Source organism: Mycobacterium sp. 134, assembly GCF_048282715.1.
In the GTDB taxonomy this organism is placed as follows: Bacteria; Actinomycetota; Actinomycetes; order Mycobacteriales; family Mycobacteriaceae; genus Mycobacterium; species Mycobacterium septicum.
Genome location: NZ_JBLVUN010000008.1, coordinates 1020316 through 1132200, shown reverse-complemented (window position 1 = coordinate 1132200; position 111885 = coordinate 1020316). Strand labels below are relative to the sequence as shown.

Here is a 111885-nt window from a genome sequence, read left to right as displayed (position 1 = left end):
CGCGGTGACCTTGAGATTCGACGGATCCAGCATGAACAGACGCTGAGCCAGCGGCAAACAGAAGATCAGCACATACGCCAGCCCTGACCCCGCGACCAGGGCCACGCGCCACCACTCATACGGCCGCGCCACCACCGACAGCACCCACAGCGAGGACACCAGCAAGGTGATGAGCGCCGCCGTCGACGCCTGGGTCTGCTCCACCGCGCTGGCCGCCCGGCCCTGATAGGCCACCAAGTACGAGACAAACGTGACGGTGCCGACGACCAGGCCCGAGGGCAGCGCCGCCGTCATCACCCGGCGCACGAAACCCGAGTGGGCCCGTTCGTTGTTCGGCGCCAGCGACAAGATGAAGGCCGGGATGCCGATGGTGAACCAGGCCGCGATGGTGACGTGGATCGGCTGGAACGGAAACAACAGCGGATCGGTGCCGAACCATTCGGCGGACAGTCCGGCGAAGCCCACCAGGATCGCCAACAGCACCGAGTAGACGGTCTTGGTGAGGAACAGGTTCGAGACCCGCTCGATGTTGCCGATCACCCGGCGGCCCTCGCCGACCACATAGGGCAGCGTGGCGAACTTGTTGTCCAACAACACGATCTGCGCCACCGCACGCGATGCCGAACTGCCAGAACCCATCGCGACGCCGATGTCGGCGTCCTTGAGGGCCAGCACGTCGTTGACGCCGTCCCCGGTCATGGCCACCGTGTGCCCGCGCGACTGCAACGCATGGACCATCGCCCGCTTCTGGTCCGGACGCACCCGGCCGAACGTGGTGTACTCCTCCAGCGCGTCGGCCAACTGCTCCGGTTCGTGGGGCAGCTGCCGGGCGTCCATCGTCTCGCCGTGCAGGCCCAGCTTGCCTGCCACCGCACCCACCGACACCGCGTTGTCGCCGGAGATCACCTTGACCGAAACATGCTGGGAAGCAAAGTAATCGAGAGTCTCACCGGCGTCGGGACGGATCCGCTGCTCGAGCACCACCAGGGCAACGGGCGTGACGGTGCCGGGCGCACCCGGCGCGTCGACGGCAAGATCGGAGGACCCGACCAGCAGCACCCGCAGCCCCTTGGCAACGATCTGTTCGGCCTGCTCGGCCACCGGAGAGGTGGAGTCCAGCAGCACGTCGGGCGCGCCGATCACCCAGTTGCCGTGCTCGCCGTAGGACGCACCGCTCCACTTCGTGGCCGACTTGAACGGGGCGGTCGCGGTGGCCGACCAGCCCGGCGGCTCACTGTAGGCCTCGGCGATGGCCACCATGCTGGCGTTGGGCCGGGCGTCGTCAGCGGCCAGCTGCGCCAGTGCCGCCGCAACATCGGCTTCGGTGAGCGGCTTGAGATCGCTTACCCGCATACCGTTTTCGGTCAGCGTGCCCGTCTTGTCGGCACACACCACGTCAACCCGGGCCAGACCCTCGATCGCGGGAAGCTCATTGACCAGGCACTGACGCCGGCCCAGCCGCACCACCCCGACCGCGAACGCGAGCGAGGTCATCAGCACCAGACCTTCGGGCACCATCGGCACCAGTGCGCCCACCATGCGCAACACCGCGTCATGCCAGTCGGCGTGGGTGGTGAACAGCTGGGTGTAGATGGTGAGCAGGCCGGCGGGCACCAGCAGGTAGGTGATGAACTGCAGGATCTTGTTGATGCCGTTGCGCAGTTCGGATTTCACCAAAGTGAACTTGGAGGCCTCCTCGGCCAGCTTGGCGGCGTAGGCCTCGTGCCCCACCTTGGTGGCCCGATAGGCGCCGGAGCCCGCCACCACGAAACTGCCCGACATCACCGTGTCACCGGCATCTTTGGCGATCGGGTCGGCCTCACCGGTCAGCAGCGACTCGTCGACCTCGAGGTTGGATTCCTCGATGACCTCGCCGTCCACCACGATCTGATCGCCGGGCCCGAGCTCGATGATGTCGTCGAGCACCACCTCACTGGGCAGCACTGCGCGAGTACCGGATTCCCGGCGCACGGTGGGCTTGGCCTGCCCGACGATGGCCAGCTTGTCCAGGGTCTGTTTGGCGCGGATCTCCTGGATGATGCCGATCGCGCTGTTGGCGATGATCAGCAGACCGAACGCGCCGTTGATCACCGACCCGGTGGACATCACGATCAGGAACAGCACACCCAGGATCGCGTTGATTCGGGTGAACACGTTGCCGCGGATGATGTCCGAGATGCTGCGCGCAGCACGCGTCGGCACGTCGTTGGTGTTACCCGCCGCAACCCGCTCGGCCACCTCGGCATCGGTGAGACCAGTGACATTGATCGTCGTCATTCGCCCTCGTCCCGTTCGGTGTCGTCAAGCTCGAACGTCAGTTTGCCACCGCCGGGGCGGTCAGAACTCCCACCACGGGTCGAGCGCCGCAGATTCGGCATCCACGCGCTGCCCCGGCCGCGGCACCGCGATCTGCACACCGGCCGGGTCGGCCGCCGTCAGCAACCGCCGAACCGGATCAGCCCACGGGTGCGGGGCCAGCCGGAACGTCGCCCAGTGCACGGGCACCAGCAAGCCGGAATCCGTGACGTCCAGGTGGGCACGCACCGCTTCCTCGGGATTCATGTGGATGTCGGGCCAACTCGGGTGATAGGCCCCGACCGGAAGCAGGGTCAGATCGAAAGGTCCGTGTTCCGAACCGATTTCGGAGAAGCTCTTGGTGTAGCCGGTGTCCCCGCCGAAGAACGCCCGGTGCTGCGGCCCGATGAACGCCCACGAGGCCCACAGCGTGGTGTTGCGCTGGAACAGCCGGCCGGAGAAGTGCCGGGCCGGCGTGCACACCAGGGACAGCTCGCCGATCCGGTGGCTCTCGTTCCAGTCCAGCTCGATGATGCGGTCTTCCGGTATCCGCCATTTACGCAGATGGGCACCGATCCCCAGCGGCACCACGAACGGTGCCCGCTGCGTGCGGGCCAGGCCCAGCACGGTCTCGATGTCGAGGTGGTCGTAGTGATCGTGGCTGATCACCACGGCATCGACGGCAGGCAGCGCCTCCAGCGGCAGCGGTGGTTCGTGCAACCGCTGCGGTCCCACCACCCGCGACGGCGAGCAGCGACGGCTCCAGACCGGATCCGTCAGCACCCGGTAGCCGTCGATCTCGACCAGCGCGGTGGAGTGCCCGTACCAGGACACCGCGCACGTCGCCGCCTCCGCCTCGACCGGTTCAGCCAGCGGGATCGGCCCGGGCGGCCGGGTGGCCGACCGCGGGCCGAACATCTCGGCGATCAGCATGCGCCACTCTTCCCGGCTCATGCTGATCCCGGGCGAGGCCGGCTCGATGTTGACGAACACGCCGTCGACGTATTGCAGGGACCGCTGCGCCACCGGGCGGATCTCGCGGGGCAAGGCCCCCACCGAGGCATAGGACCCGTTCAGTGCGCGCAACAACCACCCGCCGGCCAGCAATGACGCCGACCTCGCTCCCAACCGCAGCGCCGCGCCCAGCACGTCAGGCCCCGGTGAAGTTGGGCGGCCGCTTCTCGATCCGCGCCACCTGCGCCTCGATGACATCCTTGGACGCCCACGCCTTGTCGAACAGCTCCTTGTGGGCCGGCCACGACTCCTCGTAGGCACCGTCGTCATTGAGCACGCGCTTGGCGTGCTGCAGCGCCAGCGGGGCGAACCCGGCCAACTCGGCGGCCCACTTCTGCGCGTCGGCCAGCGTGCCGATGCGGTTGGCCATCCCGGTCTGCAGCGCGGTCTCGGCGGTGAGCCTCTCGGCCCCGAGCAGCATGCCCCGTGCCCTGCCGTAGCCGACCAGCGAGGTCAGCCGCCGGATGCTCCAGTTGTCCAGGGCCAGGCCGTACCGCGCAACCGGGAACTGGAAATAGGCGTCGGGGGCGACGACCCGCAGATCGCAGATCATCGAGAGAATCACACCCGCGCCGATCGCCGGGCCGTTGATCGCGCCGATGACAGGCACCGGGGCCTTGTCGATCGCCAGGTTCAGGGCCAGCGCCTTGTCGGGCAGCTTCTCGGCCATCCCCGCAGCGTCGGTCAGGTCGGCTCCGGAACTGAACACCGGACCGGCCCCGGTCAGCACGATGGCCCGGACATCCTGCTCGGCGGCATGCTCGACCGCTTCCCGCAGGGCGTCGACAAGCTCGCAGTTCAGCGCGTTGCGCCGCTCCTCGCGTTGCAGTTCCAGGGTCAGGACATCGCCGTCTCTGGTCACACCAATCATGCGGCCAGCCTATATACGCTCAAGCCGTGAGTCGGATCGGCGCCCGCGCGCTTCGTGATGCAGTGCTCGACGAGGGCTCGTTCCAGAGCTGGGACGCCCCGCCCCTTGAGATCGCCCGATCTGCGGATTACCAGCGCGAACTGGCCGAAGCGTCGGCGAAAACCGGGCTCGACGAATCCGTGCTGACCGGGGAAGGCACCATCTTCGGCCGCCGCGTGGCCGTGGTGGCCTGCGAGTTCGACTTCCTGGCCGGATCGATCGGCGTGGCCGCCGCCGAGCGGATCACCACCGCCGTGACGAGAGCCACAGCCGAGGGGCTGCCGCTGCTGGCCTCACCCAGCTCCGGCGGGACCCGCATGCAGGAAGGCACGGTGGCGTTCCTGCAGATGGTCAAGATCGCCGCGGCCGTCGAACTGCACAAGCAGGCGCACCTGCCCTACCTGGTGTACCTGCGCCACCCCACGACCGGCGGCGTGTTCGCCTCCTGGGGTTCGCTGGGGCATGTCACAGCCGCCGAGCCGGGTGCGCTGATCGGCTTCCTCGGCCCGCGGGTGTACGAGCACCTGTACGGCGAACCCTTCCCCGCCGGCGTGCAGACCGCCGAGAACCTGCATGCCCACGGCGTCATCGACGGGGTCGTGCCCCTGGCGTTGCTGCGCGACACCCTGGACCGCACGCTGCGGGTGGTCGCCGATCCGCCCGGGCCGCCTCCTGCCGCTCCCGAGCCTGAACCGCTGCCCGACGTGCCGGCCTGGGAATCGGTGCTGGCGTCGCGACGGCCGGATCGCCCCGGAGTCGGCTATCTGCTGCGACACGGCGCCACCGACCGGGTGCTGCTGTCCGGCACCGAGCGGGGCGAGGCCGCCACGATGCTGCTGGCGCTGGCCCGGTTCGGCGGGCAACCCGCGGTGGTGCTGGGCCAGCGCCACAGCGAGGGTGGGCTGGTCGGGCCGGGCGCCCTGCAGGAGGCGCGACGCGGCATGGCGTTGGCGGCCGGACTGCAGCTGCCGCTGGTGCTGGTGATCGACACACCGGGCCCGGCCCTGTCGATCGAGGCCGAGCAGGGCGGGCTGGCCGGTGAGATCGCCCGCTGCCTGGCCGAATTGGTCACGCTGGACACCCCGACCGTGTCGGTGCTGATGGGTCAGGGCAGCGGCGGGCCCGCGCTGGCGATGGTGCCCGCCGACCGGGTGCTGGCCGCCGCGAACGGCTGGCTGGCGCCGCTGCCACCCGAGGGTGCCAGCGCGATCGTCTACCGCGATACCGCACACGCCGCGGAACTGGCTGCCGCGCAAGGAGTTCGCTCGACGGATCTGGTGCGGGCCGGCATCGCCGACGCGATCGTCCCCGAACATCCCGATGCCGCCGACGAGCCACGGGCCTTCACCCAGCGGCTGTCCACGGCCATCGCCGGCGAGCTCGCCCAATTGCGTGCGGTGCCCGCCGAGCAGCGATTGCGGACCCGGCTCGACCGCTATCGGCGGATCGGGCTCTGAACTCCGCCGAGACTCACATGAGGGACAAAACCGGCGCCGGATTTGTCCCTGGTGTGAGTCTCGATGACTCAGACTTCGATCGGCGGGTGCAACCTGTCCATGGTGTACTGCCGGTCTCTTCGCGCGGCCCACGAACTGCCGGCCAGCGATGCCACCAGGACACCGAACAACACCGCGATCGCGATCCACAGCCGTGAGTCGATCCCGCCCACGATCAGTTGGCGAAGGCCGTTGACCGCGTAGGTCATCGGGTCGACCGGGTGCAGTATCTGGAACGGTTTGGCCGTGGTCTCCACCGGATAGATGCCACCGGCCGAGACCAGTTGCAGCATCAGGAAGGCCAGCGTCACCACCCGGCCCACCGACACCCCGAACAGAGCGTTGAACGCCTGGATCAGGGCCAGGAACGTGCCCGCGACCAACAGCAGGAACGCCACGGTGGCCAGGGGGTATCTGGCTTGCAGGCCCACGCCGAAGTGCACCACGGCATACATCACCACAACCTGGCAGAACACGATCAGCAACGCCGGCCAGTAGGAGGCCAGCACCACACGCAGCGCCCCCAACCCGTTGACCACCGGACGGGACTGCAACGGCTTCAACAACATCCAGATGATGAGTGCGCCGATGAACAGGGCCAGCGGCAGGAAGAACGGCGCGAAACCGGTACCGAACGTGGCGGCCGGGTTGTGCGTCTGGATGTCCAGCGCCACGGGTGCGGCCAGGGTCCGCGCCACATCGGTGCGCTGCTGCGGGGTCCACGATGGGACCCGGGTCGAGCCTTCCTTGAGCGCGGTCGCCAGTTGCTGATTGCCGGCCTGAAGCTTCTCCGTACCTGCGGCCAGTTCGTCTGCCCCACTGGACAGTTGGTGCCCGCCGTTGGCCAGCTGCACCAGACCGCTGTTGAGCCGCTGGGCGCCGCTGTTGAGTTGGTGCGCACCGTCGCGCAATTTGACGACGTCGGAGCGCAGTCCTCCGGTGACCGCCTTGGTGATGAACACCCGCAGCTTGCTGTTCGGGTCGCCCAGCTCGTTCTCCAACTGGGTGGCGTTGTCACGCAACCGGATCAGACCCTCATCGGTGGTCGGATCCAGCCCGCGAGCCTGCAGCAGCCGTTGCGCACCGGCCAGGAACTCCCCGGTGTCGCGCACCGTGGGGTCGGGGCTGTTGCGCAAGATGCCGACCGCCTGATCGACGATCGCCGCGGCCTGGGCCTGATCGATGTTCAGCGCAGCGATCCGATCGGTGGTCGAGCGCACCGCACCCGAGAGCCGCTGTGCGGCCATGCCGACCTCGTTGGGGTCCAGGCCGAGTCCGCTGACCCGGTCCAGCACGGTCAGCAACGGATCGGTCGCCGTGTCGACCGCCGTCGACAACTGCCGGGTGCCCGCGGCCAACTGCGCAGACCCGTCGCGTGCGGTGACCAGACCCGTGGTCAGGGCGTCGGCGCCGGCCGACAGCCGGTGCGCGCCGTCGTTGGCCGCCGCGCTGCCCGTGGCCAACTGCTGCGCACCGTCGGCCGCCTTCACCAGTCCTGATCCGGCATCCGTCAGCCCGGTCAGCACGGTGCCGAGCGTACGTTCGCCGATCTTGGCGTTGATCTGGTTGATCACCTCACGGGCGGCATTCTGGCCGATGATCGAGCCCAGGTAGTTGTTGGCATCGTTGAACGTGAAGCGCACGTCGGCCTGATGGGGCGACCCACCCGACGGAGATGTGATGCTGGTGCTGAAATCCTGCGGCAGCGTGATCGAGAAGTAGTACTTGCCGCTGGCCACGCCGTCGGCCGCCTCCTGTGCCGAAACCCTGTGCAGCTGAAGCTGACCCGAATCCACCAGCGCATCAGAGACCTCATCGCCGGCCCTGATCTGCTGTCCCTCCGCGACGGCGCCCGTGTCTTCGTTGACCAGCGCCACCGGGACCTTGTTCACCTCACCGAACGGGTTCCAGAACGCCCACAGGTACATCGCGCCGTACAGCAGCGGCAGCAGGATGACCGTTACGAGCGCGATCCGCGGCATCGTGCCGCGCGAGAAACGTTTGAGGTCAGTGCCCAACGACATTCCGGCTAGCACGGCTATTCGCCACCTTTCTGCGAACCGGCCAGCTCGGCCAGCGTCGTGTTGGGCACTGTCACCTGCGCGCGCATCGCCGCGGCGAGATGGCCGGGCACCCCGTTGACCGTCGCGGTGATCACGGTCTGTTTCTCCCCCAGCGCGATCAGGCGCCCCAGCAGGATGTCCCGGTTGCGGTCATCGGTGAGGTGGTCCAGGTTGCCGACCACCAGCAGCGGCGGGGTCGAGGTGTTGGCCAGCGCGATGCGCAACAGGATCTGATCGAGCTCGGTGAGTCCGTCGAAGTACGCGGTCAGCGACGGCAATGGCAGATCGCCGAACACCGGTGCGCACATGGCGGCCAGGGCGTCTTCGTCGGCCCGGCCCACCAGGGTGTACCAGGGCGCGTCCCACCGGCGTTGCTCGGTCACCAGGTCGCGCACCGTCACCGACTCGGACACCGTGTCGAGTTCATCGATCCCGGCCAGGGCGGCGGAACGGAAGATGTCGGTGGCGCGGGTACGCCCGAATACCGTCAGCTGCCCGCGCGCCGCCTTCATCCGCCCGGCCAGTGTCATCAGCAGAGCGGTACGACCGGTGCCCGCCGGTGCCACCAGCACCGTGACGCCACCTTCGTCGATGTCGAGGTCGACAGGCCCGTACACCGGGCCCCAGGGACCGTGCATGCTGATCGCGCGTGCAGTGATCGCCGACGGCTTTTGCTCGTCCTCGCCGGCATCAGGCTCTGGACTTTGCTCAGGCATAGGCACATCACAACACATCCGGCGGGTCCGCACAGGCAACCGGAATCCCCGCTGCCCTGCCGATTCATGGGTGAACCCTGCGAAAACACTTGGAGGCTCGGGGTGACGACCGTCACGCCCACGACTCGATGTGCCATTACCGAACTGACACAACCGATTTGGGAGCCGAGAACCGACAGCGAATCGGGTTGACAATCGACTCGTGTACGGTTCTAATGAAACCGCGCTTCGTTAGGTGAGGCTCCTACACGAACACAGGCCACTGATCCGACGACGTCGAGAGACGCCCAGGGTTAGGACAGGTCTTCCCGGCCTAAGGGATGACCCGAAGTGGCTTCCCACCTCTGGTGGGACACGTCGTGTAGTGCCAAAGCTCTGATGAGGAAGTGCTCGCACCGGTCAGCGTGCCTGGCCATGTGCCCAACTTCCTCTTCAGCGTGTTTGCATCTGACGATTGCGTCAAGATCAGCGGCGTTGCGTACGCCCGACAGCGAGGAGGTGATGACGACATGACGTCAGGCGACAGTCCGTATCCCAGTCGTATTCGAAAACGTCTGTCCATAAACACCTTTCCGCTGTCGATGACTGCCTAGGTTCGCCACCCGGGCACCCGCGGGTGGCCTGATGCCGCATGCGTATCGACCCGGAGAGCTCCGATTGAACTGGAGATGATCCGATGCAGCGCAACACCTTTCTTCGTCATGCCCAGAGCGTGGTCAAGGGCCCCATCGCGTGGATCCACACGCGTGCGTCGCTGACCCCGCAGGAGCGGCACAACCTGAGGATGAGCAGCACCCCGGTGGCGGTCCTGACCGCGTCCCTGGGTGGCGGCTCGCACACCGCCCGATAACCGGGTAGTCCCAGATTCCTTTTATTCGACCGTCTTTCACCTCTTCACCGGCGTGAACTGACACCTCCCAAAACCGCGCGCCACCTCAAGTCTCACCGAATCTCGTCTTGCTCCAGCCGATTCGGTGCGACTTGTGGTGCGCGCTCACCACCGACAGGAGCAGCCAGATGAACACCGCTGTCGACCAGAGCACCCTGACACCAACCGAGCACGACGGCCGCAGCCTGTCCCTGCGCGCCGCCGCCGAAGCGCACAACGAAGTCGAGGTCACGCTGGCGAACGTCGGGGGCCACCTCGACGGCCTGACCTCCGAGGACGCCGCCGAACGCCTCGCCGACGACGGCCCCAACGAGGTCGCCCACGACAAGGCCCCTCCGGCGCTGCTCCAGTTCCTGGAGGCCTTCAAGAACCCGTTCATCGCGGTGCTCCTGGCGCTGGCCGCGATCAGCTCGGTGACCGACATCTACCTTCCGATGCACGCCGGGCAAGAGCCGGACTACACCGGCGTGCTGATCATCGTGACCATGGTCGCGCTCAGCGCCCTGCTGCGGTTCTGGCAGGAATACCGCTCCGGCAAGGCGGCCGAGACGCTCAAGGCGATGGTGCGAACCACCGCGACTGTGCGGCGCCGGGCCGCCTCAGATGCCACACCCGAACTCATCGAGATCCCGATGGCGCAGGTGGTCACCGGAGACATCGTGGCGCTGTCGGCCGGCGACATGATTCCCGCCGACCTCCGCCTGCTCGATTCCCGCGACCTGTTCGTCAGCCAGGCGGCCTTGACCGGTGAGGCCCTGCCGGTGGAGAAGTACGACACGCTCGGCGCGGTGGCGGAGAAATCCGCGACCGTGGTCGCCGACGACGAGACCGGCCCACTAGAGCTGCCCGGCATCTGCTTCATGGGCACCAACGTGGTGAGCGGGACGGCCACCGCGATCGTCGTAGCGACCGGCGTACACACCTATTTCGGCTCGCTGGCCAAGGCGATCGTGGGCTCTCGCGCCGAGACCGCCTTCGACCGCGGCGTCAACAGCGTCAGCTGGCTGCTGATCCGGTTCATGTCGGTGATGGTGCCGATCGTGTTCTTCATCAACGGTTTCACCAAGGGCGACTGGCCCGAGGCGTTCCTGTTCGCGCTGGCCGTCGCGGTCGGGCTCACCCCGGAAATGCTGCCGATGATCGTATCGTCCAATCTGGCCAAAGGTGCGGTCGCGCTGTCACGCCGCAAGGTCGTGGTCAAGCGGCTCAACGCCATCCAGAACTTCGGCGCGATGGACGTGCTGTGCACCGACAAGACCGGCACGCTCACCCAGGACCGGATCATCCTCGAGCATCATGCCGACGTCCGGGGCGATCGCGACGACAACGTGCTCGCCTTGGCCTGGCTCAACAGCTTTCACCAGAGTGGCGTCAAGAATCTGATGGACCGCGCCGTGCTGCACTTCGCCGACGGGACACCCGAAGCGCTGCTTGCTGCCTCGACCTACCGCAAGGTCGACGAACTTCCGTTCGACTTCGAACGCCGCCGGCTGTCCGTCGTCGTGCAGGACGTCGAGCGCAATCATCTGCTGGTCTGCAAGGGCGCGGTGGAGGAAATGCTGGCGGTGTCGACCCAGGTGTGGGACGGCACGGCTTGCCGGCCGCTCGACGAGGCCGACCGCGAGGCGCTGGCAGACACCGCGCGCGCCTTCAACCGCGACGGGTTCCGCGTGCTGCTGGTGGCCACCCGGGAGATCCCGCGCATCGAACGCACCCACCGATACCGCATCGAGGACGAGAAGGACCTCGTCGTTCGCGGATTTCTCACCTTCCTCGATCCGCCGAAGGACACGGCCGCCCCGGCCATCACGGCACTGGCCGAACACGGCGTCACCGTGAAGGTCCTGACCGGCGACAACGAGGTCGTCAGCGCCAAGATCTGTCATGAGGTGGGGCTCGATCCCGGACGGCCGATTCTCGGACCCCAGATCGACAGCCTCGACGATGAGGGGCTGCGACAAGTCGTCGACGAGACAACCGTTTTCGCGAAGCTGACCCCACTGCAGAAGTCCCGGGTGCTGCGGGCCCTGCAGGCCAACGGGCACACGGTCGGTTTCCTGGGCGACGGCATCAACGACGCACCCGCCCTGCGTGATGCGGATGTGGGCATCTCGGTCGACACCGGCACCGACATCGCCAAGGAATCGGCGGACATCATCCTGCTCGAGAAGAGCCTGATGGTGCTCGAACAGGGCGTGATCAAGGGCCGCGAAACCTTCGGCAACATCATCAAATACCTGAACATGACCGCCAGTTCGAACTTCGGCAATGTGTTCTCGGTATTGGTGGCCAGCGCTTTCATCCCGTTCCTGCCCATGCTGGCGATCCACCTGCTGATCCAGAACCTGCTGTACGACATCTCCCAGCTGGCGCTGCCGTGGGACCGCATGGACAAGGAGTTCCTGCTCAAGCCGCGCAAGTGGGATGCCAGGAACATCGGCCGGTTCATGATCTGGATGGGGCCGACATCGTCGATCTTCGACATCACCACCTTCGCGGTGATGTGGTACGTCTTCGCCGCCAACTCACCCGAGATGCAATCGCTGTTCCAGTCGGGCTGGTTCATCGAAAGCCTGCTCTCGCAGACGCTGGTGGTACACATGCTGCGAACCCAGAAGATCCCGTTCATCCAGAGCACGGCAGCGTTGCCGGTGCTGCTGGCGACGGGTGCGGTCTGTGTGCTCGGGATCCTCATCCCGTTCTCGCCGCTGGGGGCGGCCGTCGGATTGCAGCCGCTGCCGTGGGCGTACTTCGGGTGGCTCGCCGCGACGCTGGTGTCCTACTGCGTCCTGGCTCAGACCGTCAAGACCATCTACATCCGCAGGTTCGGTCAGTGGTTCTGACGATCTGAGGTGCCGCCGATCGCGCCGGGGCCGGCGCGATCGGCGGCATTCTGGATGTGCGGAACCTCTGCGACCTCCGGTCAGCCGATGAGCACTCCGGGGTTGAGGACGCCGGCCGGATCGAGAGCGCGCTTCGCAGCGGTGAGGGCCGCCGCGAACGGGTCCGGCCGCTGCTGGTCGTAGCCGGGCCGATGGTCGCGGCCGACCGCGTGATGATGGGTGATGGTGGCACCGTTTTCGACGATCGCTGCCGACACCACCGCCTTGATCTCGTCCCACTGCGCGACGGTGCTCCCCCACCGGCCCGGGGCGTAGATGCCGTAATACGGGGCCGGACCGTCGGGATAGACGTGGGTGAAGCGGCAAGTCACCACCCCGCCACCGCAGACCTGATCCAGCGCGTCCCGGGCCGCCGCAGTCACGGCGTGGTGCAGCGACTCGAATCCGTCCCAGGTGCAGGCGGTTTCGAAGGTTTCGACGATCATCGAGCGGCGAGCGAGGGCGTCGCGCTGATACGGCATCCGCAGGAACGACGACCGCCACGTCGCCGCCGAGTCGTCGGTGGTGCCATCTCTGCTTCGCCGAGCGGTCACGACACCGCCGTGCTCGGCCGCCAGTTGCACCGCCCGGTCGAGCCAGGTGTCCACCGGATGGTCGGCGGATTCGAAGGCCACCAGAAGCAACCCGCCGGCGGTGGCCACCCCGGCGTTGATGAACGCCTCGGCGGGATCGAGCAGGCGACAGTTGGACGGGTACAGGCCGGCCTGCGCGATCGCGCGGGTCGCGGCGACCGCGCCGGGGTGATCGTCGAACGTGATCGACGCGGTGACCTGCCAAACGGGGCGGTCCTGCAGGCGCATCCACGCCTCGGTGATGATGCCCAGAGTGCCCTCGGATCCGAGGAACATGCGGTCCGGTGACGGACCGGCGCCGGAACCGGGCAGGCGCAGTGACGAGCTGATGCCCGTGGGCGTGACGACGCGGATGGCCTCGGTGAGATCGTCGATATGCGTGTAGAGGGTCGCGAAATGCCCGCCGGCGCGCGTCGCCAGCCAGCCGCCGAGCGTGGAGTAGGCGAACGACTGCGGGAAGTGGCGCAGCGTCAGGTCGTGCCCCCGCAGCTGGTGCTCCAGCGCGGGCCCGTAGACACCGGCCTGGATGCGGGCGGCACGGCTGGTCCGGTCGATCTCCAGCACCCGGTCGAGTGCGCCGAGATCCATTGATACCGAAGGGCCGTCGAAGCGCGGTTCGACTCCGCCGACCACTGAACTGCCGCCGCCGTACGGGATCACCGGTATCGCCGACCCCGAGCACCAGTCCAGCAGATCGATCACGTCCTGCTCGGTGCCCGGACGGGCGATCAGATCGGGCACGTACTCGACCTGTCCGAGCAGATTGCGCACCACATCGCGGAACGCCTTGCCCCGGGCGTGCGACAGCCGGTCGATCGGGTCGTCGCTGCACATTTGCGCGAGAGCCGTCGGCGGCGCCACCCGGGAGGCCGGCACCGCGAGCGTCGCCGGGTCCGGTGGGGCGTGGTCGGTGAGATCGTGACCGGGCAGCATCGCCGCGGTCCGGGCCATCAGCTCGGCCGTCTCGTTCGGCGTGAGTTCATCGGCCGTGGCACCCCAACCCCACCACGAGCGAGACATGTTGGTGGTCAAGATACTTCAGCTCCGTTTGCTATCGCGGTCAGAATGCGTTCACTGCGCCGCGTCATGTCCTCGGCGGTGCTGTCGGGGTGGTTCAGCCACCAATTGACCATCGCGGTGACGGCACTCATCCAGATATCGGCGAGCACCGCCAGGTCGTCGACGTCGTCGAGCGCCCGCAGGTCGGCGAGTCTGGCGACCCCGCGCGCGGCCTGATCGGCGATCGTGCCGCGAATACGCCGCGCGGCCTCGTGCGCGGCACTCCCGGGCGGGACGGTGCGATCGTTGACGACGTTCCAATCGTGCGGCCGGGGCCGCAGGGCCGTGAAGATCGCGGCGAGGGTGTCGCGAGCCATGTCCAGCGGTGCTCCACCGGCGGCCAGCACCTGCTCGATCCGGTCGATCAGATTGGCACCTGCCCGCTCGACGCAGGCGACGTAGAGCCCGTCCTTGGAACCGAAGTAGCTGAGCACCATGGGCTTTGAAACCCCGGCCCGGGCGGCGACGGCCGACAGAGCAGCACCCGCGTAACCGTCCTGCCCGAACTCCTCGGTTGCGGCATCCAGGATCAGCTGTTCACGCTGCGCCCGCGGCACGCCCTTGGTCCCGACCACACTGGTCATTATCCCGGCACTCATCCGACGCGCACCGGAACGTCCTCGTCGGCGCGTTTCGGCTGCCATCCCGGCGGGCCGAACACGTGCCCGAGTTTGTCGCGCCAGCGCCGGGCCGCCCGTACGTCGCGGATGATGCTGCGGTACTCGTGATACTGCAGTTCGAGCAGGTTGTACGTGTCCACCTGCTTGGTCAAACCATAAGTGGGTGTGTGCAGTTCGCCCTGGAACGTGCCGAACATCCGATCCCAGACGATCAGGAAGCCACCGTAGTTACGGTCGAGATACTCCGCGTCACTGCCGTGGTGCACCCGGTGGTGTGACGGTGTGTTGAACACGAACTCGATCGGCCGCGGGAGTCGTCCCACCATCTCGGTGTGCGTGAAGAACTGATAGATCAGGTTGAACGCGAAGGCGACAAAGATGGTCCAGGGCGCAAAGCCGAGCAACGGCAGAGGCAGCCAGAACAACGGTTCGATCCATGGATTCCACTTCTGCCGCAGAGCGGTACCCAGGTTGAAGTACTCGCTGGAGTGGTGCGCCTGGTGAGCCGCCCAGGCGATCCGTACCCGATGCGAGAAGCGGTGGTACCAGTACCACAGGAAGTCGACGAGTACGAAGAGCAGAACCCAGCTCCACCACGCGGTGGTCGGGATGTGCCAAGGCGCCAGGTAGGTCCACAGCAGACCGAACGCCACCAGGATGGCGAGCTTGTACGCACCGAAGACCACCAGAGCACCGATGCCCATCGACATACTGGTGCGGGTGTCGATCGCCGAGTAGCCGCTCCGGGCCTCATGCCGTCCCGCGGCCTTCAGCAGCGCCGCTTCCAGAATGACGAACACGATGAAGAACGGCACGGCATAGAGGACCGGATTCTCGATGTTTTGCCAGATTGTCTGCAGTGTCTGCACTACCCACCTCCGATATGACCGATCGTTAAGTTACCGATCGGTCATATCAGGGTCAACCCATGCGGGTCGTGAGGTACGGCACACAATGGGCAGATGACCGAGTCAAGGACCTACCCGCCCGGTGTCCCCTGCTGGGTGGACACCGATCAACAGGATGTGGCTGCCGCCCAAGGCTTTTACGGTCGGCTGTTCGGCTGGACGTTCGAGAACGTGCTGCCCGAGGACGCCGAGGAGACGTACCTGATCGCCACACTGGACGGTCAGGACGTGGCCGCGATCGCGTCGGCGCGGACCGGGGACGAGATCGCCTGGAACACCTATGTCGCGGTGGCCGATGCCGACGCCACGGCGGCCGCCGTGAGCGCTGCCGGAGGGACCGTGACGAGCGGGCCCGTCGACGCGGGACCCGGTGGGCGGCAGGCCGGTTGCGCCGATCCTCGCGGTGCGCACTTCAAGCTGTGGCAGCCCCGGCGGCGCCTCGGTGCCCAGCTGGTCAACGTTCCCGGCGCCTGGAATTTCAGCAACCTGCAGACAACGGACCCGCAGGCTGCCGGGGCCTTCTACGGGCCATTGTTCAACTGGGAGTTCGATGTCGCCGGCGGCGCGGCGATGATCCGCCGTCCGGGATATGGCGATCACCTGGCCTCCACCATCGACCCCGGCATCTTGGAACGCCATGCCGCCCCGGGTACCCCGCCCGGGTTCTCCGACGCGATCGGCTGGACGGGGCAGTTGTCCGACGAGCAGCAGCCCGAGCACTGGCAGGTGGTGTTCGCAGTGGCGAACCGCGACGAGTCCGCGGCACTGGCCGAAAAGCTGGGCGCCACCGTAGTTTTCAGCTCGGACACCGAGTGGACCAACACCGCCCTGATCAAGGACCCGCAGGGCGCGCCACTGGTCCTGAGTCAGTTCATCCCGCCGACGGGCTGATCACCGAGCGATGCCGGGTGCGGTAGGTCAGCACAGCCGCGGCGATGATCACCTCGAGCAGGGCCAGCAGCGTCGCCGTCGTCATCAACGCCGAGGCCTGGACAGGGGCCGCCACGGTGTGGTGATGCATCGGCATCGGGGTGTGCAGGGCGATCATCGCCAGGCTCATCAACGCGATCGTGCACCAGACTGCGGGGGTGCCGCTGCGCCACAGGTGACCCGCGCAGTACAGACAACCCACGATCATCGCCGCGAGCACCACGGCGGCCACCGGGTTGGCGGTCGCACCGAGCATCACCACGTGCAGCCCTGCCGAACTCACGGCCAGCAGGGCACACGTCCGGCGCCCGAGAACACTGCAGGCGTACGCGGCCGACATAGCTCCATCGTGGCAGCAATGGCAAGCCTGCGCTGCCCGAAACGGGTATGGGCAGCGAAAAGCCCGGTACGTATTCGGGTTCCGCCGTAGCGTCTGCCCTATGACCCACTTCAAAGCCCGGCTGACCCGGTCGCCACTGGTGATGGGCACATTCCTTCTCACCGTCGCGCTGATGGCCGCATGTTCGACCAACACGAACTCGACTGATACGACGACAGACACGGCCGGAGGTGCCAAGGGCGAATCGGCGGCGAGCCGCGTCGTGGTGATCACCACCGGGGGGACCATCGCGACGAGCACCGACGCCAACGGTGTGCGCCGCCCGACGGTCAGCGGTGCCGATCTGGCGGCCGGGCTCGACGTCCAGGTCATGGATGTGATGAAGAAGGACAGTTCGCAGCTCACCCCGGCCGACTGGGATGTGATCGGAGCGGCGGCCAAGAAGGCGGTGGCCGACGGCGCTTCCGGTGTGGTGATCACCCACGGCACCGACACGATGGAAGACACCGCGATGTGGCTGGACGTCACCTACAACGGGCCGGCACCGATAGTGCTGACCGGGGCGCAACGCAGCTCCGACGCCCCGGATGCCGACGGGCCGACAAACCTGCGGGACGCGCTGACCGTGGCGTCCAGTCCCGCCGCGCGCGACCAGGGCGTGATGATCATGTTCGCCGGCGACGTCTTTCAGGCCCTGGGGACCCACAAGGTGAACACCCAGGATCTCCACGCGTTCGGCGGCACCCCGCCGATCGGGTCCGTCGCCGACAACACCTTCAGGCTGGACCACCCTGCGCAGCGGCTGTTCCTCGGTGAGGTGCCCGCGGTCAGTGCACCACGGGTCAACGTCGTCGCGGCCTACCCCGGCGACGGCCCGGGCCCCATCGATGCCGCCGTGGCCGCGGGAGCGCGCGGAATCATCGTGGAGGCACTGGGATCCGGCAATGCCGGCGACGGCGTGGTGGACGCGGTGCGCCGGCACGCACCGGCCGGGGTGGCGTTCGGCATCTCCAGCCGCGTCCCGGACGGGGAGGTCATCGCCGAATACGGTCCCGGCGACGACATGGTCAAGGCCGGCGCGGTGATGGTCCCCCATTTGCGGCCGAGTCAGGCGCGGGTGCTGGTGATGGCGGCACTGGCCACCGGAAAGCCGGTGGGCGATGTGATCAAGCGCTGGGGTTGACCATCTGAAAGCTAGCTGTCGCCGAGGCCGAGGAGTTTGACGCTCTCGTCCCGCATGTCGACCTTGCGGATCTTCCCCGTCACCGTCATCGGGAATTCCTCCACGACAACGACATAACGCGGGATCTTGTAGTGGGCCAGCTTCCCTGAGGCGAATGCCCGCAGCGCCTCGGCGTCCAGCGGCGCACGGCCCGGTTTCATCCGGACCCACGCGCAGACCTCCTCGCCGTACTTGGCGTCAGGTACGCCGATCACCTGGGCGTCGTCGATGTCGGGATGGGTATAGAGAAACTCCTCGATCTCACGGGGATAGACGTTCTCGCCGCCGCGGATCACCATGTCCTTGATCCGGCCGACCACCGTGCAGTAGCCGTCCCCACGCATCACCGCCAGGTCCCCGGTGTGCATCCAGCCGTCGGTGTCGATGGCCTCCGCGGTTTTCGCTGGCTCATCCCAGTAGCCGAGCATGACCGAGTAACCGCGGGTGCAGAACTCGCCGGGCTCCCCGCGCTCGACCGTCTCGCCGGTGTCCGGGTCGACGATCTTGACCTCGATGTGCGGATGGGCGCGACCGATGGTGGCGGTGCGGCGCTCCAGATCGTCGTCGACCAGCGTCTGACACGACACCGGTGACGTCTCGGTCATGCCGTAACAGATCGCCACCTCGGCCATGTGCATGTCTGCCACCACGTGCTTCATCACCTCGACGGGGCACACCGAGCCCGCCATGATCCCGGTCCGCAGTGAGGACAGGTCGAATCCGGCGAAGTCGGGATGCCCGAGCATGGCGATGAACATCGTCGGTACCCCGTACAGCGCGGTGCACTGCTCGGATTCGACGGCGGCCAGCGTGATGCCGGGATCGAATCCCGGTGCGGGGATGACGATCGTCGCACCGTGGGTCAGCGCACCGAGGTTGCCCATCACCATGCCGAAGCAGTGGTAGAACGGCACCGGGATACACACCCGGTCGCCGCGGTCGAAATTGATCAGCCCTCCGACGAAGAACCCGTTGTTCAGGATGTTGCGATGGCTCAGCGTCGCACCCTTGGGGAATCCTGTTGTCCCCGAGGTGTACTGGATGTTGATCGGGTCGGTGTTGGACAGCTCACCCGTCCGCGCCCGCAATTCATCCTCGCCGGCCTGCTCGATGTGCAACCGGTCCCAATCCAGGGTGCCGAGGAAGATGATGTCTTTCAGCGCCGGACATTCCGCCTGCACCTCGGCCACCATCGTCACATAGTCGGAGGACTTGAACGCGGTGGCCGACACCAGCGTCCGAATGCCGGATTGCTTGAGTACGTAGGCCAGTTCGTGGGTGCGGTACGCCGGGTTGATGTTGACCAGGATCGCGCCGATCTTGGCCGTCGCGAGCTGAAGCATCACCCATTCGGCACAGTTGGGCGCCCAGATCCCGACGCGGTCGCCCTTCTGCACGCCCAGCGCCATGAGACCACGTGCCACCGCGTCGACCTCGCTGTTGAGCGCGGCGTAGGTCCAGTGCCGCCCGGTGGCCACCTCGACCAGCGCGTCGGCGTCGGGCCCGGCCGCAACCATGCGCTCGAAGTTCGCCCCGATGGTCTCTTCGAGCACGGGTACATCGGCGGGGCCGGCGTCGTAGGACTTCATCCCAGTAGATCCTCGTATCGGAATTCGGTGGAAATGGGTTGGCCCGCTTCATGGGCCGCGTCCTCACGCTTGCGCAACTCGACGCGGCGGATCTTGCCCGAGATCGTCTTGGGCAGGTCGAAGAACTCCACCCGGCGCACCTTGAGGTAGGGGGCGAGATGGTCGCGGGCATAGGCCATGACCTCTTTCGCCGTGTCCGCGTTGGCTTCCCAGCCATCGGCCAGCGCGAGATACGCCTTGGGCACCGACAGCCGGGTGTCGTCGGGTTGCGGCACCACCGCGGCCTCGACCACGGCCGGATGCTCGATCAGCACGCTCTCCAACTCGAACGGCGACACCTTGTAGTCGCTGGACTTGAACACGTCGTCGGTGCGGCCGATGTAGGTGATGTAGCCGTCCTCGTCCCGGCCGGCGACGTCGCCGGTGTGGTAGTAACCGCCGGCCATCACGGCCTCATTGCGTTGGGGGTCACCGAGATAGCCGGTCATCAGGTTGCGCGGGTGCGCGGCCAGGTCCAGGCAGATCTCCCCCTCGTCGGCGAGCGTCGACGTGATCGGATCCACCAGTACCACCGAGACGCCCGGCATCGGCCGGCCCATAGATCCCGGTTTCACCGGCTGGCCGGGGGTATTGCCGACCAGCAGCGAGGTCTCGGTCTGGCCGAACCCGTCGCGAATCGTCAGCCCCCAGGCCTTTTCCACCTGGGCGATCACATCCGGGTTCAGCGGCTCACCGGCGCCCAGGATCTCCCGCAGCCCCTCGGGCCGCTCCCCCAGGTCGGCCTGGATCAGCATGCGCCACACCGTCGGCGGTGCGCAGAACGTGTTGACCGTGGCCCGCCGCAACTGACCCAGCAGGGCTGCCGCATCGAAGCGCGCGTAGTTGTAGACGAAGATCGTCGCCTCGGCGATCCACGGTGCGAAGAAACAGCTCCAGGCGTGCTTGGCCCAGCCGGGCGAGCTGATCGCGAGGTGCACGTCGCCGGGTTTGACGCCGATCCAGGCCATCGTGGTCAGGTGGCCGACGGGGTAGCTCACCTGGGAGTGCTCGACCAGCTTCGGCTTGCTCGTGGTGCCGGAGGTGAAGTAGATGAGCATCGGGTCGTCGACCGTGGTGCACGCCTCGAACCGCTGCGGTGCCACGTCCTGCGCGTCGGCGTAGCGATGCCAGCCCGTCGGCGTCTCACCGACCGCGATCCGCACGTAGTCGCCGGGCACCTCGGCGAACTTGACCGCATCGGCGGTGTTGGCCACGACGAACCGCGCGCCGCCGCGGGCGATGCGATCGGACAGGTCCGCCGGCCCCAGCGCCCCGGTCGTCGGCATGATGACCGCGCCCAGCTTGGCGATGGCCAGCATGGCCTCCCACAACTCGACCTGATTGCCGAGCATCAACAGGACCCGGTCGCCCTTGCTCACGCCGAGTCCCTGCAGCCAGGCCGCGACGCGGTCGGAGCGCTGCGCCATCTCGGCAAAGGTCACCTGCTGTTCGGAACCGTCCTCCTCGACGATCCACAGCGCCGTGCGGTCGTTGCCCCTGGCGATGGCGTCGAACCAGTCGAGCGCCCAGTTGAAGGTGCCGCTGATCTGCGGCCAGGCGAATTCCTCGACCGCCTGGGCGTAGTCCGCGATGGTGGCAACCAGCTGGTCACGGGCACCGCGGTAGCGGTCCGTGTTGCTCGCGACGACATTCATGACAGTTATGCTCTACGTCACACTCGCCCGCCCGCTACCCCCGAAAGTGTGTACCGACGATGCGCCCCTGGTTATTGCGGCCCCGCGACGGTGACGCGGTACGCGCCGAGCTGCGCCGCATGGCCACCGATACCGGGCTTCCGCTGGCCTTCGGTGGGCAGGTGCACGACGACACCCTGCTGTTGAGCGAGTTCTTCGGCACCCGCACCGGCGCCATGCGCGGGCTCGCGGTGCTGCCCCGCGCCGGGCTGGGCGGGGCCAGCGTGGCGTCCCGCCGTCCCATCTCGGTGCCCGATTACCGGCGCTCTTCGACCATCACCCACGATTACGACGAGCCGGTGCTGACCGAGGGGATCCGCTCGATCCTGGCCGTGCCGGTGGTCGTCGACGGCACGGCGCGGGCCGTGCTCTACGGAGCGCACCGCACCAGCGCCCCGATCGGCGACCGGACCGCGGCCGCGATGGTGGCCTCGGCCCAGCGGTTGAGCGACGAGCTTCGCGTCCGCGACGAGGTGGACCGGCGCCTGCGGATGCGTGAGGCCGCGCTGACCAACTTCACCGATCAACCGGCAGACACCGAGCAGATCCGCGAGGTACACGCCGACCTGCGCCGGCTGGCTGCCGACACCCCGGACCTGGCCGGGCCGTTGCGCGAGCTCGCCGACCGGCTCGCGGTCGCCCTGCGCGGCGACCCGCCGGCCAGCGCCCCGCTGACCTCGCGCGAGGTTGACGTGCTGGCGCAGGTCGCCCTCGGGTGCACCAATGCCGAAGCAGCCCAGCGGCTTTCACTCAAGCCGGAAACCGTGAAGAGTTATCTGCGCAGCGCGGCAGCCAAGCTCGGCGCCCGCAACCGTCACGAGGCGGTCTCCAAGGCGCGACGGCTGCGCCAGATTCCCTGACCCCTCAGCCGGTACGCCGGACCAGGCGCTCGTAGCGCTGCCGGGCGGCCTGCGCACTGCCCAGCCCCAGCCCGAACGCGATGCGCTGCCAGGTGAATCCGCGTTGATGCGCGGCCAACAGCAGGAGCGCTTCGAGCTCGTCCAGGTCGAGGCGAACCTTCGGCATCAGCGTGAGCGCGGCCATCAGGTCGTCCTCGTCGATGTCCGGCTCGCCGGGTTCCGGGCTGAACGTTCCCCCGGCCAACGCCGCGACTATTCGGACAGCCTCGTGCGGCTCGACCATGTGCGCGTTGCTGCTTCGGGCCCGCCTGTCGGCGGTATCGGCATGACGCTCCGCGATTCGGAACAGCCCCGCGTACTCGCGATGAGCACGCTCGCGGCTGGGATTGGGCGGCTGCAGCGATTCGTTCGTCACGGCATCCAGAATGGTTTTTCAACATTTTGTTGTCAACATAATATTGATACCGCTGGACGCTCCGGCGCGACAGGATGGCCTACATGACCTCGAGCGACCAGTCGATCAATCCCTTCCGCATCGCAATTCCCGACGCCGATCTCGACGACCTCAAGCAGCGACTGAACCGGACCCGATGGCCCGAGGCCGAGTGCGTCGAGGACTGGACCCAGGGCATCCCGCTGGACTACACCAAGGATCTGGCGACCTACTGGGCCAACGAGTACGACTGGCGTGCCCGCGAAGCCGCCCTGAACCGGTTCGACCACTTCACCACCGAAATCGACGGCCTGGACATCCATTTCATCCACCAGCGATCCGGGCGCAAGGACGCGTTCCCACTGCTGATCACCCACGGCTGGCCCGGGTCGATCGTCGAATTCCACAAGGTCATCGAACCGCTGACCGAGGCCGGATTCGACGTGGTGTGCCCGTCACTGCCCGGCTACGGCTTCTCCGGCAAGCCGAGCTCACCGGGGTGGGGAATCGGGAAGATCGCGCAGGCCTGGGACACCCTGATGACGCGGTTGGGCTACGACCGCTACGGCGCGCAGGGCGGCGACTGGGGCGCCGCGGTGACGACGCAGATCGGCCGCAACGTGGGCTCGTGTGTGGGCATTCACGTGAACATGCCGATCGCGCAGCCACCGGCCGACGGCATCGGAGAGATGACCGAGGACCTGCAGGCGGCCCTGGCCCGGATCGAGTACTACCGCAAGTGGGACTCGGGCTACATGAAGCAGCAGTCCACCCGGCCGCAGACCGTGGGGTACGGGCTGGTGGACTCCCCCGTCGGTCAGCTGGCGTGGATCGTGGAGAAGTTCTGGTCGTGGATGGACTGCGACGGAAACCCCGAGAGCGTGGTGTCCAGAGACGAGATGCTCGACAACGTCATGCTCTACTGGCTCACCGCATCGGCGGCCTCGTCGGCGCGGCTGTACTGGGAAAGCGCCAACACCTTCGCCGGCGGCGAATATGTCAGCCTGCCCACCGGTATCGCGTCGTTCCCGCTGGAGATCCTGCGCGCCCCGCGCAGCTGGTGCGAGACCGGCTACAACGTCACCCACTTCACGACGATGCCGCGCGGCGGACACTTCGCCGCCTTCGAACAGCCGGAATTGTTCGTCGAAGATGTGAAGACATTCTTCGACACCGTGCGGTGAGGTACTAGCGTCTTGGGCATGGACCCGTTGGTGCATGCCCGTGCCGTCCAGGCCGTGATCTGGGGTATGCCCGCCGTCAACTTCGAGCTGCTGCGCGAAGCGGCAACCGGAGTCGGCGCGGGCGACAACCAGGTGGTGTTCTGGTCGAAACTGCTCGACTGGAAGAACCAGACCCTGACTCCCAACCCGGACACCGTGTACTTCTTCCCGTTCTACAACACCCAGGCCGGGCGGGTCGTATTGGAAATCCCACCCGCCGAAGGGGGTTCGATCACCGGGTCGGTGGACAACGGCTGGCAGGAGGCGCTCGAGGACGTCGGGCCCGCCGGAGTCGACAAGGGCAAGGGCGGCAAGTACCTGATCCTGCCGCCCGGGTTCGACGGCGAGGTTCCCGACGGTTACATCCCGCTGCCATCGGCGACGTACACCGGATTCGGGGCGCTGCGATCCAACATCGCCTCAAGCAGTGACGCCGATGTCACCGCGGCGGCCGAGTACGGCAAGCGCATCACGTGTTACCCGCTGGCGCATCCTTCACCGACCGCATTCGTCGACGCGTCTGGTGCGTTGTACGACAGCACGATTCCTTACGATCTGCGGTTCTTCGAACTGCTCCACCAGTTCGTCCAGCGCGAACCGTGGCTGCAACGGGACCGGGTGATGATCTCGGCGCTCAAGGCGATCGGTATCGAGAAGGGCAAGCCGTTCGAACCCGACGACGAATTGAAGCAGGTCCTGGAGGAGGCGGCCGCCGACGCACACGACTGGCTCGACGCCGGCTATCCACAGTGCTTCGCACCGCCGTACTTCGACGGAACTCACTGGGCGTTGCCCGCCCCGCCCGAGGTGGTGCAGGGCATGCAGAGCGGTTTCGCCGACCCGGCCAGCTACCCCGTCGACGAACGCGGCATCGTGTATTCGTTCGTCTACTTCAGTGCCAAACACCTTGGGCAGGGCCAGTTCTACGTGATGACGATCGCCGATGCCAACGGCCGGCCATTCGACGGCGCCTCCGCCTACCGGCTACGGGTACCTGCTGACGCGCCGGTCTCGCTGTACTGGTCGGCCACGGTGTACGACCGGGCGACCCACGCGCTGATCCGTGACCTGCCGTACGGGAGCCGCTCCTCACACCGGCCCGACCTCGTGACGAACCCCGACGGGTCCGTCGACATCTACTTCGGCCCGTCTGCCCCAGAAGGCAAGGAGTCCAACTGGATTCCGACAAAGCCCGACGGCCAGTTCGAGGTGCTGTTCCGGCTCTACGGCCCGAAACCCGCGCTGTTCGAAAAGACCTGGGCGCTTCCCGACATCGAAAAGCTGTAGCCGGCACCGTGAACGGCCTGCGCTGGCTGGGCATCGCGGTGATGGTCGTCGCCGTGGGCGGCGGCATGCTGTGGCTGTTGTGGCCGCAACCACGGACGCCGATCGTCGCCGAAGCGACCGCGGGTCCGTACCTGGTGCGCTTGAAAGACGATCCGCCGAAGGTCGGGGTTGGCCCGCTGATCATCGAAATCCTCGGCAGTGCAGGCGAAACCCCGACCCCGGATTCAGTGCGGTTCGAACCACGCATGCCGCAGATAGGCCTGACCGCGCCCGCCGTAGAGGCCACGCCGATAGGCAGAGATGACTACCGCGGCGAAATCGACCTGTCCACACCGGGGCGGTGGGACATCACCGTGCACATCGGCGCAGGCGCACAGACCTACGACGCCGTCCTGCACGTCACCGCCACGCGATAGGGGCTGACACCGTCAGGCCAGCGAATCGACCCAGGCCCGGTGCAACGCCGCATAAGCCCCGTCGGCCCGGTCGATGAGATCGGCCGGTGCGCCGTCCTCGATGATGCGGCCGTGCTCTAGGACGAGGACCCGGTCGGCGATCTGCACCGTGGAGAGCCGGTGCGCGATCACCAGCGCGGTGCGGTCGGCCAACACGGTTTCCAACGCGCGCTGCACCATTCGTTCGCTCGGAATGTCCAGTGAGGACGTAGCCTCATCCAGGATCAGTACCGCCGGATCGGCCAGGAATGCCCGGGCGAACGCCACCAGCTGACGCTGCCCCGCCGACAGCCGGCCACCGCGCTTGGCGACGTCGGTGTCATACCCGTCGGGCAATGTGTCGATGAAGCGGTCCGCACCGACCGCAGCGGCGGCCTCCCGCACTTGCTCATCGGTGGCCCCGGGTCGTCCGAACCGGATGTTGTCGGCGACCGTCCCGGAGAACATGAAGTTCTCCTGGGTGACCATCACGACGTGGCGGCGCAGTTCCGCCTGCGCAAGCTCGCGCAGATCCACACCGTCCAGCGTCACTGATCCGGCCGTGGGGTCGTAGAACCGGGCGATCAACTTGGCGATGGTGGTCTTGCCCGCGCCGGTGGTACCCACCAGCGCCACCGTCTGGCCGGCCGGCACCGAGAGTTCAAGCCCGGGCAACACCGGGCGCCCCGGCGCGTATTCGAACCGCACATCGTGGAACACGATGTCGCCCTTCGGGTCCGGCAATGCCACAGGCACCTCCGGATCCGCGATCGCGGGCTGCTGGGCCAGCACCCCGGCCAGCTTCTCCAGAGCCGAGGACGCCGACTGGAAGGTGTTGAAGAACTGCGAGATCTCCTGCATCGGTTCGAAGAACATCCGCAGGTACAGCAGGAACGCGGCCAGTGTGCCGATGGTCATCTCACCGTGCAGCACCCGAGAGCCGCCGTAGAGCAGCACCACGCCCGTGGTGAGGTTGCCGACGAGCTTGACGCCGGGCATGAAGATCGCCAGTAGCTTGAAGGTCTTCTCGTTGATCGCCCGGTACTCGTCGGCGACGTCGTCGAAGATCTCCTGGTTGCGCGGCTCGCGCCGGTAGGCCTGCACGGCCTTGATCCCGGTCATGGTCTCGACGAACTGCACGATCACCAGCGCCGCGCTCTCCCGCACCAGCCGGTAGGTCTTGCCCGACTCGTTGCGGAACCACCACACCAGGGCGACCAGGATCGGGAACGCCGCCAGGCACATCAGGCCCAGCCGCCAGTCGAGCGCGACCAGCAGGATCGCGGTACCGAACAATGTCAGCACCGCGGTGATCAGGCTGTCGAAACCGGTTTCCAGCATGTCCTGGATGGCCTCGACGTCATTGGTGGACCGGCTGACCACTCGGCCTGACGTATACCGGTCGTGGAAGGCCACATCGAGCTTGCCGAAATGGCGGAACACCCGCCGGCGCAACTCCAACAGCACCCGCTGCCCGACCCGGCCGGAGCGCCGCAGGAAGAACATGCGGCTGATCGCCTGCACGATCACCACCGCGCACAGCGTGCCGACGATGAGCATCAGCTCACGGGCCGGGCCGCCCTCCAGAATCGGCGGGATGCCCCGGTCGATACCGCGCTGAACCAGGATCGGAACCGAAAGCCGGGCAGCGTTTTCCACCACGACCACCAGCGCCAGCACGGCGACCGTCCACCGGTAGGGGCGCAGCAACGAGATGAGCAGCGCCCGGGCCTCCCGGCGCCGGGGCACGCTCTCGTCGATCGGAAGGGCGGACGCGCCGGCGGGTGTGCCGTCGGAGTCGTCCTGCTCGTCGTCGGTCAGCCGGCCACGCCATTGGGTGGTGGTCATCGGCGCTGCACCTCCGCCCCGAGATACGGTGGCTCGCCCACTTCGTCGATGGCCGCGCGCTCGGCCTGCCCGCGCTGCAACCGGCCCAGCTCCTCGTCGTCCTCCCATTCGCAACTGCGCTCGCTCGCGTCGTCGAGTTGGTCATCGGCGGCCAGCAGGTAGCGGTATTGCGGTACCCGCGTGAGCAATTCGGTGTGCGTCCCGATGTGAGTGATGGTGCCGTCCTGCAACAGGGCGACCTGGTCGGCCAGCAGCACCGTCGACGCGCGGTGCGCCACGATGATGCCCGTCACCCCGAGCAGGACACGCCCGAGAGCCTCCGTCACCACGGCCTCGGTATGCACGTCCAGCGCCGACAGCGTGTCGTCGAGCACCAGGATCTTGGGCGCCGCCAGGATCGCACGGGCCAGCGAAAGGCGTTGGCGCTGCCCACCGGACAGGCTCATACCCTGCTCGCCGATCCGGGTGTCCAGGCCGAACGGCAGGTCGTAGACGAACTGTGCGGCCGCGATCTCGATGGCCTGGCGCAACTGCTCGTCGGTGGCATCGGCACGGCCCAGCCGCAGGTTCTCCGCCACCGACATCGAGAACAGTGTCGGATCCTCGAACGCGGTGGCCACGGCCTGCCGCAGCACGGGCAGGCTCAGCTCCCTGATGTCGCGGCCGTCGATCAGGATCTGGCCTTCGGTTACGTCGTACAGCCGCGAGAACAACGCGGCCAGCACCGATTTGCCCGACCCGGTCGCGCCGACGAGCGCCAGCGTCTGCCCCGGTTCCACCACCACGTTGACGTGGCGCAAAGCCCATTCGTCCTCGCCGTCGGGGAACTTGAAGCCCACGTCCCGCAGCTCCAACCGTCCGCCGCGGGGCGCCTGCGACACCGGACCGTCGGCGATGTCGATCGGGGAATCGAAGATCTCGGCGATCCGGTTGGCCGCGGTGAACGACTCCTGAGTCATCGACAGCAGGAAACCGAGCGAGGCGATCGGCCACACCAGCGACAGCATCATCGTGATGAAGGCGACCAGGGTGCCCATCGTGACGTGGCCGTGGCCCGCCGCGTACGCACCGAACCCCAGCACCACGATCAGCGTGAGGTTGGGGATGACCTCCAGCAGCGTCCAGAACTTCGCCGACACACTGACCCTGGCGAACTGCGTCTCGTAGAGCTGCGTGGCCTGTTCGTCGAACCGGTCGAAGACGTAGTCCTCGCGACCGAAGGCCTTGACCACCCGCAGCCCGAGAGCGGCCTCCTCGACATGGGTTGCGACGTGGCCGGTCTGGTCCTGCGCCAGCCGCGACAACCGGGTGTACTCCCGCTCGAAATGCAGCACGGTCAGCGTGATCGGCACGATCGACACCAGCACCACCACACCCAGCGGCCAGTACATGGCCAGCAGGATCGACGTCACCACGACGATCTGCAGGGTGTTGAGGATCAGGAACACCAGCCCGAAGGACAAAAACCGGCGGATCGTGGACAGGTCGTTCATCACCCGCGACAGCAGCTGCCCGGACTGCCAGCGGCTGTGGAAGCTCATCGGCAGGATCTGCAGCCGCGCGTAGAGATCCTTGCGGATGTCGGCCTCGACGCCCATCGTGGCGCGGGCGACCATCCAGCGCCGGATGAACCACAGCACGGCCTCGGAGATGCCGACCGCCACCGCGGCCGAACCCAGTACCCACAGCCCGTGCGGATCCTGGTGGCGCACCGGACCGTCGATCACGGCCTTGGTCATCAGCGGAATCGCCACCGTCGCGGCCAGGCTGACCACCGCGACCACGATCATGACGATCCAGCGGGTCCGGTACGGCAGCAGATAAGGCAACAGCCGCCACAGATCTGAACTGGTCCGGATCCGCTTCGGTGATGGGGCGATCGCGGGCTGACTCACTGGTTCAATCTTCCCATCAGGGGCAAACGATTAACCTCATGCCGCCGGAACCTCCTCGGAGAACTGCGTGTCGTACAGCTCGGTGTAGCGGCCACCACGGGCGAGCAACTCGCGGTGGATGCCCCGTTCCACGATGCGACCGTCCTCGACGACCAGGATGAGATCGGCCGCGCGAACCGTGGACAACCGGTGTGCGATGACGATCGAGGTGCGCCCGCCCAGCGCCTCGGCGAGGGCCTGCTGCACCGCCGCCTCCGAGGCCGAGTCCAGCGACGCCGTCGCCTCATCGAGCACCACCACCCGTGATCGTCCCAACAGCAGGCGCGCGATGGTCAACCGCTGCCGCTGTCCTCCGGACAGACGGTATCCGCGCTCACCGACAACCGTGTCCAAGCCGTCGGGCATCGCCGCGACCACATCGTCGAGCCGGGCCCGGCGCAGCGCCTCCCAGAGTTGGTCTTCGGACGCGTCGGGAGCCGCGAGCGACAGGTTGGCGCGGATCGACTCGTGGAACAGGTGTCCGTCCTGGGTCACCATGCCCACGGTGTCCTTGAGCGACGCGAACGTCACGTCCCGAACGTCGGCACCGTTGAGCTTGATGGAACCGGAGTCGACGTCGTAGAGCCGGGCCAGCAGCGACGCGATGGTCGACTTGCCCGCACCCGACGATCCGACCAGCGCCACCATCTGCCCGGGCCGGGCCGTGAACGAGATGCCGTGCAGCACCTCGTCACCACCGCGGTCGTCCAACGTCGCCACTTCTTCCAGCGAGGCCAGCGACACCTTGTCCGCCGAGGGGTAGGAGAACCGGACGTGGTCGAACTCGATATCAACAGGCCCGGCCGGCACTCCAATAGCATCGGGTTCCTCGGCGATCAGCGGCACCAGGTCGAGCACCTCGAAAACCCGCTCGAACGACACCAGGGCGCTGGCGATCTCGACCCGCGCGTTGGCCAGTGCGGTCAGCGGCGCATACAGCCGGGTCAGCAGCAGCGCCAGTGACACCACCGCGCCGGCCTGCAACTGCCCGCCGATCGCCAGCACACCGCCCAGCCCGTAGACCAGTGCCAGGGCGAGCGCCGACATCAGCGTCAGCGAGTTCATGAACGTCGACTGCAGCATCGCCGTGCGCACCCCGATGTCGCGCACCCGGTCGGCACGCGCCGCGAACTCGTCGGACTCCGTCTGCGGGCTGCCGAACAACTTGACCAGGGTGGCCCCAGGGGCCGAGAACCGCTCGGTCATCTGGGTGTTCATCGTGGCGTTGTGGGTGGCCGCCTCCCGGGACAGCCCGGCCATCCTCGTGCCGATGCGCCGGGCGGGCAGCACGAACAACGGCAGCAGGGCCAACGACAGCAGGGTGATCTGCCACGAGATGCTGAGCATCACGACCAGCGTCAACGTCAGGGTCACCAGGTTCGCGACGATGCCCGAGAGCGTGTCGGAGAACGCCCGTTGCGCCCCGATCACGTCGTTACCCAGACGGCTCACCAAGGCGCCGGTCCGGGTGCGGGTGAAGAACGCCACCGGCATGCGTTGCACGTGGTCGAACACCGCGGTGCGCAGATCCAGGATCAGACCTTCGCCGATGTTCGACGACAACCACCTGGTCAACAGGGCCACCGCGGCTTCGGCGACGGCGATCGCAGCGATAGTGCAGGCCAGCAGCACCACCGTCGACGCCGGGCCGCCCCGCGTGATGGCGTCCACCACCCGGCCGGCCAGCACCGGTGTCGTCACCGTCAGCAGCGCACTGACGACGCTGATCGCGACGAAACCGCCCAGCCTGTGGTGGTGGCGCGCAGCGAACCGCCAGATCCGCGACAGCAGCCGCCGGTCGGCCAGCGCGCGCAGGTCACCGTCGCGCGCATGCGTCTGCCGGTACAGCGACTGCCTGGCCACTGTTTCCATGTTCATGAGCATCACCGTAAAACCTGAACAATTATTGAGGTCAAAAACATCCCCGGGGACTTCCCTGGGAGCCTGCGCGATTCGCCGTTGTTCATCGGGCAAGATGGCGGTTATGGATAGCGCTACCGGTGGCATGGCCTCGCCCCGGGTCCTCGTCGTTGACGACGACCCTGACGTGCTCGCCTCGCTGGAACGCGGGCTGCGGCTGTCCGGGTTCACCGTCTCGACGGCCGTGGACGGGGCCGAGGCGCTGCGCAGCGCCACCGAGACCCGCCCGGACGCGATCGTGCTCGACATCAACATGCCCGTACTCGACGGCGTCAGCGTGGTGACCGCGCTGCGCGCGATGGACAACGACGTGCCGGTCTGCGTGCTCTCGGCCCGCAGCAGCGTCGACGACCGCGTGGCCGGCCTGGAGGCCGGCGCCGACGACTACCTGGTCAAACCGTTCGTGCTGCAGGAGCTGGTGGCCCGGGTCAAGGCCCTGCTGCGCCGCCGCGGCGCGTCGGCCACCTTCTCGTCCGAGACCATCCAGGTCGGCCCGCTGGAGGTCGACATCCCGGGCCGCCGCGCCCGCGTCAACGGTGTGGACGTGGACCTGACCAAACGCGAGTTCGACCTGCTGGCCGTGCTGGCCGAGCACAAGACCGCCGTGCTGTCCCGCGCACAGTTGCTGGAACTGGTCTGGGGCTACGACTTCGCCGCCGACACCAACGTGGTGGACGTGTTCATCGGGTACCTGCGCCGCAAACTCGAGGCCGGTGGCGCGCCGCGGCTGCTGCACACCGTCCGCGGGGTCGGATTCGTCCTCAGGACGCAATAGGAAATGAGGCCGCTGACCCGGATCTTCCGCCGCACACCGTCGCTGCGGACCCGGGTCGCGTTCGCCACCGCCATCGGCGCGGCGATCGTCGTCGTCATCGTCGGAACCATCGTCTGGGTCGGCATCACCAACGACCGCAAGGAACGGCTGGACCGGCGCCTCGACGAGGCCGCCGGCTTCGCCATCCCGTTCCTGCCGCGCGGCCTCGGCGAGATCCCCCGCTCTCCGAGCGATCAGGACGCCGTGATCACCGTGCGCCAGGCCGGAAACGTCTCGTCGAACTCGAACGTCATCCTGCCCGAGCTGCCCGACGGGTACGCCGACACCTACATCGACGGTGTGCGCTGGCGGGTCCGCACCGTGCAGATCCCCGCCCCCGGACCCATGTGGGTGGCAGTCGGCGCGACGTACGACGCCACCATCGCCGACACCAACAACCTGCACCGCCGGGTGCTCATCATCTGTGTGTTCGCCGTCGGCGCGGCCACCGTGCTGGGCTGGGTGCTGGCCGCGTTCGCGGTCCGCCCGCTCAAACGGCTGGCCGAGCAGACTCGCGAGATCGAGGCGGGCGACGAGGCCCCCGACGTCGAGGTACGCGGCGCCAGCGAGGCCGTCGAGATCGCCGATGCCGTCAACGGCATGCTGCAGCGCATCTGGAAGGAACAGGACCGCACCAAGGCCGCGTTGACCTCGGCCCGCGACTTCGCCTCGGTGTCCGCCCACGAGCTGCGCACCCCGCTCACCGCGATGCGAACCAACCTGGAAGTCCTGTCGACCCTCGACCTGGCCGACGACCAACGCAAGGAGGTGGTCGGCGACGTCATCCGCACCCAGTCGCGGATCGAGGCCACTCTCGGCGCCCTGGAACGTCTCGCCCAGGGGGAACTGACCACCACCGACGACCACGTCACCGTCGACATCACCGAACTGCTCGACCGCGCCGCCCACGACGCCATGCGGGTCTACCCCGACCTCGAGGTCTCACTGGCGCCCTCGCCGACCGTGATCATCATCGGGCTGCCGACCGGACTGCGGCTGGCGGTGGACAACGCGATCGCCAACGCGGTGAAGCACGGCGGTGCCACCCGGGTGCAGTTGTCGGCGGTGAGCTCACGTGAGGGCGTGGAGATCGCGGTCGACGACGACGGCGTGGGCGTGCCCGAAGAAGAACGCGAAATGGTGTTCGACCGGTTCTCGCGTGGGTCGACCGCGTCGCGGTCGGGCTCCGGACTGGGACTCGCACTCGTGGCCCAGCAGGCCGACTTACACGGCGGCACAGCGACTCTGGAATCCAGCCCGCTGGGCGGGGCGCGGCTTCTGTTACGCCTTCCGGGTCCGCACTAGTAGCGGTCCCCCTCAATACGACGAGCAGACGCTTAGGTACCCCGCCGATGGCGTTTTCGGGTACCGCCGCGTCTGCTCGCGTGTGTGGAGTTACTTCTTGTCGCGCTGGGACTTACCACTGTCCCAGCGGTTGAACCCGGCACTCTCGGCGGATTCGACGTCGGCGAACCAGATCTCGGCGATGGTCACCGCGTAGGACGGGCTCTCCGGCGAGTGATAGAGCATCGAATCCTCGTTGCCCTTGATCAGATAACCCGTCGGGGTGCCCGCACCCGAGACCCGGACCGAACCGGCACCGTACGGCGTCTCCTCGACAACCTTGACGTCGTCATCGGCCGCCTCATGGGCGCCTCCGCCGGAGGCGAACTTGGCCGCCCCTGCTGCGCCGGCGGCAGCCGCACCGGCCGCCGCTGCACCGCCGCTGACTTTGGGCAGCTGCGTGGTGGGCTCGTCACCCGCACTCACCTTGGGCAGCCTGGTCGTGGCGTCATCGGCGACAGCCGTTGCAGCACCGGCTGTTCCGCCGCCGGCCGTGGCCTTACCAACGGCTCCGGCTGCGGCGTCGGGCCGACGCCCCAGCGCGCCGTACACCGGGACCTCCCGCTTCACCCTCCGCAGGGTCAGCGCCAGCGTCAGTACCAGCCCGAGCACAAAGGCCAGGGCCATCAACCACCAGTTCACATCGCTCATCGTCGTGCTCCAATCTCACGCGAGCCGGGCAGTTCGGCGAACGCCTCTTCCTCACTGGTGGGCTTGACGGTCACCACCGAAATCAGCCAGGCCACCAGCGACCCCACCACGAACGCGAGCAGATACCACAACCATTGGATTACGAAGTCCATGTCGAATCTCCCTAATTGACCGTGATCTCGACGCGGCGGTTCTGCGCCTTGCCTTCGGGGGTGTCATTACTGGCGATCGGATTCGCCGAACCCGCGCCGGACGACGTCACGTGATCGGCCGCCAGACCCTGCGAAACCAGATAGTCGGCAACAGCTTTGGCGCGGTTGCCGCTCAGCGGGACGTTGATCGCGTCGTTGCCCGAGCTGTCGGTGTAACCGGTGACGGCCACCTTTGCGCCTTCACACGACTTGAGCTTGTCGGCCACCTGCGACAACAACTGCTGCGAGGACGGGGCCACAGCGAACCCGTCGGTGCTGAAGTTGATCGGCGTCTTCAACAGAGCACTGACATCACCCTGCAACACCGCGCACGGTCCGGGCGTGCCACCGGTAGCCGGAGGCGCGGGGGCAGCCGGTGCGGCCGCGATCTGAATGTTGTTGACGAGCTTGATGTTCGGCCAGGCTGCCTTGGCGGCCGCCTCGACCGCGTCGCGCACCTGCGCCGACGGCGCCGTACCGGTCAGCGTCAGCGTGTCACCGTCGATGCTGAAGTTGAAATCCGGAATATCGGCCGAGGCGTCGAACACCTTGCCCAGGGCCGACACATCGGGGGTGCTCACGCCCGGGCGCAGATTCAGGTTGTCGATCAGATTGACGTCCGCACCGAACTTTCCGCGCAGCCAGTCCAGCAGCGAGGTCTTGGCGGCCGCGTCGGGCAGATCACCGGTGAGGGTGAAGTCGTTGCCGTTACGGGTGATCGACAACGGCGCGAACGAAAGGTTCGGCAAATTGACATTGGGCGCATTGACGTTCGGGGCATTCACGTCCGGAGCGGTCAATGTGGCCGTGGGATTCACATCGGGAAGAGTGACATCAGCGTTCCTGTTCGAGCGGTCGAGTCCGCCCCACCCGATCAGCCCCAGCAACAATGGAACAGCTGCCAGCGCCAGCAACCAACCCAAACCAGGTGGTCGCCGATATAACTTGGAGGCTGTTTGCCAGCCTGTGATTGTCCGAGATTCGTCCGAACCCGACATTTTGGGCACTCCCTGAAGTCGACGAACAGTTATCTACAGCAGCGAAACAGGTTGACGGTAGCAGCAAATGGAAATTGACGGTTAGGTTCGGCCAATACTTTCCAAACCCATGGAAACGTCAGCGGGCGGCGAGCAGATCGATCACGAAGATCAGTGTCTTGCCCGAAAGCCGATGCCCCGAGCCCGCCGGACCGTAAGCCTGCGCCGGTGGAATGACGAGCTGGCGCCGACCGCCGACCCGCATCCCCGGAATTCCGTCCTGCCAGCCCTGAATTAGGCCCCGCAATGGAAATTCAATGGATTCTCCGCGATTCCAGGAGCTGTCGAACTCCTCACCGGAGTCGTATTCGACGCCCACGTAGTGCACCTCGACGGTGCCGCCGGGCACTGCCTCGGGGCCGTCGCCGACCACCAGGTCGGTGACGACCAATTCAGTAGGGGCGGGTCCGTCCGGAAACTCGATGTCAGGTTTTGTACTCACCGGATCAACGGTAGTCCGGCAGACTGGTTGTGTGGCCAAAGATCAGGACATCCTCGCCGAAGTTCACCGGCTCGTTGCCGAGGAGCAGGAGCTCCGGACCAAAGTGCAGCGCCGGGAAATCGACGAATCCGAAGAGCAGCAACGACTGAGATCGCTGGAAGTCGCCCTCGACCAGTGTTGGGACCTGTTGCGGCAGCGCCGCGCGCTGCGTGACACGGGACAGGACCCCGGCCTGGCCCAGAAACGCGGAGCCGACGAGGTCGAAGGTTATCGAGGCTGAACAGGGCGTGACGTGACAGAAAAGGCGTTGGACGCCGTCATCGTCGGCGGCGGGCACAACGGCTTGGTGGCCGCTGCCTACCTGGCCCGGGCGGGACGTCGGGTCCAGGTGCTCGAACGCCTCGACCACGTAGGCGGCGCAGCGGTTTCGGCACACGCCTTCGACGGTGTGGATGCGCGCTTGTCGCGGTACTCGTACCTGGTCAGCCTGCTGCCCCAACGCATCGTCACAGATCTGGGAGCCCGAATCCGGCTGTCGCGGCGCCGAATCTCGTCCTACACGCCGGATCCGGCCACCCGCGGCGCGACCGGACTACTGGTCGGCCCGCAGCCGACGTTCGACGCGATCGGCGCCGGCGCCGACGCAGCCGGGTTCAGCGACTTCTACCGCCGGTGCGGGCTGGTCACCTCCCGGATCTGGCCGACGCTGCTGCAGCCGCTGCGCAGCCGGGCCGAGATGCGACGCGACGTGCTCAGCGGAGCAGACGCCGAAACCGCCGCGGCCTGGGAAGCGCTGATCGAACAGCCCATCGGCCAGGCGATCACCGCCGCGGTGTCGCACGATCTGGTGCGCGGCGTGATGGCCACCGACGCCCTGATCGGCACGTTCGCCGACATCGACGATCCGTCGCTGATCCAGAATGTCTGCTTCCTCTACCACCTGATCGGCGGTGGCACCGGCGACTGGGATGTGCCGGTCGGCGGGATGGGTGCGGTGAGCGGGGCCCTGGCCGCCGCCGCGGCCGGGTTCGGCGCCGAAATCATCACCGGTGCAGATGTTTACGCGATCGATCCGGACGGCGAGGTGCGCTATCGGCGGGGCGGGTCGGCGCGGCGCGTCGCCGCCGAGCGTGTGCTGGCCAATGTCACCCCCGCAGTGCTTGCCGACCTGCTCGGCGAACCAGCTCCCGAGACCGCCCCCGGCGCACAGGTGAAGGTCAACCTGATGCTGCGCCGGCTCCCTCGGCTCCGCGACGAACACGTCACGCCCGAGCAGGCATTCGGCGGCACATTCCACATCAACGAGACGTTCGGCCAGCTGGCCGGGGCCTACGACGCCGCGGCCGCCGGGCGCGTCCCCGATCCGCTCCCGTGCGAAATCTACTGCCACTCCTTGACCGATCCCAGCATCCTGTCCGAGGACCTGCGTGCCGCGGGGGCTCAGACGCTGACCGTATTCGGTCTGCACACCCCGCACTCACTGGCCGTGGGCGATCCCGACCGGACGCGCGACCGGCTGACATCGGCAGTGTTGAACTCGCTCAATTCGGTTCTGGCCGAACCGATCCAGGACGTCCTCATGGAGGACGGCGCCGGCCGGCTCTGCATCGAGTCCAAGACCACAGCCGACCTGGAGCAGGCCCTGGGGATGACCGCGGGCAACATCTTCCACGGCGCGCTGCGATGGCCCTTCGCCGAGGACAACACCGCATCGGAGACGCCGGCCCAGCGCTGGGGTGTGTCCACCGCCCATGACCGGATCCTGTTGTGCGGCTCGGGTGCGGTGCGCGGCGGCGCCGTCTCCGGCATCGGCGGCCACAACGCCGCGATGGCGGTGCTCGAAAGCTGAGGCGACGGGCTCAGTCGGTGTCGATGAGGTCGGCCAGTCCGTCCAGCACACGCGCCAGCCCGAACTCGTAGGCGTGCGCGGCACTGTAGGCCGCGTCGAACGCCTGGCCGGCCGCCGTCCCCACCCGCGAGGCCAACGGATACCGGTCACCGTCGAGGACGCGCTCCAGGAGTGGGCCGACGCGTTCCCACCACTGCCCGTCACTCTGACCGCTGTCGGCCGCGGCCCGGCGCGAATCGATGGCGATCCGGGCGACCGAGTTCACGAAGCCCAGCACATACGTCAGCGCCGAATCCATGTCGAGGTCACTGAGTCCGAGCGAGTCGAACGCGCTGAGCTCGTGCTCGTACTTGGCCATCATGCCCGGGCCCAGCGGCGGGCGGGTCGTTGGCAGGTAGGTGATCCAGGGATGCGTCTCGAACATCGCGAGGTTGTCCTCGGCGATGACGGAAACCTTCTCCCGCCACGGCTTCCCGGCGAAGTCGCGTCGCGGCATCTGCCGGTAGATGGTGTCGACCATCAGGTCCAGCAGTTCGGCCTTGCCCGGCACATAGGTGTAGGTGGCCATCGGCGTCACACCCAGTTGCACGGCGACCGCCCGCATCGTGAGCGCGTCGAGGCCGTCGGCATCGGCGATCCGGATGGCAGCGTCGACCACCGCGTCCACCGTCGTGCGTTGTTTCGGCCCGCGGGTGCGAGCGCCCTGACCCGGCTCACGCCAGAGCAGTTCGAGCGTGCGTACCGGATCACCGGCACTGCTGCGATCCCCACCTGCGCGTTCTCCCACGCCACCATCCTCTCTGTACTGTGTACAGTGTATGCCGTACAGAGTAATCCTACCGCCGAGGAGCACCGTGATGACCATGCCGCAGGCCTGCGAATTCACTCCCACCACCGCCGATGTCGACTCGGTACTGGCGTGGTTCGCCCACTACGACGCGCTGGCGATGAGCAAGGACGTCGAAGGCATGGCGGATCAGGCGATGTTTCCGCTCAACGAGGTGACCGACGGCAGCGCCGAGTCCGTCGACCGGGCCGGGTTCATTGCGCAGATGGCCGAACAGTTAAGCCAGAGCATCGATTTCACGATGGAGTCGACCCGCACACCGCACTTCATCAACGAGAATCTGGTGTTCGTCATCACCGACGCGGCATTCACCGCCGACGGGTTCAGTCAGCGGGTCCGCTACGGCGATCTGCTGGTCAAGTGCGACGGCGACTGGAAATTCCAGACCATGGTGCAGGGCGGGTGGGGCGAGAGCTGACCCCGTTCGGCATGGCTAGGGCGCGGTGATCTTGCGCAGGATCGCCCGCAAGGCTTCGAGGTCCCCGGCGTCGAGCGCTGCGAGCGCTTCCGGCGCCGGGTCCTCGATCCGGTCGATGCGCGCCAGCAGCGCGCGCCCGGCGTCGGTGAGCGAGACCCGTTTGCACCGCCGGTTGGCCGGGTCGATCGCACGCACCACCAGCCCCCGTTCCTCAAGGTCGTTGACCGCGACCGTGGCCGCCGGGGCATCGACCGTCGCCGCGTAGGCCAGCTGCTTGACCGTCAGCGGTTCGCGCGCAAGCCGCTTCAGGATGCGGATACGACTGAACGGCAGCCCGGTCTCGTCGATCACCGCCCGCCGCCAGCCGTCGCGATGGTCGAACACCAACGCGGTCAGCGCATGCCACACCCCGTCGGCCAATTCGGTCTGCCGGTCACCGGGCATGGGTCACCTCCGGGACATGATGCTCACCGATCAGGGGCGCCAACTTCTGCGCGGAGCGCAGAGCCCACGGCGTGGTGGAGACGACGCCCAGGGTGAAGATCACCAAACCCAGTGCGGCACAGACGAACCACAATGGGCGGGCGGCCGCGGCGAAATCGATGCCGGTCCCGGCCAGCGCCGCACCCGCCACCGAACCGCACAGGGCCACACCGACACTCACGCCGACCTGACGACTGGTGGAGGCCACCGCCGAGGCCGCACCGGCGCGGTCCAGTGGCATCCCGCTTACCGCCGTGGTGGTGATCGGCGCGTTGACCATCGAGAAGCCGATGCCGAACACCGCGAACATGACCAGCAGCTGCCACACCGGGGTGTCGCCGGTCAGCCGGGTCAGCAGGACTGTGGCGACGGTGATCGTCGCTCCCGACACCAGCAGCGAGGGCCGGCTGCCGTACCGGCCGACCAGCCGGCCCGACAGCGGCGAGAAGATCAGCGCGCCGACGGCGACCGGCAGGTAGATCAGGCCGGTGTGCATCGCCGAGTAGCCGCGCTCGGTCTGCAGGTACAGCGACATCATGAACAGGAAGGCCCCGTACGCGGCGAACGCACAGACCGCGATCAGGGTGGCCGAGGCGAACGGCACGCTGCGGAAGAAGCGCAGGTCGATAAAGGGGTCCCGGCGGCGCGATTCGTAGCGCAGGAACGCCACCAGGGCCGCGAGCGCGACGACGGCGACGGCCAGGGTGCGCGGGTCGGCCCAGCCGAATCCCGGGCCCTCGATGAGCACGAAGACGACGCCGAACAGGAATGTCACGCCCAGCGCCTGGCCGACGGGGTCGAGATCGCGCATGGTCGCCGACTTCGATTCGGGCACGAAGATCGCGGTGAGCACGAGGGCCAGGACGCAGATCGGCAGATTGATCCAGAACACCGCGCGCCAGTCCACGTATTCGATCAGCGCCCCGCCCACGATCGGGCCCAGCGCCATCGAGATGCCGACCACCCCGCCCCAGACGCCGATCGCGCGGGCGCGCTCCACCCGGCCGGTGAACACCTGGGTGATGATCGACATGGCCACCGGATTGAGCATCGAACCGCCGATGGCCTGCAGGAAGCGGGCCGCGATGAGGGTCTCGATGTTGGGCGCGAGGCTGCACAGCAGCGAGGCCACCGCGAAGATCGTCAGGCCCAACTGGAACGTGCGCCTGCGGCCGAAGCGGTCGCCGGTGGCGCCCGCCAGCAACAGCAGCGACGCCAGCACCAGCGTGTAGACGTCGACGATCCACTGCAACTGTGACGGTGAGGCGCCCAGATCGTCACGGATGCTCGGGATCGCGACGTTGACGATGGTGGCGTCCATCGAAACGATCAGCAGGCTCAGACAACACGAGACGAGGATGATCGCCTTGCGCCGCGCGCTGAGCGAGCCGATAGTTGTATTCACACAACTATTGTGAAACTACAACTATCGATCAGGCAAGTCGAAACCCGCCGCAACGGCCCCACTACAGCACCTTCCGCCCACCCGAGGCGATCGAGATCGCCCTCACCAGACAGGAATTGGGCGCCGATCCGACAGAATCGTCACTGTGAACGAACGGAACTCCCTCGTCGCCGCGGCCGTGGCCGCCGCCGGCATCGAACCGGCCATCAAAATCCTCGACGCCGACGCCAAGACCGCGACCGCGGCCGCCGAACAACTGGGCTGCGAGGTCGGGGCCATCGCCAACAGCCTGGTGTTCGAATGCGACGGCGAACCGCTGCTCGTGATGGCCAGCGGTGCCGCCCGGGTGGACACCGGCGTCGTCGCCGGCCATCTCGGGGCCACAGCTATCCGCAAGGCCGACCCGAAGCTCGTCCGCAGCGCGACCGGACAGGTCATCGGCGGCGTCGCACCCACCGGCCATCCGGCACCGCTACGCACCGTCGTCGACCAGACGCTGGCGTCCTATCCGGTGATCTGGACGGCCGCGGGCACCGCCGATTCGGTCATGCCGCTGACCTACGCGCAGCTACTGGCGCTCACCGGTGGCGCCGCGATCGCGGTGCGCTGACCAATACTGCGCGAACAGACGCGTAGGTCCCCCAGAATCCGTGTTCTGGGGGACCTACGCGTCTGCTCGCCGAAAAAACTCAGCGCTTGTTGATGTCCAGGTAATTGCGCTCGGTGTAGCCGGTGTAGATCTGGCGCGGACGGCCGATCTTGTTGGGCTCCGAGTGCATCTCACGCCAGTGCGCGATCCAGCCGGGCAGCCGGCCCAGCGCGAACAGCACGGTGAACATGCGGGTCGGGAAGCCCATCGCCCGGTAGATCACGCCGGTGTAGTAATCGACGTTCGGGTACAGCTTGCGCTCGACGAAGAAATCGTCGGTCAACGCGATCTCTTCGAGCTGCTTGGCGATGTCGAGCAACTCATCGTCGCCACCCAGCTTGCCCAGGATCTTGTCCGCCTGCTCCTTGACGATGCGCGCCCGCGGATCGTAGTTCTTGTAGACCCGGTGACCGAAGCCCATCAGCTTCACACCGTCTTCGCGGTTCTTGACCTTCTTGACGAAGGTCTGCACATCGTCATCGCCGGTGCGGATCTTCTCCAGCATCTCCAGCACGGCCTGGTTGGCGCCGCCGTGCAGCGGGCCCCACAGCGCGTTGATGCCACCGGAGATCGAGGTGAACAGGTTGGCCTGCGACGAACCCACCAGGCGCACCGTCGAGGTCGAGCAGTTCTGCTCGTGATCGGCGTGCAGGATCAGCAGCATGTCCAGCGCGCGGACGATCTCGGGATCCACCTCGTAGGGCTCGGCCGGGAAGCCGAACGTCATCCGCAGGAAGTTCTCCACCAGCGTCAGCGAGTTGTCCGGGTACAGGAACGGCTGCCCCTCGGACTTCTTGTAGGCATACGCCGCGATCGTCGGCAGCTTGGCCAAAAGGCGGATGGTCGACAGCTCGACCTGCTTGTTATCCAGCGGATCCAGCGAATCCTGGTAGTAGGCGCTCAGCGCGTTGACCGCACTGGACAGCACCGGCATCGGATGCGCGTTGCGCGGGAAGCCGTCGAAGAAACGCTTGAGATCCTCGTGCAGCAGCGTGTGCCGCTGGATCTGGGTGGTGAACGACTCCAACTGCTCGGCCGTCGGCAACTCACCATAGATCAGCAGGTAACTGACCTCGATGAACGTGGAGTTCTCGGCCAGCTGCTCGATCGGGATACCCCGGTAGCGCAGGATGCCGGCATCACCGTCGATGTAGGTGATGGCCGACTTGGTCGAAGCGGTGTTGACGAACCCACCATCAAACGTGGTGTAGCCGGTCTTGGCCAGCAACGGACCAAGCGCGATGCCGTCACTGCCCTCGGTGGCATGGACGATATCGAGATCAATCTCGCCACCGGGGTACTTGAGAGTGGCAAGGTCCTGCCCACTCGACGGGTTTTCGGCCACGGGAATCCCTTCATCGTCCTGGGAACCGACAACTGCTCTACAAAAGGTAGTCGCAATCGATCGGCGCTGCCCGCGGGGGGTTACTAACGGGTCACTGCAAACCACTCAGGCCCGGTCGGGGCGCTGCTCCGCGCCCGCGACGACCTCCAGGAAATCGGCATAGGTCGATTCGATCCGCTCGACGATGTCGTCCACGGTGACGGTGTCCCAATTCGTCCGAGATCCCAGTTCAGCGATGCCGGTCATGATGATCGCGGTCCACACGACGGCCGTCAGTTTGAGCCGACGATCGTCGCCGGGCACCCCCATCCGTCGCGCCAACACCACGTTCACCGCGTCCGCCCGGAACTCCGAAGCCGACTGGATCAGGGCCGGCGACGAGGTAATGATGCGTGCCGACGCCAACAGCCGATCCGACGTGAGTTGGGTGGGCGGGGCGGTCTTGGTCTTGAGGAACGCCTGTACGTGGGCCCGGTACAGCGCCTCGATATCGCCGATCTCGGCCGGTTGCGCCTCGAGTTCGATCGCGACCATCTCGATCACCTCGTCGACAAATGCCAGGACGACCGCGTCCTTGGTGGCGAAGTAGCGGCTGAAGGTGCGCGGAGACACATCCGCCACCGCGGCGATCTGCTCGACCGTGGTCTGCTCGAATCCCTGCCGATCACACAGATCGATCGCGGCCTCGATCAACATCGCCCGGGTGCGTTGCTTCTTCCGCTCACGCAAACCCGTCTCGGCCTGCCGCACAACGTCAACCACGAGATCGGATGCTAGTGCCCAAAGGACTGCTTTTCGGTCCTTTTCGGCAACTATGTGACGCTGGGTGCCATTCGCCGGTGGTCATACTTTGTCAGGCTCGGACTGTTCCTGCGGCACGGTGCTGCTCGTGCTCACGCGGTAGCGCACGAACGCCGGCACCGCGAGCGCCGCGATCACCACGCCGACGACCACCAGTGCACCGCCACCGGCCGCGGCGACCGTCGTGCCAACCGCTGCCGCCGCCGCGCCGTGCAGGGTGTCGGCCAGCCGAGGGCCACCGGCCACCACGACGGTGAACACGCCCTGCAGCCGGCCGCGCAGCTCATCGGAGGCCGCCTGCTGCAGGATCGTCGACCGGAACGCGGCCGACACCATGTCGGCGGCGCCGCCAACCGCCAAGAACGCCAGCGCAATCCACAACACCACCCCGGCCTGGCCATGTGCCATTCCGCCGGCGATGCCGAACCCGACCATCGCCACGCCCCACACCACGATCGCCAGCACCACGGCCAGCCCCTGCCTGCGGATCCTCGGCAGCCAGCCCGAGAAGACGCCGCCGGCCACCGCGCCGGCCGACATAGCCGCCGCCAGCAACGCCATCGCCGTGCCGCCCGAGACCGGGCCGCCGAAGCTCTCGTGTGCCATCTGGGGGAACAACGCGCGCGGCATCCCGAAGATCATCGCCACCAGGTCGACGACGAACGACATCAGCACCACCCGGTTGCCGGCCAGATACCGGAAGCCGTCGAGCACCGCCGTGAGGCCCCAGCGGGACGCACCTTCCTCGGTGCTGGCCGGGGGCATCGGCGCCAGCCGGAAGGTCGCCCAGATCGGCGCCAGACAGGTCACGGCATCAATCAGATACAGCGTCGACAGGTCCACCCAGTTGAGCAGGAACCCGGCCATCAGCGGGCCGACGATCGCACCGAACTGCATGACCGTCATGTTCAGCGAGTTCGCCGCGGGCAACTGTTCCCCCGGCAGCATCCGCGGAATGGCCGCCGACCGGGTCGGGCTGTTGATCGCATAGAACGCCTGCTGCACACCCAGCAGACACAGCACCACCCACACGTTGTTCAGCGCCAGCGCCGCCTGCAACCACAACAGCACCGAGGCCCCGGCCAACCCGATCGAGGCGATGATCAGCAGCAGCCTGCGGTCCATCGCGTCGGCCCAGGCACCGCCCCACAGCCCGAAAACCACCAGCGGTACCAGCGCGAACAGACCGGACAAGCCCACATACGCCGAGTTCTCGGTGAGGACGTACAGCTGCACCGGCACCGCGAAGATGGTCAGGTTGGCGCCGATGACGGTCGGGATTCCGGCCAACCACAGCCGCCGGAAATCCGGTGTGCGCAGCGGGGTGGTGTCGGCGAAGAACCTACGCACTACGCCGGGGCGAGCGAAGCGAGGGCGACATCGTCCCTGGGGCGAGCGAAGCGACGGGGGGATTCATGGTTGTAGACGTTCCGCTTGATTACCGATCACGCGAATTCGGTTGTGTACCCGGTTCTCCCGGCCCTGCCAGAACTCCACGCTCTCCGGGGCGATCAGGTAGCCGCCCCAGTTCGGCGGCACCGGAACGGATTCGAGATCGGCGAACCGCTCGGTCACGTCGGTGAGCTGGGCCAGCAGCGCCTGACGGGACGCGATCGGGCCCGACTGCTGTGACGCCCAGGCGCCCAGCTGTGAACCACGGGGGCGCTTGGACCAGTACTCCTCGGTGTCCTCACGGCTCACTTTGGTCACCGGACCGCGCACGTGCACCTGACGCCCCAGCCGGTACCAGGGGAACGTCGCCGAAGCGTAGGGATTCGTGGCCAGCTGTACGCCCTTGGCGGAGTCATAGTTGGTGAAGAACGTGATGCCCGTCTCGTCCATGCTCTTGCACAACACCGTTCGGGTGACGGGTCTTCCCTCGTCGTCGGTGGTGCCCACCACCATGGCGTTGGGCTCGGCGACCCCGGCGCGGTACGCATCGGCCAACCACGTCCGCAGCAGCCTCAGCCAACCGGTTGCGGGGTCCTCCCCCAGCCAATCGACATCCAGGTCGCCGCAGCCGTCCTTCTCGACGTAATCCACGCGCATGGCAGCCAGGTCATGGTCGTCGTGTCCGGGGGTGTGTTCGGGGGGACTTGCCACCGCGGTAACGCTACGCCTGCGCTTGGTGCAAGAATCTGGCCATGCCAGCTGTACCGGAGGACTTCGTTCCCGGCCTCGAAGGCGTCGTCGCCTTCACGACCGAAATCGCTGAACCGGACAAGGACGGCGGCGCACTGCGCTACCGCGGCGTCGACATCGAGGAACTCGTGCGTCGCCGGGTCACCTTCGGAGATGTCTGGGGGCTGCTGGTCGACGGCAGCTTCGGCACGGGCCTGCCCCCTGCCGAGCCGTTCCCGCTGCCCATTCACAGCGGCGACGTGCGGGTGGACGTCCAGGCCGGGCTGGCCATGCTGGCACCGATCTGGGGCTACGCACCGCTGTTGGACATCGACGACGCCACCGCGCGTGACCAGTTGGCCCGCGCCTCGGTGATGGCGCTGTCCTACGTCGCGCAATCCGCCCGCGGTATCTACCAGCCCGCGGTCCCCCAACGCACGATCGACGGATGCGACACCGTCACAGCGCGTTTCATGACGCGCTGGCAGGGCGACCCCGACCCGAAGCACGTCGAGGCGATCGACGCCTACTGGGTCACCGCCGCCGAGCACGGGATGAACGCGTCGACGTTCACCGCCCGGGTGATCGCCTCCACCGGCGCCGACGTCGCGGCCTCCCTGTCGGGTGCGGTGGGCGCGATGAGCGGACCCCTGCACGGCGGCGCCCCGGCCCGGGTGCTCCCGATGATCGAAGAAGTCGAGAAGACCGGTGACGCACGCGCGGTGGTCAAGGGCATCCTGGATCGCGGCGACAAGCTCATGGGCTTCGGGCACCGCGTGTACCGCGCGGAGGATCCGCGGGCACGGGTGCTGCGGGCCACCGCCAAACGCCTTGAGGCGCCCCGCTACGAGGTGGCCGCCGCGCTGGAGCAGGCCGCCCTGGCCGAGCTTCGTGAGCGCCGCCCGGACCGGGCCATCGAGACCAACGTGGAGTTCTGGGCCGCGGTGATCCTGGACTTCGCCCAGGTGCCCGCCTCGATGATGCCCGCGATGTTCACCTGCGGGCGCACCGCCGGATGGTGCGCGCACATCCTTGAACAGAAACGGCTCGGCAAGCTCGTGCGGCCGGCCGCCATCTACGTCGGCCCCGAACCGCGCAGCGTGGAGTCGGTCGCCGGATGGGACAAGATCGCCACGTCATGACCGCCGCCCGCGACGTATTCGCCTCGGCAGCACATACTTTCGCCCGACTGGTGCAGGTGCTGCCGGCGGATTCGTTCGACGGGCCGGGCCTGGGCGAGTGGGATCTGCGCGCCCTGGTGGGCCACACCTCGCGCTCGCTCATCACTGTCAGCACATATCTGCAGACCCCCGCGTCGACGGCCGACCTGGCCGGTCCGGTGGAGTACTACGCGGCCATGCGGGGATTCATGTCCGACGCCGGTGCCGAGGCCATCATCGAGCGCGGCAGGCAAGCCGGGCGCGACCTGGGCTCCGATCCGGCCGCGGCGGTGGACGCGCTGGCGAGCCGGGCCCTCGACGACATCGACGAGGCGGGCGATCCGTTGATCACCGTCATCGGCGGATTCGGTATCCGGTTGAGCCAGTACCTGCCGACCCGCGTTTTCGAGCTCGCCGTTCACAGCCTCGACATCGCCAGGGCCACAGGCCTTTCGGCGGACCTGCCGGCCGACGTGCTGGAAGGGGCCGGCGTGCTCGCAACGCAGATCGCGGTGAAGCTGGGCGAGGGCGAGACCGTGCTGATGGCGCTGACCGGACGGGTCGAGCTGCCGCGGACGTTCTCCGTCACCTGACTTCTCTCGTTCTGCGCCGAAACTACGGTTTCTGACGAGATCAGCGCCATTTTCGTCACAAGGCGTAGTTTCGCGGTCCGTGCACGTGTCAGACCCCGGTGGTTGCATGGGACTTGTCCGGCGATGAGATCCGCCCGCCGCGTGGGTCTGCATTGAGTCCGCTCACCGATCAGGAGAAGAACATGGCGATCGAAGTAACCCCCGCAGTCCTGCCGCATCTGGTTGTCGACGACGCTGCCGCGGCAATCGACTTCTACGTCAAGGCGTTCGGCGCCACCGAATTGGGCCGGGTGCCCGGGCCCGAAGGCAAGCTCATCCACGCCGCGCTCAACATCAACGGGTCCACGGTCATGCTCAACGACGACTTTCCCGAGTACAACGACGGCAAGCCGTCGACGCCCAAGGCGCTGGGCGGCAGCCCGGTGACCATCCACCTCACCGTGACCGACGTCGAGGCAATGTTCGCCAAGGCGGTCGACGCCGGCGCAGAGGTCGTCATGCCGCTGGAAGACCAGTTCTGGGGTGACCGCTACGGCGTCGTGCGCGATCCGTTCGGCCACCTGTGGTCACTCGGTCAGCCGGTTCGCGAGGTCAGCCCCGAGGAGATCGCACAGGCCATGCAGTCGGGGCAGTAGCCTCACCGACCGCTATCCGGGGGGCCGCGGTATCCAGGTGGCATCCTGAGCAGGTGATCGACGTCCTGATCGCCGAGCCCGGGGAACTGAGCCGCGAGATGCTGGGTTCGGGTGAGATGTTGGTCCGCTCGGCCTTCGGTGACGGCTTCCGCACGCACGACTGGCTCCATGGTGTCGACGGCGTGCACGTGCTGATCACCGAGGATCGCGAACTGCTCGCCCACTCGGCGGTGGTGCCCCGCACGCTGCGCCACGCCGACGACGTCTTCGACACCGGTTATGTCGAAGGTGTCGCCGTGCGCGGCGACCAGCAGGGCCGCGGCCTGGGCCGTCTGGTGATGGACCACACCGAGGCCATCATCCGCGCGCGACACGACCTCGGTGCGCTCAACGCCGTGGAGAGCGCCGCCGCGTTCTATGCCGGCCGAGGCTGGCAACGCTGGGACGGCCCCACCCAGGCCGACACCCCTGATGGGCTGATCGACACCTATGACGCCACCGACCGGATCTTCCTGCTGCCGACGGACGCAGCGGCCCGCGATCTCGCCAAGTCAGTGCCCCTGATCTGCGATTGGCGCAGCGGCGACCTCTGGTAGCCGACGTCTGCCCGGCTCGGCACAGTTCATACTTGAGTGCCGCACATGCCCCGCGATGGGGCATGCCGGAGCAAAGGAGATCGATGAACACCCAGCCCGCCGGCACCACGCCGGCTGCCCGCGCGCTGAGCTGGCGAGTTGTGGACATCGTCGTCGCCAGCGTCCTCGCGACGGCGTCGGGGCTGGTGTTCGTCGTGTGGAACATCGCGTCCAACCCGATCGGCGCGCCGCTGACGGCGCTGCTTCCGGGCCTGCAGGCCCTGCTCGCCGGGGGCTGGTTGTTCGCCGGCGTGCTCACCGCCCTGGTGATCCGCAAGCCGGGCGCTGCCTTGTACGGCGAGCTCGTCGCCGCCACGGTGTCGGCACTGGTCGGCAACCAGTGGGGCGTGCTCACCCTCGAGTCGGGCCTGGTACAGGGGCTCGGCGCGGAGCTGGTCTTCGCGGTGTTCCTGTACCGCCGTTGGGGATTGCCCGTCGCCATGATCGCGGGCGCCGTCGCGGGGTTGGCCCTGGCCATCAACGACCTCATCCTGTGGTACCCCGGGTCGGCGAACACCTTCGCCGCGATCTACACCGTCTCGGCGATCGTCTCCGGTGCGCTCGTCGCCGGCCTGCTGTCCTGGTTCGCGGTCCGGGGTCTGGCGAAGACCGGAGCCCTGAGCCGGTTCGCCTCGGGCCGGATCGGCCCCGACGTTCGATGAGCTCACCGCACGGCACCGGCGCCACGGTGACGGCGCGCAGCTGGGGTTGGTGCCATGCCGGACGCGCCACGTGGGCCGTGCGGGACCTCGACCTGCGGATCGAAGCCGGTGAGCGGGTGCTGCTGCTCGGTCCGTCCGGCGCCGGGAAATCGACTCTGCTGCACGGTATCGCCGGTCTGCTCGGCGGCGCCGAGGAAGGCCGGCAGACCGGCAACCTGCTGGTCGACGGAGCCCCACCGGGTGAGCAGCGCCACCGGATCGGCATGGTGCTCCAGGATCCCGACTCCCAGGTGATCCTGTCCCGGGTCGGTGACGACGTCGCCTTCGGCATGGAGAACTTCGGTGTCGAGCGCGACCGGATCTGGCCCCGGGTCCGAACCGCACTCGACGCCGTCGGGCTGAATCTCGGTTTGTCCCAGTCCACTTCGGAGCTGTCCGGCGGACAGAAGCAACGCCTCGCGCTGGCCGGGGTGATCGCGATGGACCCCGGGCTCATCCTGCTCGACGAACCCACGGCCAACCTCGACCCCGCGGGTGTCGTCGAGGTACGCGACGCCGTCGCCGAATCGGCCACCCGGACCGGCGCGACGCTCATCGTCATCGAGCACCGCACGGAGACATGGCTACCGGTCATCGACCGAGTCATCGTGCTCGGCGCCGACGGTGATGTGATCGCCGACGGAACCCCGGACCAGACCATCCGGCGTAACCACGACTACCTGGTCCGATCGGGTGTCTGGGTACCCGACACCCCGCTGCCCGAGATCACCCGCCACCGATCTCATGCGGCCGAAACATTGCTGTGCGCATCAGGTCTGGCCCTGGCGCATCCCGGCGATCCCCCGATGCACATCGGTTTGAACTTCGAGATCGATGCCGGCCAGACCACGGTCATCACCGGCCCGAACGGCGCGGGCAAGTCGACACTGGCGCTCACCATCGGCGGGCTGTTGCCCGTGCCCGCCGGCCGGCTCGAGGCGCACGCCGGCTTCGCGCCCTCGCCGTCGCGCCGGCAACCCGTCAAGTGGCGGTCGAAAGAGCTGCTCACCCGGATCGGCAGCGTGTTCCAGGATCCCGAGCACCAGTTCCTCGCCGGCACGGTGCGCGACGAACTCGCGTTGGGCCCCAAGGCGATCAAGCTCGGTGCCGCCGAGATCACCGCGCGCACCGACGAACTACTCGAACGCCTGCACCTGACCCACCTCGCGACGGTGAACCCCTACACGCTCTCCGGCGGAGAGAAGCGCCGCCTGTCGGTGGCCACGATGCTGGCCACCGCGCCCAGGGTGATCATCCTCGACGAGCCCACGTTCGGGCAGGACCGCCGCACCTGGGAGGAACTGACCCGGCTGCTGGCCGAGATCGCCGACGCCGGAACGGCCGTCGTCGCGGCCACCCACGATCTGGACTTCGCCGCCCTGCTGGCCGACGCCCGAATCGAACTGCCGGACTGGGAGCCCACCGCGGAGATGACGTCGTGATCAACCCGGTCGCACGACTGCTCACCGCGCTGATCATCGCGGGCGCCCTGGTGCTCTCGGTGGACTGGGTCTCGGCGCTGACGGCGCTGGCCGGCGAGATCGTGCTGTTCGCCGCGGTCGGTGTGCGACTCCGCGCGGCGCTGGCCCGTGGCGCCGTGGTCGTCGTGGCGGCCACACTCACCGCTGTCACCATCCTGCTCTACGGGCAGACCAGCGGAACCGTGTACTGGCACTTCTTCCTCGTCACCGTCAGCGACGGGTCGATCGCCCTCGCGGTGGCCACGTTCCTTCGTGTGCTGGCGATCGCGCTGCCCTCGGTCATCCTGTTCATCGACGTCGAATCGACCGAGTTGGCAGACGGTTTGGGCCAGGTGCTGCGACTACCCGCCCGGTTCGTGATCGGTGCACTGGCCGGTCTGCGGATGGTCGGTCTGCTCGGGCAGGACTGGCGATACCTCGGCTATGCCCGGCGGGCTCGCGGCGTGGCCGATCACGCCCGGGTGCGGCGGATCGCGGGGCAGGCGTTCGCCCTGCTGGTGTTCGCCGTGCGCCGCGGATCGAAGCTCGCCACCGCGATGGAAGCGCGCGGGTTCGGTGCCTACCCGCAGCGGACCTGGGCACGCCCATCACCCTTCGGTGCGCGCGAATTCGCCCTGATCGCGGCCGGATTCGTCATCGCGGCAGCAGCGATCGCGGTGTCGATGGCGTACGGGACATGGAACTTCATTGGTACTCGATGACATCCTGCGCCGCCTCGGCGCGGCCGCCACGACTGTCCTGATCGACGGCCGTTCGGGGTCCGGCAAGTCGACGCTGGCGATCGACCTGCACGACGAGTGGACCGGCAGTGCCGTCGTCCGGCTCGACGACATCTACCCGGGCTGGGACGGACTGCTCTGGGCCGCAGATCATGTGCGGCGATCGCTGCTCGCGCCGCGGGCCGCGGGCCGCACCGGGCGCTGGCGGCAATGGGATTGGGCGACGGCTGCACCCAGCGGCTGGCACGCGATAGAACCGGGACAACGCCTCATCGTCGAGGGCATCGGTGCGCTCACCCCGGCTACCCGGGCCCTGGCAGATCTGGGCATCTGGGTCGATGCCGACGACGCCGAGCGCAAGCGCCGGGCACTGGAGCGCGACGGCGACACCTACCGGCCGCACTGGGACCGGTGGGCCGCTCAGGAGGACGAGTTCATCACCCGGTTCCAGCCGAGGGCGTGCGCCGATCTGATCGCGGTACCCACCGCAGGCGGATTCGGCTTCACCGCGCCTGGTTAGCGCAGACCGGCCAGAACCCTCTGCCGCACTGTCGGTTTCGGCGCAGACGCTGCGACAGCGATCATCTCGTCGACCGAGGTGAACTTGTCGCGCGGCCGGTCCTCGCCACCGCGGGCGATCTCGGCGGCGTCGATCGCCTGCCATCCGGCGGCGTCCACCATGGCGGGCTGGCGCGTCCGCACCAGCTTCTCCAGGGCGGCCGGCTTGCGCACCGGATCGGTCAGCACGCCGGCGTTGAAGTCGTCGACCAGCTGGTGCACGGTCTGTGCCGCACACGACTTGTTGGTGCCGATGAAGCCGGTGGGCCCGCGCTTGATCCAGCCGGCCACGTACGCGCCGGCCGTGTTCCGGACCCGTCCACCGTCATTGGGCACGACGGCGGCGGCGTCGTCGAACGGAAGATCGGCAATTGCCTTGCCGCGGTACCCGATCGAGGTCAGCACGAGCCCGGCGTCGAGCGTGCGCACCTCATCGGTCCCGGTCACGCCGAATTCGATCCCGCTGACCTTGCCCTCACCCAGCACACGCTGCGGGGTGAGCCGGTAGGCCAACCGGATCCGCGGCCGGGTCAGCGGCGCGGAGGCATTGCCCAGCTTGGCCAGGATCTCCAGCTTGTTGCGGGTCAACGGATCCGTCTCGCGGGCCAGGTCCGCCACCACGAGCTGGTGATCGGCTTCGTCGAGCACGACGTCGCAGCTCGCGGTCAGGCCGATCAGCTCGGGCAGGGTGAAAGCCGACTCCGCGGGGCCGCGGCGGGCCGCGATCACCACCTCGGAAACCTTCGAGGTGCGCAGGGCCGCCAGCGCATGATCGGAGATGTCGGTGCGGGCCAACGCATCCGGATCGGTGGTGAGCACCCGGGCCACGTCGAATGCGACGTTGCCGTTGCCCACGATGACGACCCGCTCATGACCGAGGTCCACCGGCAGGTCGGTGAACTCGGGGTGCCCGTTGATCCAGGCCACCATCTCGGTCGCCGTGCCCGTGCCGGGCAGCCCCATGCCCTCGATCTCGAGCCGGCGATCGTTGGGCGCGCCCACCGCGTACAACACGGCGTGGTGATGCTCCAACAGATCGGCATGCGACAGGTGCTTGCCCACCTCGACGTTGAGGAAGAACTTGAATCCAGGCTGCTTGCCGATGACGTCGAACAGCCGGGTGACCCGCTTGGTGCTCTGATGGTCCGGTGCGACGCCGGCCCGCACCAGCCCGTAGGGCGTCGGCAGCTTCTCGAAGACGTTGACCCGCACACCGCGCTGGGTCAGCAGTTCGTCGGCCGCGTACATGGCAGCCGGGCCGGAGCCCACGATCGCCACTGTCAACGGCCCACCAGAGTGGGCCGTCACCTTCGGCGCCGCGATCACCGGCGCCAGCTTGGACGTCGGCGGCAGCTTGCCTTCGCGCTTCGGGTAGAAGGCGGCGTTGAGCTCGATGAACGGCAGCTGCTTCTCGGTCAACTTGGTATCGGCCGCGATCGCACCGACCGGGCACGCACTGACGCATGCGCCGCAGTCCACACATGCCTCGGGATCGATGTAGAGCATCTCGGCCGTCGCGAAGCCCGGCTCATCCGGTGACGGATGGATGCAGTTCACCGGGCACGCGTAGACACAGGACCCGTCGCTACAACACGACTGGGTGATCACATGGGGCATAAAAAACCTTCGAACCCTCCGGGAGGAGCTTTAGGCGACCGAGACCAGGTGCTCGCGCTGTGGCTCGCTACGGTAACGGCTCGGCGGCCCGTCGATCTTGCAGATCCGCCAGATGAGCTTTGCGATCGGGTTCATCAGGCCGGTGTCCTGGCAGAGCATGCGGACATCACCGAACATGTCCCGCAGCATCTTGCGCGACTCGGGCGAACGGAAGAACAACTCCTTGCGCACCGAGCGCGGGATGTCGAATTCCTTCCAGAACGCGCGCGGCGGCACGATGATCGCCGAGCACAGGATGCGCATGGTCAGCGGCACGAACAGCGACAGGATCCAGCGCTGGCGGCGACGCAGGTTCGGCACCCGCTTGTGCAGGTACTGGTGTGCGAACGAGATGTGCCGGGCTTCCTCGGCGACGTGGATCGCCATGACCCGTTCCATGATCGGGTGCAGGGCCTTGCCCTCGCGCAGCACGTTCTTCTGGGTGTGGTCGATGGGCTCCTCGCCGGCCAGCACACCGAAGAAGAACGGGATGGGCAGGGGGCCTGCGGCCAGCGGGATGAGCGGCTGCAGCCACTTGAGCAGCCGCGGCATGCCCGGCACATCCATGCCGATCCGGTTCACCATCTCCTGGAACATCAGGGTGTGGTTGCACTCCTCGACGGATTCATGCAGGCAGTAGCGGTACTCCGGGGAGCCGTTGGGCACCCAGAACGAGTACTCCATCAGGCCACGGATCAGGATGTTCTCGAAGTGCAGGCCGACCTTGGCGACGTTGGCCTGGCGCCACATGCCGATCTGGATCTGCCGCTCGACCGGCTGCGCCTGGTACCACGCGTGACCACCCATCGGGTCGGTCGCCGGCAGGATCCAGCGCGGATCGTTCGGGATCACCGCGAACTCAGGCGAGTCCCACTCGATGTCCTTGTACGGATTGAAGTTGCGACGCACCGACCCCTCGGACAGTGTCGCGAGCATGTCGGTGTACTGAATGTCGTCGCTGACGTCCATGTTCTTGCGCCAGCGCCTGACCATCTTGGTCCGAGCCATGTTGCAGACCTCTCTATAATCGTCTGAGGTTTACATCTACCCACTTGTTGTACAAACGGTACCGCAGGTATCGAGTAAAAGTCCATGCCTGATTTGAATCGTTTGCCGATTGGTGACCGCACGTGGTCGATTTGAAGACAAAGCAGCAGGTAGAGGCGATGGCCGCAGCAGGTGCAGTAGTTGCGGAAACATTGCGAACAATCGCCGAAAATGCCGCCGCCGGGCACACCGCCGCCGATCTGGACCGGATCGCCGCCGAAATCCTGGCCTCACACGGCGCCGCCTCACCGTTCCTCGACTACCAGCCGCGCTGGGCGCCCAGCCCGTTTCCGGCGGTGCTGTGCGTGAGCGTCAACGACGCGGTGGTCCACGGCATCCCCGACGACACCGTCCTTGCCGACGGCGACCTGGTGTCGGTGGATTTCGGGGCAATCCTCAACGGCTGGTGCGGCGACGCCGCCCGCAGCTTCGTGATCGGCACGCCGCGGACGGCCGACAGCGCACTGATCGAGGCCACGGATGCGGCCCTGGCCGCCGGGATCGCCGCGGTGCGGCCCGGCAACACGCTGGGTGACATCGGCCACGCGATCGCGTCGGTGGCCCGCGAGGCGGGATACGGCCTGTTGGCCAACCACGGCGGGCACGGCATCGGCCGCACCATGCACGAGGCACCGCACGTCCCCAACTCGGGACAACCCGGGGAAGGCCTGACACTGCAGCCCGGCCTGGTGATCGCGATCGAGCCGATGCTGATCGCGGACGGCACCACGGGTTACGTCCACGACCCCGACGGCTGGACGCTGCGCAGCGCCACCGGGGCCCGCTCCGCGCACAGCGAGCACACTGTGGCCGTCACCACGGACGGCGCCCGAATTTTGACGCTGTAGCGGCCGACTTTAGGCTGGTCGGTATGGCTGAACTGATCATCCCCGCCGACCTCAAGCCCCGCGACGGCCGTTTCGGATGTGGACCCTCCAAGGTCCGTCCCGAGCAACTGACCGCGCTGGCCGCTGCCGGGGATCTGTTCGGCACGTCCCATCGGCAGGCGCCGATCAAGAATCTGGTGGGCCGCGTCCGCGACGGCCTGCGCGAACTGTTCTCGGTTCCCGACGGCTACGAGGTCATCCTGGGCAACGGCGGTTCGACCGCATTCTGGGACGCGGCAGCCTTCGGCCTGATCGACAAGAAGTCTCTTCACCTGACCTACGGCGAGTTCAGCGCCAAGTTCGCCTCGTGCGTGGCCAAGAACCCGTTCATCGGCGACCCGATCGTCGTCAAGACCGACCCGGGCACCGCGCCGCAGCCGCAGTCCGACCCGTCGGTGGATGCCGTCGCCTGGGCGCACAACGAGACCTCGACCGGCGTCTCGGTAGCGGTCCAGCGTCCGGCCGGCGACGCGCTGGTGCTGATCGACGCCACCTCGGCCGCCGGCGGCCTGCCCGTCGACATCGCCGACACCGACGCGTATTACTTTGCGCCGCAGAAGAACTTCGCCGGAGACGGCGGCCTGTGGCTGGCCATCGTCAGCCCCGCGGCCCTGGCCCGGATCGAGGCGATCGGCGCATCGGATCGCTGGGTGCCCGACTTCCTGTCGCTGCCCATCGCGGTGGAGAACAGCCTCAAGAACCAGACCTACAACACCCCGGCCATCGCCACGCTGATCCTGCTCGCCGAGCAGATCGACTGGCTCAACGGCAACGGCGGGCTGGACTGGGCCGTCAAGCGCACCGCGGATTCCTCGCAGCGGCTGTACTCGTGGGCCGAGGCATCGAGCTTCGCCACCCCGTTCGTCACCGACCCGGCGCTACGCTCGCAGGTCGTCGGCACCATCGACTTCAGCGATTCGGTGGATGCCGCCGCGGTCGCCAAGGTGCTGCGGGCCAACGGGATCGTGGACACCGAGCCCTACCGGAAGCTGGGCCGTAACCAGTTGCGGATCGGTATGTTCCCGGCGGTGGAGCCCGATGACGTGAGCGCCCTGACCAGCTGCGTCGACTGGGTCGTCGGACAGCTCTGAGCGAGCCTTCATCTCCGGGCCTGTCCCGCCAGCGTGTCAGCCCGGTAACGGGCCCATAACGCAGTAGGGTTCGCCCAGGAGGTTTGGTCGGTATGCGAGAACTCAGAGTCGTTGGTTTGAACGTAGACGGCAGACGCATCATCTGTGAATCCGACGACTCCGCCAAGGACATGTTCAGCGTGCGTGTCGATGACCGGCTCCGTGCTGCGATGCGCGGCGACAAGGTCGCCTCGAATCAGACCGACATCGATGTAGAGGTGCAGAACGTGCTGCGACCCAAGGAGATTCAGGCAAGGATTCGCGCCGGGGCGTCGGTCGAGCAGTTGGCCGAGGCAGCCGGGGTGCCTGTCGAGCGGGTCGAGCGGTTCGCCCATCCGGTGTTGCTGGAGCGCGCCCGCGCGGCCGAGCTGGCCACCGCGGCGCATCCGGTGCTGGCTGACGGCCCCTCGGTGCTGACGCTGCTGGAAACCGTCACGCAGGCCGTGGTGGCCCGAGGCCTCGACCCCGATTCGATCGCCTGGGACGCCTGGCGCAACGAGGACAGCCGGTGGACCGTGCAGCTGGCCTGGAAGGCCGGCCGGTCGGACAACGTCGCGCACTTCCGGTACACCCCCGGAGCTCACGGCGGCACCGTCTCCGCATCAGACGATGCGGCCCGCCAGCTGATCAACCCCGATTTCGGCCGTCCGCTGCGCCCCGTCGCCGCGGTGCCGCACCTGTTCGACAACCACGAGACCCACGAGGTGGCGGAGACGCCGGCGGCGGTGCCCGAGCAGTTCAGCCGACCGGCCGAGCCGATTCCCGCGCCCGCTCCCCCGGCACCCAAGCGCGGCCGCAAGGCCCGCCCCGCGGTTCCGGCCTGGGAGGACGTCCTGCTGGGCGTGCGCTCCTCCGGCACTCAGCCCTGATCTTCGAGCGATTTGTGCACGGTTTTCCGCGGTAGCTGCCGAAAACCGTGCACAAGACACAGCTGACCGCAGTGTGGCGAACGCGACCCTCCCGTTCGGCCCAAAGTTAGTTATAGTGACTAATAACTAGCTTTGCTATATATCTGGAGGGGTAATGCCACGCACCGAGAACGACACCTGGGATCTGGCCACCGGCGTCGGCGCCACCGCCACCGGCGTTGCCGCGTCCCGGGCCCTGGCCTCCAGCGCCGCTGATCCGCTGATCTCCGACCCGTACGCCCGGCCCCTGGTCGACGCCGTCGGGGTGGACTACTACGTGCGCATGGCCCAGGGCGACCTGGTCGCCGACGGCGCCGCCGAGCCGCTCGACCCGCACGTGATCGCCGACGGCATGGCGATCCGGACCCGCTACTTCGACGACTTCTTCCTGACCGCCGTCGAGGCGGGCATTCGCCAGGCCGTCATCCTGGCCTCGGGGCTGGACGCCCGCGCCTACCGGCTGCCCTGGCCGGCCGGCATGACGGTGTTCGAACTGGACCAGCCGGCCGTGATCGAGTTCAAGGGCCGGGCACTCGCCGATCTGGGCGCCGCGCCGGCCGCCGAACTGCACGCCATCGGCATCGACCTACGCCAGGACTGGCCCGCCGCCCTGCGCGCCCGCGGTTTCGACCCGCAGGCGCCGACCGCGTGGATCGCCGAAGGACTGCTCGGGTACCTGCCTCCCGACGCCCAGGACCGGCTGTTCGACAACATCACCGCGCTCAGCGCACCGGGCAGCCGCATCGCCACCGACTGGATGAGCGGGCACTCCGAGCTGGCCGAGAGCCGGATACGGACACTGACCGACCACCAGCGCGAGCAGGGCCTGGAGGTGGACGACCTGTCGGAGCTGATCTTCCCGGGCGACCGCAACGCCGTCGCGGACTACCTGACCGAAACCGGCTGGCAGCCCGAAACCACCACGGCCGAAAGGATGTTCGCGATCCACGGCAGGCAGTTCCGCCGCGACGAGGCCGTCGCCGGGCTGCTCGACGCCAACTACACCGCGGCAGAGCTGGTGGCCTGAGCGGTCCGGGTCAGCCCTGGCTCAACCCGATCGCCAGCAGCGCCAGCCAGCCTCCCGCCACTCCCACGCCCGAACCCAGGACGAACCAGCGCCACACCGGCCGCTGCCGCCAGCCCCACACGGTGGGGGCCAGTCCGCCGACGGCCACCATGTTCAGCCCGACCGCCAGCAGCGGGTGGACGCGCAGCAGGCCTACCCCGAGCACCACGATCGCCGCACCCAGCACCGCGGCCACGAAGGCGGCCACCGTCAATCCGGTCCCCCACGGCGTGGAATCGTCGGTCACGGAGTCAATCTAACGCGATCTCAGCTCCCGAGCCTGGCACGTTCGTAGAACGCGAGCGCCGCCGCCGTGGCGACATTGAGCGAATCGGTGCCACGTGACATCGGGATGCGCACCCGCACGTCGCTAGCCCGCATCGTGTGCTCGGTCAGGCCCGGGCCCTCGGCGCCGACCAGAACCGCCACCCGGTCGCCGTCGAGCTGCGACATCGCCTCCGACAGTGTCGCGGCGGCCGGATCGGGTGTCATGGCCATGAGCCGGAACCCGCTGTCCCGCAATAGTTCCAGATCACCAGGCCAGGATTCGGCTCGCGCGAACGGAACCAGCAGGGCATGGCCCATCGACACCCGCACCGCCCGCCGGTACAGCGGATCGGCACACCCCGCGCCGAACACCACCGCATCGACCGCCAGCCCGGCGGCGTTGCGGAAAATCGACCCGAGATTCTCGTGGTCGTTGACCCCTTCCAACACCGCCACGGTGCGGGCCCCGGAAATCACCTGCGCCACCGACAACTCGGGCGCCCGCGAAGCCGAGGCCAGCACGCCACGGTTGAGGTGGAACCCGACCGCGGCGGCCATCACGTCCGGGCTGGTCCGGTAGAACGGCACATCCACACCCCCGAGGTCGGCGGCCAGCTCTGCGAGGCGCCGGTCGGTGCCGAGCAGCGCGCGCGGGACGAACCGGGAGGCCAGCATCCGCTGAGCCACCAGCACCCCTTCGGCGATCACCAGACCCTTGCCACTGGGGAGATCGGGCCGGCGGTCCACGCTGTTGAGATCACGGAAGTCGTCCAACCGGGAATCGGCCGGATCCGCTATGTCGATAACCTGCAGCAGACTCACGCGCCTTCGAGAACCATGGCCGACATCAGATCGGTGGCGGTGAGCAGAGTCTGGCGTTCATCGGGATCCAGCCGCAGGAGCTGGGACTTGAGCCACTCCTGGCTGGCCCGGCGCTCGGCCTCGACCAGGGTCATCCCGGCCGGCGAGGCAGACACCACGACCTGGCGTCCGTCCACCGGATGGGCCGCGCGGGCCACCAGACCCAGCTCGGCCAGTGAGGCGATCACCCGGGTCATCGACGGAGGGCGCACCCGTTCACGCACCGCCAGGGCACCCGGCGTCATCGCACCCTCCTTGACCAAGGTGGCCAGCGCCGAGAACTGCGTCAGCGAAACCGGGGATTGCGCACGCCGCGTACGTAATTGACGCGCGAGACGGACAACCGCCAGAGCCAGGTCATTCGCGAGCCGCGCATCCGGATCCTTCACATTGGAAATAATACTGAGGCTGGGACGGTAAAGGGCTAAAACCAAGACCAATGAATCCTCATCGCATCGGATACGTTGGTCACCGATGACCGAGGACACCAACGACACGTCGGCGCCGCAGCCGCCGGCCCTGCCCGCCGCGTTGCTGGAGCCGTGGCCCGTGATCGTCGTGATCGCCGCGGGCTGGCTGATCGCGACCGTCGTGGCCTTCACCGTCGGCGGTCTGCAACACTGGCGGCCGTTCACAATCGCCGGGCTGGCGATCGGCGTTCTGGGCACGATTATCTTTCTGATCCAGCGCCGCGCGGTGCGCCGTGGATCTCGCGGTGCGCAAAGCGGATTGACCTGAGGAGACACCATGGCCGCACCACTTCTGCAAGCCACCATCGACATCGACGCACCGGTCGACAAAGTGTGGGGGCTCATCTCGGACCTGAGCCGGATGCCGCAGTGGAGCCCGCAGTGCAGGTTCATGAAGACCCTCGGCCCGCTCCGCCCGGGAACCCGCACGTTCAATCTCAACCGGCGCAAGTTCGTGTTCTGGCCCACCACGTCACGCATCACCGAGGTCGTCGACAACAAGCGGCTCGCGTTCCTGGTGGAGGGCAACAACACGGTGTGGAGCTACGAGCTGGAACCGACCGCCACCGGCACCCGGGTGACCGAATCCCGTCACGCCGAGAACGGCACGACAGCCGTGTCCAACGCTCTGGTCGGCGCACTGTTCGGCGGAGTCCCGAGCTTCGAGGACGAACTCGTCGACGGGATGAACGCCTCGCTGGCGCGGATCAAGGCCGCCGCCGAGAACTAGGGACGACTCACTCGACCACGTCGAGCACACCGTCGTCGTACGGCTCATACATCGGCGAGCCGGTGCCGGGCGGTTGCGGGGTGTCCGAATGGGCCCCGCAGCCGTACTCGGCCTCCACCACATGCCCGTCGGCCGACAGATCGTTGGCGCACACACCGAACATCAATCCCAGTGCACCGCCGAGCGGTAGGTAGAACCCGCAGTCGCGGCACACCCGGCGCGTCGAGCGAGCCATCGCCGAACCCGGCCCGTAATCGCCGTCGTGCCAACGCTGCGCTGCCTGCCCGCGACCCCACTCACTGAGCACCTGACGCCGGCCGAGGCCGAGCTCGAGGTCGAGAGGGACGTCGTCGATCAGCGGGTCCCCGGTGGCCACGTAGCCCGGGACCAGACGCGGATCATTCGGCGGAGGCGCCAGCAGGTCGCCGGGTCCGAGATCACCGGGACGGACCCGCTCCTGCCACGGCACCCACTGCGGCGCCAGCAGCGCCGTCGGCCCAGGAATCAGGACCAACTCGCTGATCGTCGCGTGATCGGCGCCCGGATAGGCCGCCACCACGACGGCCCACTGCCAGCCGCGGTAACCAGGCAGATCGGCCAGGAATCGGTGCGTGGCCGAGGCGGCATCCTCGACGCTCACGCCGAGGTATTCGCCCACGGTGCCCTCACCGCTGAACTCGATCAACGCCGCACGGGCTTGCTCGGCGGCACCAACAAGCAACGCCTCCTGCTCCTGCGACGGCGCTTCGGGGGCGGCCGTCGAGCCGGAGTCGGGAGTCTGCTCAGCAGATTCGGTCACGCTTTCCATTGCCTCCATAGTGCCTGATCGGGGCAACCTCGGGCCACACCGGTCGGCTGTCGGCCGCCTGCGCGCCCGATAAGAGAGAATCAGGGGGTGACCTACTACCCGCCGCGGCCGCCGGCCGATCACGGCGCGGAACATCCCGGAATGGCCAATTACCCCAGCGACGAGACGCCGCGCCGGCCACCGAGGCAATCAGTGCCCAGCTCCAACCGCTGGTTGCCGCCGCTCGATGAGCAACACACCGCCGCGTACTCCGCCCCCGACGACCCGCCGCCGTCGCGCGGGGTCGGATCGGCGGCCGGCGAGAAGGTCACCGTCACCCGGGCGGCGGCGGCGCGCAGTCGCGAAATGGGCTCGCGGATGTACGGTTTCGTGCACCGCGCCGCCACCGCGGACGGCGCCGACAAGTCCGGGCTCACCGCACTGACCTGGCCGGTGGTCGCGAACTTCGCCGTCGACGCGGCGATGGCCGTCGCGCTGGCCAACACGTTGTTCTTCGCCGCCGCCAGCGGCGAGTCGAAGGGCAAGGTCGCGCTCTACCTGCTGATCACCATCGCCCCGTTCGCGGTGATCGCCCCGCTGATCGGGCCCGCACTGGACCGCCTGCAGCACGGCCGCCGGATGGCGCTGGCCGCCTCGTTCGCGTTGCGCACGGTGCTGATCGTGGTGCTGATCGCCAACTACGACGGCGCCACCGGAAGCTATCCGTCCTGGGTGCTCTACCCGTGCGCGCTGGGCATGATGGTGCTGTCCAAATCCTTCTCGGTGCTGCGCAGCGCGGTCACCCCGCGCGTGCTGCCCCCGTCGATCGACCTGGTCCGGGTGAACTCCCGGTTGACCACCTTCGGCCTGCTCGGCGGCACCGTGGTCGGCGGCGGCATCGCCGCGGGCGCCGAATACCTGTTCAACGTGGCGCAACTGCCCGGGGCGCTGTACGTGGTCGTCGCGGTCAGCGTCGCCGGTGCGGTGCTGTCCATGCGGATCCCCAAGTGGGTCGAGGTCACCGAGGGCGAGGTGCCCACCACGCTGAGCTATCACGGCCAATCCGGCGGCCCGGGCGAGATGCGCAGGCACCCCGGCAAGCCCAAGGCCGAGCGTCAGCCGTTGGGCCGCAACACCATCACCGCGCTGTGGGGCAACTGCACCATCAAGGTGATGGTCGGATTCCTGTTCCTCTACCCCGCGTTCGTGGCCAAATCGCACGATGCCAGCGGCTGGGAACAGCTGCTGATCCTCGGCCTGATCGGGGCCGCGGCCGGTATCGGCAACTTCGGCGGCAACATCGCCGCGGCCCGGCTCAAGCTCGGCCATCCCGCTCAGCTGGTGGTGCGGGCCGCTGCCGCGGTCACCGCCGTCGCGCTGGCCACCGCACTCACCGGCAACCTGCTGGTGGCTGCCGGGGCGACACTGGTCACCTCCGGCGCCAGTGCCATCGCGAAGGCCTCACTGGACGCATCCCTTCAGGACGATCTGCCCGAGGCCTCGCGGGCCTCGGCGTTCGGCCGGTCGGAATCGGCGCTGCAGCTGGCCTGGGTGGCCGGCGGCGCCACCGGGGTGCTGATCTATACAGACCTCACAGTCGGGTTCACTACGATCACCGCCGTGCTGATACTGGGCCTGGCGCAGACCATCGTGAGCTATCGCGGCGAATCGCTGATTCCCGGCCTGGGCGGTAACCGCCCGGTCCACGCCGCACGAGAAGGCGGCAGCCGTCCGCAGACAGCACCGACAACAGCACAGTGGGAGTCCCGATGAAGCGCGTCCTGGCGATCCTTGCGGCCGTGGTCGTGCTGGCGATCGCCGGCACCGCCGTGGGGGTCTGGCGGCTGCACAGTTCGCACGGCGACCAGCTGCCGGAGATCAGTGCGTACTCGCACGGGCATGCGGTTCGGGTCGGGCCGTTCCAGTACTGCGAGGTACTCGATCTCGACGACTGCAAGGAACCGCGCGATGCGGGCGAGCTGCGGGTCACCAAGGAAAGCCCGGTCCAGCTCTCGGTGCCCAGTTCGGTCGCCCGGGCACCGTGGCGCCTGCTGCGGGTGTACGAGAACCCGATCGACACGACCGTCACGTATTTCGCACCCAAGACGACGCTGGCCGTCACGATCCCCACGGTCGATCCCAACCGGGGCCGGCTCACCGGGCTGGCGGTCCAGATGCTGACCCTGGTGCAGGACCAGAACGGCGAGGAGTTCGCCCTGCCCCACGCCGAGTGGTCGGTCAGCACGGTCTGGCCGGACCGCGAGCCGGCGGACGCGCGCTAACCCGCTGAGTGCCCGGCCGGTACCCGCTCCCCCTCAGGCGTCGGCCCGGGCGGAGTGCCGTCGCCGAAAGGCCTGCCGCCCAAGGATTCCCGGCCGTGTGGCGTGTGCCAGTTGGCCAGGTCCGGGCCCTTGGGCACGATCTGCGTCGGATTGATGTCCGAATGCACGATGTAGTAGTGCTGCTTGATCTGGACGAAGTCGACGGTGTCACCGAAGCCCGGCGTCTGGAACAGATCCCGCGCGTACGCCCACAGCACGTCCATCTCGGCGAGCTTGGCCCGGTTGCACTTGAAATGGCCGTGATAGACCGGATCGAACCGGGCCAGCGTGGTGAACAGGCGCACGTCGGCCTCGGTGATGGTGTCGCCCACCACATAACGCTGACTGCGCAACCGGTCGGTCAGCCAGTCCAGCGCCGTGAACAACCGGTCGTAGGCGGCGTCGTAGGCCTGTTGTGAGCCTGCGAACCCGCAGCGGTACACGCCGTTGTTGACCTCGGTGTAGATCCGCTTGGCCACCGTGTCGATCTCCTCGCGCAACGGCTCGGGATACAGCTGTGGGGCCCCCTCGCGGTGGTACGCCGTCCACTCGGTGGAGAAGTCCAGCGTCATCTGGGCGAAGTCGTTGGTCACCACCGCACCCGTGGCAACCTCGACGATCGCGGGCACGGTGATGCCCTTCGGATAGTCGGGGTCGCGCTTGAAGTACGCGTCCTGCAACCGCGGGATCTTGAGCACCGGGTCGAGCCCGCCGGGGTCGAGGTCGAACGTCCAGCTGCGAGCATCGTGCGTCGGGCCGCAAAAACCAATGGACAGAGCACTTTCCAGGCCAAGCAGGCGTCGCACGATGATTGCGCGGTTCGCCCAGGGACAGGCACGCGCGACGATCAGCCGGTACCGGCCCGGCTCGGCAAGATAGCCGTCACGGCCATCGCGCGTGATCCTGGTGGTGATGTAGTTGGTGTCGCGGTTGAACTCGCCGGAAGTGGACTTGTCGGCGACGTAGGTGCCCTGGGCCATACCTACATATTGGCCGCACAGTGCGCCGAGCAACACCCGGCGAACCTGAGGATCAGGCGTCGAGCTCCTGCGCGACAGCCTTGACCACCTCGGACACCCGGCGCGCGACCTTGCGGTCGGGGTAGCGCCCCTTGCGCAGCTCGGGCTGCACGATGTCCTCGAGCAGCGTGATCATGTCCGAAACCATGCCGTGCAGCTCATCGGGAGTGTGCTTGTGCTCGGGACGCTCGGCCTCGCGCCGGGTCCGGCTCAGGCTCGGCGGCGGGTCGATCAGCTTGAGGCTCAACGCCTGCGGGCCACGACGACCGGCAGCCACGCCGAACTCGACGCGTTGACCGGCCTTGAGGCCTTCGACACCCGCGGGCAACGCCGAGGACCGCACATAGACGTCCTCACCGTCCTCCTGGGACACAAAGCCGAAGCCCTTTTCGGCGTCGTACCACTTCACCTTGCCGGTCGGCACTGCTACTCACCCGCTCGTCTTGTCAGAACTACCTACACACATAAAGCTCGCGTCCCGTCAGCGCCGGGACGCGATGGAGCGATCTTACTCGGCCCTGGCTGGGTGCTTCACCCCTATTACTCGGTAGGCTTGGAAGCACCTCTGGAAGAGAGATGCGCCGGTAATGCGAGTGATACTGAACATCATCTGGTTGGTCTTCGGCGGCCTGTGGCTGGCGCTGGGATATCTGCTGGCCGCGCTGATCTGTTTCGTCCTGATCATCACCATCCCGTTCGGGTTCGCCTCGCTGCGCATCGCCTCCTACGCCCTGTGGCCGTTCGGCCGAACCATCGTGGACAAGCCCGGCACCAGGCCCGGCGCCCTGGTCGGCAACATCATCTGGATCGTCCTGTTCGGCTGGTGGCTGGCATTGGGCCATCTGGTGAGTGCGGTGGCCATGGCGGTCACCATCATCGGAATCCCGCTGGCGCTGGCGGATCTCAAACTGATCCCGGTCTCGCTGGTGCCGCTGGGCAAGGAGATCGTCCCGGTCGACTCGCTGAAGGCCGCGGTATGACCCTCACCCCACTCGGGTTGCCCACGGTGCATCGATCCGACGGACCGGCCATCGGTGCGTCTCTCGATCCGGCTCCGACGAGTGGCCCGCTGGTCGACACCTACGGCCGCGTCGCCACCGACCTCCGGGTCTCGCTGACCGACAAGTGCAATCTGCGATGTACCTACTGCATGCCCGCCGAGGGGCTGGACTGGTTGCCCGGAGAGGCACTGCTCAGCACCGCCGAACTGAGCCGGCTGTTGCGCATCGCAGTCACCCGGCTGGGCATCACCAGCGTGCGGTTCACCGGTGGCGAGCCCTTGGTGACACGCCACCTCGAGGATGTGGTGGCCGCCGCCGCGGCGCTGCGCCCGCGGCCGGAGATCACCCTGACGACAAACGGCATCGGGCTGGCCCGGCGCGCCGCAGGCCTCAAGCAGGCCGGCTGAACCGGATCAACGTGTCGCTGGACAGCGTCGACGCCACCCACTTCGCCCGGATCACCCGCCGGGACCGACTCGCCGACGTGCTCGACGGACTGGCGGCCGCCAAGGCCGCCGGACTGCAGCCGGTCAAGGTCAACGCGGTGCTCGACCCGGTCTCGGGTCTCGACGACGTGGTGAACCTGTTGGGCTACTGCCTGGATCACGGATACCAGCTCCGGATCATCGAGCAGATGCCGCTGGACGCCGGGCACACCTGGCAGCGCGGCACCGTGATCGACTCCGAGGCCATTCTCGGCACCTTGCGCCGCCACTTCGACCTGCAGCCCGATCCGAAGCCGCGCGGCTCGGCGCCTGCCGAGCTCTGGCAGGTCGCGGCGAGCGCTGATCACCCCGCGGGCACTGTCGGAGTGATCGCGTCCGTGTCGCACGCGTTCTGTTCGGACTGTGACCGCACGCGGCTCACCGCCGACGGCCAGATTCGCAGCTGCCTGTTCTCCACCGAGGAAAGCGACCTGCGCGCGCTGCTGCGCGGCGGCGCCGACGACGCCGCCATCGAAACGGTCTGGCGGACGGCGATGTGGGCAAAGCCCGCGGGACACGGGATCAACGACCCGGATTTCGTGCAGCCCGTGCGGCCGATGAGCGCGATCGGCGGCTAGATGACGGAGCACCCCGTGGCCGTGACGGTCCGCTATTTCGCCGCTGCCGCGGCCGCGGCCGGAGTTGATACGGAAACGTTAGGTTTGGCGGAGGATTCGACGATCGCGACGCTCGTCGAGCATCTCAGCGGTCGCGACGCGGAGCTCGCGCGCGTGCTTAAGCGCTGCTCATACCTGTCGGACGGCATGGCCGTCCGCGATATGGACAAGCCGCTGTCAACGTCTCAAACCATTGATGTGTTACCGCCATTCGCCGGCGGCTAACGTGATTTGCATCACATAACGAAATGGTCACGAGCTGGCTACAGCGAGGTGGAGCGTCGCGCCCACCAGCGACAACGCAAAAATAACCTGCGCCTTTAAACAACTTTTAGAGTTTGCCGAGGGGCAAAACGCCCGAGGCCGCTAAAGGTGACGGGATTGCGGGGAGCCGTTACCGTTCATTCCCAAGTCAACCGACCCTAATCAGTTGACCCACCCTCATACCGACGCGCCGAGCTCCATCCATCGGGCGAGGGTCACGACGAACAACAAGGATGGAGGCGGGGGACCCAACCGGTCCACCGATTTATTTCAGGACCAGGAGCCGCTTGCGGCTCCTTGGGGTGAAGCCGTCGCCGTTTCGACGACGCCGGCCGGGCTACCTCTCCAGCCCGAACCCGACAGCTGACCTCGTGGGCGCATACGAGAGGACCTTCACGCTTATGAGCGGACGGCATCGCAAGCCTGCTTCTGCGTCTTCAGCAAAGAATGTCGCCAAGATCGCCTTCACCGGCGCTGTGCTCGGTGGTAGCGGCCTCGCACTGGCCGGACAGGCGATGGCCGCCACCGACGGCGAGTGGGACACCGTGGCTCGTTGCGAGTCCGGCGGCAACTGGGCGATCAACACCGGCAACGGCTACCACGGCGGGCTGCAGTTCTCGCCGAGCACGTGGCGTTCCAACGGCGGTGGCGAGTACGCCCCGTCGGCCTACATGGCCACCAAGGAACAACAGATCGCCGTCGCCGAACGCGTGCTGGCAGGCCAGGGCAAGGGCGCTTGGCCGGTCTGCGGCCGCGGCCTGTCGGGCTCCACCCCGCGCAACGTGGTCGCCGAGCCCGCTCCTGCCCCGCTGGATGCGCCCGCGGTCAACGGTGAACTGCCGCCGCCGCCCGAGGCTCCGGCCCCGGCTCCCGAGGCAGCCCCGATGGACGCCCCGCTGCCGCCTGCCCCCGAGGCTCCGGCCCCGGCACCCGAGGCAGCCCCGATGGACGCCGCACTGGCGCCGGCTCCTGAAGCCGCCCCGATCGCCGACGCCGCACTGCAGGTGCCCGCTCCGGCACCCGAGGCTCCCGCGCCCGCCCCTGAGGCCCCGGCTCCCGAAGCCGCGCCTGCCCCCGTGCAGCCGGTCAGCTACGTCGATCAGATCCAGCAGGCCATCGACAATCAGGGCCTCGACGGCAACGTCGTCATCAACGGCTGAGTTTCAGGCCGAGCCGACCCATTCGTCGGTGCCGTCGGAGAAGTACTGGTGCTTCCACACCGGTAGCCGTTCTTTGACGGTATCGACGAGACGGGCACAGGTTTCGAACGCCGCCCCGCGATGGTCCGCTGCCACAGCGGCCACCAGGGCGGCGTCTCCTATATTCAGGGTTCCGATGCGGTGGCTGACCGCGATCGCACGTACCCCGGTGGATTGCGCGGCCACCTCGGCGGCCACCTCTTGCAAGGTTCGAAGGGCATCGGGGTGTGCGGAGTAGTCGAGCCGGGTGACCGAACGGCCGCCATCGTGGTCGCGCACCACCCCGCAGAATCCGACCACCGCTCCGGCTGCCTCGTGGGCCACCAGGGCCTCGTATTCGGTCAGCGAGATCGGTGTCTCGGTCAGTTCGACCCGTATGACGGATGCGCTCACCTGCGGGCCCTTTTCCTCTTCGCGCAAGCGCTCATCGGTGGTCCTTTCCGCCCAGCTGGTCCAAGGCATGCTCCAGCACGCCGGCCAGCACGCCCAGCCCGTCTTTGACCCCGCCCGGCGATCCGGGCAGGTTGACGATCAGGGTGCGCCCGGCGACGCCGCAGACGCCACGGGACAGCACCGCGGTGGGCACCTTGTGTACGCCGGCACGCCGGATGGCATCGGCCAGTCCCGGTATCTGATAGTCGAGCACCGACATGGTGGATTCCGGCGTCGCATCGGTGGGCGAGATGCCGGTTCCGCCGGAGGTGATGATCAGGTCGACGCGCTCGGCCAGGGCGGCGCGCAATGCGTCACCGACGGCGTGCCCGTCGGCGACCACCACCTGCTCGGTGACGTCGTAGCCACGATCGGAGAGCCAGCCGACGATGAGGGGGCCCGTCCGGTCGTCGTACACCCCTGCCGCGGCACGGGTGGAGGCGATGATGACCCGCGCCGAACGCGTCACTGAGTAGTTCTTTCCCACAATCCCGTTTTACCGCCTTCTTTGCGCACCACTTTGATGTCGTCGATGCGTGCGGCGGGGTCGACGGCCTTGATCATGTCGTACAGCGTCAGCGCGGCGACGCTCACCGCGGTCAGGGCTTCCATCTCGACCCCGGTGCGGTCGGTGCTGCGCACGGTGGCGGTGATGGCCACCGCTGCCTCGCGGGCGTCGAAGTCCACGTCGACGCCGGTCAGAGCCAACTGATGGCACAGCGGGATCAGATCGGGGGTCCGCTTGGCGGCCATGATCCCGGCCACCCGCGCGGTGGCCAGGGCATCACCCTTGGGCAGGCCGCCCGAGGCGATGAGGGCCACCACATCCGGCCGGGTGTGCAGGGTGCCCACGGCCATCGCGGTGCGTTTGGTGACGTCCTTGGCCGAGACGTCGACCATGTGTGCCGCGCCGGACTCGTCGAGGTGCGACAGTCCCACTGTTACCTGTTGACGACGGTGGCCGACTGGATGAAGGGCAGCTCTTCGGCCGGCAAAGGAAAGGTCAGATCGCCGAACGGCGACAGTGCGCCGGTGCGGTCGGTGGCGAGCTCACTCACGGCGTGATCATCGCCGTCGGAAAGCACGGGCCAGCCGTTGTCGACGTAATGGTTCTTCTTGTTGTCAGCCACGCTCCATATTGTGGCAGGCGCCTGCGCCGGAGGCGAGACCGGCGGGCAGGATCGGGATGGCTCGGCGGGCAGGAGCGCAGCGACCGGAGGGAGGTCCAGCGCGGGCTGCTTTACGCTGGTCAGGATATGACCGCCGCACAGACTCCCGGATTCCCGCTGGGGGCCTGGCTGTCCGACCTCGACGACAAGGGCCTCATCCGCCTGCTGGAGCTGCGGCCCGACCTGAGCCAGCCGCCACCGGGAACGATCGCCGCGCTTGCCGCGCGCGCAACCTCACGTCAGTCGGTCAAGGCTGCCACCGATTCCCTGGACTTCCTGCGGCTGGCCGTCCTGGACGCGTTGCTGGTCCTGCACGCCGATACCCACCCGGTCCCGGTGTCCGAGGTGAGCGAACTGCTGGGTGAGCGCGTCGGCTCCGGCGACGTGACCACCGCGCTGGAAGATCTGCGCGAGCGGGCCCTGGTCTGGGGCGAGGCCGCCGTCCGGGTCGCGCCCGAGGTGGCGTCGGGCCTGCCCTGGTTCGTCGGTCAGGCCGCCGTGGAGACCTCGGATCGCAGCGCCGACGAGATCGCCGACCTGCTCGGGGGGCTCGACGAGGCCCAGAGCGAACTGCTGGCCCGGCTGCTGGAGGGCTCACCGATGGGCCGCACCCGCGACGCTGCGCCCGACACCCCCGCCGACCGGCCGGTGCCGCGCCTCGTGGAGGCCGGGTTGTTGCGCCGGATCGACGCCGAGACGGTGATCCTGCCCCGCGTCGTCGGCCAGGTGATGCGCGGCGAGGCGCCCGGCCCGGTGGAGTTGACCACGCCGGTGCTCCAGACGGCGTCGACGACGCCTGCCGACGCCGACGCGGTGGCCGCCGGTGCCGCCATCGACCTGTTGCGTGAGATCGATCTGATCATCGAAACCCTCGGCAGCGCACCGGTTCCCGAGCTACGCAACGGCGGGCTCGGGGTGCGCGACGTGAAGCGGCTGGCCAAGACCACCGGCATCGACGAACCGCGACTCGGCCTTCTCCTGGAACTCGCGGCGGGGGCGGGGCTGATCGCGGCGGGGATGCCCGATCCGGATCCGGGTGACGGGACCGGCCCATACTGGGCGCCGACCGTGGCCGCCGACCGGTTCATCGAATCCCCCACCGCCGTGCGCTGGCACCTGCTGGCCGCGACGTGGCTGGACCTGCCGGCCCGGCCCGCGTTGATCGGCAGCCGTGGCCCGGACAACAAACCCTTTGCCGCCCTGTCGGATTCGCTGTACTCGACCGCGGCTCCGCTGGACCGCAGGCTGATGCTCAGCGTGCTGGCCGAACTGGCTCCGGGCGCCGGAGTCGACGGCGCCGAGTTGTCCCGGGCGATGGTCTGGCGCCGTCCGCGCTGGGCGATGCGTCTACAGCCGGACACGGTCAGCGGGCTGCTCGCCGAGGCTCATTCGCTGGGCATGGTGGGCCGCGGTGCGATCAGCACGCCCGCCCGCGGCCTGCTGGCCGGCGACCCCGACGAGGACGTGCTGGCCGCGATGGCCAAGGCGCTGCCCAAACCACTCGACCACTTCCTGCTGCAGGCCGACCTCACGGTGATCGTGCCCGGCCCGCTGGAGCGCGATCTGGCCGAGCACCTGGCCGAGGTGGCCACCGTCGAATCGGCGGGTGCGGCGATGGTCTACCGGATCAGCGAACCGTCCATCCGCCGCGCACTCGATGCGGGCCGGACCGCAAGCGAGTTGCACTCCCTGTTCGAGAAGCACTCGAAAACCCCAGTGCCGCAAGGGTTGACGTATCTCATCGACGACGTGGCACGCCGCCACGGCCAGCTGCGCGTCGGGATGGCCACATCGTTCCTGCGGTGTGAAGATCCCGCGCTGCTGGCCCAGGCGGTCGCCTCACCGGGCGCCGACCGCCTCGAGCTGCGCCTGCTGGCCCCTACCGTGGCGGTGTCTCAGGCACCGATCGCCGACGTGCTCACGGTGCTGCGCGAAGCCGGGTTCGCACCGGCGGCCGAGGACTCCACCGGCACCGTCGTCGACATCAGGGCCCGCGGCGCGCGCGTCGTCGCGCCGACCCGGCGCCGGGTCTATCGCCCGCCCACCGCGCCGACCGCCCAGACCCTCGGCGCGATCGTCGCGGTATTGCGCAAGGTGGCGTCGGGGCCGTTCGCCAGCGTGCGCCTCGACCCTGCCATGGCCATCACCCAGCTGCAGGACGCCGCGATCAACCAGACGTCCGTCGTGATCGGCTACGTCGACCCCGCGGGGGTGGCCACTCAGCGGGTGGTCTCCCCCATCAACGTGCGCGGCGGTCAGTTGACCGCGTTCGATCCGGCTGCCGGGCGGGTGCGCGAGTTCGCCATCCACCGCGTCACGTCGGTGGTGTCGGCCGACACCGACTAGCCGCGACACCGCGTCTCCTAGCTCGGGGAAATCGGAGACACAGCCCGCTCACAGAGCCATTCACGAATATGGCGACGTGACAACGATGTTGACGGCGGCGGATCAGGTGCCTGCGGCGTACCGAGGCGTGTCCCTGCTGCACGGTTGGTTGCCCCCGACGTTGCAGGTGATAGCGGCCGTGGCGTTGATCGCGGCGGTCGGCTGGCGCACCCGGCGCTGGCGCCTGATCTGGCTGCCGTGTGCGATCGCGGTCGGACTGGGTCTGGCGGCGTGGGCCCGCTGGTTCGTCGATTCGCAGGGGCTCGCGGGCGATCCCGCACCGGCCGAGCTGTGGATATGGATCGGGTTGACCGGATTGGCGGCGGCCGTGCTGGCACTGGGCTGGCGCGGCAGCCATTGGCGCAGGCGGACCGCCTCGGTGGCCGCGGTCCCGATGTGCCTGCTGAGTGTGGGCGTGGCCGTCAACCTCTGGGTCGGCTACTTCCCCACCGTCACGGCCCTGTGGAACGAGGTGACCGCCGGGCCCCTCCCCGGGGAGACCGATCTGGCCACAGCTCTCGACCAACGCCAACGAGGTGACGTCCCGTCCCGCGGAGAGCTGGTGTCGGTCACGATTCCCGCGGACGAATCCGGCTTCAAACACCGCGACGAACTGGTGTACCTGCCGCCGGCCTGGTTCGCCGCATCGGCACCCGAGCTTCCGGTGGTCATGATGATCGCCGGGGAGTTCAACACCCCTGCCGACTGGGCGCGCAGCGGCAACGCGATCGCCACCATCGACGATTTCGCCGCCGGCCACGGCGGCAACACCCCGGTCTTCGTCTTCGTCGACGTCGGCGGCTCCTTCAACAACGACACCGAATGCGTCAACGGGCCGCGCGGCAACGTCGCCGATCACCTCACCAAGGATGTGCCCCCCTTCCTTACCAGCACCTTCGGCGTTCGCGACACCGGCTGGGGTGTCGTCGGCTGGTCGATGGGCGGAACGTGTGCGGTGGACCTGACCGTGATGCATCCCGAGCTGTTCAGCAGCTTCGTCGACATCGCCGGCGACACCGGGCCCAACGCCGGCACCAAGGATCAGACCGTCGCCAGGCTCTACGGCGGGGATGCCGCGGCCTGGTCCGCCTTTGATCCGGCCACCGTGATCGACAAGCACGGTAGGTATCAGGGGGTGTCCGGCTGGTTCGTGATCTCCTCGGACGCCCCGGTCAAGCGCGGTTCGCACCAGGCCAATCCGGACGCGGTCGGCCTCGGCGGGCAGGACGCCGGGGGCAATCCGGGCGACCAGACCGAAGCCGCGCACACCCTCTGCGACCTGGGCCGCAACCACGGCATCTCGTGCGCCATCACCGCCCTGCCGGGCAAACACGATTGGCCGTTCGCCGAAGAGGTCCTGGCCAAGACACTCCCCTGGCTGGCCGGCGCCGTCGGAACCCCCGGAGTGCCGCAGGTACCGCTGCCGTCCGGCGGTGCGGCCAGGCCCGCCGCACCCGCGGCGGCGGCGCCGCGCTGACCCGGCCACGTGCTCGGACCCATGGTGCCGAATGCGGATGTCGGCTCATTCGGAATAATGGACGGGATGAGTTTTCCCGCCGTGAGTGAATGGACCCCCCGCACATGACTGACGGCCCCCTGATCGTCCAATCCGACAAGACGGTGCTGCTCGAAGTCGACCATGAGCAGGCCGGGGCTGCCCGCGCCGCCATCGCGCCGTTCGCCGAGCTCGAACGGGCCCCCGAGCACGTGCACACCTACCGCATCACCCCGTTGGCGCTGTGGAACGCCCGCGCCGCCGGCCACGACGCCGAGCAGGTGGTCGATGCGCTGGTCAGCTTCTCGCGCTACCCGGTACCGCAGCCTCTGCTGGTCGACATCGTGGACACCATGGCCCGCTATGGCCGGCTCCAGCTGATCAAGCACCCCGCGCACGGGTTGACGCTGGTCAGCCTGGACCGGGCGGTGCTCGAGGAGGTGCTGCGCAACAAGAAGATCGCCCCGATGCTGGGCGCGCGCCTCGACGACGACACCGTGATCGTGCACAACAGCGAGCGCGGCCGGGTCAAGCAGATGCTGCTCAAGATCGGTTGGCCGGCCGAGGACCTGGCCGGCTACGTCGACGGTGAGGCGCATCCGATCGAGCTGGCCCAGGACGGCTGGGCGCTGCGCGACTACCAGGAGATGGCCACCGACTCGTTCTGGGCGGGCGGCTCCGGTGTGGTGGTGCTGCCCTGCGGAGCCGGTAAGACCCTGGTCGGGGCGGCGGCGATGGCCAAGGCCGGCGCGACGACGCTGATCCTGGTCACCAACACCGTGGCCGGGCGGCAGTGGAAGCGCGAACTGGTGGCCCGCACCTCGCTGACCGAGGACGAGATCGGCGAGTACTCGGGCGAGAAGAAGGAGATCCGGCCGGTCACCATCGCGACGTACCAGGTGATCACCCGCCGCACCAAGGGTGAGTACAAGCATCTGGAGCTGTTCGACAGCCGTGACTGGGGGCTCATCATCTACGACGAGGTTCACCTGCTGCCGGCACCGGTGTTCCGGATGACCGCCGATCTGCAGTCCCGGCGGCGGCTGGGCCTGACGGCGACCCTGATCCGTGAGGACGGCCGCGAGGGTGACGTCTTCTCGCTGATCGGCCCGAAGCGCTACGACGCGCCGTGGAAGGACATCGAGGCCCAGGGCTGGATCGCCCCCGCCGAGTGCATCGAGGTGCGGGTGACGATGACCGACAACGAGCGGATGCTCTACGCCACCGCCGAACCCGAGGAACGCTACAAGCTGTGCTCGACGGTGCACACCAAGATCGCGGTGGTCCGCTCGATCCTGGCGCGCCACCCCGGCGAGCCGACCCTGGTGATCGGCGCCTACCTGGATCAGCTGGAGGAACTGGGCCAGGAACTGGATGCCCCGGTGATCCAGGGGTCGACCAAGAACGCCGAGCGCGAGGCCCTGTTCGACGCGTTCCGGCGCGGCGAGATCTCCACTCTGGTGGTCAGCAAGGTGGCCAACTTCTCCATCGACCTACCGGAAGCGTCTGTCGCGGTTCAGGTTTCAGGCACTTTCGGCTCCCGCCAGGAGGAAGCGCAGCGTTTGGGCCGGCTGTTGCGACCCAAGGCCAGCGGCGGCGGTGCGGTGTTCTACTCCGTGGTCTCGCGTGATTCGCTGGACGCGGAGTACGCGGCCCACCGGCAGCGCTTCCTGGCCGAGCAGGGCTACGGCTACGTCATCAAGGACGCCGACGACCTGCTGGGCCCCGCGATATGACGGTGCGGCGGGTGATGCCCGTGCTCACGGTGTCCGATATCGCGGCGACCGCCGCCGCCTACACCCGGACGCTCGGGTTGGCCGAGGTGATGAACCACGGCTGGATCGTCACCCTGGCCGATTCGGAGCACCGCCATCAACTGAGCCTCATGACCGAAGATGCCACCGCCCCGGTGAATCCGTCGGTCTCGATCGAGGTCGACGACGTCGACGCCGCGTATGCGTCCGCAGTCGAGGCGGGGCTGGAAATCGTGCATCCCCTGAGCGACGAGGACTGGGGTGTACGGCGGTTCTTCTTCGCCGATCAGTCAGGCAACGTCGTCAACGTACTCAGCCATCGCGGTTAGCCCGCTCGCGCACCGTCATCAGCAATTCACCGTCCGGGCCGCCGGTGAAGGTGAGCTCGCGGCGTAGCCGTTGCCCCGGCACGAGGTCGAGCTCGAAACGCTGTGCGAGGGTGGCGATCACCAGCGTCGCTTCGAAGCTGGCGAAACCTGAGGCGATGCACATCCGCCGGCCCGCCCCGAACGGCATCTGGGCGCGACGCTGCGGTCCGTCGAGGTTCTCCTTCAGGAACCTCTCCGGGTCGTATCTGTCGGCGTTCTCCCACACCCGGTCGTTGTGGTGCACGCTGTGGGTGAGGACAGCGACGCTGGTGCCGGCCTTGATCGGGTAATCACCCAGCACATCATCGGATTTCGCCACCCGCGCCACACCCATGATGGGCGGGTAGACGCGCATGGCTTCGGCCACCACGGCCTGCGTCCACGGCAGGTTCTCGACGTCGTCCGCGGTAGGTTCCCGACCGCCGAGCACATCGTCGAGTTCCCGGCCGAGCCGGTCGCGGGCATCGGGGTTCTGCGACAGCAGGTACCAGGTCCACGCCAGCGCCGCCGCGGTGGTTTCGAAGCCCGCGCCGAGGAACGTCATGACCTCGTCGCGAATCTCCAGATCGCTGTAGCGGTAACCGGTTTCGGGGTCCTCGGCCGCGATCAACAGCGCCAGCAGATTGTCGGTGCGCTCGATCTTGCCGCTGCGGTGGTCGGCGATGAGCTGATCGATGAACCGTTCGATGCGCCGCAGTCCGCGCCGAGCCCGGGGCGCCACCAGCCACGCGCCGCGCCGCAACGCGTTGATCGAGAACCGCGGCGACGAGAACCCCTCGGCGATCCGGCGCAGCGGCCGGGCCGCCCCGAGAAGGAACCCGTAGCCGAAAAGCGTGAGTAGACGGGCGAAGTCGGTGCGCATCTGCTCGGCGAGCCGACCGTTGAGCTCGATGCCGAACATCGTGCGGGCGATGATGTCCAGGGTCACGTAGTTCATCTCGGCGGCGATGTCCACCGGTTGACCGGCGGCCAGGTTCGCCTCCCAGCGCCGGGCTGCGGCCACACTGGCCTCGGTCATCTGCGGCGCGAAGGCATCCACCTGCCGCTTGGCGAAGATCGGCTGGACTAAACGCCGGTTACGTTGCCACAGTTCATCATTGAGGTCGGTGACCAGGCCCCGCCCGAACGCCACCGCCAGCAGGTCGTACTCGGCATTCTTGGCGTAGTTGTCCTGATTGGAAACCAGCACGTGACGGGCGATGTCGGGATTGCGCACCACCACGAACTTGGCCAGCGGTGTGCGGGCGACGACGATGTCGTCCTGGCCCGGCAGTTCGGTGGCGTACTCGTAGATGGTGTGCCGGTAGCCGGCCCGGATCGCCTTGAGGGCCAGCCACCACGATTTGAGGTACCCGACCTCGGTGCGCTGCCAGCGCACCGGCGTTGGTGCCCAGCGCGGCGGGTGCAGCGCCCCGTTCCCGCGAACTGGGCACGTGCTGTCTGCGGTTTGCGCGCTGGGCACAGTCATCCGGCCACCTCCCCGGTGAGCGCCGGGCAACTGACCCGGACTCGGGGTATACAGTACCGGCGGTATCGGGTTAAGGCCAGAGTCAACCTCTAGGTGTGCGGCCCCATGGCCTTGACCACGGTCAGCAGCACCACCGAATCCTCGATTGCGTGCAGGCTGTGCCTGGTCCTCGGGATCACGATGTGATCGCCGGGCGAACCTTCCCAGCTCGCCTCGGAGTTGGCCAGCTTCACCCGGCCCTCGATCACCTGCAGCGTCGCTTCCCCCGGGCTCTCATGCTCGTCGAGCCCGTTCCCCGCGGTCAGCGCGATCAGGGTCTGGCGCAGCTGGTGCTCATGGCCGCCGTAGACCGTGTGGGCACTGCGCCCGCTGTTGGCCGCGCGGGCTGAGGCCAACTGCTGACGGGCAATCGCGGTGAGCGAGATCTTCTCCATACCCACAGATCGTGCCACCTCCCGTCGACGAACCGTGAGCGATACGGACAGAACGCCACAGCGCTCCGGTGAGAGACACCGCCTTCCAGCTGTGAGTCTTTCGGTCGTGGCGGTATCGGATCCGCACACCCCACGATGGGCCGATGCGCACACACGGACACGTCGCCCGAACGGCGGCGGCACTGGCGTCGGCGATGGGTATCGGCCGCTTCGTCTATACGCCGATCCTGCCCCTGATGTCGGCGCAGGCCGGTCTCACCGCCCACGATGCCGCCCTGCTCGCCACGGCGAACTACGTGGGCTATCTCGCCGGGGCCCTGGCGGGTTCGATCTGGCCGCGACTGGCCCGCTCGATCACGGCGTGCCGCGTGTGCTTACCGGTGATGGCGGCCAGCCTGGCCGCGATGCCGTTGTCCACGAACACATTCGAATGGGCCGTGCTGCGCGGCGTGGCCGGATTCACCAGTGCGCTGGTCTTCGTGATCGCCGTCAACACCATGCTGGAGCACCTGCACGGGCATCCCGCGCACCTGGCCGGCTGGGGATTCGGCGGAGTGGGTGCCGGCATCGCACTGTCGGCACTGCTGGTGCTGGCCACCGGTGACTGGAAAGTGGCCTGGTGGGCCGCGGCAGCGGTGGCCGCCCTGCTGGGTGTCGGTGCCTGGTCGATGCCTGCCGTCCCGCACGGCACCGCGACCGCACCGGCCGGTGATACCCGGCCCGCCCACGGCCCGTTCACCTTGCTGCTGACCAGCTACACCCTCGAAGGAATCGGCTACATCATCGCCGGCACCTTCCTCGTGGCAGCGGTCGCCCAGGGCGCACCGGCGTGGCTGGGCGGGAGCACGTGGCTGGTCGTCGGACTCGCCACCGTGCCCTCGGCAGCGCTGTGGGCGGCGCTGAGCAGCCGGTGGTCGCACCCGGCGCTGCTCGTGGCCGCTCTGGCGCTGCAGGCCGTCGGGATCGCCGTGGCCGGCATGGTCGGCGGAGTCATCGCCGCGCTGGTGGGTGCGGTGCTCTTCGGCGGAACCTTCATCGGTGTCAGCACACTGGCCCTGGCGGCCGGGCGGCTGCTGCGGTATCCGCGCGCCGTCGCGCTGCTCACCACCGGGTACTCGGTGGGCCAGATCCTCGGGCCGCTCGTGGTTGCGCCGCTGCTGCACCGCGGTTTCGCGCCCGCACTGCTGGTGGGCGCGCTCGTGGTGTCAGCCGCTGCGGTGGTGTCCGGGGTGATGCGGATCGTTGTCCGGCACCCAGACATCGGGGGCGTCCAGCCCGAGATCACCGATACCACGGGTGAACTCGTCGACCACGGCGAGGACGGCCGGACTGGTCTCGTCGCGACGCCACACCAGCGACCACGTCCATAACGGCGTCGGAGTCACCACCGGGCGACGCACCAGGCCGGCCGGCAACGGCGCGCCCTGTCCCTTGGGATTGTTGAGGACCGGCCGACGCAGCCTCAGGACATGCTCGAAAAGCGTGGGGCCGGTGACGCCGCCGTCGTCGGTGCGCATCACCGGCGCCCCGACGGCCGCGGCGAACAGTTCGCCGTAGCGGTTCCACGACGACCAACTCGCCGCATCGTTGTCGACCAGCACCGTGGTGTCGCGCGCACTGACCGGGGACTCGTCGGTGCCGGCGCACAGGGCGTACAACCGGTCCACCCCAATCAACCTGGCCTGCAACGACAGTGACTCCAGGTCGACGTTCTGCACCCAGCAGATCGCCAGATCGAGACTGCCCTCGGCGACCCGGGCAGCCTGCGCGTGCGACGGCATCACCCAGGTGTCCACCCGCACCTGGGCCACCCCCGAAGCCCGCTCGGCCCAATCGGTCGGGCACCAGTTCACATACCCGATCCGGACGGGCTCGGACACCGCCAGACCTTGTGCGCGCCTGCGCAGTTCATCAGCCTGCTGGACCAGCGCCCGCGCCTCGGGCAGTAGTGCGGTGCCTGCCTGGGTCAGCGCCACCGAACGCCGGTCGCGGTCGAACAGGGTGACTCTGAGGTCGCGTTCCAATGCCTTTATCTGCTGGGACAGCGACGGCCCCGCGATACGCAGGCGCTCGGCTGCCCGGCCGAAGTTCAGCTCCTCGGCGACGGTGACGAAATAGCGCAGCTGACGTAGCTCCACGGTACGAGCGTAGTAGGCGCAGCCTCTCAGCAGAGAGTCAACAGGTCCCGCCGTGCGGACATGACATGACCCGCGACCACGTTGAGCAGTGCATCAGACCAGACCCGAGAAAAGGGAGACCACCCATGAGCACCACACCGCACGTCGCAGTCATCACCGGCGCGTCACAGGGCATCGGCGAGGCCCTGGTCGCGGGTTACCGCAAGCTGGGCTACGCCGTCGTCGCCAACTCCCGAAACATCGGTGAGAGCGACGATCCGATGATCCTGGCAGTGCCCGGCGACATCGGGCAGCCCGGCGTGGGCAAGCAACTGATCGACGCCGCCGTCGAGCGCTTCGGCCGCGTCGACACCATCGTGAACAACGCCGGCATCTTCATCGCCAAGCCCTTCACCGAATACACCGACGCGGAATACGACGCCGTCACCGGAGTCAACCAGCGCGGCTTCTTCGAACTGACCCGCGCCGGGATCGCCGCGATCGAATCCCACGGCGAAGGCGGCCACGTGGTCACCATCTCCACGAGCCTCGTCGACCACGCCAACTCCCAGGTGCCCTCGGTGCTGGCGTCCCTGACCAAGGGCGGGCTGAACGCCGCCACCAAGGCCCTGGCCATCGAGTACGCGTCACGGGGCATCCGGGCAAACGCTGTCGCGCTGGGCACCATCCGCACCCCGATGCACGCGCCCGAGAACCACGAATTCCTGTCGGCGCTGCATCCGGTCGGACACATGGGCGACATCGACGACGTGGTCGACGCAGTGCTGTACTTGGAAAGGGCCGGGTTCGTGACCGGCGAGATCCTGCATGTGGACGGAGGCCAAAGTGCCGGGCATTGAGGGGAACACGGCGGAAATCCTCCGACATGTGCTCGACGAGTGGCGCGCCGGCATCGCCGCCCACGATCCGCAGCGGGTCGCCGCGGTGTTCACCGAGGACGCGATCTTTCAGGGGCTACGTCCCTACAGCGTCGGCCGCCCGGGGGTGTTCGACTACTACGAGTCGCAGCCCGTCGGCCTGACCGTCGACTACCGGATCGACGAGACCCGCCGGCCTGCCGACAACGTCGTGCTCGGCTACCTGCGTGTGGACTTCACGCGGCCCGACGGCACGGTGATCCCGCTGAACCTCAGCGTTCTGGTCACCCGCGACGTCGACTGGCGCATCGCCCACTATCAGGTGTCAGCCGTGCCCAACTGAGGGCGACTCCCAGCACCACCGACCGGGCCCCGCCCGGGCATCACCACGATGCCCGAGCGGGCCGGAGTTCAAATCACCCGGAGTGAATCTCCGTCGTAGCCGAATCGCGACCGCAATTGGACCAGCAGACGCTCGGCCTCGGCGATCCTCGCGTGTAGCCGAACGAGTGCTTCCGGCATCGGGGCGTCAGCCACCCGGCTGCGCTCCCGAACGCGCCGCCACCGCAGCTCGGTGGCCGCGAGAAGGTCCCGCAGCTCGACGATTTCGCCGACCAGAATGTCCTCGAACAGCCGCGATTGGGCGATGTCAGCGCTGTGCACGGGCCTGGAACAGTCGATCGCGGCGGCCGCGCGAGAAACCATGCGCGGCAGGGGGTTGAGCACCGCGGCCACATCGGCCCCGACTGTCGGGGCAGAGACGTTTCCGCTCCCGAATTCCCGTGATATCAGCGTCACGTGGGGATCATGGAGCACCCACCCGACTCCCAGCGACAACACAGACGTAACCCGAGATGCCGCCCCTGGTCATCTACCGGTCACCGGATGTACGTTTGACGGCCTTTGCGCGCGGACGACGTCCGCGGTCGGTCCGCCTAGCTCAGCGCGGGGATGACCTTCTGCTCGAACAGTTCGATCCCGGACCGGTCGTAGGCGGCCTCCGGGAAGTACAAGATCGCGTACTCGCACCCGAGGTCACGCATCCGCTGCAGCTTCTCGATCACCTGTTCGGGTGTACCGCTTGCCGATTCGGGCGCGGTGGCGTTGGCGAGCATGGCATCGACGGAAGCCTCCCCCGCCACCGGCGCCTGCCGCGCCCGCAACCGCGCGACGCGCTCGGCGACATCGGCATCGGAGTCGCCGATGACGGCGTTGAAGTTGGCCGACCGCACGATCGCGTCATAGTCGGTTCCGACGTCGCGGCAATGGCCGGCCAGCACCTGGGACTTGTGGGCGAAGCCCTCGGGGTCGGAGGTGAAATTGGTGTACTGCGCATACTTGGCCGCGATGCGCAGCGTCACCTTCTCTCCGCCGCCGGCGATCCACATCGGGATGCCGCTGTCCTGCAACGGCTTCGGGGCGACGATCGCACCGTCGACCTGGTAGTGCTTGCCGTCGAAGCTGACCCGCCCGTCGCGCCAGGCGTCACGCATGATCTGGACGCCCTCGTCGAGGCGGCCCAGCCGCACCCCGGCCGACGGGAAGCCGTAGCCGTAGGCCCGCCACTCGTGCTCGTACCAGCCGCCGCCGATGCCCATCTGCACGCGGCCACCCGAGATGATGTCGGTGGTGGCGGCGATCTTGGCCAGGTAGACCGGATTGCGGTAGCTCATCGCGGTACACATCTGGCCGAGCTTGATCCGCGACGTCGTCGCGGCATAGGCCGACATCAGCGTCCAGGCCTCGTGGGTGGCCTCGTCGGTGGGGACCGGAACGGTGTGGAAGTGGTCGTAGACCCACAGCGAGTCCCAACTGCCTGCGTCGGCGTAGGCAGCCAGGTCACGCATCACGGGCCAGTGGTTCTCGGTGGGAATGTCGACGAGGTCAAGGCGCCAGCCCTGCGGGATGAAGAGTCCGAAGCGCATGGACCCCGACTCTACGACGCCGACGTGTGTCGTGGCACGAGGCTAGCCTGAGTTTTATGGCCCTTTCCAAGGAAGAACGCGAACAGTTTCTCGCCGAGCCGCACATCGCCGCCCTATCGGTTTACGCAGGCGACAAGCGCGGTCCGCTGACCGTCCCCATCTGGTACCAGTACACCCCCGGCGGGGAGCCGTGGGTGCTGACCGGGGTGGGATCACGCAAGCACCGGCTGATCGAGGCGGCCGGACATGTGACGCTGATGGTCGAGCAGCTGGAACCGACGGTACGTTACGTGGCCGTCGACGGTGCGGTCTCCCGCATCGAACCGGGCACCGACGAGCAGCTCGTCGAGATGACCAAACGCTACCTGGCTCCCGAGAAGGTGGAGCCGTATCTGGAGTTCGCCCGCCGTGAGCACGGCGAGAGCGTCGCGGTGTTCCTCAAGCCCGAGCACTGGCTGTCCTCGGACCTGGGGTCGCTGTGACGCCATGAGCTCGCGCCAACGGCTGTTCCGGTGGCTCTACCGGCTCGGGTTCACGCCCTGGGACGGCCACCCGTTGGCGCACAGCCTCACCAAGCTCGTCGAAGGCACCACCCACCCGTTGTCACCACCCGGGACCGCGCTCGATCTGGGCTGCGGGACCGGGGACAACGCGGTGTATCTGGCCCGGCACGGTTGGCGGGTCACCGGAGTGGACTATGTGGTCAAACCGCTGAAGAAGGCTCGAGCCAAAGCCGGCGGGTTGCCCGTCATCTTCGTCAAAGCCGATGTGACACAACTGAGTTCATCGGGTATCGGGGCAGGTTTCCAGCTGATCGTCGACAGTGGGTGTCTGCACGGCATGAGCGCCGCCGACCGCGACGCCTACGTACGGGAAGTCAGCGCGTTGGCCGCCCCCGGTGCGCAACTGCTGATCGTGGCCTTCATCCCGGGCGCGTCGATGGGCGTGCCCGGCATCGGGTTCGACGAAGTCCAGCGCCGATTCAAGGACGGCTGGACATTGCTCTCCAGCGGAGATGAGCCGGCGGTGGATCAGAACGGGGCGAACGCAGCACGGTTCTATCTGTTCCGCCGCACCACATAAGGTTCCTCACCCGAAACCAGGCCGTCCGACACCCGGCGGCAGAAATCTGCGCCACTCCGCAGGAAACCCACAGACACTTCACAGCCGTTCCGCCGCAACGGAATTCGTGTCATGACCTGCCCCGCAGTGCCATTAGGCTTCCGACATGACCTCGCCGCTGCGCGTGAATCCCGCCACCCTCCGGTCGGCCGCAGGCGATTTCGACCATCTGGGCACCGACAGCGCCGGCACCGGCGCAGATCTGCAATTCTCCGCACTGCCCGCCCAACTTCCCGGTTTGACCAGCGGCGATGCCTGCCAGCAGGCCGGAACCGCCGTGGACAGCGCATGCCGGCGGGTGGCAGACCGATACGCCACGCTCTCGACCAATCTGAACTCGGCGGCCGACACGTACGAGAAGACCGACGCCGAACTCGGCAAGAAGGTCAAGAAGGCCGGTGACGGTACCGGTGAGCCCGGTGACGGAGGTGACGGCTCCACTCCCCCGCCGACAGGCAAACACGGAGCCGAGGCCATCCCGGTGGATCAGGTGACCTATGACAAGGGGACGTGGCCATCGGGTCAGGACGCCACCCGCAACTACATCAACCAGGCGTTGGACCAACGCGGGGTCACCGATCCGGCTGCCCGGCAACGATGGACGGAGGCGTACCTGACGTTGACCGAGCACGAGTCGTCCTACAACCCGATGGCGATCAACGATTGGGACGTCAACGCCAAGCCACCGAACTCGACCTACAACGTGTCCGACGGGTACGGCAACGGGTGCTCGCGCGGACTCGCCCAGTGCGTCCCGGGCACCTTCGCCCAGTATCACCAGCCTGGAACGTCGAACAACATCTATGACCCGGTCGCCAACATCGCCGCGTCCATGAACTACCTCGAGGGCTACTACCACGTGGCGCCCGACGGATCAGACATCCGGGCGAAGATTCCGCAGACAAACCCTGGCACCCATCAGGGGTACTGACCGATGACAGGAGAATTGGTGAAGCTCACGCGCGCAGTCTCGATCGTCCTCACCGTGGGCGCCATGGTGGCGGTCCTGACGGCATGTCAGAAGGCCCCGGTTGCCGGCGCCCCCGATCGCGACGACTCTTCCACGACCACAGGCGTGCTGCATCCGGCGACCAGTCCTGCAGCCAGCCCGGTGTCGACGACGGCTCCGCACGCCGACGCGGTGCCCACTGCCGCGTGGGTCCACTCCAACCGCCTCCCACTCGACGGCTCGCAGCAATGGCCCAACTTGGCCGATTCGGCAGAATCGCTGGGAAGCAACACCTTCCGGACCGACAGCCTCTGCGCAGGCACGCCGACACAAGCCGGGGGCAGCGAGAACGCGCGCTCGCTGATCGATCGTGGGGCCGACAACTGGTCCGTCCAGCAGGTGCTCGTGCACTATCCCGGCGATCCCTGGACCATGGGGCAGACCGCGCACGCGATGTTCAACGAGTTGCAGAACACCCTGAAGGGGTGCCAAAACAGCTCCAGCGGAGCTTCTTTGGCCCTGACGACCCCGCCGAGTTCGGCCTGCCCGAGCGTCGAGCGGGGTGGCTGTAACCAGGTGGCCGCCGAGGTTCATTCCCCCCGGGGCGACGTGACGGCGCACATCTATCTCGCGTCAGTCGGAAGCACGGTGACCGAACTGAGCCTGTGGTCCAGCGGAACACCCACCGCACAGTGGCCGGCGCCTGCCGACGAGGACGTGTTCGCCGCCATGAACCCCCAACTGTGCTCGGTGTGGGAATGCTGAGGAACTGACCGAACATGACGATGACCATCTCGGGGGTGAGCAATTCTCACCCCGAGCAGTTGACTGACGCCGGACGCCGCGCGGCGGACTCCGCCGGCAAGGTTTCCCAGCAGATCGCCGACGGGCACGGCACCCTGAAACGCCTGGACGACGGGTGGAAGGGCTCAGCCGCCGATGCCGCAAATGCCAGCGCGAACCGCACTTTCACCGATCAGCAGAAGGTGGCCGACACGCTGCGGCAGCTGCAATCGGTGCTCAACGACGGCGGGAGCCAGTTGTCGGGGACCAGGAACAGCGTCACCGAAGGGGTGAACACCCTCAAACAGCAAGGCTTTCAAGTAGCTGACGACGGCACAGTGTCCGTCCGCCCCGGCAGCGCGCTCGAGGTGATGTCGAAGAAGAACCCCGTCATCGCCATGCAGCTGCGCCGGCTCACCGCCGCCAACTCGGTCAAGCTCAAGACCCTGCTGGCCCAATTCGACAGCCAGGACCGCGCACTCGCTGAGGCGATACGCAAGGCCACCGACGGCCTGAACCCGGCCGAGGACAAGCCCAAGGACCCGAACACCCCGCAGCCACCCCCTCCCGACCAGCCGAAACCCACTGCCGACGACACCAATGAGCCGGTTCCCGGCCCAGACGCCAAGCCGGGCGACCCCGGGTACAAGGTGCCCCACGCACCCGGCGACCCGGCGGACTACCCTGCCGAGCCCGGCTGGAAGACGGATGCGCAGGGTATGACCAACCCGCCCGGATTCCCGCCACAACCGCCGGGCGAAGCGCGCGACCAGAACTGGCGCGACTACCTGAACGGCAAGAACGGCGACGGCACCCAACGCCCGTCGGGACAGCCCCCTGCGGCCTACCCGCTGCCGGAGGCGGTCTCCGACAAGAAACTCAAGATCGTCGGTGCAGCGGAGAATCAGCAGGGCACACGGTATGTGTGGGGCGGCGGCAGCAAGGATGGCACGACGCAGGGCCAGGACGGCCCCGACGAGGCGCACACCCGGCAGGATTGGAAGTACAAGGGCTTCGATTGCAGCGGCCTGTCCGAGTATGCGATCTACCAGGCCACCGGGTACGACCCGGGCAAAGGCACCTCGGTGCAGTACGGCAACATGACCGAGGGTGCCGGGGCGTTCGGATCCGTGGTGCAGACCGGTCCCAAACTGGACACCTCGCAACTGCAACCCGGCGACGTCATCTACTACGACGGCGGCCAGGGTGTCGCGGGGGCGCACGTCGCGATCTACATGGGCAACGGCGTCACGGTCGAGACCAGCGAGTCCGGCACACCCGCACATTCACAGGCCGCCACGACATCCGACGGCACGGTCCGGGTCGTGCGGCCCAACTGATTTCAGCGGCAATCGTGGGGTGTCATCAAATGAATCAGCTGCCGTCGTCACCGCAGTCGCCGACAAGCTCGTCGGCAAGTTCAATTAGGTTCAGCACCAACAATACTCGGGAGAACCATGAAAACCGTCACCGTCGGCACGCTGTGCGCGACTGTTCTCATCATGAGCGCGTGCTCATCGCAGCACCCATCACCAGCGGCATCGTCGGCGTCCACGCCGGGTACAGCGGTCACCGCTACACCTGTCGACACCACGACAACTCCGATCAAACCCGCCACCGCCGCACTCGGTGTCGACGAGATCAATGCGCTCATACGGCAAGCCGACCCCGACGGGACGCAATTCAGCAGAGCCGATCCCGCCGAGAACACGCCTCGGAATCCAGCGGAATACCCAAGCGGAGCCGCTGATCCGTGCAACCGGGTAGCGCCCATCGACTTCGCGGGAACGGCCCCCGCCCCGGTGAACTACGTGGCGGTGCCGATGTTCGCACCACGCCAGAAGTCGATGACACAGGCGATCGCCATCTACGACAGCGCGGCGAACGCTCAGAAGGTGTTCGCCCGGATCGGCAGCGACATCGCGACGTGCGCTGCCGGTCCGAGTTCGGACACGACGTACGCGCTGACCCCAGAAGCATCGAGCCCCGAGACGATCCGATACACCCGCGGGAGCCAGGAAACCATCGAGTACCGGCTGGCAGGCACCGCGATCGTCGGAGCCTCCTCGACAGCACCGGCGACCGTCGTCACCGCAGTCGTCGACAAGCTCGTCGGCAAGCTCGGCTGATTCACAACCCCAACGCGGCCATGGCGCCGTCGACAGTGGCCGTACGCAACTGCTCATAGGGCACATCGGGGAACTGAAGACAGCAATCCTGCAGGCCACCGAACGCGATGACCGCGCGGGTGGACTGTTCGAGCGTCGGGCGCCGGCCGAACACCAGCACACCCAGCCTGGCCCGCCAGGCCAGCAGTTGGTCGATCAGCCCCAGATCGGCCAGGGTGGTCAGCTCGGAGACGATCAGCACGAGGTCGGCCAGGTGCCGGTGGTGGAAGTCGAAGTAGCCCTCGAGGAGCTCCCGCGCCGAGGCCCGCGCGGCGCCCCGCTTGCCTTCCTGCTCGGCGATGAAGGCCTCACCCTCGTCGATCAGCGGTTGCACGATGCTGCGGACGAGGTCCTCACGCGACCGGAAGTGGTAGTACAACGCGGGTTTGGTGATGCCCAGGCGGTCGGCGATGTCCTGCAGGCTGGTGCGCACAACGCCCTTCTCGGTGAACAGCTCGCGCGCCACATCCAGGATGCGTTGCCGGGTATCCAAAGCAGGCTTGGCCACGTAGCCACCCTAACTTACTTAACGATAGGTAAGCTCACGACAGAAGCACTTACCGACCGTTAAGTAAGGGGGCATCGTGAAGGTACTCATCTCCGGCGCCAGCATCGCCGGGCCCGTACTCGCCTACTGGCTGTCTCGACACGGAGTCGACGTCACCGTGGTCGAGCGCTCACCCGCACTACGCAAGACGGGCGGTCACGCCGTCGACCTGTTCCGGCCCGCCATGGAGATCTCCGAACGCATGGGCGTCCTGCCCGAGATCGAGGCGCACGCCACCGGCACCACTCAGATGATCATCCATCGCCCCGGGACGTCGCGCCCGACCCACCTGGACTACGTCAAGATCATGGGGGCCATGTCCGACCGGCATGTCGAGATCATGCGGGACGACCTCAGCGAGATCTATTTCCAGGCCGGACATGACGACGTCGAGTATCTCTTCGGCGACACCATCACCGCCATCTCGCCCGACGGGGACGTGACCTTCGAGCACAACGCACCCCGGCGCTTCGACGTGGTGGTGGGAGCCGACGGGCTGCACTCGGGTGTGCGCCGTCTGACGTTCGGCGACAACGTTTCCGAGAGCTTCCTCGGCGGATACCTCTCGGTGGTTTCGGTGCCCAAGGACATGGCCCGCAACGGCGAGATGACCGGCTACTTCAAACCCGGGCACATGGCCGGGATCTACACCGCCGACCATCTCGACGATGCCCGCGCGGTGTACATCTTCCGCCCGAGCCGACCGCTGGACTACGACTACCGCGATGCGGAGCTCCAAAAAGCGCAACTGCGCGCCGCGTTCGAGCACATGAGCCCCGAGGTGGACCGCTGGCTCGACGAGGTGCCGCGGACGCCGACGTTCTATTTCGACGCCATCACGCAACTTCAGATGACGACGTGGTCGCGTGACCGGGTGACCCTCGTCGGGGATGCGGGCTACTGCCCCGGGCCCGCGGTCGGCGGCAGCACCAGCCTGGCGGTGTACGGCGCCTATGTCCTGGCCGCCGAGATGGTCCGGGCGGGTGACGATTACGCCGCGGCGTTCGCGGCCTATGAACGCACGATGCTCGCGCCGGTTGTCAGCAGCCGAAAGCTGGCGCGCGTGAACGCGAAAACCGTGGTGCCCACCAGTGGTTGGGGCATCCGCGCACTGGTGGGCGTGGGACAGGTGGTCTCACTGCTGCCACTCGGTCTCGTCCAGTCGCTCGCCCGGCTCAACAGCAAGGGCGTGCGACTCTACGACACCATGCCGCTGCCGAGTTGGCCGGCGTCACTGACGGGGTGAGCGGGCACGGGCGCGGCGTAGCGTGGCCACATGGGCGAACTCTCCGATGACGTGATCGCGTTCCTGTCCGAAGGCACCCGCACCGCGGTGCTGGGTTGGGTTGCGGCTGACGGCCGACCGTTGGCGGCGCCCGTGTGGTTCGTGGTCGACGACGGCGCGCTGGTCTTCAACACCGGCAAGGACACCGCCAAGGGCCGGGCGCTGGCCCGCGATCCGCGCGTGGTGCTGTGCGTCGACGATTCCAACCCGCCGTACGGGTTCGTCCAGATCCAGGGCGTGGCGTCGATCAGCGAGGATCCCGGCGAGCTTCTCGACATCGCCACCCGCACCGGCGGCCGATACATGGGCGCCGACCGCGCCAAGGAGTTCGGCCGGCGCAACGGGGTGCCGGGTGAACTCGTGGTGCGGGTCAAACCGACGAAAGTCCACGCCGCATTCGACGTGGCGGATTGAGGGGCAGTCATGACCGAGGTTTCCGCCTTCGCCGACATGCTGTCCCGCGATCACGGGCTCTGTGTGCTGAGCACCTTGCGCGACGACGGCAGCATCCAGTCCTCCGTGGTGAACGCCGGGGTGATGGCGCACCCGCGCACCGGTGAGCCCGTCGTCGCCCTCGTGGCGATCGGCGGCGCCCGAAAGCTGCGGCACCTGCGCGCCGATCCGCGGGCCACCGTTGTCGCCCGGGCCGGCTGGCAATGGGTGACCGTCGAGGGCACTGCCGAGATCATCGGGCCCGACGACCCGAGCCCTGACACCGACGCCGAGAAGTTACGGCTGCTGCTGCGTGCGGTCTTCGAGGCGGCCGGCGGCACCCACGACGATTGGGACACCTATGACCGCGTCATGCGTGAGGAACGCCGCGCCGCGGTCCTGATCACGCCGGTGCGGGAGTACTCGAACCCCGGCTGAGATCGAGATTGCACACAGGGTCGTGAATTCGCGAAATCAACAGCCCTGTGCGCAATCTCGATGCCCGTACACGCAAAAGCCCCCGACTTGCGCCGGGGGCTTTTGACGTTTCGGGCTTAGCTCTCGAGCGAGGCCGGGGGCAGGAAGCGGTCGCCGTACTTGGCGGCCAGTTCCTTGGCGCGGGCGACGAACGCCGCCTTGCCGACGCCACCGGGGCCCTCGTAGCCGACGATGAACTGGGCCGAACCACCGGTGTACGGCGGGAAGCCGATACCCATGATCGAGCCGATGTTCGCGTCAGCGGTCGAGGTGAGCACGCCCTCGTCGATGCACTTCTGGGTCTCCAGCGCCTCGGCGAACAGCATGCGGTCGATCATGTCCTGCAGCGGCGGGGTCGAGGACCCGGAGTTGAACGTCTCCTTCAGGCCGGGCCACAGCTGGGTCCGCTTGCCGTCGACGTACTCGTAGAAGCCAGCACCCTTCAGGCGTGACGGGCGGCCGAGCTCGATCATCTTCTCCACGACGGCCTCGGCCGGGTGCGGTACATGGACTCGTCCCGCTTCTTCTTCGCCCAAGCGCGTAGCCACGGCGATCTTGTGCATGAGCTCCAGGTTGAGCTCATCCGAGAGCTGCAGCGGCGCGGCCGGGTAACCGGCCTGCGAACCCGCCTGCTCGATCGATGCGGGCGCGACGCCCTCGCCCAGCATGGCCAGCGCCTCGTTGACGAAGGTGCCGATCACCCGCGAGGTGAAGAAGCCGCGGCTGTCGTTGACCACGATCGGGGTCTTGCGGATCGCCAGGGTGTAGTCGAACACCCGGGCCAGGGCCTCGTCAGAGGTCTTCTCGCCCTTGATGATCTCCACCAGCGGCATCTTGTCGACCGGCGAGAAGAAGTGGATACCGATGAAGTCCTCCTGGCGCTTCACGCCGGTCGCCAGACCGGTGATGGGCAGCGTGGAGGTGTTGGAACCCAGCAGCGCGTTGGGCTCGACGATGTCCTCGATCTCCTGGAACACCTTGTGCTTGAGTTCCTGGTTCTCGAACACGGCCTCAATCACGAAGTCGACGCCCTTGAGATCCTGCGGATCGGCGGTCGGGGTGATCTTGGCGAGCAGTGCGGCGGACTTCTCTTCGGTGGTCTTGCCACGCTTGAGCGCCTTGGCCTCGATGCCCTCCGAGTACGCCTTGCCCTTGTCAGCGGCTTCCTGCGTGACGTCCTTGAGCACGACGTCGTAGCCGGCCTTGGCCGACACGTAGGCGATACCGGCGCCCATCATGCCCGCGCCCAGCACACCGATCTTCTTGATCTCCTGCTTGGCGATGCCCTCGGGACGCGATGCGCCGCCGTTGATGGCCTGCAGGTCCAGGAAGAACGCCTGAATCATGTTCTTGGCGGTCTGACCGGTGACCAGCGAGACGAAGTAGCGGCTCTCGATGCGGCTGGCGGTGTCGAAGTCGACCTGCGCACCCTCGACAGCGGCGTCCAGGATGGCCCGCGGTGCGGGCATCGGGGCACCCTTGAGCTGCTTCTTGAGCAGAGCCGGGAAGGACGGCAGGATCGCGGCGAGCGCCGGGCTGGCCGGGGTGCCACCGGGGATCTTGTATCCCTTGACGTCCCACGGCTGGGTGTGGGCCTCGGGGTTGGCCTTGATCCATGCCTTGGCGGCCGGGATCAGCTCATCGACCGAGCCGACCAGCTCGTCGACCAGACCGGTCTCCTTGGCCTTGGTGGGGTTGAAGCGGGTGCCCTGCGAGAGGACCTCCATGAAGGCCTTCTGGATGCCGAACATGCGCACGGTGCGGGCCACGCCGCCACCGCCGGGCAGCAGGCCCAGGGTGACCTCGGGCAGACCGATCTGGCTGCCCTTGACGTCGGCGGCGATGCGGTGGTTGGTCGCCAGCGCGATCTCCAGGCCACCGCCGAGCGCGGCGCCGTTGATGGCGGCCACGACGGGCTTGGGCAGGGTCTCCAGCTTGCGCAGGTCGGCCTTGATGGTCTCGACCATCTCGAACGCCTCGGCGGCGTCGTCGGGGCCGATGTTCATCATGCCCTTGAGGTCGCCACCGGCGAAGAAGGTCTTCTTCGCGCTGGTGATAACCACACCGGTGATCGAATCCTGCTCAGCGACAAGGCGTTCCACAGCATTGCGCATGGATTCCTTGTAGTGCTCGTTCATCACGTTGGCCGAACCGGTCGGGTCGTCCAGCGTCAGGGTGACGATGCCGTCGGCATCCTTGTCCCACTGAATGGTGTTCTCAGCCATTGGTTCTCAGCCCTCTCAGACGCGCTCGATGATGGTGGCCACGCCCATGCCGCCGCCGATACACAGCGTGATCAGGGCACGCCGAGCGCCACGACGCTCGAGCTCGTCGACCATGGTTCCGGTGATCATGGCGCCGGTGGCGCCCAGCGGGTGGCCCATCGCGATGGCGCCACCGTTGACGTTGAGCTTCTCGTCCGGGATGTTGAGGTCCTTCTGGAACTTCAGCACCACGGAGGCGAAGGCCTCGTTGAGCTCGAACAGGTCGATGTCATCGACGGTCAGGCCGGCCCGGTCCAGCACCTTCTGGGTGGCCGGGGTGGGGCCGGTGAGCATGATGACCGGATCGGCGCCGCTGGTGGCGGTGGCCACGACGCGGGCGCGCGGGGTCAGGCCCTGGCTCTGGCCGGCTTTCTCGGACCCGATCAGCACCAGGCCGGCACCGTCGACGATGCCCGAGCTGTTACCGCCGGTGTGGACGTGGTTGATCTTCTCGACGTAGTGGTACTTCTGCAGCGCCACGTCGTCGAAGCCGCCCATCGCGCCGAGGCCCTCGAACGCGGACTTCAGCTTGCCCAGGTCGGCCGCGGTGGTGCCGGGACGCATGTGCTCGTCGTGGTCCAGGACGACGAGGCCGTTCTGATCCTTGACCGGGACGACCGACTTCGCGAAGTAGCCGCCGGACCAGGCCGCCGCCGCGCGCTCCTGCGACCGCGCCGCGTAGGCGTCGACGTCGTCGCGGGAGAAGCCCTCGATGGTGGCGATCAGGTCGGCGCCGATGCCCTGCGGGACGAAGCCGATGCGGTAGTTGGTCTCCGGGTCAGACGCCCAGGCGCCGCCGTCGGAGCCCATCGGAACGCGGCTCATCGACTCGACACCGCCGGCCAGCACCAGGTCGTCCCAGCCGGAACGAACCTTCTGGGCGGCCAGGTTGACTGCCTCCAGGCCCGACGCGCAGAAGCGGTTGAGCTGGAAACCACCGGTGGTCTCGGGCAGCTTGGCCACCAGTCCGGCGGTGCGGGCGATGTCGCCACCCTGGTCGCCGACCGGGGAAACCACGCCAAGGATGACGTCGCTGATCAGCGTCTCGTCCAGGTCGGGGTAACGGCTGCGGATCTCCTCGATCAGGCCGACAACCAGGTTGACCGGCTTGATCTCGTTGAGTGCGCCGCCGCGCTGCTTGCCACGGGGCGTACGGATCGCCTCGTAGATGAAGGCTTCTTCGGACATGTCTGCTCCCCTGCCGTATCGGCGTCCAGGTTCAGGTTGGGTTGTGGAACCGCCCAGCGAATGTGGGCAGCACGCTGACCGCAGCCTAACAGGCTCGCCCAACCCGTTGGTTGGGCCTGTGCTCAGCATCATCTTCTGCGCAGACGAGACCAGGGGCAGATCCCGTACGGATCTACCCCTGGTCTCAGGTTGGTGCGGTGCGGTTCATCGCAGCCGTCACGCGGAGCGGGGCTCCTCGACGGCCAGCAGCGTCGGGTAGTCGGTGTAGCCCACCGGCCCCGGTGCGTAGAACGTCGCCATGTCGGGTTCGTTGAGCTCCGCACCCAGGATCAGCCGGTCGATCAGGTCAGGGTTGGCAAGGAATGCCCGCCCGACCGCGGCCGCGCTGATCGCGCCCCACTCGGCGTAGCCCTCCAATTGGGAGAAGTCGGTGCCGCTGGCGCGGCCGGTGTTGAGGACGAACGTCCCCGACCACAGCGCGCGGATGACGCCGAACGTGTGCTCGGCCGGGTCGATGAGCAGGTGCAGGTAGGCCAGCCCGAGGGGCGCGATGCGCTCCAACAATGCCTCGTAGGTGCCGACCGCGTCGTTCTCGTGCATGCCGCCGGCGGCGTTCCCGGGTGAGATACGCAGCCCGACCCGGCCCGCGCCGATCTCGGCGACGACGGCCTCGACCACCTCGGCGGTCAGCCTGGCCCGGTTCTCCGGCGAACCGCCGTAGGCATCGGTGCGCTGGTTGACCACATCGGAGGCGAACTGGTGCAGCAGGTAGCCGTTGGCACCGTGGATCTCCACGCCGTCCATGCCCGCGTCGATCGCGCGGCGCGCGGCGGCCCGGAACTGCTCGACGATCACCGGGATCTCGGCGGTGTCGAGCGCACGCGGTGTCTCCAGCGCCTTCTTGCCTGCGGGCGTGTGTGTGACCACATCGGCCGCGATCGCCGAGGGAGCGACGGCCTCGAACCCGCTGATGTCGGGGTGGGCCATCCGGCCGACGTGCCAGAGCTGAACGAACATCTTGCCGCCTGCGGCATGCACCGAGTCGGCGATCTCGGCCCAGCCGTGCTGATGGCGGTCGGTGTAGATGCCCGGGGTGTTCATGTAGGCCCCGTTGGCGGTCTCGGCGACGGCCGTGGCCTCGCTGATGATCAGGCCCGCACCCGCACGCTGGGTGTAGTACTGCGCGGCCAACGGCGACGGGGTGCCGTCGGCGTCGGCGCGCGAACGCGTCAGCGGCGCCATGAACAGACGGTTGGTAGCGACGGTGTCGCCGACCTGGATCGGCTGCAGCAACGCGGCGTCGGCGTTCAGTTTGTAGGTCACGCCGCTTTAGAGCGTCGAGGGTGCGGCAATCATTCCCGACGTCATGATCGCCGAGCCTGCGTCCAGACCACCGAGCCTGCGCCCAGACCGCGAATTCGCCGAGTTTCACGATCTCACCGCAGTCTCGGTGGATAACCACATCTACTCTCGACGGCATGACCGTGCAGAGACTCCAGCCGTACGCGGTGACGATCTTCGCGGAGATGTCTGCACTGGCCAGCCGCCTGGGCGCGGTCAACCTGGGTCAGGGTTTCCCGGACGAGGACGGCCCGGCCGAGATGCTCAAGGTCGCCCAGAACGCCATCTCCGAAGGCCACAACCAGTACCCGCCCGGTCTCGGCATCCCCGAGTTGCGCGGCGCGATCGCCGCGCAGCGCAAGCGCTACTACGGCATCGATTACGACCCCGACACCGAGGTACTGGTGACCGTCGGCGCGACCGAGGCCATCGCCGCGTCAGTCCTCGGCCTGGTCGAGCCGGGCTCGGAGATATTGGTGATCGAGCCGTTCTACGACTCGTACTCCCCCGTGATCGCCATGGCCGGGTGCGTACGGACCGCCGTGCCGCTGGTCGCCGACGGCGCCGGGTTCGCGATCGACACCGAAGCTTTGCGCCGGGCCGTGACGCCGAAGACCCGCGCACTGATCCTCAACTCCCCGCACAATCCGACCGGCGCCGTGGCCTCCGATGCCGAGTTACGCGCGGTCGCGGCGCTGGCCATCGAGCACGACCTGCTGGTGATCACCGACGAGGTGTACGAGCAGTTGGTGTTCGGGGTCGAGCACCTGCCGCTGGCCCGCTACCCCGGCATGGCGGAGCGCACGGTGACCATTTCGAGCGCGGCCAAGATGTTCAACGTCACGGGCTGGAAGATCGGCTGGGCCTGCGGGCCTGCGGATCTGATCGCCGGGGTCCGCGCAGCCAAGCAGTACCTCACCTACGTGGGCGGTAGCCCGTTCCAGCCCGCGGTGGCCCACGCACTCAACAACGAGGACGGCTGGGTGGCCGACCTGCGCCAGTCATTCGAGGCCAAACGCGATCGGCTTGGCAGCGCCCTGGCCGACATCGGGTTCGAGGTGCACGACAGCCGCGGGACATACTTCCTGTGCGCCGACCCACGGCCCCTTGGGTATTCGGACAGCACGCAATTCTGCGCCGAGTTGCCGCACAGGGCCGGGGTGGCAGCGATCCCGATGTCGGCATTCTGCGATCCCGAGGCACCGCATGCGGACTTGTGGAATCACTTGGTGCGCTTCGCTTTCTGTAAGCGTGACGACACCATGGAAGAGGCGATCCGCCGGCTGGGCGTGTTGCGGGCCTAGCGTTTGTCGCTCAGCTTGACGGCGCGCTCTCTGGCCGTCATCGCACCCCAGATGCCGTAGGGCTCGGGAGCGGAGAGGGCGTGCGCGCGGCAGCGGGCCAGCACCGGGCAGGCCTGGCAGATCGCCTTGGCCGCGTCCTCCCGCCTGCGCAACGGGCGGCCCCGAACCTCTTCCGGGAAGAACACCTCTGCCGGATGGTCCCGGCAGAGTCCGCGCAGCTGCCAGCTCCACTCGTCGAAGGCGGGTGGCGGCAGGTTGCGCGGGGAACGGTAGAAAGGCATCGCCGGGCGGGTGGCGGCGCTATCGGATATCGGATGTCGCGCAACGATTTCCAGCGGCGGCTGGCTGTCAAAAAGCGTGCGGGACAAGGCGTTCACCCCTTTGAACGAAGTGGCGTGTAGCCTGCCATGCTGCCAGCCCAGCCGGAGGCCGCACGTTGTCATCTTGTAAGGAATCGACCGCAGATCGCGACACTTTGCTGCCCCATTCCGGCACGCCACGAGCGATCGAATGGTATGGACCGCGGGCCGAAGATGTCGCCTAGTCCGGTTCGGCAGCCTCCAGCTGTGCGACCAGCGCGAGAAGGTGGGTGCGGGTCAGCTGTTCGGCTCGGTCGGCATTGCGCGCCAAGATCGCATCGACGATGGCGCTGTGCTCCTCGGCGTCCGCGTCCCCAACACAGACGATGGTCAGCAGATCGCTCATCGCGGCGACCAGCCGGGGCTGGATGCTGTCGAAAAGCGCGGTGAGAAGGTCGTTGCGGGCCGCGACGACAATCAGCCGGTGGACCGCGATGTCCGCAGCAGCCAGGGCTGCGGGCGAAGCATCCAGCATGCCGGCGCGGGTCTTGAGGGCGCTCCGGATCGCGGAGGCATCGCGACGCGAATGACGCGTCGCAGCCAACGCAGCCGCACGACATTCGATCGCGACCCTCACCTGCATCACCTCGGCGACCTCACTGACCTGGGCCAGCCGGTCCCACGGTTCAACCGGTGTCACCGATGCGAGAAAAGCTCCGACGCCGTGCCGGGTGGTCAACACCCCCTTCGTGACCAGCTGCCCGATCGCCTCACGCATCGTGGACCGGCCCACGTTGAGTTCGGCCGCCAAGGCGATCTCACCCGGCAGTTGCTGTCCGACCTCCCAGCGGCCACGGCGCACATCCTCGAGTAACGCCTCGGCTGCCTGCTGAGACAGCGGGACACGAGCGAGTGCGTCCATCACCTACACCTCAATCCAGCACATGCGGGTCGATCGATTCGTCGCGTTTCCCGGCGGCGGTCTCACCGCTTGATCCTCGCATCCGGTACAGCTCGCGCAGCGCGACGGCCAACGCGAACCCGGCGAAGAAGGCACTCAACGCGTGGCCGCTCAACGACAATGCCGCCAATGCACCGAGGACCGCACCCGGCAGTGCGCCGCAGTTGAGCAGAACGCCGAGGCCCAGGTCAGCTGTGCCCTGTCTGGCATGAACGATGGTCCCGACAACCGCGTTCGGAAAGAACATCATCAGCGAGGTTCCCACCGCCGTCGGCAGATCCGTGCCGAACAACAACATCAGAACCGGAACCGCCAAGAGTCCGCCACCCAGCCCCATGCCGGCCGCCCACGCCCCGATGAGCAATCCCAGCACGATCGCGACAGGGATGGTGAATGCCAGGTCGGCGATCAATGCCTCGGACAGGATCGCCGAGCCCTCGAGCGGATCCCTGCCGATGACGTCCAAGAACAGCTTCAAACTCGTCGCCAACAGGATTCCGACAAATAGCCAGCGCAGAAGCTTCTGCGGCACAACGAGAATCAACTTGGCCCCGAAGAATGCCCCCAGCGTCGCCCCGATCACCAAGCCGGCACCGGCCCTCAGGTCGACGGAGCCGCCGACCAGGGCGAAGGTGACAGCACCCACGCCGGTGACGGCGATGTTGGCCGCACCGGCGGTGCCGTGAAGCGAAGGCCGGGACAGCGGAGTGAACTTCTCCAGGGCCGGAACGTAGAAGACGCCGCTCCCACCGCCGAAAAGCCCGCCGATGACCCCGCCGACGAATCCAATCGCCGCGGCGACCACCGGGTTCTCCCGATAGCGCTGTTGCGGCGCTGTTGACGCACCCACCATCAAACCTCATTCCATCCGCATGCCGTCCGCTGTACCCGCAGAAGGTTAGCAGATGTCAGACATGTACTTGTCTGACAATATGGGTTGGTGACGGTGCGTTCCAGGCCGGTCGCTGCTCGGTCATCAGTCGCGGTGGTGTTCGGATTGATTCAGGTCGGTGTCGGATGTGTTGGCCACTGCGGCCGCCAACGACCGACTCCAAAGTCTCACGCACGATGTACATTTCGCGGAGTTCCTGGGCGGTCAGCAGCGCCACCCGGTAGCCCGAGTTTCGGCGGTGAGCCACCAGGCCCTCGGCAGTCACAAGCTGTTCGAGGAGGGCTGATCGCCGCAGAGCCCGCATACGGCCACATGCCAGGGAGTGCGGCCGCCCCTCGCTCCACGGAGCGGCAGCCGGGGCCTCAGGTTCGGTAGGAATCGGCCTGATTGACCCCGATTCGAGTAGTCCCATACTCGCGCGCAACTTCAACAAATTTGCCACCATCGTAAAGACACTGGTGGGAGGCGTAATGAACGTCGGATCGACAACGCTTGGGCGCGCTGCCGGACTCACGGCGATCGCCGCTTCGGCGGTGCTGGCGGTGGCCTGCGGCGGACAACAGGATCACACCGACGAGACGCCCAAGGCGCCCACAAGTGTGAGTGTGCCGCTGCCGTCATCAACTCAGGGCGTGCCGACTTCGACCACCTGGAACGACCCGACCACCACCGGCTACGGCACTGGTGGGTACACCCGCACGACAACGACGACAACGACAACGCTTCCGGTTCCGACCGAAACCACGACCCTGACCACCACGACGCTGCCGTCCACCACCACAACCACCCCGACAATCACGAATCCGGTCCCTGCTCCGTCCTCGCAGGTGCCTCCCACGTGAGCGACGAAGCGAAGTCGCTCACCCAGTCCGCGGAGCGGTGGCTGAGCCTGGCGGCCCTGGTTGTGGCCCCGACTTCACTGATCACCGGCCTGTGTTACTTCTTCGGCCTGCTCTCCATCCGGAACCGGTTGAAGTACTTCGCCGTCGATCCGTCCATGCTCGGATACACCTCGGCCGACTACGCCGTCACCACCATCGGATTGTTCTTCTTCGCGGCCCTGCGCGTGCTGATCGTGCTCGCGGTGGTGGCAGTGCTGGCTGTGGCGGCTCGGCATTGGGCCGCGACCGGGCGGCGAATCACGTTGCTACGCAACATCGCTTGGTTGGTGGCTGGTGCGGGCACGGTGGCTCTGGCCGCAGCTGCCATCTGGTTGGTATCCGGTTACAGCCTGATCGACAAGGTCATCGAAGGCGCCCCACCCATGTACATGGCGGGCACCATCGTGGCCGGCATCGCGCTACTGACCGCCGGCTACTGGGTCCTGGCCATCACCGGTGGAATCGGCGGCCTGGGCCGGTTACCCAAGCTGGCTGAACGGGCGCTGCTCGTCCTGGCCACTACGGGGATGGTGGTGGCCCTGTTCTGGATCACCGACATGTACGCCGTCGAGCAGGGCAAGGCCAACGGCGCCTTCACTGCCAGCAGGCTCTGGGCCGCCGACGGCGATTACACCGCAGTGCAACTCGACACCACCGAGGCACTGAACATTCCGGGCAACCTGGTCAAGACGACAACGCTTCCGGGCCAAGGGCCGTCCGCACCGCCGGTCTATCGCTATCAATGCCTGCGCGTCATCGAAGCACACGGCGGCCGCTACGTGCTGGTTCCTGCCAAGTGGTCCAGGGAGCGCGGCTATGCCATCACGGTGGCGCCGGACGCGACGCATCGCATCACCGGAGTGGTGAACTCGACCCCTATCGGACGCGGCCCCAACACCGACCCGTACTGGCAGTGTCCCGAGGTGGTGCGAGTCTTCCAGCAGTCCGACCTCGAACCCATCCTGATCGCCCCGGAGGCCGCGCAGACGATGGTAGGCACCATCGACCTCCGCACGACGGGACCCGACACCAACACCGATGCCGCACCGGCCGCCGGCGATTCCGCGCCGCCGAAAGGTTGTGGCCCCGAGAGTGATCCATCGGCCACCCCATCGGCACTGCCGCCATATCCGGCTGCCACACCGGCAACACGGGAACGCGAGTTCACCGGTGACAGCCCTTCCGGCCGGGTGTGGATGCGCCAACGCGCCATGACCTTCTCCAGTCCGGGCGAGGCCGAAGATTTCATGGCCGCCGTCCAGGATCACTGGGGCTACTGCGCGGGCAAGACAGCCGCCGTGAACAGGCACGACCAGGCGCAGGCACGCACCCTCGGTACGCCGGGACTACAGGAAGGTGTTCTGATGGTGCCTGATTCAGGCCCGTCGAGCCCGATCCCAGACTGCGCCCAAGCCCTCGCCGCCAAATCCAACATCGTCGTCGCAGTCGATGTGTGTGGCGTAAAGGAACCATCGCGTGCGGTTGCCGTCGCCTACGCCGTGCGGGACCGCATTCCCACCGACTAGGGCAGTGTGGCGGCCACCGCCCACAGCGCGGCCAGATCCTGCGGCTCGGTTCTGATCGGGCTGAGCGCCACATCGGTTGCCCCGGCGTCGAGATAGCGCTGCAACTGCTCGCGAACTTGTGCCGCCGACCCGACGGCCGCCAGCTCAGCGACACTGGAAACCTGTTCGCGGGCAATGACTTTCTGATACGACGGAATGGTCTCGTAGAACGCCAGTTGCTGCGCGGCGGCGCTGCGGGCGGCATCCGCGTCGTCAGAGACAAGGGCAGGCACCATCGCCACCACCCGGGGTTGGGGCCGGCCCACCGAAGTGGCCGCCGCGGTGATCGTCGGGACGATGAACTCCCCCACCGTGCGGGGTCCGGCGAGATACGGCAGTGTGCCATCGGCCAATTCGCCGGTCACCCGAAGGGCTTTCGGCCCCATCGCGGCGACGTACACCGGGACCGGGGTACCGCCGGGCACATGCACCGGCCACTCGGGGTTTGCGGTGAACGCAGTGCCGTGGAAGTCGACGGTGCGTTCATCGAAGATCGCCCGCAGCACCTGCAGGTGTTCACGCAGGCGGCCCACCGGATCGGGCCAGACGGTGCCGAAGGCCTGGTGCTCGGGTGCGTGCGAACCCAGACCGAGCCCCAGCGTGAAGTTGCCGTGCGCGGCGGCCTGCGCCGTCTGCGCGGCGGACGCCACCAGCAGCGGGTGACGGGGATTGACCGGCACCACCGAAGTGCCCACGCCGAGACCGGGCACCGCGGCCCCGATCAGCGCGGCCAACGTGATGGCGTCGACGTCGAACTGCTGTGCCAGCCAGATCTGACCGACTCCGGCCGCGTACGCGGTGCGGGCCTGTGAGATCGCGGCGTCGACGACGTTGGGGGCGGACGGGTTCAGGGTGAGGACGACTCCGGTCGGCATACCGGCACCAACCGGCGCAGCAGTCCGCGCTATTCCGTTCCACTCACGCTGCGCGATACCCGCGCCTCTAGACCTGTCGTGAGTTATTCATGACGCGCTGCCGCAACCGCTCGATGGCGACGTCGAGGACGATTTTCCTGGCGCGTTTGATCAGGAACTCCGGAATCGGCATCGCGAGGTCGACGATGATGTCGAACCGGACCCTCGTCTTGTCCACCTCGGGCGTCAGGTTGTATTCGATGTGCTGCCCGCGTTGCTGCAGGTTGGGTTCGGCGTCCCACACCATCCAGTAGTCGCCCCAGTGATACTCGAGTACCTCTTTGTCCGTGATACCCAGCAAGCGCATCGTTGCCTTGACGTGGTGGGGCCTGCCGTCTGGATAGCGATCGATGACCTCTACGTTGCGGTGCACCGCGGACCAGGTCGGCAGCGCGTCGACATCGGCGAGCACCTCCATGATCGCCTCCGGCGAGGCGTCGAAGACCACCTCGCGTGATGCCTGAACGGCCACGTCTCCGAATCTAGCGAAGCGTGCCGCCCATGGCTGTGGTTCTGCGATGCGAAACCAGGACGGTTAGCTGGGTTGCCGGGCGACGATCACCGGCGCTGCGGCGGAATGGACCACCGCGGAACTGACCGATCCGAGCAGCAAGCCGGTGAATCCACCGCGTCCGCGATTGCCGACAACCACCAGCTGTGCGGTTTCGGCCTGAGCCAGCAATTGCCGGGCCGGCTTGTCGGGCATGACCACGCGCCGCACCGCCACATCGGGATAGCGCTCGCACCACCCGGCCAACTGCTCGGCGAGCGCACGCTCGGCCTCAGAGCTCAGGTCTTCCCACTTCACGTCGGGGAACTCGAAGTTCAGATCGGTCCAGGTGTGCACCACCACGAGCTCCACGCCGCGGCGTGACGCCTCGTCGAAGGCGATTTCGGTGGCGTATTCGGAGGCACGCGATCCGTCGACACCGACCACCACGGGTCCGTCCGCGGGATGGTCGTTGTCGGGGATCACCGCAACCGGTCCGTGGGCATGAGCCGCGAGGCTCGAGCTGACCGAGCCGAGCAACCGGCGTCCCCATTTGCTCAGGCCACGGGAACCCACGACCACCAGATCGGCATTCCTCGAGTAGTCGATCAGCGTGGCCACCGCGTGGCCGGGCACCGCTTTCGCGATGATCCGGGGTTCCTGGTGGCCGGCGATGGTCTCGACCGCAACGCGGCGCGCATCATCGAGGACCTCCTGGCCGCGCTGATCCTGATAATCCCAATAGTCCTGGGGCAATGCGACATCCAACCAGACCGGTGACGCAGCACCGGGGAGCGCGTGTACCAGAGTGAGCCCGACGCCCCGCAACACAGCGGCGCGAGCCGCCCAGGCCACCGCGGCGTCCGACGAGGGCGACCCGTCGACCCCGACGACGATGCCGTGGCGGACGTCATGTTCACTCATCCGAATCTCCTTGCGGCGCAGCACGGCAGATCATCACCGGCACGGGGCTGTGGTGCAGCAGGTTCAGGCTGGTCGACCCGAGGAACACACCGGCCAGGGCGTTGCGGCCCCGGGAACCGACCACCACGAGTCCCGAGTCGTCGACATGCTTGAGCAGCGCCTTGCCGGGCGACTCCGGCTCGACGAAACACTTGGCGTCGACACCCGGATGGCGCTTGTTGTGGACGTCGACGGACTCGGTGAGATCGGCCAGCTCGGCAGACTCGATGCCATCCCAGTCGATCAGCAGCGGGATGGTGACGCCGGTCTCGGCCGGTGCAGCCAACGACAACGAGCGCACGGCGTTGACCGCCAGCCCGAACCGATCGGCGAACTCGAATGCGGTCTCCAGCGCGGCCTGCGCGGCAGGGCTGTCGTCGACCCCGACGACGACGGGGCCGTCACCCGGAGCCACCTTCTCACCACGGAAGGCCACCACCGGGCACGCCGCCCGGGTCGCCACGGACAGCGCCGTCGACCCGAGCAGCAGCGCCGCGGCGGGGGTCACCTTCTTACCGCCGAGGACGACGAGACTCGCGTCGGCGCTGGTGTCGATCAGCACCTGGTCGGCGGGTTCGTTGAACGAGACCGTGGACACCGACAGGTCGGGATGATCGCCACGCACGGCTTCATCGGCGGCCTTGAGGAACGCCTCGGCCATGTCGCGCTGATAGGACATCATCGCCGCGGTGAACGCGGCCGCGGTCTGCGTCAGATTCCGGCCGACGGACGGTAGTGCGTGCACGATCCGCAGCGGTACGCCGAACCGCGCGGCGACCGCACCTGCCCACCGGGCCGCATCAAGCGCGCCATCACTGCCGTCGATTCCAACCACTACGGGAGCGTTCGAGGAAGTCACTCCCTCATCGTGGCCGCTGAGCGTCACTATGGCCAGGGACCAAAGACTCTAAGTGCCGATCAGGTCCAGCCGATGTCGGCGATGTCGGTGCTCGACTGCGGCGGCCGGCCCGGTGTTCCCGGCGCGGTCCGGGAGAACCGCGGAGCCGGGGCGGCCTGCGCGACACCGTCGACGGTGATCAGCGTCGACCGGTCCAGCAGGTGCTCACTGTCGGCCGCCTCACCCCAGGTGAGCACCGGTGTCACGCAGGCGTCGGTGCCCGCAAAGATCGCGGTCCACTCATCGCGGGTCTTGGTGGCGAAGCGCTCGGTGAAGATGGCGCGCATCTCGTCGTAACGGGCCAGCTCGAACTGCCCGGGGATCTCGCCTGGGTCCAAGCCGAGACCCGCCACCAACTGCGCGAAGAACTGCGGCTCGATCGAGCCGACCGCCATGTAGCCGCCGTCGGAGGTCTCGTAGGTCCGGTAGTACGGGGCACCGCCGTCGAGCAGGAAGGATTCGCGTTCGTCGCGCAACGATCCGGTGGCCCGCATGGTCCACATCATCTGCGACAGCATGCTGACCCCGTCTACCATCGCGGCATCGATGACCTGGCCCTTGCCGGAACGCTCCCGCTCGTACAGCGCGGTGACGATGCCGATGACGACGAGCATCGAGCCGCCGCCGAAATCGGCGACGAGGTTCAGCGGCGCCACCGGCGGGCGGTCGCGGTAACCGATCGCCGAGAGGGCGCCCGTCTGCGACAAGTAGTTGATGTCGTGGCCGGCCGTGGTGGCCAGCGGCCCGTCCTGGCCCCAGCCGGTGATCCGGGCGAAGACCAGCCGCGGGTTGACGGCCTCGCACTCCGCCGGGCCGATGCCGAGGCGCTCACAGGTGCCGGGCCGGAAACAGTCCAACAGCACGTCGGCTTTGGCGACCAGATCCAGCAGCTTGCCCGGTTCGTTCTTCACGTCGAGATCGACGATGCGCTTGCCACGGTGCAGCAGGTCGACGTTCTCGGCGGGCATGGTCAGGCCACCCGGTCGGCGCACCCGCACCACGTCGGCGCCCAGGTCCGACAGCATCATCGCGGCGTGTGGCCCGGGGCCGATGCCGCCGAGTTCGATAACTCGCACTCCGGCGAGCGGTCCGGTGTTGGTCATGCGAGGCACACTAGGGGATGGGCGAAAACCTCTACACCGTCGGTGACTATCTGCTGGACCGCCTCGCGGAACTCGGGGTGACCGAGGTCTTCGGCGTCCCCGGCGATTATCAGCTGGAATTCCTCGACCACGTCCTGGCCCACCCGCAGATGAACTGGATCGGCGGCGCCAACGAGCTCAACGCCGGCTACGCGGCCGACGGCTACGGTCGGCTGCGCGGGATGGCTGCCCTGGTCACGACATTCGGGGTCGGCGAATTGTCGGCTGCCAACGCGGTCGCGGGCAGTTACGCCGAACACGTCCCGGTGGTCCACATCGTCGGTGCACCGTCGAAGGATTCCCAGGGAGCGCGGCGCATCGTGCACCACACCCTCGGCGACGGCGACTTCGAGCACTTCCTGCGGATGAGCCGCGAGATCACCTGTGCACAGGCCAATCTCGCGCCCGCGACGGCGACCCGCGAGATCGACCGGGTGCTCTCAGAGGTCCGTGAGCAGAAGCGGCCCGGCTACCTGCTGATCGCCACGGATGTGGCCCGGTTCCCCACCGAACCTCCCGCCGCGCCGCTGCCCCGCTACACCGGCGGCACGAGTCCGCGCGCCCTGTCCATGTTCACCGCGGCAGCCGCCGAACTCATCGGCGACCACCGGCTGACCGTGCTCGCCGACTTCCTGGTGCACCGGCTGGACTGCGTCGACGAACTCAGCGGACTGCTGGCGGCGGACACCGTCGGCCACGCGACGCTGATGTGGGGCAAGAGCCTGGTCGACGAGAGCTCACCGAACTATCTGGGCATCTACGCCGGTGCGGCCAGCGAAGATTCGGTGCGCGAGGCGATCGAGGACGCGCCCGTGCTGGTGACCGCGGGAGTGTTGTTCACCGACATGGTCAGCGGGTTCTTCAGCCAACGCATCGACCCGGCGCGCACCATCGACATCGGCGTCAACCAGAGTGTGGTGTCCGGACAGGTGTTCGCCCCACTGGACATGTCGGCCGCGCTCGACGCCATCACCGCGATCCTCACCGAGCGCGGCATCACCTCACCGGCGCTGCCTGCGGCCCCGACCCGTACGCACGCCGACCCGCCGGCCCGGGAGGCCGCCCTGACTCAGGAATCCCTGTGGGACAGGCTTTCTGAAGCGTTGACACCGGGCAACGTGGTGCTCGCCGATCAGGGCACGTCGTTCTACGGGATGGCCGGGCACCGGTTGGCCTCCGGGGTGACGTTCATCGGCCAACCCCTGTGGGGCTCGATCGGCTACACCCTTCCGGCCGCGCTCGGCGCCGGGCTGGCCGACCGGGATCGCCGCACGGTGCTGCTCATCGGTGACGGCGCCGCCCAGCTGACCATCCAGGAGTTGGGCGCCTTCGGCCGCGAGGGCCTGGCACCCGTCGTGGTGGTGGTCAACAACGACGGATACACCGTCGAACGCGCAATCCACGGCGTCACAGCCGAATACAACGACATCACCGGATGGCGCTGGACAGAACTACCCGCGGCGCTGGGCGTCCCCGACGCGCTCACCTTCCGGGTCAGCACCTACGGCGAACTCGACGATGCGCTGAGGACCGCGGCAGCCACGCCCGACCGCATGGTGTTCGTCGAGGTGATGCTGGGCCGGATGGACATCCCGCCCCTGCTGACCGAGTTGGCACAGTCCGCCTCGGACGCCAATGCGAGCTAGTCCCGGCGGTCCGGAGTGCTGAGGTAACTGATTGCCATGGCCGCGATTTCGTCGGCCCACTCAGTCCAGGACAGCCCATCCGGCCACCACTGGACGACCGCTGTGCGGTGAGCGCCTGCACCGATGACCGTCCGCAGTGCGGTTGTCAGCGCCGTTGACCGGGCGGCGCGGGCAATCTGGTCTGTGTAGGGCGCGGCCGCGTCGAGGAACAGTCGTTGCAGAGCGGTCACGGCGGAAAGGCCCCGCTGCTGAGCCTCCGGCGTGCGCTGAGTACCCATCAGCGCCGAGGCCACCCGTCCACTACGCGCGAGACTGTCAGCCAGCGCATGGGTGAAGGCTGTGACCACCCCGGCCAGACTGGGCTCAGCGGCACTCAACGCGGCACCGACGCTGTCTTCGAGGCGCTTGAGCAAGCCGTCGACCACAGCATCGATCAGCTGCTCCTTGCTCGTGAACCGGCGGTACACCCCTCCGACGGACACCCCGGCACGTTCGGCCACGGCCGCGATGGTGAAGCTGTCGAACCCGTCACTCACCAGCACCTCCTCGGCGGCGGTCAGCAACCGCTGCAGCGCGGCGCGGCTGCGCGCTTGGCGCGGAGGGCGGATCTCCGCACCGGCGGTAGGGGTGGTCACACCCCAGACGGTACTGCCCTTTGCACCTGTCCGGGGTGACCCCACCGGAAACCGCGAATGTCTGTTCGCATGTAGATACCGCCGAGATGTGTCGATGACCACAGGTCCGATCAGGTATTGCCCCGGTAGTTCCGACGTTTCTATAATCGGAATCGTAATTCGCATTTCGGTATGGAGGATGACATGAACGCCCCGGCAACGGGCCGCAAGGCCCTCATCGTGGGACTGGGCATCAGCGGTATGGCCACCGCGGTGCGGCTGCACCAGATCGGCTGGACGCCGGTGATCGTGGAGCGCGCCCCCGCGCGGCGCACCGGCGGCTACTTCGTGGGCGTCTTCGGCTCCGGGCGGGCCGCCGCACGGCGGTTGGGCATCGCCGAGCACCTGCACGACCGCCGCCCCACCGGCGTCGCCTACGACTACGACCGCAAGGGCAACCGCCGCGTCGGGATGAGTTTCAACGACCTCCCGGGCGAGGCCTGGGCCGCACTGCGCGGCGACATCGAGGATGCCGCGTTCAAGGCGCTGCCCGACGGCGTGGAGATCAGATACGCCACCGTGCCCACCGAGATCGACCAATACGACGGCGGAGTGACGGTCACCCTGCGGAACAGTGACGGAGCGATCACCACCGAGAACTTCGACCTCGTCATCGGCGCGGACGGCCTGCGTTCCACCGTTCGCACCCTGGCCTTCGGCCCGCACTCGAACTACCTCCGCAGACTCGACCACATCATCGCCACCTTCGAATTACCCTCGAAAGTCAGCGATCTGGCGACTGAGGACGGCGCCTGGCTGATGGAGTCGGGACGCTCGCTGGTCGTCTACCCGTTCCGGGATCACACACCGACGGCGCTGTTCTCGTACCACACCGACGACGTCGACGCCGAGTTCACCGAACCGCCCGCGGTCCGGCTGCGCAAGGCCTTCGGCCCACAACCGTTGGGCCGGCTGCTCACTGAGGTGATCGACGCCTTCGAGGACGCCGACGAGTACCTGTTCGACTCGGTCGAGCAGGTACACATGGACAGCTGGCACAACCGCCGCGTGGTTCTCGTCGGCGACGCCGCCTGGTGCGAGACCCTGTATTCGGGCATGGGGGTGTCGTCGTCGCTGGCCGGCCCGGACCTGCTGGGCACCATGCTCGACCGGCACCCCGACGACCTCGACCTCGCCTTGGCCGAGTGGGAAACCGCCTTGCGGCCGTACATCTCGGCCTACCAGGGATTCGGCGTCAAACAGCGCTTCTTCTTCGTGCCGAACAACCCGGTCGAACTGGCCTTCCGACAGGTGATGGCCCGGGTACGCCAAATACCCATCCTGAAGCCGATATTCACCCTGCTCGTCCAGAGCAGCAAGGCAGCAGGCCTCAAGGACCGGGACATCGCCGGGGTCGCGGCCGGCCCTTCTCCCGGAATCGAGTAGCCCGCTACGCTATCCGCGGCGCTCCCACCCGGATGGAATGGCAGTCGTAATCGCTGACCTCACAGGGGAGACGTCCGATGGCCACAGAAATCTTCGCGAAAATCGGTGACATCAAGGGTGAATCGGTCGATGCCAGGCATCCGGACGAGATCGACGTGGTGTCGTTCTCGTGGGGCGTCGCCAACACCGGATCCGCGGCACCGGGCGGCGGCGGGGGTGCGGGCAAGGCGACGTTTCAGGATCTGCTGATCGTCCACACCATCGACAGCGCCACACCAGCGCTGCTGTTGACCTGCGCCACCGGGCGGCATCTCGCGCAGGCGACGATCAGCCACCGCAAGGCCGGCGAGAATCAGCAGGACCATCTGACGATCAAGCTCAGCGACGTGACGATCACGGCCGTCACCCAGAACGGCGCGGAGGTCGCGCCGTACACCGAAACGGTGAGCCTGCGGTTCGGAAAGGTCGACCTGTTCTATCGGCGCAGGCGTCCTGACGGTTCCCTCGACGAGGGCCGGCATTTCATCTTCGACGTGCGCACCAACCAGCCCGGCTGACATCGACGGCGAACACGCCGGGTGCGCTCAGCCCTTCTTGACCTTGAGCACCTGCTTGCGCAGACCTTCGGTGGCGGTCTCCACGCCGCCCTTCATGGTCCGCTTCAGAATGAAGCCCGGCATCGGCACCGACAGGTCGATCGTGATGTCGAACCGGACCTTGGTCTTGTCGCCGTCGGGAGTCAAGGTGTAGCTGGCGTCCTGCGCCTTGAGCTGGCCGGCGCGCACCAGCGTCCAGCTGACCTTGTTCTCGCTCCAGGTGTATTCGATCACCTGCTCGTCGGTCAGGCCCGCGGCCTTGACCGTCATCTTGACCTGCTTTGGCCGGCCGTCATCGTAGGTCTCGAGGATCTCGGCGCGCTGGTACTGCGGGGACCAGCTGGGCGTCGCCTCGACATCGGCGACAACGTCGAGAATCTCCTGCGGGGTTGCCTCGATGACTACTTCACGGGAATCGCTGGTTGCCATGCGGTGAGATTACTCGGGGCTACGCTCACGAATATGAGCAATGCCGTCGATCCCTCTGCTCGACCCAGCGGACCTGGATGTGCGGAGTGCACCGCCGCCGGAGGCTGGTGGGTGCATCTGCGGCGCTGCGCGGCGTGCGGCCACATCGGGTGCTGTGATGATTCGCTGGCCCGTCACGCATCGGCGCACTGGCGCGAGAGCGGGCATCCGATCATCCGCTCGTTCGAGCCGGGCGAGGACTGGTTCTGGAACTTCGAGACCAACGAGTACTACGCCGGGCCCGAGCTGGCGCCCCCGCAGCACCATCCCGAAGATCAGCCGATACCCGGACCGAAGGGCCGCGTGCCCAAGGATTGGGCCGACCAGCTGCGCAACCGCTAGTCGCCCAGCACCGCCTTGGCGGCGTTGTAGCCCGGGATGAACGTGATACCCGGACCGCCGTGACAACCGGCGCTGCCCAGATAGAGCCCGTCAATGGGAATCGGTTGACCGACATACCCTTTGGGGCCGGGACGATTGGGACCCATCTGCTCGGGATGGATCAGGCCGTGGCAGTAGTCACCGCCCGGCGCGCCGAACATGGTTCCCATGTGGCGCGGGGTGAATGTGGTGTGGCGGATGATCCTGCGCTCGAAATCCGGGGCCAGCCTGGCGATCTTCTCGATGACACGCCGGCCCATCTCTGCCTTCAGCTCGCCGTACCCGGTTGCCGACTCCTCGACCGGGAACCACAGCGCGAACGCCGAGGCAGCGTGCTTGCCCGCCGGGGCCAGCGTGGAATCGTGGGCCGACGGGATCTGGAAGGCGATCGCAGGATCGGCGGGCACAATCCCGTGGCGGGCATCCTGCCATTGCTGCTGGAGCTCTTCCGGAGTACTGAAAAGACCGATGGCCGCCTGCATTTCAGGATCATTGAGCATCTCGTAGGGAGCTTCGAAGGTGGGGGCCCCGTCGAGGGCGAAATGCATCTGCAGGTAGCTGCCGCGGTGGTCGATGCGGCTGAACCGCTCGCGCGCCTCGGCCGGCAGCGCCTCGGGATCGATCAGCTTGGTGACCGTGGTGTCCGGGGCGA

General features: G+C 67.6%; 113 protein-coding genes, 4 pseudogenes and 2 riboswitches (2 of these 119 cut by a window edge). Of the genes and pseudogenes, 58 read left to right on the top strand and 59 right to left on the bottom strand.

Annotated features, from left to right (window positions below):
- The 3 genes in view from ACNQVK_RS10155 to ACNQVK_RS10145 are tightly spaced (at most 60 nt apart) and all read right to left on the bottom strand, a layout consistent with a single transcriptional unit that may run on beyond the window.
- Positions 1-2277, bottom strand: the 5' portion of a protein-coding gene (locus ACNQVK_RS10155) for a cation-translocating P-type ATPase (RefSeq protein ID WP_418029410.1). It extends 99 nt beyond the left edge of the window; the window shows 2277 of its 2376 coding nt (coding positions 1-2277); its start codon is at positions 2275-2277; its stop codon lies beyond the left edge, outside the window.
- 60 nt (positions 2278-2337) lie between these two features.
- On the bottom strand, positions 2338-3444 hold the full coding sequence (locus ACNQVK_RS10150) for an MBL fold metallo-hydrolase (RefSeq protein ID WP_418029409.1): 1107 nt from the start codon (positions 3442-3444) through the stop codon (positions 2338-2340).
- Position 3445: 1 nt separating this feature from the next.
- Positions 3446-4180 carry an enoyl-CoA hydratase gene (locus ACNQVK_RS10145; protein ID WP_273734541.1) on the bottom strand — a complete coding sequence of 245 codons (735 nt, stop codon included), beginning with the start codon at positions 4178-4180 and terminating at the stop codon, positions 3446-3448.
- A gap of 26 nt (positions 4181-4206) precedes the next feature.
- Here ACNQVK_RS10145 and ACNQVK_RS10140 point away from each other — a divergent pair, with 26 nt between their 5' ends.
- Positions 4207-5676, top strand: a complete 1470-nt coding sequence (locus ACNQVK_RS10140; RefSeq protein WP_418029408.1) for a carboxyl transferase domain-containing protein — start codon at positions 4207-4209, stop codon at positions 5674-5676.
- A gap of 68 nt (positions 5677-5744) precedes the next feature.
- Here the strand turns inward: ACNQVK_RS10140 and ACNQVK_RS10135 are convergent, their stop codons facing one another.
- Positions 5745-7739: a YhgE/Pip family protein gene (locus ACNQVK_RS10135; protein WP_418034084.1), complete on the bottom strand. Its 1995-nt coding sequence runs from the start codon at positions 7737-7739 to the stop codon at positions 5745-5747.
- Positions 7740-7753: 14 nt separating this feature from the next.
- Positions 7754-8494, bottom strand: a complete 741-nt coding sequence (locus ACNQVK_RS10130; RefSeq protein ID WP_418029407.1) for an ATP-binding cassette domain-containing protein — start codon at positions 8492-8494, stop codon at positions 7754-7756.
- 220 nt (positions 8495-8714) lie between these two features.
- Positions 8715-8887: riboswitch (M-box (ykoK) riboswitch) on the top strand.
- 283 nt (positions 8888-9170) lie between these two features.
- On the opposite strand from ACNQVK_RS10130, the gene ACNQVK_RS10125 reads away from it, so the two are divergent.
- Both ACNQVK_RS10125 and mgtA read left to right on the top strand, forming a co-directional pair.
- A complete protein-coding gene (locus ACNQVK_RS10125) occupies positions 9171-9344 on the top strand; it encodes a hypothetical protein (protein WP_409548605.1) in 174 nt (57 codons plus the stop codon).
- Positions 9345-9511: 167 nt separating this feature from the next.
- Positions 9512-12226, top strand: a complete 2715-nt coding sequence (mgtA, locus tag ACNQVK_RS10120; RefSeq protein WP_418029406.1) for a magnesium-translocating P-type ATPase — start codon at positions 9512-9514, stop codon at positions 12224-12226.
- Positions 12227-12306: 80 nt separating this feature from the next.
- On the opposite strand, the gene ACNQVK_RS10115 is transcribed toward mgtA, so the two are convergent.
- The 3 genes from ACNQVK_RS10115 to ACNQVK_RS10105 are packed head-to-tail and all read right to left on the bottom strand — an operon-like array spanning position 12307 to position 15406.
- Complete coding sequence (locus tag ACNQVK_RS10115; protein WP_418034082.1) at positions 12307-13878, bottom strand: FAD-binding oxidoreductase; 1572 nt, start codon at positions 13876-13878, stop codon at positions 12307-12309.
- A gap of 8 nt (positions 13879-13886) precedes the next feature.
- Positions 13887-14501: a TetR/AcrR family transcriptional regulator gene (locus ACNQVK_RS10110; RefSeq protein ID WP_418029405.1), complete on the bottom strand. Its 615-nt coding sequence runs from the start codon at positions 14499-14501 to the stop codon at positions 13887-13889.
- An 11-nt stretch (positions 14502-14512) separates the two neighbouring features.
- Complete coding sequence (locus ACNQVK_RS10105) at positions 14513-15406, bottom strand: sterol desaturase family protein (RefSeq protein WP_418029404.1); 894 nt, start codon at positions 15404-15406, stop codon at positions 14513-14515.
- Between the two features lie 93 nt (positions 15407-15499).
- On the opposite strand from ACNQVK_RS10105, the gene ACNQVK_RS10100 reads away from it, so the two are divergent.
- Positions 15500-16336, top strand: coding sequence for a VOC family protein (locus ACNQVK_RS10100; RefSeq protein ID WP_418029403.1), 837 nt, complete (start codon positions 15500-15502; stop codon positions 16334-16336).
- Here ACNQVK_RS10100 and ACNQVK_RS10095 read toward each other — a convergent pair.
- Positions 16317-16715 carry a hypothetical protein gene (locus ACNQVK_RS10095; RefSeq protein ID WP_418029402.1) on the bottom strand — a complete coding sequence of 133 codons (399 nt, stop codon included), beginning with the start codon at positions 16713-16715 and terminating at the stop codon, positions 16317-16319. The genes ACNQVK_RS10100 and ACNQVK_RS10095 overlap by 20 nt on opposite strands.
- A 100-nt stretch (positions 16716-16815) precedes the next feature.
- On the opposite strand from ACNQVK_RS10095, the gene ACNQVK_RS10090 reads away from it, so the two are divergent.
- Entirely contained in the window at positions 16816-17898 is a 1083-nt protein-coding gene (locus tag ACNQVK_RS10090; RefSeq protein ID WP_418029401.1) for an asparaginase, read from the top strand.
- Positions 17899-17909: 11 nt separating this feature from the next.
- On the opposite strand, the gene ACNQVK_RS10085 is transcribed toward ACNQVK_RS10090, so the two are convergent.
- Both ACNQVK_RS10085 and ACNQVK_RS10080 read right to left on the bottom strand, forming a co-directional pair.
- Positions 17910-19526, bottom strand: coding sequence for an AMP-binding protein (locus ACNQVK_RS10085; protein ID WP_418029400.1), 1617 nt, complete (start codon positions 19524-19526; stop codon positions 17910-17912).
- Positions 19523-21220, bottom strand: coding sequence for an AMP-binding protein (locus ACNQVK_RS10080; RefSeq protein ID WP_418029399.1), 1698 nt, complete (start codon positions 21218-21220; stop codon positions 19523-19525). Before ACNQVK_RS10080 ends, ACNQVK_RS10085 begins: the two co-directional genes overlap by 4 nt.
- Positions 21221-21279: 59 nt before the next feature.
- Between ACNQVK_RS10080 and ACNQVK_RS10075 the strand changes: the two genes are divergently transcribed.
- The gene (locus ACNQVK_RS10075) at positions 21280-22119 is read left to right on the top strand and encodes a LuxR C-terminal-related transcriptional regulator (protein WP_418029398.1); all 840 of its coding nucleotides are present in this window, start codon (positions 21280-21282) and stop codon (positions 22117-22119) included.
- 4 nt (positions 22120-22123) lie between these two features.
- Here ACNQVK_RS10075 and ACNQVK_RS10070 read toward each other — a convergent pair whose 3' ends face one another.
- Entirely contained in the window at positions 22124-22534 is a 411-nt protein-coding gene (locus tag ACNQVK_RS10070) for a DNA-binding protein (protein ID WP_418029397.1), read from the bottom strand.
- Positions 22535-22617: 83 nt separating this feature from the next.
- Between ACNQVK_RS10070 and ACNQVK_RS10065 the strand changes: the two genes are divergently transcribed.
- Genes ACNQVK_RS10065 through ACNQVK_RS10055 form a run of 3 tightly spaced genes read left to right on the top strand, consistent with a single transcriptional unit; the run spans position 22618 to position 25478 of the window.
- Positions 22618-23736 (top strand): epoxide hydrolase family protein, encoded by a 1119-nt coding sequence (locus ACNQVK_RS10065; RefSeq protein ID WP_418029396.1) that lies wholly within the window; start codon positions 22618-22620, stop codon positions 23734-23736.
- 18 nt (positions 23737-23754) lie between these two features.
- On the top strand, positions 23755-25062 hold the full coding sequence (locus ACNQVK_RS10060; RefSeq protein ID WP_418029395.1) for a DUF1254 domain-containing protein: 1308 nt from the start codon (positions 23755-23757) through the stop codon (positions 25060-25062).
- 8 nt (positions 25063-25070) lie between these two features.
- On the top strand, positions 25071-25478 hold the full coding sequence (locus tag ACNQVK_RS10055; RefSeq protein WP_418029394.1) for a FixH family protein: 408 nt from the start codon (positions 25071-25073) through the stop codon (positions 25476-25478).
- Between the two features lie 12 nt (positions 25479-25490).
- Here ACNQVK_RS10055 and ACNQVK_RS10050 read toward each other — a convergent pair whose 3' ends face one another.
- Genes ACNQVK_RS10050 through ACNQVK_RS10040 form a run of 3 tightly spaced genes read right to left on the bottom strand, consistent with a single transcriptional unit; the run spans position 25491 to position 31156 of the window.
- Positions 25491-27344, bottom strand: a complete 1854-nt coding sequence (locus ACNQVK_RS10050; protein ID WP_418029393.1) for an ABC transporter ATP-binding protein — start codon at positions 27342-27344, stop codon at positions 25491-25493.
- Positions 27341-29239, bottom strand: a complete 1899-nt coding sequence (locus tag ACNQVK_RS10045; protein WP_418029392.1) for an ABC transporter ATP-binding protein — start codon at positions 29237-29239, stop codon at positions 27341-27343. Before ACNQVK_RS10045 ends, ACNQVK_RS10050 begins: the two co-directional genes overlap by 4 nt.
- A gap of 36 nt (positions 29240-29275) precedes the next feature.
- Positions 29276-31156 (bottom strand): ABC transporter ATP-binding protein, encoded by a 1881-nt coding sequence (locus ACNQVK_RS10040; RefSeq protein ID WP_418029391.1) that lies wholly within the window; start codon positions 31154-31156, stop codon positions 29276-29278.
- A gap of 106 nt (positions 31157-31262) precedes the next feature.
- Between ACNQVK_RS10040 and prrA the strand changes: the two genes are divergently transcribed.
- Entirely contained in the window at positions 31263-31973 is a 711-nt protein-coding gene (prrA, locus tag ACNQVK_RS10035) for a two-component system response regulator PrrA (protein ID WP_003884623.1), read from the top strand.
- A 3-nt stretch (positions 31974-31976) separates the two neighbouring features.
- A complete protein-coding gene (locus ACNQVK_RS10030) occupies positions 31977-33317 on the top strand; it encodes a sensor histidine kinase (RefSeq protein ID WP_044520276.1) in 1341 nt (446 codons plus the stop codon).
- Between the two features lie 90 nt (positions 33318-33407).
- Here ACNQVK_RS10030 and ACNQVK_RS10025 read toward each other — a convergent pair whose 3' ends face one another.
- The 4 genes from ACNQVK_RS10025 to ACNQVK_RS10010 all read right to left on the bottom strand — a co-directional run bounded on the left by ACNQVK_RS10025 (position 33408) and on the right by ACNQVK_RS10010 (position 35677).
- Positions 33408-34007, bottom strand: coding sequence for a hypothetical protein (locus tag ACNQVK_RS10025; RefSeq protein ID WP_418029390.1), 600 nt, complete (start codon positions 34005-34007; stop codon positions 33408-33410).
- Positions 34004-34159 (bottom strand): hypothetical protein, encoded by a 156-nt coding sequence (locus ACNQVK_RS10020; RefSeq protein WP_029110268.1) that lies wholly within the window; start codon positions 34157-34159, stop codon positions 34004-34006. The genes ACNQVK_RS10025 and ACNQVK_RS10020 overlap by 4 nt, the downstream gene beginning before the upstream one ends.
- An 11-nt stretch (positions 34160-34170) precedes the next feature.
- The gene (locus tag ACNQVK_RS10015; RefSeq protein WP_418029389.1) at positions 34171-35196 is read right to left on the bottom strand and encodes an OmpA family protein; all 1026 of its coding nucleotides are present in this window, start codon (positions 35194-35196) and stop codon (positions 34171-34173) included.
- A 118-nt stretch (positions 35197-35314) separates the two neighbouring features.
- Positions 35315-35677 carry an FKBP-type peptidyl-prolyl cis-trans isomerase gene (locus tag ACNQVK_RS10010; protein ID WP_044520282.1) on the bottom strand — a complete coding sequence of 121 codons (363 nt, stop codon included), beginning with the start codon at positions 35675-35677 and terminating at the stop codon, positions 35315-35317.
- Positions 35678-35708: 31 nt separating this feature from the next.
- Between ACNQVK_RS10010 and ACNQVK_RS10005 the strand changes: the two genes are divergently transcribed.
- Together ACNQVK_RS10005 and ACNQVK_RS10000 are read left to right on the top strand one after the other, a co-directional pair.
- A complete protein-coding gene (locus ACNQVK_RS10005; protein WP_211155832.1) occupies positions 35709-35957 on the top strand; it encodes a DUF2630 family protein in 249 nt (82 codons plus the stop codon).
- A 12-nt stretch (positions 35958-35969) separates the two neighbouring features.
- Positions 35970-37526, top strand: a complete 1557-nt coding sequence (locus ACNQVK_RS10000; protein WP_418029388.1) for a phytoene desaturase family protein — start codon at positions 35970-35972, stop codon at positions 37524-37526.
- 10 nt (positions 37527-37536) lie between these two features.
- On the opposite strand, the gene ACNQVK_RS09995 is transcribed toward ACNQVK_RS10000, so the two are convergent.
- Complete coding sequence (locus ACNQVK_RS09995) at positions 37537-38313, bottom strand: TetR/AcrR family transcriptional regulator (protein ID WP_418029387.1); 777 nt, start codon at positions 38311-38313, stop codon at positions 37537-37539.
- Positions 38314-38383: 70 nt separating this feature from the next.
- Between ACNQVK_RS09995 and ACNQVK_RS09990 the strand changes: the two genes are divergently transcribed.
- Complete coding sequence (locus tag ACNQVK_RS09990; protein ID WP_418029386.1) at positions 38384-38791, top strand: nuclear transport factor 2 family protein; 408 nt, start codon at positions 38384-38386, stop codon at positions 38789-38791.
- A 15-nt stretch (positions 38792-38806) separates the two neighbouring features.
- On the opposite strand, the gene ACNQVK_RS09985 is transcribed toward ACNQVK_RS09990, so the two are convergent.
- Together ACNQVK_RS09985 and ACNQVK_RS09980 are read right to left on the bottom strand one after the other, a co-directional pair.
- Positions 38807-39235, bottom strand: a complete 429-nt coding sequence (locus ACNQVK_RS09985; protein ID WP_418029385.1) for a MarR family winged helix-turn-helix transcriptional regulator — start codon at positions 39233-39235, stop codon at positions 38807-38809.
- Positions 39225-40679: an MFS transporter gene (locus tag ACNQVK_RS09980; protein ID WP_211155837.1), complete on the bottom strand. Its 1455-nt coding sequence runs from the start codon at positions 40677-40679 to the stop codon at positions 39225-39227. Before ACNQVK_RS09980 ends, ACNQVK_RS09985 begins: the two co-directional genes overlap by 11 nt.
- Before the next feature lie 145 nt (positions 40680-40824).
- Here ACNQVK_RS09980 and ACNQVK_RS09975 point away from each other — a divergent pair, with 145 nt between their 5' ends.
- Positions 40825-41289 carry a YbaK/EbsC family protein gene (locus ACNQVK_RS09975; protein ID WP_418029384.1) on the top strand — a complete coding sequence of 155 codons (465 nt, stop codon included), beginning with the start codon at positions 40825-40827 and terminating at the stop codon, positions 41287-41289.
- Between the two features lie 79 nt (positions 41290-41368).
- On the opposite strand, the gene ACNQVK_RS09970 is transcribed toward ACNQVK_RS09975, so the two are convergent.
- The 4 genes from ACNQVK_RS09970 to pdxH all read right to left on the bottom strand — a co-directional run bounded on the left by ACNQVK_RS09970 (position 41369) and on the right by pdxH (position 45523).
- A complete protein-coding gene (locus tag ACNQVK_RS09970; protein ID WP_276128053.1) occupies positions 41369-42673 on the bottom strand; it encodes a citrate synthase in 1305 nt (434 codons plus the stop codon).
- A 105-nt stretch (positions 42674-42778) separates the two neighbouring features.
- Positions 42779-43435 carry a TetR family transcriptional regulator gene (locus tag ACNQVK_RS09965; RefSeq protein WP_418029383.1) on the bottom strand — a complete coding sequence of 219 codons (657 nt, stop codon included), beginning with the start codon at positions 43433-43435 and terminating at the stop codon, positions 42779-42781.
- An 81-nt stretch (positions 43436-43516) separates the two neighbouring features.
- Entirely contained in the window at positions 43517-44824 is a 1308-nt protein-coding gene (locus tag ACNQVK_RS09960) for an MFS transporter (protein ID WP_273734513.1), read from the bottom strand.
- A gap of 63 nt (positions 44825-44887) precedes the next feature.
- Positions 44888-45523, bottom strand: coding sequence for a pyridoxamine 5'-phosphate oxidase (pdxH, locus tag ACNQVK_RS09955; protein WP_418034080.1), 636 nt, complete (start codon positions 45521-45523; stop codon positions 44888-44890).
- A gap of 95 nt (positions 45524-45618) precedes the next feature.
- Between pdxH and ACNQVK_RS09950 the strand changes: the two genes are divergently transcribed.
- From ACNQVK_RS09950 to ACNQVK_RS09915, 8 genes are all read left to right on the top strand, one after another.
- Positions 45619-46737 carry a citrate synthase 2 gene (locus ACNQVK_RS09950; protein WP_044520300.1) on the top strand — a complete coding sequence of 373 codons (1119 nt, stop codon included), beginning with the start codon at positions 45619-45621 and terminating at the stop codon, positions 46735-46737.
- Positions 46713-47348 carry a maleylpyruvate isomerase N-terminal domain-containing protein gene (locus tag ACNQVK_RS09945; RefSeq protein WP_418029382.1) on the top strand — a complete coding sequence of 212 codons (636 nt, stop codon included), beginning with the start codon at positions 46713-46715 and terminating at the stop codon, positions 47346-47348. Before ACNQVK_RS09950 ends, ACNQVK_RS09945 begins: the two co-directional genes overlap by 25 nt.
- A 182-nt stretch (positions 47349-47530) precedes the next feature.
- A complete protein-coding gene (locus tag ACNQVK_RS09940) occupies positions 47531-47983 on the top strand; it encodes a VOC family protein (RefSeq protein ID WP_418029381.1) in 453 nt (150 codons plus the stop codon).
- Between the two features lie 53 nt (positions 47984-48036).
- Positions 48037-48579: a GNAT family N-acetyltransferase gene (locus ACNQVK_RS09935; protein WP_418029380.1), complete on the top strand. Its 543-nt coding sequence runs from the start codon at positions 48037-48039 to the stop codon at positions 48577-48579.
- 83 nt (positions 48580-48662) lie between these two features.
- Positions 48663-49280, top strand: coding sequence for an ECF transporter S component (locus ACNQVK_RS09930; RefSeq protein WP_418029379.1), 618 nt, complete (start codon positions 48663-48665; stop codon positions 49278-49280).
- Positions 49277-50761: an ABC transporter ATP-binding protein gene (locus ACNQVK_RS09925; protein WP_418029378.1), complete on the top strand. Its 1485-nt coding sequence runs from the start codon at positions 49277-49279 to the stop codon at positions 50759-50761. Before ACNQVK_RS09930 ends, ACNQVK_RS09925 begins: the two co-directional genes overlap by 4 nt.
- Positions 50758-51501, top strand: a complete 744-nt coding sequence (locus ACNQVK_RS09920; protein WP_418029377.1) for an energy-coupling factor transporter transmembrane component T family protein — start codon at positions 50758-50760, stop codon at positions 51499-51501. The genes ACNQVK_RS09925 and ACNQVK_RS09920 overlap by 4 nt, the downstream gene beginning before the upstream one ends.
- The gene (locus tag ACNQVK_RS09915) at positions 51488-52039 is read left to right on the top strand and encodes a hypothetical protein (protein WP_418029376.1); all 552 of its coding nucleotides are present in this window, start codon (positions 51488-51490) and stop codon (positions 52037-52039) included. The genes ACNQVK_RS09920 and ACNQVK_RS09915 overlap by 14 nt, the downstream gene beginning before the upstream one ends.
- On the opposite strand, the gene ACNQVK_RS09910 is transcribed toward ACNQVK_RS09915, so the two are convergent.
- Positions 52036-53694 carry a 4Fe-4S binding protein gene (locus ACNQVK_RS09910; RefSeq protein WP_418029375.1) on the bottom strand — a complete coding sequence of 553 codons (1659 nt, stop codon included), beginning with the start codon at positions 53692-53694 and terminating at the stop codon, positions 52036-52038. The two genes, ACNQVK_RS09915 and ACNQVK_RS09910, sit on opposite strands and share 4 nt — an antisense overlap.
- A gap of 30 nt (positions 53695-53724) precedes the next feature.
- Entirely contained in the window at positions 53725-54741 is a 1017-nt protein-coding gene (locus ACNQVK_RS09905) for an AurF N-oxygenase family protein (RefSeq protein ID WP_276128042.1), read from the bottom strand.
- 122 nt (positions 54742-54863) lie between these two features.
- Between ACNQVK_RS09905 and map the strand changes: the two genes are divergently transcribed.
- The 4 genes from map (at position 54864) to ACNQVK_RS09885 (ending at position 58732) form a co-directional block, all read left to right on the top strand.
- Positions 54864-55628: a type I methionyl aminopeptidase gene (gene map / locus ACNQVK_RS09900; protein WP_418029374.1), complete on the top strand. Its 765-nt coding sequence runs from the start codon at positions 54864-54866 to the stop codon at positions 55626-55628.
- A 23-nt stretch (positions 55629-55651) separates the two neighbouring features.
- Entirely contained in the window at positions 55652-56758 is a 1107-nt protein-coding gene (gene serC / locus ACNQVK_RS09895; RefSeq protein ID WP_418029373.1) for a phosphoserine transaminase, read from the top strand.
- A 92-nt stretch (positions 56759-56850) separates the two neighbouring features.
- Positions 56851-57666, top strand: coding sequence for a septation protein SepH (gene sepH / locus ACNQVK_RS09890; protein WP_276128039.1), 816 nt, complete (start codon positions 56851-56853; stop codon positions 57664-57666).
- A 154-nt stretch (positions 57667-57820) separates the two neighbouring features.
- On the top strand, positions 57821-58732 hold the full coding sequence (locus ACNQVK_RS09885; protein ID WP_418029372.1) for a class I SAM-dependent methyltransferase: 912 nt from the start codon (positions 57821-57823) through the stop codon (positions 58730-58732).
- A 10-nt stretch (positions 58733-58742) separates the two neighbouring features.
- On the opposite strand, the gene ACNQVK_RS09880 is transcribed toward ACNQVK_RS09885, so the two are convergent.
- Genes ACNQVK_RS09880 through ACNQVK_RS09870 form a run of 3 tightly spaced genes read right to left on the bottom strand, consistent with a single transcriptional unit; the run spans position 58743 to position 60288 of the window.
- Positions 58743-59018, bottom strand: coding sequence for a DUF2537 domain-containing protein (locus ACNQVK_RS09880; protein WP_418029371.1), 276 nt, complete (start codon positions 59016-59018; stop codon positions 58743-58745).
- 20 nt (positions 59019-59038) lie between these two features.
- Complete coding sequence (locus tag ACNQVK_RS09875; protein ID WP_418029370.1) at positions 59039-59860, bottom strand: TrmH family RNA methyltransferase; 822 nt, start codon at positions 59858-59860, stop codon at positions 59039-59041.
- Positions 59857-60288 carry a MarR family winged helix-turn-helix transcriptional regulator gene (locus tag ACNQVK_RS09870; RefSeq protein ID WP_418029369.1) on the bottom strand — a complete coding sequence of 144 codons (432 nt, stop codon included), beginning with the start codon at positions 60286-60288 and terminating at the stop codon, positions 59857-59859. The genes ACNQVK_RS09875 and ACNQVK_RS09870 overlap by 4 nt, the downstream gene beginning before the upstream one ends.
- 85 nt (positions 60289-60373) lie before the next feature.
- Between ACNQVK_RS09870 and ACNQVK_RS09865 the strand changes: the two genes are divergently transcribed.
- Both ACNQVK_RS09865 and ACNQVK_RS09860 read left to right on the top strand, forming a co-directional pair.
- A complete protein-coding gene (locus ACNQVK_RS09865) occupies positions 60374-60637 on the top strand; it encodes a DUF2530 domain-containing protein (RefSeq protein ID WP_418029368.1) in 264 nt (87 codons plus the stop codon).
- A gap of 9 nt (positions 60638-60646) precedes the next feature.
- Positions 60647-61099 carry an SRPBCC family protein gene (locus ACNQVK_RS09860; RefSeq protein ID WP_211155857.1) on the top strand — a complete coding sequence of 151 codons (453 nt, stop codon included), beginning with the start codon at positions 60647-60649 and terminating at the stop codon, positions 61097-61099.
- A 7-nt stretch (positions 61100-61106) separates the two neighbouring features.
- Here the strand turns inward: ACNQVK_RS09860 and ACNQVK_RS09855 are convergent, their stop codons facing one another.
- The gene (locus tag ACNQVK_RS09855) at positions 61107-61907 is read right to left on the bottom strand and encodes a DUF3027 domain-containing protein (RefSeq protein WP_418029367.1); all 801 of its coding nucleotides are present in this window, start codon (positions 61905-61907) and stop codon (positions 61107-61109) included.
- A 141-nt stretch (positions 61908-62048) separates the two neighbouring features.
- Here ACNQVK_RS09855 and ACNQVK_RS09850 point away from each other — a divergent pair, with 141 nt between their 5' ends.
- Both ACNQVK_RS09850 and ACNQVK_RS09845 read left to right on the top strand, forming a co-directional pair.
- Positions 62049-63659, top strand: coding sequence for an MFS transporter (locus tag ACNQVK_RS09850; RefSeq protein WP_418034078.1), 1611 nt, complete (start codon positions 62049-62051; stop codon positions 63657-63659).
- The gene (locus ACNQVK_RS09845; protein ID WP_418029366.1) at positions 63656-64168 is read left to right on the top strand and encodes a DUF2771 domain-containing protein; all 513 of its coding nucleotides are present in this window, start codon (positions 63656-63658) and stop codon (positions 64166-64168) included. Before ACNQVK_RS09850 ends, ACNQVK_RS09845 begins: the two co-directional genes overlap by 4 nt.
- On the opposite strand, the gene ACNQVK_RS09840 is transcribed toward ACNQVK_RS09845, so the two are convergent.
- Positions 64165-65187, bottom strand: a complete 1023-nt coding sequence (locus ACNQVK_RS09840) for a glutathione S-transferase family protein (protein WP_418029365.1) — start codon at positions 65185-65187, stop codon at positions 64165-64167. The two genes, ACNQVK_RS09845 and ACNQVK_RS09840, sit on opposite strands and share 4 nt — an antisense overlap.
- A 52-nt stretch (positions 65188-65239) precedes the next feature.
- Positions 65240-65650, bottom strand: coding sequence for a cold-shock protein (locus ACNQVK_RS09835; protein WP_044520322.1), 411 nt, complete (start codon positions 65648-65650; stop codon positions 65240-65242).
- A 163-nt stretch (positions 65651-65813) separates the two neighbouring features.
- On the opposite strand from ACNQVK_RS09835, the gene ACNQVK_RS09830 reads away from it, so the two are divergent.
- From ACNQVK_RS09830 to ACNQVK_RS09815, 4 genes and pseudogenes are all read left to right on the top strand, one after another.
- Positions 65814-66206, top strand: a complete 393-nt coding sequence (locus ACNQVK_RS09830; RefSeq protein WP_044520326.1) for a YccF domain-containing protein — start codon at positions 65814-65816, stop codon at positions 66204-66206.
- Positions 66203-67290 (top strand): annotated as a pseudogene (moaA, locus tag ACNQVK_RS09825) (GTP 3',8-cyclase MoaA). The gene ACNQVK_RS09830 and the pseudogene moaA overlap by 4 nt, the downstream one beginning before the upstream one ends.
- Positions 67291-67554: a MoaD/ThiS family protein gene (locus ACNQVK_RS09820; RefSeq protein ID WP_418029364.1), complete on the top strand. Its 264-nt coding sequence runs from the start codon at positions 67291-67293 to the stop codon at positions 67552-67554. It begins immediately after the preceding pseudogene.
- A 217-nt stretch (positions 67555-67771) separates the two neighbouring features.
- Positions 67772-67986: riboswitch (cyclic di-AMP (ydaO/yuaA leader) on the top strand.
- Between the two features lie 8 nt (positions 67987-67994).
- Positions 67995-68681, top strand: a pseudogene (locus tag ACNQVK_RS09815) (transglycosylase family protein); the annotation flags it as partial.
- Between the two features lie 75 nt (positions 68682-68756).
- Here the strand turns inward: ACNQVK_RS09815 and ACNQVK_RS09810 are convergent.
- The 4 genes from ACNQVK_RS09810 to ACNQVK_RS09795 are packed head-to-tail and all read right to left on the bottom strand — an operon-like array spanning position 68757 to position 70363.
- The gene (locus tag ACNQVK_RS09810; RefSeq protein ID WP_418029363.1) at positions 68757-69185 is read right to left on the bottom strand and encodes a molybdenum cofactor biosynthesis protein MoaE; all 429 of its coding nucleotides are present in this window, start codon (positions 69183-69185) and stop codon (positions 68757-68759) included.
- Between the two features lie 31 nt (positions 69186-69216).
- Positions 69217-69693, bottom strand: coding sequence for a MogA/MoaB family molybdenum cofactor biosynthesis protein (locus ACNQVK_RS09805; RefSeq protein WP_164480922.1), 477 nt, complete (start codon positions 69691-69693; stop codon positions 69217-69219).
- Positions 69690-70163, bottom strand: a complete 474-nt coding sequence (gene moaC / locus ACNQVK_RS09800; RefSeq protein WP_418029362.1) for a cyclic pyranopterin monophosphate synthase MoaC — start codon at positions 70161-70163, stop codon at positions 69690-69692. The genes ACNQVK_RS09805 and moaC overlap by 4 nt, the downstream gene beginning before the upstream one ends.
- Positions 70164-70165: 2 nt before the next feature.
- Positions 70166-70363, bottom strand: a complete 198-nt coding sequence (locus tag ACNQVK_RS09795; protein WP_055117555.1) for a hypothetical protein — start codon at positions 70361-70363, stop codon at positions 70166-70168.
- 117 nt (positions 70364-70480) lie between these two features.
- On the opposite strand from ACNQVK_RS09795, the gene ACNQVK_RS09790 reads away from it, so the two are divergent.
- From ACNQVK_RS09790 to ACNQVK_RS09775, 4 genes are all read left to right on the top strand, one after another.
- A complete protein-coding gene (locus tag ACNQVK_RS09790; protein ID WP_418029361.1) occupies positions 70481-72739 on the top strand; it encodes a helicase-associated domain-containing protein in 2259 nt (752 codons plus the stop codon).
- A gap of 85 nt (positions 72740-72824) precedes the next feature.
- Positions 72825-74255: an alpha/beta hydrolase gene (locus ACNQVK_RS09785; protein WP_418034076.1), complete on the top strand. Its 1431-nt coding sequence runs from the start codon at positions 72825-72827 to the stop codon at positions 74253-74255.
- A gap of 104 nt (positions 74256-74359) precedes the next feature.
- Positions 74360-76009 carry a DNA repair helicase XPB gene (locus tag ACNQVK_RS09780; RefSeq protein WP_418029360.1) on the top strand — a complete coding sequence of 550 codons (1650 nt, stop codon included), beginning with the start codon at positions 74360-74362 and terminating at the stop codon, positions 76007-76009.
- A complete protein-coding gene (locus ACNQVK_RS09775) occupies positions 76006-76356 on the top strand; it encodes a VOC family protein (RefSeq protein WP_418029359.1) in 351 nt (116 codons plus the stop codon). Before ACNQVK_RS09780 ends, ACNQVK_RS09775 begins: the two co-directional genes overlap by 4 nt.
- Here the strand turns inward: ACNQVK_RS09775 and ACNQVK_RS09770 are convergent.
- Both ACNQVK_RS09770 and ACNQVK_RS09765 read right to left on the bottom strand, forming a co-directional pair.
- Complete coding sequence (locus tag ACNQVK_RS09770; RefSeq protein WP_418029358.1) at positions 76340-77863, bottom strand: cytochrome P450; 1524 nt, start codon at positions 77861-77863, stop codon at positions 76340-76342. The two genes, ACNQVK_RS09775 and ACNQVK_RS09770, sit on opposite strands and share 17 nt — an antisense overlap.
- A gap of 89 nt (positions 77864-77952) precedes the next feature.
- The gene (locus tag ACNQVK_RS09765) at positions 77953-78297 is read right to left on the bottom strand and encodes a cupin domain-containing protein (RefSeq protein WP_409548562.1); all 345 of its coding nucleotides are present in this window, start codon (positions 78295-78297) and stop codon (positions 77953-77955) included.
- A gap of 143 nt (positions 78298-78440) precedes the next feature.
- Here ACNQVK_RS09765 and ACNQVK_RS09760 point away from each other — a divergent pair, with 143 nt between their 5' ends.
- Positions 78441-79667: a YbfB/YjiJ family MFS transporter gene (locus ACNQVK_RS09760; RefSeq protein ID WP_418029357.1), complete on the top strand. Its 1227-nt coding sequence runs from the start codon at positions 78441-78443 to the stop codon at positions 79665-79667.
- 597 nt (positions 79668-80264) lie between these two features.
- Here ACNQVK_RS09760 and ACNQVK_RS09755 read toward each other — a convergent pair.
- A pseudogene (locus tag ACNQVK_RS09755) lies at positions 80265-80435 on the bottom strand (LysR family transcriptional regulator); the annotation flags it as partial.
- Positions 80436-80560: 125 nt separating this feature from the next.
- Between ACNQVK_RS09755 and ACNQVK_RS09750 the strand changes: the two are divergent.
- Complete coding sequence (locus ACNQVK_RS09750) at positions 80561-81274, top strand: SDR family NAD(P)-dependent oxidoreductase (RefSeq protein ID WP_418029356.1); 714 nt, start codon at positions 80561-80563, stop codon at positions 81272-81274.
- Complete coding sequence (locus tag ACNQVK_RS09745) at positions 81261-81635, top strand: YybH family protein (RefSeq protein ID WP_418029355.1); 375 nt, start codon at positions 81261-81263, stop codon at positions 81633-81635. The genes ACNQVK_RS09750 and ACNQVK_RS09745 overlap by 14 nt, the downstream gene beginning before the upstream one ends.
- A 68-nt stretch (positions 81636-81703) precedes the next feature.
- Here the strand turns inward: ACNQVK_RS09745 and ACNQVK_RS09740 are convergent, their stop codons facing one another.
- Both ACNQVK_RS09740 and ACNQVK_RS09735 read right to left on the bottom strand, forming a co-directional pair.
- A complete protein-coding gene (locus tag ACNQVK_RS09740) occupies positions 81704-82090 on the bottom strand; it encodes a hypothetical protein (RefSeq protein ID WP_418029354.1) in 387 nt (128 codons plus the stop codon).
- A 137-nt stretch (positions 82091-82227) separates the two neighbouring features.
- A complete protein-coding gene (locus ACNQVK_RS09735) occupies positions 82228-83217 on the bottom strand; it encodes an LLM class F420-dependent oxidoreductase (protein WP_418029353.1) in 990 nt (329 codons plus the stop codon).
- A gap of 56 nt (positions 83218-83273) precedes the next feature.
- Here ACNQVK_RS09735 and ACNQVK_RS09730 point away from each other — a divergent pair, with 56 nt between their 5' ends.
- The 6 genes from ACNQVK_RS09730 to ACNQVK_RS09705 all read left to right on the top strand — a co-directional run bounded on the left by ACNQVK_RS09730 (position 83274) and on the right by ACNQVK_RS09705 (position 88200).
- Positions 83274-83699, top strand: a complete 426-nt coding sequence (locus ACNQVK_RS09730) for a pyridoxamine 5'-phosphate oxidase family protein (protein ID WP_044520368.1) — start codon at positions 83274-83276, stop codon at positions 83697-83699.
- A 4-nt stretch (positions 83700-83703) separates the two neighbouring features.
- The gene (locus ACNQVK_RS09725; RefSeq protein WP_418029352.1) at positions 83704-84300 is read left to right on the top strand and encodes a class I SAM-dependent methyltransferase; all 597 of its coding nucleotides are present in this window, start codon (positions 83704-83706) and stop codon (positions 84298-84300) included.
- A gap of 145 nt (positions 84301-84445) precedes the next feature.
- On the top strand, positions 84446-85270 hold the full coding sequence (locus tag ACNQVK_RS09720; RefSeq protein ID WP_418029351.1) for a transglycosylase SLT domain-containing protein: 825 nt from the start codon (positions 84446-84448) through the stop codon (positions 85268-85270).
- Positions 85271-85288: 18 nt separating this feature from the next.
- Positions 85289-86053, top strand: a complete 765-nt coding sequence (locus tag ACNQVK_RS09715; RefSeq protein ID WP_418029350.1) for a hypothetical protein — start codon at positions 85289-85291, stop codon at positions 86051-86053.
- 14 nt (positions 86054-86067) lie between these two features.
- On the top strand, positions 86068-87411 hold the full coding sequence (locus tag ACNQVK_RS09710) for an NlpC/P60 family protein (protein WP_418029349.1): 1344 nt from the start codon (positions 86068-86070) through the stop codon (positions 87409-87411).
- A 117-nt stretch (positions 87412-87528) separates the two neighbouring features.
- Positions 87529-88200, top strand: a complete 672-nt coding sequence (locus ACNQVK_RS09705) for a hypothetical protein (protein ID WP_418029348.1) — start codon at positions 87529-87531, stop codon at positions 88198-88200.
- Between the two features lies 1 nt (position 88201).
- On the opposite strand, the gene ACNQVK_RS09700 is transcribed toward ACNQVK_RS09705, so the two are convergent.
- Complete coding sequence (locus ACNQVK_RS09700; RefSeq protein WP_418029347.1) at positions 88202-88747, bottom strand: TetR/AcrR family transcriptional regulator; 546 nt, start codon at positions 88745-88747, stop codon at positions 88202-88204.
- Between the two features lie 76 nt (positions 88748-88823).
- On the opposite strand from ACNQVK_RS09700, the gene ACNQVK_RS09695 reads away from it, so the two are divergent.
- Genes ACNQVK_RS09695 through ACNQVK_RS09685 form a run of 3 tightly spaced genes read left to right on the top strand, consistent with a single transcriptional unit; the run spans position 88824 to position 90941 of the window.
- Entirely contained in the window at positions 88824-90032 is a 1209-nt protein-coding gene (locus ACNQVK_RS09695) for an FAD-dependent monooxygenase (RefSeq protein ID WP_418029346.1), read from the top strand.
- A gap of 30 nt (positions 90033-90062) precedes the next feature.
- Entirely contained in the window at positions 90063-90485 is a 423-nt protein-coding gene (locus ACNQVK_RS09690; RefSeq protein ID WP_418029345.1) for a PPOX class F420-dependent oxidoreductase, read from the top strand.
- A 9-nt stretch (positions 90486-90494) separates the two neighbouring features.
- A complete protein-coding gene (locus tag ACNQVK_RS09685; protein WP_418029344.1) occupies positions 90495-90941 on the top strand; it encodes a TIGR03618 family F420-dependent PPOX class oxidoreductase in 447 nt (148 codons plus the stop codon).
- A 116-nt stretch (positions 90942-91057) separates the two neighbouring features.
- Here the strand turns inward: ACNQVK_RS09685 and ACNQVK_RS09680 are convergent, their stop codons facing one another.
- The 3 genes from ACNQVK_RS09680 to ACNQVK_RS09670 form a co-directional block, all read right to left on the bottom strand.
- A complete protein-coding gene (locus ACNQVK_RS09680) occupies positions 91058-93205 on the bottom strand; it encodes a 3-hydroxyacyl-CoA dehydrogenase NAD-binding domain-containing protein (protein WP_418029343.1) in 2148 nt (715 codons plus the stop codon).
- Positions 93206-93220: 15 nt separating this feature from the next.
- A complete protein-coding gene (locus tag ACNQVK_RS09675; protein WP_044520379.1) occupies positions 93221-94432 on the bottom strand; it encodes an acetyl-CoA C-acetyltransferase in 1212 nt (403 codons plus the stop codon).
- 216 nt (positions 94433-94648) lie between these two features.
- Positions 94649-95755: an alkene reductase gene (locus ACNQVK_RS09670; protein ID WP_418029342.1), complete on the bottom strand. Its 1107-nt coding sequence runs from the start codon at positions 95753-95755 to the stop codon at positions 94649-94651.
- A 155-nt stretch (positions 95756-95910) separates the two neighbouring features.
- Here ACNQVK_RS09670 and ACNQVK_RS09665 point away from each other — a divergent pair, with 155 nt between their 5' ends.
- The gene (locus tag ACNQVK_RS09665) at positions 95911-97077 is read left to right on the top strand and encodes a pyridoxal phosphate-dependent aminotransferase (RefSeq protein WP_418029341.1); all 1167 of its coding nucleotides are present in this window, start codon (positions 95911-95913) and stop codon (positions 97075-97077) included.
- Here ACNQVK_RS09665 and ACNQVK_RS09660 read toward each other — a convergent pair.
- The 4 genes and pseudogenes from ACNQVK_RS09660 to ACNQVK_RS09645 all read right to left on the bottom strand — a co-directional run.
- Positions 97074-97358: a WhiB family transcriptional regulator gene (locus ACNQVK_RS09660; RefSeq protein ID WP_418029340.1), complete on the bottom strand. Its 285-nt coding sequence runs from the start codon at positions 97356-97358 to the stop codon at positions 97074-97076. The genes ACNQVK_RS09665 and ACNQVK_RS09660 overlap by 4 nt on opposite strands.
- Positions 97359-97617: 259 nt before the next feature.
- On the bottom strand, positions 97618-98298 hold the full coding sequence (locus ACNQVK_RS09655; RefSeq protein WP_418029339.1) for a FadR/GntR family transcriptional regulator: 681 nt from the start codon (positions 98296-98298) through the stop codon (positions 97618-97620).
- Positions 98299-98308: 10 nt separating this feature from the next.
- Positions 98309-99187, bottom strand: a complete 879-nt coding sequence (locus ACNQVK_RS09650; RefSeq protein WP_418029338.1) for a sulfite exporter TauE/SafE family protein — start codon at positions 99185-99187, stop codon at positions 98309-98311.
- Positions 99188-99343: 156 nt separating this feature from the next.
- A pseudogene (locus tag ACNQVK_RS09645) lies at positions 99344-99485 on the bottom strand (GntR family transcriptional regulator); the annotation flags it as partial.
- 214 nt (positions 99486-99699) lie between these two features.
- Here ACNQVK_RS09645 and ACNQVK_RS09640 point away from each other — a divergent pair.
- Both ACNQVK_RS09640 and ACNQVK_RS09635 read left to right on the top strand, forming a co-directional pair.
- Entirely contained in the window at positions 99700-100071 is a 372-nt protein-coding gene (locus ACNQVK_RS09640) for a hypothetical protein (protein ID WP_418029337.1), read from the top strand.
- Positions 100068-101636 carry a sensor domain-containing protein gene (locus ACNQVK_RS09635; protein ID WP_418029336.1) on the top strand — a complete coding sequence of 523 codons (1569 nt, stop codon included), beginning with the start codon at positions 100068-100070 and terminating at the stop codon, positions 101634-101636. Before ACNQVK_RS09640 ends, ACNQVK_RS09635 begins: the two co-directional genes overlap by 4 nt.
- On the opposite strand, the gene ACNQVK_RS09630 is transcribed toward ACNQVK_RS09635, so the two are convergent.
- From ACNQVK_RS09630 to ACNQVK_RS09610, 5 genes are all read right to left on the bottom strand, one after another.
- Positions 101633-102550 (bottom strand): LLM class F420-dependent oxidoreductase, encoded by a 918-nt coding sequence (locus ACNQVK_RS09630; RefSeq protein ID WP_418029335.1) that lies wholly within the window; start codon positions 102548-102550, stop codon positions 101633-101635. The genes ACNQVK_RS09635 and ACNQVK_RS09630 overlap by 4 nt on opposite strands.
- 67 nt (positions 102551-102617) lie before the next feature.
- Positions 102618-103061 (bottom strand): SRPBCC family protein, encoded by a 444-nt coding sequence (locus tag ACNQVK_RS09625; protein WP_418029334.1) that lies wholly within the window; start codon positions 103059-103061, stop codon positions 102618-102620.
- Between the two features lie 63 nt (positions 103062-103124).
- On the bottom strand, positions 103125-104003 hold the full coding sequence (locus ACNQVK_RS09620; RefSeq protein ID WP_044520395.1) for a universal stress protein: 879 nt from the start codon (positions 104001-104003) through the stop codon (positions 103125-103127).
- Positions 103996-104901: a universal stress protein gene (locus ACNQVK_RS09615; protein WP_418029333.1), complete on the bottom strand. Its 906-nt coding sequence runs from the start codon at positions 104899-104901 to the stop codon at positions 103996-103998. Before ACNQVK_RS09615 ends, ACNQVK_RS09620 begins: the two co-directional genes overlap by 8 nt.
- 59 nt (positions 104902-104960) lie before the next feature.
- Positions 104961-106043, bottom strand: coding sequence for a CaiB/BaiF CoA transferase family protein (locus ACNQVK_RS09610; protein ID WP_418029332.1), 1083 nt, complete (start codon positions 106041-106043; stop codon positions 104961-104963).
- Positions 106044-106060: 17 nt separating this feature from the next.
- On the opposite strand from ACNQVK_RS09610, the gene ACNQVK_RS09605 reads away from it, so the two are divergent.
- A complete protein-coding gene (locus ACNQVK_RS09605) occupies positions 106061-107728 on the top strand; it encodes an alpha-keto acid decarboxylase family protein (protein WP_418029331.1) in 1668 nt (555 codons plus the stop codon).
- Here ACNQVK_RS09605 and ACNQVK_RS09600 read toward each other — a convergent pair.
- Entirely contained in the window at positions 107725-108363 is a 639-nt protein-coding gene (locus ACNQVK_RS09600) for a TetR/AcrR family transcriptional regulator (protein WP_418029330.1), read from the bottom strand. The two genes, ACNQVK_RS09605 and ACNQVK_RS09600, sit on opposite strands and share 4 nt — an antisense overlap.
- Before the next feature lie 183 nt (positions 108364-108546).
- Here ACNQVK_RS09600 and ACNQVK_RS09595 point away from each other — a divergent pair, with 183 nt between their 5' ends.
- Positions 108547-109788, top strand: a complete 1242-nt coding sequence (locus ACNQVK_RS09595; protein WP_418029329.1) for an FAD-dependent monooxygenase — start codon at positions 108547-108549, stop codon at positions 109786-109788.
- Positions 109789-109865: 77 nt separating this feature from the next.
- Positions 109866-110345: an Hcp family type VI secretion system effector gene (locus ACNQVK_RS09590; RefSeq protein ID WP_418029328.1), complete on the top strand. Its 480-nt coding sequence runs from the start codon at positions 109866-109868 to the stop codon at positions 110343-110345.
- 27 nt (positions 110346-110372) lie between these two features.
- On the opposite strand, the gene ACNQVK_RS09585 is transcribed toward ACNQVK_RS09590, so the two are convergent.
- Entirely contained in the window at positions 110373-110813 is a 441-nt protein-coding gene (locus ACNQVK_RS09585; protein ID WP_418029327.1) for an SRPBCC family protein, read from the bottom strand.
- A gap of 33 nt (positions 110814-110846) precedes the next feature.
- On the opposite strand from ACNQVK_RS09585, the gene ACNQVK_RS09580 reads away from it, so the two are divergent.
- Positions 110847-111194, top strand: a complete 348-nt coding sequence (locus ACNQVK_RS09580) for a UBP-type zinc finger domain-containing protein (protein ID WP_418029326.1) — start codon at positions 110847-110849, stop codon at positions 111192-111194.
- Here the strand turns inward: ACNQVK_RS09580 and ACNQVK_RS09575 are convergent.
- Positions 111191-111885 carry the 3' portion of a phytoene desaturase family protein gene (locus ACNQVK_RS09575; protein ID WP_418029325.1) on the bottom strand. The gene runs 862 nt beyond the window's last position, so only the last 695 of its 1557 coding nucleotides appear in the window; its start codon lies off the right edge, out of view — the gene reads right to left on this strand; its stop codon occupies positions 111191-111193. The two genes, ACNQVK_RS09580 and ACNQVK_RS09575, sit on opposite strands and share 4 nt — an antisense overlap.

Bases quoted from the DNA above. Each gene is read 5' to 3' on its own strand.
- ACNQVK_RS09905 (WP_276128042.1), bottom strand. From the start codon at position 54,741: ATGGCTCGGACCAAGATGGTCAGGCGCTGGCGCAAGAACATGGACGTC.
- ACNQVK_RS09860 (WP_211155857.1), top strand. From the start codon at position 60,647: ATGGCCGCACCACTTCTGCAAGCCACCATCGACATCGACGCACCGGTC.
- ACNQVK_RS09855 (WP_418029367.1), bottom strand. From the start codon at position 61,907: ATGGAAAGCGTGACCGAATCTGCTGAGCAGACTCCCGACTCCGGCTCG.
- ACNQVK_RS09785 (WP_418034076.1), top strand. From the start codon at position 72,825: ATGTTGACGGCGGCGGATCAGGTGCCTGCGGCGTACCGAGGCGTGTCC.
- ACNQVK_RS10030 (WP_044520276.1), top strand. From the start codon at position 31,977: ATGAGGCCGCTGACCCGGATCTTCCGCCGCACACCGTCGCTGCGGACC.
- ACNQVK_RS09675 (WP_044520379.1), bottom strand. From the start codon at position 94,432: ATGTCCGAAGAAGCCTTCATCTACGAGGCGATCCGTACGCCCCGTGGC.
- ACNQVK_RS09910 (WP_418029375.1), bottom strand. From the start codon at position 53,694: ATGCCCCATGTGATCACCCAGTCGTGTTGTAGCGACGGGTCCTGTGTC.
- ACNQVK_RS10040 (WP_418029391.1), bottom strand. From the start codon at position 31,156: ATGAACATGGAAACAGTGGCCAGGCAGTCGCTGTACCGGCAGACGCAT.
- ACNQVK_RS10100 (WP_418029403.1), top strand. From the start codon at position 15,500: ATGACCGAGTCAAGGACCTACCCGCCCGGTGTCCCCTGCTGGGTGGAC.
- ACNQVK_RS10065 (WP_418029396.1), top strand. From the start codon at position 22,618: ATGACCTCGAGCGACCAGTCGATCAATCCCTTCCGCATCGCAATTCCC.
- ACNQVK_RS09850 (WP_418034078.1), top strand. From the start codon at position 62,049: ATGGCCAATTACCCCAGCGACGAGACGCCGCGCCGGCCACCGAGGCAA.
- ACNQVK_RS09790 (WP_418029361.1), top strand. From the start codon at position 70,481: ATGACCGCCGCACAGACTCCCGGATTCCCGCTGGGGGCCTGGCTGTCC.
- ACNQVK_RS10145 (WP_273734541.1), bottom strand. From the start codon at position 4,180: ATGATTGGTGTGACCAGAGACGGCGATGTCCTGACCCTGGAACTGCAA.
- ACNQVK_RS09990 (WP_418029386.1), top strand. From the start codon at position 38,384: ATGACCATGCCGCAGGCCTGCGAATTCACTCCCACCACCGCCGATGTC.
- ACNQVK_RS09770 (WP_418029358.1), bottom strand. From the start codon at position 77,863: ATGACTGTGCCCAGCGCGCAAACCGCAGACAGCACGTGCCCAGTTCGC.
- mgtA (WP_418029406.1), top strand. From the start codon at position 9,512: ATGAACACCGCTGTCGACCAGAGCACCCTGACACCAACCGAGCACGAC.
- ACNQVK_RS09940 (WP_418029381.1), top strand. From the start codon at position 47,531: ATGGCGATCGAAGTAACCCCCGCAGTCCTGCCGCATCTGGTTGTCGAC.
- ACNQVK_RS09775 (WP_418029359.1), top strand. From the start codon at position 76,006: ATGACGGTGCGGCGGGTGATGCCCGTGCTCACGGTGTCCGATATCGCG.
- ACNQVK_RS09725 (WP_418029352.1), top strand. From the start codon at position 83,704: ATGAGCTCGCGCCAACGGCTGTTCCGGTGGCTCTACCGGCTCGGGTTC.
- ACNQVK_RS09840 (WP_418029365.1), bottom strand. From the start codon at position 65,187: ATGGCCCAGGGCACCTACGTCGCCGACAAGTCCACTTCCGGCGAGTTC.
- ACNQVK_RS09720 (WP_418029351.1), top strand. From the start codon at position 84,446: ATGACCTCGCCGCTGCGCGTGAATCCCGCCACCCTCCGGTCGGCCGCA.
- ACNQVK_RS09630 (WP_418029335.1), bottom strand. From the start codon at position 102,550: ATGCCGACCGGAGTCGTCCTCACCCTGAACCCGTCCGCCCCCAACGTC.
- prrA (WP_003884623.1), top strand. From the start codon at position 31,263: ATGGATAGCGCTACCGGTGGCATGGCCTCGCCCCGGGTCCTCGTCGTT.
- ACNQVK_RS10115 (WP_418034082.1), bottom strand. From the start codon at position 13,878: ATGTCTCGCTCGTGGTGGGGTTGGGGTGCCACGGCCGATGAACTCACG.
- ACNQVK_RS10060 (WP_418029395.1), top strand. From the start codon at position 23,755: ATGGACCCGTTGGTGCATGCCCGTGCCGTCCAGGCCGTGATCTGGGGT.
- ACNQVK_RS10090 (WP_418029401.1), top strand. From the start codon at position 16,816: ATGACCCACTTCAAAGCCCGGCTGACCCGGTCGCCACTGGTGATGGGC.
- ACNQVK_RS09580 (WP_418029326.1), top strand. From the start codon at position 110,847: ATGAGCAATGCCGTCGATCCCTCTGCTCGACCCAGCGGACCTGGATGT.
- ACNQVK_RS09985 (WP_418029385.1), bottom strand. From the start codon at position 39,235: ATGCCCGGTGACCGGCAGACCGAATTGGCCGACGGGGTGTGGCATGCG.
- ACNQVK_RS09780 (WP_418029360.1), top strand. From the start codon at position 74,360: ATGACTGACGGCCCCCTGATCGTCCAATCCGACAAGACGGTGCTGCTC.
- ACNQVK_RS10015 (WP_418029389.1), bottom strand. From the start codon at position 35,196: ATGTCGGGTTCGGACGAATCTCGGACAATCACAGGCTGGCAAACAGCC.
- ACNQVK_RS09735 (WP_418029353.1), bottom strand. From the start codon at position 83,217: ATGCGCTTCGGACTCTTCATCCCGCAGGGCTGGCGCCTTGACCTCGTC.
- ACNQVK_RS09685 (WP_418029344.1), top strand. From the start codon at position 90,495: ATGACCGAGGTTTCCGCCTTCGCCGACATGCTGTCCCGCGATCACGGG.
- ACNQVK_RS09945 (WP_418029382.1), top strand. From the start codon at position 46,713: ATGGGACAAGATCGCCACGTCATGACCGCCGCCCGCGACGTATTCGCC.
- ACNQVK_RS10020 (WP_029110268.1), bottom strand. From the start codon at position 34,159: ATGGACTTCGTAATCCAATGGTTGTGGTATCTGCTCGCGTTCGTGGTG.
- ACNQVK_RS09930 (WP_418029379.1), top strand. From the start codon at position 48,663: ATGAACACCCAGCCCGCCGGCACCACGCCGGCTGCCCGCGCGCTGAGC.
- pdxH (WP_418034080.1), bottom strand. From the start codon at position 45,523: ATGCGCGTGGATTACGTCGAGAAGGACGGCTGCGGCGACCTGGATGTC.
- ACNQVK_RS09950 (WP_044520300.1), top strand. From the start codon at position 45,619: ATGCCAGCTGTACCGGAGGACTTCGTTCCCGGCCTCGAAGGCGTCGTC.
- ACNQVK_RS09845 (WP_418029366.1), top strand. From the start codon at position 63,656: ATGAAGCGCGTCCTGGCGATCCTTGCGGCCGTGGTCGTGCTGGCGATC.
- ACNQVK_RS09830 (WP_044520326.1), top strand. From the start codon at position 65,814: ATGCGAGTGATACTGAACATCATCTGGTTGGTCTTCGGCGGCCTGTGG.
- ACNQVK_RS09665 (WP_418029341.1), top strand. From the start codon at position 95,911: ATGACCGTGCAGAGACTCCAGCCGTACGCGGTGACGATCTTCGCGGAG.
- ACNQVK_RS10130 (WP_418029407.1), bottom strand. From the start codon at position 8,494: ATGCCTGAGCAAAGTCCAGAGCCTGATGCCGGCGAGGACGAGCAAAAG.
- ACNQVK_RS09595 (WP_418029329.1), top strand. From the start codon at position 108,547: ATGAACGCCCCGGCAACGGGCCGCAAGGCCCTCATCGTGGGACTGGGC.
- ACNQVK_RS09705 (WP_418029348.1), top strand. From the start codon at position 87,529: ATGAAAACCGTCACCGTCGGCACGCTGTGCGCGACTGTTCTCATCATG.
- ACNQVK_RS09590 (WP_418029328.1), top strand. From the start codon at position 109,866: ATGGCCACAGAAATCTTCGCGAAAATCGGTGACATCAAGGGTGAATCG.
- ACNQVK_RS09765 (WP_409548562.1), bottom strand. From the start codon at position 78,297: ATGGAGAAGATCTCGCTCACCGCGATTGCCCGTCAGCAGTTGGCCTCA.
- ACNQVK_RS09885 (WP_418029372.1), top strand. From the start codon at position 57,821: ATGCCACGCACCGAGAACGACACCTGGGATCTGGCCACCGGCGTCGGC.
- ACNQVK_RS09680 (WP_418029343.1), bottom strand. From the start codon at position 93,205: ATGGCTGAGAACACCATTCAGTGGGACAAGGATGCCGACGGCATCGTC.
- ACNQVK_RS09865 (WP_418029368.1), top strand. From the start codon at position 60,374: ATGACCGAGGACACCAACGACACGTCGGCGCCGCAGCCGCCGGCCCTG.
- ACNQVK_RS09750 (WP_418029356.1), top strand. From the start codon at position 80,561: ATGAGCACCACACCGCACGTCGCAGTCATCACCGGCGCGTCACAGGGC.
- ACNQVK_RS09925 (WP_418029378.1), top strand. From the start codon at position 49,277: ATGAGCTCACCGCACGGCACCGGCGCCACGGTGACGGCGCGCAGCTGG.
- ACNQVK_RS10135 (WP_418034084.1), bottom strand. From the start codon at position 7,739: ATGTCGTTGGGCACTGACCTCAAACGTTTCTCGCGCGGCACGATGCCG.
- ACNQVK_RS10110 (WP_418029405.1), bottom strand. From the start codon at position 14,501: ATGACCAGTGTGGTCGGGACCAAGGGCGTGCCGCGGGCGCAGCGTGAA.
- ACNQVK_RS09690 (WP_418029345.1), top strand. From the start codon at position 90,063: ATGGGCGAACTCTCCGATGACGTGATCGCGTTCCTGTCCGAAGGCACC.
- ACNQVK_RS09710 (WP_418029349.1), top strand. From the start codon at position 86,068: ATGACGATGACCATCTCGGGGGTGAGCAATTCTCACCCCGAGCAGTTG.
- ACNQVK_RS10085 (WP_418029400.1), bottom strand. From the start codon at position 19,526: ATGAAGTCCTACGACGCCGGCCCCGCCGATGTACCCGTGCTCGAAGAG.
- ACNQVK_RS09820 (WP_418029364.1), top strand. From the start codon at position 67,291: ATGACGGAGCACCCCGTGGCCGTGACGGTCCGCTATTTCGCCGCTGCC.
- ACNQVK_RS09610 (WP_418029332.1), bottom strand. From the start codon at position 106,043: ATGACCAACACCGGACCGCTCGCCGGAGTGCGAGTTATCGAACTCGGC.
- ACNQVK_RS09640 (WP_418029337.1), top strand. From the start codon at position 99,700: ATGAACGTCGGATCGACAACGCTTGGGCGCGCTGCCGGACTCACGGCG.
- ACNQVK_RS09655 (WP_418029339.1), bottom strand. From the start codon at position 98,298: ATGGACGCACTCGCTCGTGTCCCGCTGTCTCAGCAGGCAGCCGAGGCG.
- ACNQVK_RS09660 (WP_418029340.1), bottom strand. From the start codon at position 97,358: ATGCCTTTCTACCGTTCCCCGCGCAACCTGCCGCCACCCGCCTTCGAC.
- ACNQVK_RS10050 (WP_418029393.1), bottom strand. From the start codon at position 27,344: ATGACCACCACCCAATGGCGTGGCCGGCTGACCGACGACGAGCAGGAC.
- ACNQVK_RS09605 (WP_418029331.1), top strand. From the start codon at position 106,061: ATGGGCGAAAACCTCTACACCGTCGGTGACTATCTGCTGGACCGCCTC.
- ACNQVK_RS09585 (WP_418029327.1), bottom strand. From the start codon at position 110,813: ATGGCAACCAGCGATTCCCGTGAAGTAGTCATCGAGGCAACCCCGCAG.
- ACNQVK_RS10095 (WP_418029402.1), bottom strand. From the start codon at position 16,715: ATGTCGGCCGCGTACGCCTGCAGTGTTCTCGGGCGCCGGACGTGTGCC.
- serC (WP_418029373.1), top strand. From the start codon at position 55,652: ATGGCTGAACTGATCATCCCCGCCGACCTCAAGCCCCGCGACGGCCGT.
- ACNQVK_RS09730 (WP_044520368.1), top strand. From the start codon at position 83,274: ATGGCCCTTTCCAAGGAAGAACGCGAACAGTTTCTCGCCGAGCCGCAC.
- ACNQVK_RS09760 (WP_418029357.1), top strand. From the start codon at position 78,441: ATGCGCACACACGGACACGTCGCCCGAACGGCGGCGGCACTGGCGTCG.
- ACNQVK_RS10075 (WP_418029398.1), top strand. From the start codon at position 21,280: ATGCGCCCCTGGTTATTGCGGCCCCGCGACGGTGACGCGGTACGCGCC.
- ACNQVK_RS10025 (WP_418029390.1), bottom strand. From the start codon at position 34,007: ATGAGCGATGTGAACTGGTGGTTGATGGCCCTGGCCTTTGTGCTCGGG.
- ACNQVK_RS10080 (WP_418029399.1), bottom strand. From the start codon at position 21,220: ATGAATGTCGTCGCGAGCAACACGGACCGCTACCGCGGTGCCCGTGAC.
- sepH (WP_276128039.1), top strand. From the start codon at position 56,851: ATGCGAGAACTCAGAGTCGTTGGTTTGAACGTAGACGGCAGACGCATC.
- ACNQVK_RS10125 (WP_409548605.1), top strand. From the start codon at position 9,171: ATGCAGCGCAACACCTTTCTTCGTCATGCCCAGAGCGTGGTCAAGGGC.
- ACNQVK_RS09620 (WP_044520395.1), bottom strand. From the start codon at position 104,003: ATGAGTGAACATGACGTCCGCCACGGCATCGTCGTCGGGGTCGACGGG.